The sequence below is a fragment of the Aliivibrio sp. S3MY1 genome, from assembly GCF_028765575.1.
Lineage (GTDB): Bacteria > Pseudomonadota > Gammaproteobacteria > Enterobacterales > Vibrionaceae > Aliivibrio.
Genome location: NZ_JARACO010000006.1, coordinates 1 through 115343, shown reverse-complemented (window position 1 = coordinate 115343; position 115343 = coordinate 1). Strand labels below are relative to the sequence as shown.

96 protein-coding genes, 2 pseudogenes and 2 riboswitches (1 of these 100 running past the window's edge) are annotated in these 115343 nt (G+C 41.1%); of the genes and pseudogenes, 61 read left to right on the top strand and 37 right to left on the bottom strand.

Annotated elements, in window-relative coordinates; translation table 11 throughout:
• The 10 genes and pseudogenes from PVK62_RS06015 to thiH all read left to right on the top strand — a co-directional run.
• A protein-coding gene (locus PVK62_RS06015) for a glycoside hydrolase family 1 protein (RefSeq protein WP_274443684.1) crosses the window boundary here: on the top strand, positions 1 to 41 show its 3' end. 1348 nt of this gene lie to the left of the window's left edge; only the last 41 of its 1389 coding nucleotides appear in the window; its start codon lies off the left edge, out of view; the stop codon is at positions 39 to 41.
• 261 nt (positions 42 to 302) lie between these two features.
• Positions 303 to 3056, top strand: a complete 2754-nt coding sequence (locus tag PVK62_RS06010; RefSeq protein ID WP_274443715.1) for a M16 family metallopeptidase — start codon at positions 303 to 305, stop codon at positions 3054 to 3056.
• An 82-nt stretch (positions 3057 to 3138) separates the two neighbouring features.
• Positions 3139 to 3333 carry a hypothetical protein gene (locus PVK62_RS06005; RefSeq protein WP_274443682.1) on the top strand — a complete coding sequence of 65 codons (195 nt, stop codon included), beginning with the start codon at positions 3139 to 3141 and terminating at the stop codon, positions 3331 to 3333.
• Between the two features lie 108 nt (positions 3334 to 3441).
• Positions 3442 to 3508: riboswitch (Fluoride riboswitch) on the top strand.
• A gap of 126 nt (positions 3509 to 3634) precedes the next feature.
• A complete protein-coding gene (locus PVK62_RS06000; protein WP_274443681.1) occupies positions 3635 to 5014 on the top strand; it encodes a voltage-gated chloride channel family protein in 1380 nt (459 codons plus the stop codon).
• 277 nt (positions 5015 to 5291) lie between these two features.
• Positions 5292 to 5403: riboswitch (TPP riboswitch) on the top strand.
• A 190-nt stretch (positions 5404 to 5593) separates the two neighbouring features.
• Positions 5594 to 7528, top strand: coding sequence for a phosphomethylpyrimidine synthase ThiC (thiC, locus tag PVK62_RS05995; RefSeq protein ID WP_274443680.1), 1935 nt, complete (start codon positions 5594 to 5596; stop codon positions 7526 to 7528).
• Positions 7529 to 7594: 66 nt separating this feature from the next.
• A pseudogene (thiE, locus tag PVK62_RS05990) lies at positions 7595 to 8257 on the top strand (thiamine phosphate synthase); the annotation flags it as partial.
• Positions 8250 to 9107, top strand: coding sequence for a HesA/MoeB/ThiF family protein (locus tag PVK62_RS05985; protein ID WP_274443678.1), 858 nt, complete (start codon positions 8250 to 8252; stop codon positions 9105 to 9107). The pseudogene thiE and the gene PVK62_RS05985, both read left to right, overlap by 8 nt.
• The gene (gene thiS, locus PVK62_RS05980) at positions 9100 to 9312 is read left to right on the top strand and encodes a sulfur carrier protein ThiS (RefSeq protein WP_274443677.1); all 213 of its coding nucleotides are present in this window, start codon (positions 9100 to 9102) and stop codon (positions 9310 to 9312) included. Before PVK62_RS05985 ends, thiS begins: the two co-directional genes overlap by 8 nt.
• A 1-nt stretch (position 9313) precedes the next feature.
• On the top strand, positions 9314 to 10084 hold the full coding sequence (locus PVK62_RS05975; protein WP_274443676.1) for a thiazole synthase: 771 nt from the start codon (positions 9314 to 9316) through the stop codon (positions 10082 to 10084).
• Positions 10085 to 10094: 10 nt separating this feature from the next.
• Positions 10095 to 11207 carry a 2-iminoacetate synthase ThiH gene (thiH, locus tag PVK62_RS05970; protein ID WP_274443675.1) on the top strand — a complete coding sequence of 371 codons (1113 nt, stop codon included), beginning with the start codon at positions 10095 to 10097 and terminating at the stop codon, positions 11205 to 11207.
• A gap of 142 nt (positions 11208 to 11349) precedes the next feature.
• Here thiH and PVK62_RS05965 read toward each other — a convergent pair whose 3' ends face one another.
• Both PVK62_RS05965 and PVK62_RS05960 read right to left on the bottom strand, forming a co-directional pair.
• Positions 11350 to 13143, bottom strand: coding sequence for an aminopeptidase P family protein (locus PVK62_RS05965; RefSeq protein WP_274443674.1), 1794 nt, complete (start codon positions 13141 to 13143; stop codon positions 11350 to 11352).
• 82 nt (positions 13144 to 13225) lie between these two features.
• Positions 13226 to 14191, bottom strand: coding sequence for a LysR family transcriptional regulator (locus tag PVK62_RS05960; RefSeq protein ID WP_274443673.1), 966 nt, complete (start codon positions 14189 to 14191; stop codon positions 13226 to 13228).
• Positions 14192 to 14288: 97 nt separating this feature from the next.
• Between PVK62_RS05960 and PVK62_RS05955 the strand changes: the two genes are divergently transcribed.
• The gene (locus PVK62_RS05955) at positions 14289 to 15512 is read left to right on the top strand and encodes a multidrug effflux MFS transporter (RefSeq protein WP_274443672.1); all 1224 of its coding nucleotides are present in this window, start codon (positions 14289 to 14291) and stop codon (positions 15510 to 15512) included.
• 164 nt (positions 15513 to 15676) lie between these two features.
• Positions 15677 to 15961: an H-NS-like global regulator TsrA gene (tsrA, locus tag PVK62_RS05950; RefSeq protein WP_274443671.1), complete on the top strand. Its 285-nt coding sequence runs from the start codon at positions 15677 to 15679 to the stop codon at positions 15959 to 15961.
• A gap of 81 nt (positions 15962 to 16042) precedes the next feature.
• On the opposite strand, the gene PVK62_RS05945 is transcribed toward tsrA, so the two are convergent.
• Positions 16043 to 16954, bottom strand: coding sequence for a DMT family transporter (locus PVK62_RS05945; RefSeq protein WP_274443670.1), 912 nt, complete (start codon positions 16952 to 16954; stop codon positions 16043 to 16045).
• 127 nt (positions 16955 to 17081) lie between these two features.
• Between PVK62_RS05945 and rmuC the strand changes: the two genes are divergently transcribed.
• From rmuC to tatC, 7 genes are read left to right on the top strand one after another with little or no spacing between them, the layout of a single operon-like run.
• Positions 17082 to 18602 (top strand): DNA recombination protein RmuC, encoded by a 1521-nt coding sequence (gene rmuC, locus PVK62_RS05940; RefSeq protein ID WP_274443669.1) that lies wholly within the window; start codon positions 17082 to 17084, stop codon positions 18600 to 18602.
• A 41-nt stretch (positions 18603 to 18643) separates the two neighbouring features.
• Positions 18644 to 19408, top strand: coding sequence for a bifunctional demethylmenaquinone methyltransferase/2-methoxy-6-polyprenyl-1,4-benzoquinol methylase UbiE (ubiE, locus tag PVK62_RS05935; protein WP_274443668.1), 765 nt, complete (start codon positions 18644 to 18646; stop codon positions 19406 to 19408).
• A 12-nt stretch (positions 19409 to 19420) separates the two neighbouring features.
• Complete coding sequence (locus PVK62_RS05930; protein WP_274443667.1) at positions 19421 to 20044, top strand: ubiquinone biosynthesis accessory factor UbiJ; 624 nt, start codon at positions 19421 to 19423, stop codon at positions 20042 to 20044.
• The gene (gene ubiB / locus PVK62_RS05925; RefSeq protein ID WP_274443666.1) at positions 20041 to 21672 is read left to right on the top strand and encodes a ubiquinone biosynthesis regulatory protein kinase UbiB; all 1632 of its coding nucleotides are present in this window, start codon (positions 20041 to 20043) and stop codon (positions 21670 to 21672) included. Before PVK62_RS05930 ends, ubiB begins: the two co-directional genes overlap by 4 nt.
• Positions 21673 to 21727: 55 nt before the next feature.
• A complete protein-coding gene (gene tatA, locus PVK62_RS05920; protein ID WP_130048507.1) occupies positions 21728 to 21979 on the top strand; it encodes a Sec-independent protein translocase subunit TatA in 252 nt (83 codons plus the stop codon).
• Between the two features lie 3 nt (positions 21980 to 21982).
• Positions 21983 to 22360 carry a Sec-independent protein translocase protein TatB gene (tatB, locus tag PVK62_RS05915; RefSeq protein ID WP_274443665.1) on the top strand — a complete coding sequence of 126 codons (378 nt, stop codon included), beginning with the start codon at positions 21983 to 21985 and terminating at the stop codon, positions 22358 to 22360.
• A 2-nt stretch (positions 22361 to 22362) separates the two neighbouring features.
• Positions 22363 to 23118, top strand: a complete 756-nt coding sequence (gene tatC, locus PVK62_RS05910; protein ID WP_274443664.1) for a Sec-independent protein translocase subunit TatC — start codon at positions 22363 to 22365, stop codon at positions 23116 to 23118.
• 1845 nt (positions 23119 to 24963) lie between these two features.
• On the opposite strand, the gene PVK62_RS05905 is transcribed toward tatC, so the two are convergent.
• A complete protein-coding gene (locus PVK62_RS05905) occupies positions 24964 to 25725 on the bottom strand; it encodes a TatD family hydrolase (RefSeq protein ID WP_274443714.1) in 762 nt (253 codons plus the stop codon).
• A 135-nt stretch (positions 25726 to 25860) separates the two neighbouring features.
• Here PVK62_RS05905 and hemB point away from each other — a divergent pair, with 135 nt between their 5' ends.
• Positions 25861 to 26874 (top strand): porphobilinogen synthase, encoded by a 1014-nt coding sequence (gene hemB / locus PVK62_RS05900; protein ID WP_274443663.1) that lies wholly within the window; start codon positions 25861 to 25863, stop codon positions 26872 to 26874.
• Between the two features lie 381 nt (positions 26875 to 27255).
• On the opposite strand, the gene gppA is transcribed toward hemB, so the two are convergent.
• Positions 27256 to 28749, bottom strand: a complete 1494-nt coding sequence (gppA, locus tag PVK62_RS05895) for a guanosine-5'-triphosphate,3'-diphosphate diphosphatase (protein ID WP_274443662.1) — start codon at positions 28747 to 28749, stop codon at positions 27256 to 27258.
• Between the two features lie 31 nt (positions 28750 to 28780).
• Entirely contained in the window at positions 28781 to 30091 is a 1311-nt protein-coding gene (gene rhlB, locus PVK62_RS05890) for an ATP-dependent RNA helicase RhlB (RefSeq protein ID WP_274443661.1), read from the bottom strand.
• A 112-nt stretch (positions 30092 to 30203) separates the two neighbouring features.
• On the opposite strand from rhlB, the gene trxA reads away from it, so the two are divergent.
• From trxA to fre, 6 genes are all read left to right on the top strand, one after another.
• Positions 30204 to 30530 (top strand): thioredoxin TrxA, encoded by a 327-nt coding sequence (trxA, locus tag PVK62_RS05885; protein ID WP_274443660.1) that lies wholly within the window; start codon positions 30204 to 30206, stop codon positions 30528 to 30530.
• Between the two features lie 208 nt (positions 30531 to 30738).
• Positions 30739 to 31998 (top strand): transcription termination factor Rho, encoded by a 1260-nt coding sequence (gene rho, locus PVK62_RS05880; RefSeq protein ID WP_130046386.1) that lies wholly within the window; start codon positions 30739 to 30741, stop codon positions 31996 to 31998.
• Positions 31999 to 32157: 159 nt separating this feature from the next.
• Positions 32158 to 33153, top strand: coding sequence for a hypothetical protein (locus PVK62_RS05875; RefSeq protein ID WP_274443659.1), 996 nt, complete (start codon positions 32158 to 32160; stop codon positions 33151 to 33153).
• Positions 33154 to 33243: 90 nt separating this feature from the next.
• The gene (ubiD, locus tag PVK62_RS05870; RefSeq protein WP_274443658.1) at positions 33244 to 35088 is read left to right on the top strand and encodes a 4-hydroxy-3-polyprenylbenzoate decarboxylase; all 1845 of its coding nucleotides are present in this window, start codon (positions 33244 to 33246) and stop codon (positions 35086 to 35088) included.
• Between the two features lie 182 nt (positions 35089 to 35270).
• Complete coding sequence (locus PVK62_RS05865; protein ID WP_274443657.1) at positions 35271 to 35534, top strand: 2Fe-2S iron-sulfur cluster-binding protein; 264 nt, start codon at positions 35271 to 35273, stop codon at positions 35532 to 35534.
• A 97-nt stretch (positions 35535 to 35631) separates the two neighbouring features.
• Complete coding sequence (gene fre, locus PVK62_RS05860; protein ID WP_274443656.1) at positions 35632 to 36342, top strand: NAD(P)H-flavin reductase; 711 nt, start codon at positions 35632 to 35634, stop codon at positions 36340 to 36342.
• 88 nt (positions 36343 to 36430) lie between these two features.
• Here the strand turns inward: fre and PVK62_RS05855 are convergent, their stop codons facing one another.
• The 4 genes from PVK62_RS05855 to hemC are packed head-to-tail and all read right to left on the bottom strand — an operon-like array spanning position 36431 to position 40519.
• Positions 36431 to 37615: a heme biosynthesis HemY N-terminal domain-containing protein gene (locus tag PVK62_RS05855; protein ID WP_274443655.1), complete on the bottom strand. Its 1185-nt coding sequence runs from the start codon at positions 37613 to 37615 to the stop codon at positions 36431 to 36433.
• A complete protein-coding gene (locus tag PVK62_RS05850) occupies positions 37612 to 38823 on the bottom strand; it encodes a uroporphyrinogen-III C-methyltransferase (protein ID WP_274443654.1) in 1212 nt (403 codons plus the stop codon). Before PVK62_RS05850 ends, PVK62_RS05855 begins: the two co-directional genes overlap by 4 nt.
• On the bottom strand, positions 38820 to 39581 hold the full coding sequence (locus PVK62_RS05845) for a uroporphyrinogen-III synthase (protein ID WP_274443652.1): 762 nt from the start codon (positions 39579 to 39581) through the stop codon (positions 38820 to 38822). Before PVK62_RS05845 ends, PVK62_RS05850 begins: the two co-directional genes overlap by 4 nt.
• A gap of 2 nt (positions 39582 to 39583) precedes the next feature.
• Positions 39584 to 40519: a hydroxymethylbilane synthase gene (hemC, locus tag PVK62_RS05840; RefSeq protein WP_274443651.1), complete on the bottom strand. Its 936-nt coding sequence runs from the start codon at positions 40517 to 40519 to the stop codon at positions 39584 to 39586.
• A gap of 252 nt (positions 40520 to 40771) precedes the next feature.
• Here hemC and PVK62_RS05835 point away from each other — a divergent pair, with 252 nt between their 5' ends.
• Entirely contained in the window at positions 40772 to 43288 is a 2517-nt protein-coding gene (locus tag PVK62_RS05835) for a class I adenylate cyclase (RefSeq protein ID WP_274443650.1), read from the top strand.
• 151 nt (positions 43289 to 43439) lie between these two features.
• The gene (uvrD, locus tag PVK62_RS05830; RefSeq protein ID WP_274443648.1) at positions 43440 to 45644 is read left to right on the top strand and encodes a DNA helicase II; all 2205 of its coding nucleotides are present in this window, start codon (positions 43440 to 43442) and stop codon (positions 45642 to 45644) included.
• Between the two features lie 71 nt (positions 45645 to 45715).
• On the opposite strand, the gene rarD is transcribed toward uvrD, so the two are convergent.
• Positions 45716 to 46642 carry an EamA family transporter RarD gene (gene rarD / locus PVK62_RS05825; RefSeq protein WP_274443647.1) on the bottom strand — a complete coding sequence of 309 codons (927 nt, stop codon included), beginning with the start codon at positions 46640 to 46642 and terminating at the stop codon, positions 45716 to 45718.
• Between the two features lie 181 nt (positions 46643 to 46823).
• On the opposite strand from rarD, the gene recQ reads away from it, so the two are divergent.
• From recQ to PVK62_RS17690, 5 genes are all read left to right on the top strand, one after another.
• Complete coding sequence (gene recQ / locus PVK62_RS05820; protein WP_274443646.1) at positions 46824 to 48659, top strand: ATP-dependent DNA helicase RecQ; 1836 nt, start codon at positions 46824 to 46826, stop codon at positions 48657 to 48659.
• Between the two features lie 3 nt (positions 48660 to 48662).
• Positions 48663 to 48953, top strand: coding sequence for a DUF3630 family protein (locus tag PVK62_RS05815; protein WP_274443645.1), 291 nt, complete (start codon positions 48663 to 48665; stop codon positions 48951 to 48953).
• Between the two features lie 138 nt (positions 48954 to 49091).
• Positions 49092 to 49763, top strand: coding sequence for a 7-cyano-7-deazaguanine/7-aminomethyl-7-deazaguanine transporter (locus tag PVK62_RS05810; protein WP_274443644.1), 672 nt, complete (start codon positions 49092 to 49094; stop codon positions 49761 to 49763).
• Between the two features lie 747 nt (positions 49764 to 50510).
• Positions 50511 to 53315 (top strand): DNA polymerase I, encoded by a 2805-nt coding sequence (gene polA / locus PVK62_RS05805; protein ID WP_274443643.1) that lies wholly within the window; start codon positions 50511 to 50513, stop codon positions 53313 to 53315.
• 239 nt (positions 53316 to 53554) lie between these two features.
• Positions 53555 to 53602, top strand: coding sequence for a hypothetical protein (locus PVK62_RS17690; RefSeq protein WP_438616993.1), 48 nt, complete (start codon positions 53555 to 53557; stop codon positions 53600 to 53602).
• A 403-nt stretch (positions 53603 to 54005) separates the two neighbouring features.
• Here the strand turns inward: PVK62_RS17690 and yihA are convergent, their stop codons facing one another.
• The gene (yihA, locus tag PVK62_RS05800; RefSeq protein ID WP_274443642.1) at positions 54006 to 54653 is read right to left on the bottom strand and encodes a ribosome biogenesis GTP-binding protein YihA/YsxC; all 648 of its coding nucleotides are present in this window, start codon (positions 54651 to 54653) and stop codon (positions 54006 to 54008) included.
• A gap of 287 nt (positions 54654 to 54940) precedes the next feature.
• On the opposite strand from yihA, the gene PVK62_RS05795 reads away from it, so the two are divergent.
• The 5 genes from PVK62_RS05795 to hemN all read left to right on the top strand — a co-directional run bounded on the left by PVK62_RS05795 (position 54941) and on the right by hemN (position 58885).
• A complete protein-coding gene (locus PVK62_RS05795; protein WP_274443641.1) occupies positions 54941 to 55558 on the top strand; it encodes a c-type cytochrome in 618 nt (205 codons plus the stop codon).
• A 157-nt stretch (positions 55559 to 55715) separates the two neighbouring features.
• On the top strand, positions 55716 to 56357 hold the full coding sequence (locus tag PVK62_RS05790) for a class I SAM-dependent methyltransferase (RefSeq protein ID WP_274443713.1): 642 nt from the start codon (positions 55716 to 55718) through the stop codon (positions 56355 to 56357).
• Entirely contained in the window at positions 56357 to 56911 is a 555-nt protein-coding gene (gene yihI, locus PVK62_RS05785) for a Der GTPase-activating protein YihI (protein WP_274443640.1), read from the top strand. The genes PVK62_RS05790 and yihI overlap by 1 nt, the downstream gene beginning before the upstream one ends.
• 2 nt (positions 56912 to 56913) lie before the next feature.
• Entirely contained in the window at positions 56914 to 57405 is a 492-nt protein-coding gene (locus PVK62_RS05780) for a DUF2489 domain-containing protein (RefSeq protein ID WP_274443639.1), read from the top strand.
• Between the two features lie 106 nt (positions 57406 to 57511).
• Complete coding sequence (hemN, locus tag PVK62_RS05775; RefSeq protein WP_274443638.1) at positions 57512 to 58885, top strand: oxygen-independent coproporphyrinogen III oxidase; 1374 nt, start codon at positions 57512 to 57514, stop codon at positions 58883 to 58885.
• Positions 58886 to 59083: 198 nt separating this feature from the next.
• Here hemN and asnC read toward each other — a convergent pair whose 3' ends face one another.
• Positions 59084 to 59545: a transcriptional regulator AsnC gene (gene asnC / locus PVK62_RS05770; RefSeq protein WP_122033374.1), complete on the bottom strand. Its 462-nt coding sequence runs from the start codon at positions 59543 to 59545 to the stop codon at positions 59084 to 59086.
• Positions 59546 to 59699: 154 nt separating this feature from the next.
• Here asnC and PVK62_RS05765 point away from each other — a divergent pair, with 154 nt between their 5' ends.
• Positions 59700 to 60476 carry a class I SAM-dependent methyltransferase gene (locus PVK62_RS05765; protein WP_274443637.1) on the top strand — a complete coding sequence of 259 codons (777 nt, stop codon included), beginning with the start codon at positions 59700 to 59702 and terminating at the stop codon, positions 60474 to 60476.
• 17 nt (positions 60477 to 60493) lie between these two features.
• On the opposite strand, the gene PVK62_RS05760 is transcribed toward PVK62_RS05765, so the two are convergent.
• Entirely contained in the window at positions 60494 to 60922 is a 429-nt protein-coding gene (locus tag PVK62_RS05760) for a universal stress protein (protein ID WP_274443636.1), read from the bottom strand.
• 182 nt (positions 60923 to 61104) lie between these two features.
• On the opposite strand from PVK62_RS05760, the gene ftnA reads away from it, so the two are divergent.
• From ftnA to PVK62_RS05740, 4 genes are all read left to right on the top strand, one after another.
• Positions 61105 to 61632, top strand: coding sequence for a non-heme ferritin (gene ftnA / locus PVK62_RS05755; protein ID WP_274443635.1), 528 nt, complete (start codon positions 61105 to 61107; stop codon positions 61630 to 61632).
• A gap of 94 nt (positions 61633 to 61726) precedes the next feature.
• Positions 61727 to 62065, top strand: a complete 339-nt coding sequence (uspB, locus tag PVK62_RS05750) for a universal stress protein UspB (RefSeq protein WP_274443634.1) — start codon at positions 61727 to 61729, stop codon at positions 62063 to 62065.
• A 48-nt stretch (positions 62066 to 62113) separates the two neighbouring features.
• Positions 62114 to 63298: an NAD(P)/FAD-dependent oxidoreductase gene (locus PVK62_RS05745; RefSeq protein ID WP_274443633.1), complete on the top strand. Its 1185-nt coding sequence runs from the start codon at positions 62114 to 62116 to the stop codon at positions 63296 to 63298.
• A 30-nt stretch (positions 63299 to 63328) separates the two neighbouring features.
• Complete coding sequence (locus tag PVK62_RS05740) at positions 63329 to 65815, top strand: bifunctional diguanylate cyclase/phosphodiesterase (protein WP_274443632.1); 2487 nt, start codon at positions 63329 to 63331, stop codon at positions 65813 to 65815.
• Here PVK62_RS05740 and PVK62_RS05735 read toward each other — a convergent pair.
• The gene (locus PVK62_RS05735; protein WP_274443631.1) at positions 65779 to 66402 is read right to left on the bottom strand and encodes a tRNA-uridine aminocarboxypropyltransferase; all 624 of its coding nucleotides are present in this window, start codon (positions 66400 to 66402) and stop codon (positions 65779 to 65781) included. The two genes, PVK62_RS05740 and PVK62_RS05735, sit on opposite strands and share 37 nt — an antisense overlap.
• A gap of 2 nt (positions 66403 to 66404) precedes the next feature.
• A complete protein-coding gene (locus tag PVK62_RS05730; protein ID WP_274443630.1) occupies positions 66405 to 67448 on the bottom strand; it encodes a COG3650 family protein in 1044 nt (347 codons plus the stop codon).
• A 146-nt stretch (positions 67449 to 67594) separates the two neighbouring features.
• Here PVK62_RS05730 and PVK62_RS05725 point away from each other — a divergent pair, with 146 nt between their 5' ends.
• Entirely contained in the window at positions 67595 to 68230 is a 636-nt protein-coding gene (locus tag PVK62_RS05725; protein ID WP_274443629.1) for a bifunctional 4-hydroxy-2-oxoglutarate aldolase/2-dehydro-3-deoxy-phosphogluconate aldolase, read from the top strand.
• Between the two features lie 162 nt (positions 68231 to 68392).
• Here PVK62_RS05725 and add read toward each other — a convergent pair whose 3' ends face one another.
• The 5 genes from add to glnA all read right to left on the bottom strand — a co-directional run bounded on the left by add (position 68393) and on the right by glnA (position 76359).
• Positions 68393 to 69394, bottom strand: a complete 1002-nt coding sequence (add, locus tag PVK62_RS05720; protein WP_274443627.1) for an adenosine deaminase — start codon at positions 69392 to 69394, stop codon at positions 68393 to 68395.
• A gap of 135 nt (positions 69395 to 69529) precedes the next feature.
• Positions 69530 to 72082, bottom strand: a complete 2553-nt coding sequence (locus PVK62_RS05715; protein WP_274443626.1) for a bifunctional diguanylate cyclase/phosphodiesterase — start codon at positions 72080 to 72082, stop codon at positions 69530 to 69532.
• Positions 72083 to 72205: 123 nt separating this feature from the next.
• Positions 72206 to 73609: a nitrogen regulation protein NR(I) gene (gene glnG / locus PVK62_RS05710; RefSeq protein ID WP_274443624.1), complete on the bottom strand. Its 1404-nt coding sequence runs from the start codon at positions 73607 to 73609 to the stop codon at positions 72206 to 72208.
• A gap of 55 nt (positions 73610 to 73664) precedes the next feature.
• Positions 73665 to 74708 carry a nitrogen regulation protein NR(II) gene (gene glnL / locus PVK62_RS05705; protein WP_274443712.1) on the bottom strand — a complete coding sequence of 348 codons (1044 nt, stop codon included), beginning with the start codon at positions 74706 to 74708 and terminating at the stop codon, positions 73665 to 73667.
• A gap of 241 nt (positions 74709 to 74949) precedes the next feature.
• Positions 74950 to 76359 (bottom strand): glutamate--ammonia ligase, encoded by a 1410-nt coding sequence (gene glnA, locus PVK62_RS05700; protein WP_274443623.1) that lies wholly within the window; start codon positions 76357 to 76359, stop codon positions 74950 to 74952.
• 558 nt (positions 76360 to 76917) lie between these two features.
• On the opposite strand from glnA, the gene typA reads away from it, so the two are divergent.
• The 4 genes from typA (at position 76918) to PVK62_RS05680 (ending at position 81541) form a co-directional block, all read left to right on the top strand.
• On the top strand, positions 76918 to 78753 hold the full coding sequence (typA, locus tag PVK62_RS05695) for a translational GTPase TypA (RefSeq protein ID WP_274443622.1): 1836 nt from the start codon (positions 76918 to 76920) through the stop codon (positions 78751 to 78753).
• Positions 78754 to 78930: 177 nt separating this feature from the next.
• Entirely contained in the window at positions 78931 to 79863 is a 933-nt protein-coding gene (locus PVK62_RS05690; RefSeq protein ID WP_274443621.1) for a virulence factor BrkB family protein, read from the top strand.
• Positions 79835 to 80269 carry a D-aminoacyl-tRNA deacylase gene (dtd, locus tag PVK62_RS05685; protein WP_065594464.1) on the top strand — a complete coding sequence of 145 codons (435 nt, stop codon included), beginning with the start codon at positions 79835 to 79837 and terminating at the stop codon, positions 80267 to 80269. The genes PVK62_RS05690 and dtd overlap by 29 nt, the downstream gene beginning before the upstream one ends.
• A gap of 372 nt (positions 80270 to 80641) precedes the next feature.
• On the top strand, positions 80642 to 81541 hold the full coding sequence (locus PVK62_RS05680; RefSeq protein WP_274443620.1) for a bifunctional GNAT family N-acetyltransferase/hotdog fold thioesterase: 900 nt from the start codon (positions 80642 to 80644) through the stop codon (positions 81539 to 81541).
• Between the two features lie 168 nt (positions 81542 to 81709).
• Here the strand turns inward: PVK62_RS05680 and trmH are convergent, their stop codons facing one another.
• The 4 genes from trmH to gmk form a co-directional block, all read right to left on the bottom strand.
• Positions 81710 to 82399, bottom strand: coding sequence for a tRNA (guanosine(18)-2'-O)-methyltransferase TrmH (trmH, locus tag PVK62_RS05675; protein ID WP_274443619.1), 690 nt, complete (start codon positions 82397 to 82399; stop codon positions 81710 to 81712).
• Positions 82400 to 82662: 263 nt separating this feature from the next.
• Positions 82663 to 84789, bottom strand: coding sequence for a bifunctional GTP diphosphokinase/guanosine-3',5'-bis pyrophosphate 3'-pyrophosphohydrolase (gene spoT / locus PVK62_RS05670; protein WP_274443618.1), 2127 nt, complete (start codon positions 84787 to 84789; stop codon positions 82663 to 82665).
• A gap of 53 nt (positions 84790 to 84842) precedes the next feature.
• Positions 84843 to 85115, bottom strand: a complete 273-nt coding sequence (gene rpoZ / locus PVK62_RS05665) for a DNA-directed RNA polymerase subunit omega (protein WP_122033355.1) — start codon at positions 85113 to 85115, stop codon at positions 84843 to 84845.
• Positions 85116 to 85223: 108 nt separating this feature from the next.
• Positions 85224 to 85847, bottom strand: a complete 624-nt coding sequence (gene gmk / locus PVK62_RS05660; protein WP_274443617.1) for a guanylate kinase — start codon at positions 85845 to 85847, stop codon at positions 85224 to 85226.
• A gap of 242 nt (positions 85848 to 86089) precedes the next feature.
• Here gmk and PVK62_RS05655 point away from each other — a divergent pair, with 242 nt between their 5' ends.
• Positions 86090 to 86518 carry a phosphate-starvation-inducible protein PsiE gene (locus tag PVK62_RS05655; RefSeq protein ID WP_274443616.1) on the top strand — a complete coding sequence of 143 codons (429 nt, stop codon included), beginning with the start codon at positions 86090 to 86092 and terminating at the stop codon, positions 86516 to 86518.
• 82 nt (positions 86519 to 86600) lie between these two features.
• Here the strand turns inward: PVK62_RS05655 and PVK62_RS05650 are convergent, their stop codons facing one another.
• The 3 genes from PVK62_RS05650 to PVK62_RS05640 form a co-directional block, all read right to left on the bottom strand.
• Positions 86601 to 89804 carry a hypothetical protein gene (locus PVK62_RS05650; protein ID WP_274443615.1) on the bottom strand — a complete coding sequence of 1068 codons (3204 nt, stop codon included), beginning with the start codon at positions 89802 to 89804 and terminating at the stop codon, positions 86601 to 86603.
• A 41-nt stretch (positions 89805 to 89845) separates the two neighbouring features.
• Positions 89846 to 91555 (bottom strand): hypothetical protein, encoded by a 1710-nt coding sequence (locus PVK62_RS05645; RefSeq protein ID WP_274443614.1) that lies wholly within the window; start codon positions 91553 to 91555, stop codon positions 89846 to 89848.
• Between the two features lie 104 nt (positions 91556 to 91659).
• On the bottom strand, positions 91660 to 92523 hold the full coding sequence (locus PVK62_RS05640; RefSeq protein WP_065594457.1) for a YicC/YloC family endoribonuclease: 864 nt from the start codon (positions 92521 to 92523) through the stop codon (positions 91660 to 91662).
• A gap of 172 nt (positions 92524 to 92695) precedes the next feature.
• Between PVK62_RS05640 and rph the strand changes: the two genes are divergently transcribed.
• Positions 92696 to 93412: a ribonuclease PH gene (gene rph, locus PVK62_RS05635; RefSeq protein ID WP_274443613.1), complete on the top strand. Its 717-nt coding sequence runs from the start codon at positions 92696 to 92698 to the stop codon at positions 93410 to 93412.
• Positions 93413 to 93644: 232 nt separating this feature from the next.
• A complete protein-coding gene (pyrE, locus tag PVK62_RS05630) occupies positions 93645 to 94286 on the top strand; it encodes an orotate phosphoribosyltransferase (RefSeq protein WP_274443612.1) in 642 nt (213 codons plus the stop codon).
• A gap of 31 nt (positions 94287 to 94317) precedes the next feature.
• On the opposite strand, the gene PVK62_RS05625 is transcribed toward pyrE, so the two are convergent.
• Positions 94318 to 95058, bottom strand: coding sequence for a ParA family protein (locus tag PVK62_RS05625; protein WP_274443611.1), 741 nt, complete (start codon positions 95056 to 95058; stop codon positions 94318 to 94320).
• Positions 95059 to 95269: 211 nt separating this feature from the next.
• On the opposite strand from PVK62_RS05625, the gene ompR reads away from it, so the two are divergent.
• Both ompR and envZ read left to right on the top strand, forming a co-directional pair.
• The gene (ompR, locus tag PVK62_RS05620) at positions 95270 to 95989 is read left to right on the top strand and encodes an osmolarity response regulator transcription factor OmpR (RefSeq protein WP_122033350.1); all 720 of its coding nucleotides are present in this window, start codon (positions 95270 to 95272) and stop codon (positions 95987 to 95989) included.
• A gap of 393 nt (positions 95990 to 96382) precedes the next feature.
• Entirely contained in the window at positions 96383 to 97711 is a 1329-nt protein-coding gene (gene envZ, locus PVK62_RS05615; protein ID WP_274443711.1) for a two-component system sensor histidine kinase EnvZ, read from the top strand.
• Positions 97712 to 97959: 248 nt separating this feature from the next.
• On the opposite strand, the gene PVK62_RS05610 is transcribed toward envZ, so the two are convergent.
• Complete coding sequence (locus tag PVK62_RS05610; protein WP_274443610.1) at positions 97960 to 99351, bottom strand: uracil-xanthine permease family protein; 1392 nt, start codon at positions 99349 to 99351, stop codon at positions 97960 to 97962.
• A gap of 634 nt (positions 99352 to 99985) precedes the next feature.
• Positions 99986 to 100666, bottom strand: a complete 681-nt coding sequence (locus PVK62_RS05605) for a ComF family protein (RefSeq protein WP_274443609.1) — start codon at positions 100664 to 100666, stop codon at positions 99986 to 99988.
• Between the two features lie 67 nt (positions 100667 to 100733).
• Between PVK62_RS05605 and bioH the strand changes: the two genes are divergently transcribed.
• Both bioH and PVK62_RS05595 read left to right on the top strand, forming a co-directional pair.
• Positions 100734 to 101519, top strand: a complete 786-nt coding sequence (gene bioH / locus PVK62_RS05600; protein ID WP_274443608.1) for a pimeloyl-ACP methyl ester esterase BioH — start codon at positions 100734 to 100736, stop codon at positions 101517 to 101519.
• A 34-nt stretch (positions 101520 to 101553) separates the two neighbouring features.
• Positions 101554 to 102033: an ATP-dependent Lon protease gene (locus tag PVK62_RS05595; protein ID WP_274443607.1), complete on the top strand. Its 480-nt coding sequence runs from the start codon at positions 101554 to 101556 to the stop codon at positions 102031 to 102033.
• A gap of 511 nt (positions 102034 to 102544) precedes the next feature.
• On the opposite strand, the gene PVK62_RS05590 is transcribed toward PVK62_RS05595, so the two are convergent.
• The 5 genes from PVK62_RS05590 to coaBC form a co-directional block, all read right to left on the bottom strand.
• A complete protein-coding gene (locus PVK62_RS05590) occupies positions 102545 to 104872 on the bottom strand; it encodes a Tex family protein (protein ID WP_274443606.1) in 2328 nt (775 codons plus the stop codon).
• 190 nt (positions 104873 to 105062) lie between these two features.
• Positions 105063 to 105530, bottom strand: coding sequence for a transcription elongation factor GreB (gene greB / locus PVK62_RS05585; RefSeq protein ID WP_274443605.1), 468 nt, complete (start codon positions 105528 to 105530; stop codon positions 105063 to 105065).
• A 36-nt stretch (positions 105531 to 105566) separates the two neighbouring features.
• A complete protein-coding gene (locus PVK62_RS05580; RefSeq protein WP_274443604.1) occupies positions 105567 to 106505 on the bottom strand; it encodes a Kdo(2)-lipid IV(A) acyltransferase in 939 nt (312 codons plus the stop codon).
• Positions 106506 to 106526: 21 nt separating this feature from the next.
• A complete protein-coding gene (gene slmA, locus PVK62_RS05575) occupies positions 106527 to 107117 on the bottom strand; it encodes a nucleoid occlusion factor SlmA (protein WP_274443603.1) in 591 nt (196 codons plus the stop codon).
• Positions 107118 to 107288: 171 nt separating this feature from the next.
• Positions 107289 to 108509, bottom strand: coding sequence for a bifunctional phosphopantothenoylcysteine decarboxylase/phosphopantothenate--cysteine ligase CoaBC (gene coaBC / locus PVK62_RS05570; protein ID WP_274443602.1), 1221 nt, complete (start codon positions 108507 to 108509; stop codon positions 107289 to 107291).
• Positions 108510 to 108725: 216 nt separating this feature from the next.
• Here coaBC and radC point away from each other — a divergent pair, with 216 nt between their 5' ends.
• The 5 genes from radC to mutM all read left to right on the top strand — a co-directional run bounded on the left by radC (position 108726) and on the right by mutM (position 112011).
• A complete protein-coding gene (gene radC, locus PVK62_RS05565) occupies positions 108726 to 109400 on the top strand; it encodes a RadC family protein (RefSeq protein WP_274443601.1) in 675 nt (224 codons plus the stop codon).
• Between the two features lie 195 nt (positions 109401 to 109595).
• A complete protein-coding gene (gene rpmB / locus PVK62_RS05560; RefSeq protein ID WP_012549069.1) occupies positions 109596 to 109832 on the top strand; it encodes a 50S ribosomal protein L28 in 237 nt (78 codons plus the stop codon).
• A gap of 14 nt (positions 109833 to 109846) precedes the next feature.
• Positions 109847 to 110014 (top strand): 50S ribosomal protein L33, encoded by a 168-nt coding sequence (rpmG, locus tag PVK62_RS05555; RefSeq protein ID WP_012549068.1) that lies wholly within the window; start codon positions 109847 to 109849, stop codon positions 110012 to 110014.
• Positions 110015 to 110447: 433 nt separating this feature from the next.
• Positions 110448 to 110903: a hypothetical protein gene (locus PVK62_RS05550; protein WP_274443600.1), complete on the top strand. Its 456-nt coding sequence runs from the start codon at positions 110448 to 110450 to the stop codon at positions 110901 to 110903.
• A 295-nt stretch (positions 110904 to 111198) separates the two neighbouring features.
• On the top strand, positions 111199 to 112011 hold the full coding sequence (gene mutM, locus PVK62_RS05545) for a bifunctional DNA-formamidopyrimidine glycosylase/DNA-(apurinic or apyrimidinic site) lyase (protein WP_274443599.1): 813 nt from the start codon (positions 111199 to 111201) through the stop codon (positions 112009 to 112011).
• A 50-nt stretch (positions 112012 to 112061) separates the two neighbouring features.
• Here the strand turns inward: mutM and PVK62_RS05540 are convergent, their stop codons facing one another.
• Positions 112062 to 114035, bottom strand: coding sequence for an acyltransferase family protein (locus tag PVK62_RS05540; protein WP_274443598.1), 1974 nt, complete (start codon positions 114033 to 114035; stop codon positions 112062 to 112064).
• Positions 114036 to 114201: 166 nt separating this feature from the next.
• Between PVK62_RS05540 and PVK62_RS05535 the strand changes: the two are divergent.
• Positions 114202 to 115343: pseudogene (locus PVK62_RS05535) on the top strand (LTA synthase family protein); the annotation flags it as partial.

The window sequence follows — 115343 nt, the reverse complement described above, 5'->3', positions numbered from 1 at the left end:
ATCAAGATGTCATTAAAACTAATGGTTATTCACTAAAGTAGTGTATTAATGTGAGCTGTATTTAGTGAGTCGATAGCCAAATGGTTGCAAAAATACTCAATAGAAAAGGTACAGTAAGCAGTAACAAAACACCGTGGAAAGGCATCCTAATAAAGGGTGCCTTTTTTATTGGGGGAGTAAATAAGCAACGAGTAAATCCCTATTGATAATAATAACTATTTATATTTATTTCTTGTAATTATGCTCAATTTATATTCAGATATGAAGCGAATAAAATATAAACATAACTACAAGGATGTATGATGAAAAATTATTGGTTAGCGTTTATTGCCTGCTTGTTTATATCAGGGTGTGAAACGACATCAGTTACCGAATTAACATCGGATCCTCGCTGGGTCAGCGGTCAGCTTGATAATGGGTTCCGTTACCATATTTATCCTGATCGAGAGAAAGAAGTCTCTATTCGTTTTATTGTTCATACTGGTTCATTTCAAGAAACTGAAAGCCAAAAAGGCTACGCTCATTTTGTAGAGCACATGGCTTTTAATGGCAGTGAACACTTCTCGCAAAATGATGTGATCTCTCTATTTGAAGATGCCGGACTAAGTTTTGGCGCAGATATTAATGCTTACACCTCTTATGCTGAAACTGTGTATAAACTCGATCTTCCTGATAATTCTCAGTTGAATAATGCATTTATTTGGATGAGAGATATTGGTGATGGCATTAAACTGTCACCTAAAGAAGTAGAAAAAGAGAAAGCGGTCATTCTTGGGGAGTTTCGTTACTCCAGATTAGAAGATAAAGCGATCTCTGATCAATTTTATGATCATATGACAATGGGAACGATGTATGAAAGCAGCGATCCTATTGGAAATAAAGCGTCGGTTTTATCTGCGGCTTCAATATCACTCGCGGAGTTTTATCATCAGTGGTATCAACCTCAATTAACTGAAATTGTGATTAGTGGGGATATCACTCTTGAAAATGCGATTAATCTTATAACTAAGCATTTTGAAAGTTGGAAGAAAGGCACGTCAGTCGTCAGTACGATGCCATTAGAGCCTTTAAATCAAAATGACTTTATTGCTAAAGTTTCGAGTGGTGAGCCACCAAGTATTGCTCTAGTTATTGATCGTGGTGATTTTAGAGTAAATACAAGAGAGCAGCAGCATCACTTATGGTTAGATGACATTGCACATTCAATTATTCAGCAAAGATTAGGTGGGGTATATATTGATGCCGCAATGCCTGTTCAATGGATTTATTCGACGGATTATTATGTCTCTGATCAGCGTTATTTCATCTCTTCTGTATCATTTCCAGCTAGCTATAGAACTCAAAGCCAAACTCTATTTTTAGATACGCTAGCGTCATTGCGAGATCATGGCGTGTCATATGGTGAGTTAGATAATTTACTCCAACCTTACCATCATCAACTTGATAATCTTGATGCAAACCGAGAAAAATTGACGCCTTATGACCATGTTGAAAACAGAGTTAATGGCATTGTGTCTCAGCAAATAAGTCAATCAAGTTTAGATTACAAAGCAAGTTTGAAGGCATTTTTAGCAGCGACAGATTTGACGTTAGTTAATGATCATATTGACGAGTTGCTTTCCTCTTCATATCAATTTGCTATTGGCGTTGATACTTCTGAATCACTCACTCAAATAGAATCAAGTATTCCTGCATTACAGTCTGTATATGCAAAATCAGGAAGTGAACCATTAACTAATAATGTTAGTGCCGCTTTTCCTGTCCCGATGACCAGTGGAATGATTTTGTCTGAAACTAAGTTATTTGAGGATATTGATTTAACTCGTTGGACGCTAGATAACGGCTTAAATGTTCTTTATTTGAGAAAAACCGATGCCGGTGATGAAGTGGTGTTTTCGTTAGCAAGCCAAGGAGGAATAGCAGCATTACCTTCAGAGTTGATACCAGCAGCTAATATAGCGATACCAGCGGTTACTCGTAGTGGCCTTGGTAAATTGACAGGTTCTCAATTAGACGCACATTTGAGAAATGAAGGCATTGAGCTTTACCCTTTTATTAATTTTACTCATCACGGTCTTGAAGGCATTACGGATAAGGAAGGGCTTGCTGAGACATTTGCTGTAATTACCGCAATTATGTCTGGAATTAATGTTGATGAAGGGCAGTTAAAAGCAGTAAAGCAGGAGTTTGAACAAAATAGAGACGCTTATATGTCGACGTCTCTTGGTCAATTGACCAAAGCGATCAATAGAAACACTTATTCTTCTACTAATCGACATCAACTGCTTGATGGGGAGGGGGTAAATCGAGTTACTCGCGAGCAGATTAAACGAGTACATCAGCTATTATTTCAGCAGAACCGTAATTATCAGTTAGTGATTGTGGCTGACTTAAAACCATCAGAGCTAAAACCATTACTTCGTCAGTATTTAGCAAATATCCGTTTAGGTGCTGCAGCGAAAACCCATTACGCCGTTACTTATAAATCAGATTCTGTAGCGAGTATTAGCATGGCAGTAAATACCGAACAAAATAGTCATTATATTTCTCAGTTTATAGCGGTTCAGGGCTTGGAAGAGCACTCCGCAAAATCCATTTTCATACAGGATATGCTGCAAAGAATCGTATCTAAGAGATTGATGAACTATGTTCGTGAAGAACTCAGTTTGGATTATGCACCATATGCACTAATGGTGAACGCTGACAGTGAGTTCAAGCCTCACTGGGTTATGGGCGCACAAGTTGATCCTAAGAATGCAGAGCTTATTGAATCTGCCATTGATAAGGTAATAAAAGACCTATTACGTGGCGTTACAGAAAATGAAGTTAATGCTGCAGCGAAACAGTTGGCTGTTGATTTAGAACCACTAAAAAATAACAGTGCTCAACAAGCATGGCTGTTAAATCGTTACACCATACATCACTACGGAATTGAAGCATTATTTAGTATTCCAGAAACGGCAAATTCAGTTAATGCAGAAGATATAAATAGATTAATCAAGTACTCGTTCGGAAAGAATAGTTATCAATTTAAGTACCTATCGACGCCAATGTGAGTTTCTTGTGATCTAGATCTTGTTTTTTAGAGGGTAAGCAGTACAATTCGCTGCTTAATTAATCATCTAGAGTTTTGTTTAAATGGGTTACGATTTAGGTTCTGTTTATCTTGGTCAAATGGCGGCAAAAAAAATGCTTAACGAAGAAATGTATGGCAAACAGCAAGCAAGAAAAAAGAAAACAGCAGTAACAAAAAAACTTTGGAAAGGATTCGAAAATGTTAATACAAAAATGGTAACCATGGTGAGTGGTTACACTCCGGTATTAACTTGGTAAATGATTTACTGAATAATTTTGAAAAGGCATGCCTAAGTTGGTGTGCCTTTTTTATTTGCCATTTATAAATGATAGGAGTAGCATTTGCTTTGTTGATTGATTCCAATTTCAGTCACGGGTGATGGATTTCCACCTTTAACCGCTCTAATTTAGAGATAATGATTCCTACTGTAGCGTTATCCTGATCAGTGATTCTGATCGTATTGGGATAGATCTGTCTATAGTAGAGCTGCTTGTTATTTCTCTTCTCTTCTAAGATCGTCTATCCTTTTGATTAACCATTATTAAAAGATAGAAACTCATGGCACATCCTCTAAATCGTAATTTGCAAAACTTGTTTCAAGTAGCTCGTTGGTCATTACTAATTCTACCTGTTGCTTTATTGGTAGGGTCATTTAACGCATTTTTCTTATGGTTACTAAGTGAAGCGACACAAGCTCGCATTGCGAATCCATGGCTGATTTATTTATTACCGATCGCTGGTTTAGTTATTGTTTATAGCTACCGAAATTGGGGGAAAAACTCAGCAGGTGGTAATAACTTAATTATGGATGAGATAAATCAAGCGGGTGAGGGGGTTCCTGTGCGAATGGGCCCGTTGGTATTAATCACTACGGTCATCACGCACCTATTTGGTGGCTCTGCTGGTCGTGAAGGTACGGCTGTTCAAATTGGTGGTGCAACAACAGATTGGTTATCTAAAGTCTTTAAGTTGTCTGAAGATGATAGACGGATGATGCTAACCGCGGGTGTTGCTGCGGGTTTTGCATCTATTTTTGGAACGCCTTTTACTGGCGCTATCTTTGCGCTTGAAGTGTTGTTTATTGGCCGTATTAAGTTTAATGCCATTATTCCTGCGCTATTGGCTTCTATCTTAGCGAATGTGGTCGCTTCGGCTTGGGGTGCCCATCACACGCATTATTTAATTAACTTTGATCAGGTTAGTACCTTGTTTGGTCATGCTGTTGATATCGACCTTTTATTAATGGCTAAAGTGATTATTGCTGCAATTGGTTTTGGTATTGCTGGTTATTTGTTTGGTGAGTTAACTCATGGCTTTAAAGACCTGTTTAACGCAACATTAAAGAACCCATATTTGATTGTAGTTGTGGGTGGTTTGATGGTCATCATCATTACGCAATTACTTGGCAATTATGATTACATTGGTATTGGTGTTTATCCAAGTCGTGATGGTGGTGTGAGTATTACTTCTGCATTTACCGAAGGTGGAGCAGAGTGGTATAGCTGGATTTTAAAACTGGTATTAACTGCGATTACTCTTGCTGCTGGCTATAAAGGTGGTGAAGTAACACCGTTGTTTTTTGTTGGTGCTACGTTAGGTAACTTCTTGGGTTGGGTTATGGGTGCTCCGGTTGATCTTTTTGCTGCTCTGGGTTTCCTTGCGGTATTTGCAGCTGCAACCAATACACCATTAGCTTGTACGATTATGGGGGTGGAATTGTTTGGTGCTGATTACTTACCTTATTTTGCATTAGCGTGTTATACCGCTTATTACTTTAGTGGCCATACTGGTATTTACTCTTCACAACGTGTTGCTGTGTCTAAAACATTAGAGCATGGTCGTGATCATGATGGCCTAAATAAAATTGGGTCATATCGTGAACATAATTTATCGTCATTAAAACACCTAGCGAATAAGCTAACTAAAAAAGACAAATAGTTTCACGTGAAACATGGTGGTTTATCTAGTTTAGAACCTAATGTGCTTCTTCACAAAAAAGAACATTGTATTTGGTGGTGTAAGAACTACGGATGACAAAGGTGGTTTTTTGCTATGAAGCACACAAGGTTCAATATGAATTGTTACATACAAAGCTCAATATGCGTTCACTCACAAACTCAGCCAACCACTTGATAACTTTTTTCTCTTCCATTTCATTTTTTGCATACTTTCTTTATACTCCGGACACGTTCAGATTTTGATTCAAAGATCTGAAAGAAACTTGTCGGAGTGCTTAGTGCTTTTATAGTACGAGCTGAGACCGCATTGCGGGATCCGTAGAACCTGATCAGGCTAATACCTGCGAAGGGAACAAGAGATAATTTTTATCTTAGTTTGTTAATCACTAAGCGAATTATTTAATGATAAATCGTAGCTGAATTTTAGCGTTAATTTATTTGTGTAATTCATCACATACAGATATGCAGGTCTATTCTCTGTTGTATCTCAAACTAAGAACCTCTTGCTACAACTCAAATCCGACAAGCAATTATTCTATTTTTATCAAGGAATTTTGCTATGTCATCAAGTCGCAAACAAGCACGTTTAGATGCTAAAACCAATATTGAATCGCTGTCGGTTCAACCATACCCAAATTCAAGTAAAGTCTATATTGAAGGTTCTCGTCCAGATATTCGCGTTCCTATGCGTGAAATTTCATTGGCTGATAGCTTGGTCGGTGGGACGAAAGACAATCCAATTCTTGAACCGAATGAGCCAATTCAAGTTTATGACACATCTGGTGTTTATACTGACCCAAGCTATGAGATAGATGTTTATCAAGGTTTACCTAAATTGCGTGAGCGTTGGATTGAAGAGCGCAGTGATACAGAAATGTTGAATGGGGTTAGTTCGGTTTATTCTCAAGAACGATTGGCGGATGATACCCTTGATGAACTTCGTTATGGAAACCTACCAACTATCCGTCGCGCAAAACAAGGACAGTGCGTTACCCAACTGCATTATGCTCGCCAAGGTATTATCACTCCCGAAATGGAGTACATTGCGATCCGTGAAAACATGGGACGTCAAAAGTTTGCAGATGAGCAGTTAAATCATCAACACCCCGGACACAGTTTTGGGGCTAACTTACCTAAAGAAATTACTCCTGAATTTGTGCGTAAAGAAGTGGCAGAAGGCCGCGCTATTATCCCATCAAACATCAACCATCCAGAAGCAGAACCAATGATCATCGGTCGTAACTTCTTAATTAAAGTTAACGCCAATATTGGTAACTCATCAGTCAGTTCATCAATTGAAGAAGAAGTAGAAAAGCTGGTTTGGTCAACACGTTGGGGCGGCGATACCGTAATGGATTTGTCTACTGGTCGAAATATTCATGAAACCCGTGAGTGGATTCTACGTAATAGCCCAGTACCCATTGGCACGGTTCCAATGTATCAAGCGTTAGAAAAAGTGAATGGTGTTGCTGAAGACCTAAACTGGGAAGTGATGCGAGATACTTTAATTGAGCAAGCTGAACAGGGGGTTGATTACTTTACGATTCACGCAGGTTTGCTGCTTCGTTATGTGCCAATGACGGCAAAGCGAGTGACGGGTATTGTTTCGCGCGGTGGCTCAATCATTGCGAAGTGGTGTTTGGCTCATCACCAAGAAAGCTTCTTATATACGCACTTTCGCGAGATCTGTGAAATCTGTGCTAAGTACGATGTTGCCTTATCTTTGGGCGATGGCTTACGTCCGGGTTCAATTGCCGATGCTAACGATGAAGCGCAATTTGCTGAATTAAGAACCTTAGGTGAGCTAACCAAAGTTGCGTGGGATCACGATGTTCAAGTGATTATCGAGGGTCCTGGGCATGTTCCTATGCATATGATTAAAGAGAACATGGACGAGCAATTGAAGCATTGCCATGAAGCGCCATTTTATACCTTAGGCCCATTAACCACCGATATTGCTCCGGGGTATGACCATATTACTTCCGGGATTGGTGCTGCCATGATTGGCTGGTATGGCTGTGCCATGTTGTGTTATGTGACACCAAAAGAACATTTAGGTTTACCAAATAAAGACGATGTGAAGACTGGTTTGATTACTTATAAGTTAGCAGCACACGCAGGGGATTTAGCCAAAGGACATCCGGGAGCACAAATTCGTGATAACGCCTTATCAAAAGCCCGTTTTGAATTCCGCTGGGAAGACCAATTTAATCTATCCCTAGATCCTATCACTGCACGTGAATATCACGATGAAACCTTACCGCAAGAGTCGGGCAAAGTTGCTCACTTTTGCTCAATGTGTGGGCCTAAGTTTTGTTCAATGAAAATCTCACAAGAGGTTCGTGAGTACGCTAAAGATATCGATCAAGTCGCATTAGACCAAGCGATTGAGATCAAAATGATTGATGATCCACGTGAAGGAATGCGTCAGAAATCAGAAGAGTTTAAAGCGTCAGGCTCTGAACTTTATCATCCAGCGGTAGAAGCTGAATAACGAGATAGTCGGGGTGTTTCTTGTGGAGCATCTCTTATCTTTTGTGTACGGAATTGAAGTGAGACAGCGATGTTTACGTTCCCTAGAATTGATAAAAGTAAGTTTGGCCTGTATCCCGTGGTTGATGATGTGTCATGGATTGAGCTGCTATTAAAACTTGATGTAAAGACCATCCAACTGAGAATTAAGAATCCGGAGCAAACCGATTTAGAGCAACAGATTATCAAAGCGATTAAACTTGGACGAGAATACGATGCTCAAGTGTTCATTAATGACTATTGGCAATTAGCCATTAAGCATAAGGCATTTGGTATTCATCTTGGGCAAGAAGACATAGAAATTGCCGATTTACAGTCTATTTCCGATGCCAATATTTGTCTTGGGTTATCCACACACGATGGCAGAGAGCTACTAAAAGTAAAAGCATTAAATCCAAGTTATTTAGCGCTTGGTCATATTTTTCCTACACCGACGAAAGAGATGCCATCACAACCACAAGGCCTAGTTAACCTAGCAAAAAACCAACAGCTAGCAGGTGATACTCCAACCGTTGCTATTGGTGGCATTGATCTTACGGTCGCAGAGCAAGTGTGGCAAACCGGTGTAGACAGTATTGCGGTAGTTCGTGCGATTACTCAGGCGAGCAATGTCGAAGAAGTTATTACTCGGTTTACTGCTATTCTTGCTAAGCCAAGAGAGAAGAAAAATGTTGAGGCTACTTATGAGTAACTTACTCATGGAGGGACTCAATGATCAAGATTTCCTCCGTTATAGCCGCCAAGTCATGTTGCCTGATATTGGTGAAAAAGGGCAGTTATCACTAAGAAATAGCACAGTATTGATGATTGGTTGTGGCGGGCTTGGCTCTGCTGTCGGAATGTATTTATCCGCTTCTGGTATCGGTACATTAATTATTGCCGATGGAGACAAGGTTGAGTTAAGCAACTTACAGCGTCAAGTGATCTATCGCGATAACAACCTAAACCAAAATAAAGCGATGGCAATGGCGCAGCAACTTAAAGGGCTGAACGGTACAACTCATATTGAAGTGATCAGTCACAAACTAACAGAGCCAGAATTATCTCGCTTTATTAACCAAGTGGATGTCGTTCTCGACTGTAGCGATAACTTATTTACGCGTCATGAGATTAATGCTGCTTGTGTAAAAAACGGAGTGGCACTTATTTCTGGTGCGGCAATCGGGTGGCAGGGACAACTGATGCTGTTCTCTAATCAGCAACAGGATAATCAAAATGCATCAGCTTGCTACCATTGCTTGTTTCCATTTACAGAAAGTCAGCAAACGCAAAACTGTCAGTCATTTGGCATTATCGGTCCTGTGGTTGGCATGATCGGTAATCTACAGGCGTTAGAAACCATTAAATATCTCACTCAGCCAGATTGGATTAAGTGGAGTACGATTCATCAATTTGATGGCAGATCACTTCAATGGTCTAGCATTGATATTCCTAAAGACAACACTTGTTCTGTTTGTCGTCCATCTCAAGAACACCATCATGTTTCACGTGAAACATGGCAAAGCCAAGAGTGTATTAATGGAGCGTTTTTCTGTGAGTAATCTAATAACAATAGAGCTGAATAATGTGGTTTATCGAATAGAAAAAGCACTCTCAATTCACTCTTTTCTTACCCTGCATAAGGTTGATACTCAAGGATGTGCATTGGCGATGAACAATCAAATTATCCCAAGAGCAGAGTGGCAGACCCGTCGGCTTTCTGATGGCGAAAGCATTTCATTATTTCAAGCGATAGCAGGAGGCTAACATGAGTGGATCATTAATCATTGCTGGCAAATCTTTTTCATCACGTTTGTTTACTGGAACCGGAAAATTTCCCAACTCAGACATAATGCAAAAATCATTAATCGCGTCGGGCTCTGAGTTGGCGACCATGGCACTGAAGCGTGTAGAGGTGACTAACCCAGAAGACAATATATTAAAACCCATTGTTGATGCTGGAATTAACTTATTGCCAAATACGTCAGGAGCGAAGAACGCTAGAGAAGCAATCTTTGCCGCACAACTGGCGCGTGAAGCATTGGGTACAAACTGGCTAAAATTAGAGATTCATCCAGATCCTAAGTACTTAATGCCAGATCCAATTGAAACCCTAAAAGCAGCAGAAGAGCTAGTGAGGCAAGGGTTTATTGTCTTGCCTTATTGTCATGCTGATCCGGTGTTGTGCAAGCGATTAGAAGAAGTAGGATGCGCTACTGTAATGCCACTAGGTGCGCCGATTGGTTCAAATAAAGGCATTGTCAGTCGCGATTTTTTAGAGATTATTATCGACCAAGCACGAGTACCGGTTGTGGTTGATGCTGGCATTGGTGCGCCATCACATGCGGCTTTTGCGATGGAAATGGGAGCAGATGCAGTGTTGGTGAATACGGCGATTGCTGCCGCTAGAAATCCAATCGCAATGGCAACGGCATTCAAGTTAGCGGTGCAATCTGGTCGATTAGCTTACGAGAATGGCTTAGCAGCCGTAAATACCCAAGCCGTTGCTTCTAGTCCATTAACGGCATTTCTTGATTAAGGTGAATGAAATGACATTTACTGATGAATGGAAAAAGTTACATTGGGATGAGGTTAAACTCTCCATCTATAGCAAAACACATCATGATGTTGAAAGGGCGTTGAATAAACCCAAGCGGGATCTAGAAGACTTTAAAGCATTAGTTTCTCCAGCAGCAGAAAGCTACCTTGAACAAATGGCTCAAGAATCTGCCCGTTTAACTCGACAGCGATTTGGTCATACGATGGGGTTTTATATTCCTTTGTATCTTTCTAATCTATGTGCCAACGCATGTACTTATTGTGGTTTTTCAATGGAGAATCGAATTAAGAGGAAGACCCTTAATCAAGATGAAATAGCACAAGAAATGGCAGCAATTAAAACGATGAACTTTGATAGTGTGCTTTTGGTTACAGGAGAGCACGAAACTAAAGTTGGAATGAATTATTTTCGTCAAACACTACCACAGATAAAACAGTCGTTTAATTACCTTGCGATGGAAGTTCAGCCTCTTGAACAAGAAGAGTATGCAGAATTAAAAACCTTAGGGTTGGATGCGGTGATGGTGTATCAAGAAACGTATCATCCATCGACGTATGCGGCGCATCATCTTCGTGGTAATAAAATGGATTTTAAATACCGATTAGAAACACCAGATAGATTAGCAAAAGCGGGCATAGACAAAATAGGTATTGGTGCACTTATCGGTTTAGAAGAGTGGCGAACGGATTGTTTTTTTGTGGCAGCGCATTTGGACTACTTAGAGCGTCGATATTGGCAAACGCGTTATTCGATTTCATTTCCAAGATTGCGACCATGTGAAGGTGCATTTCAACCTAAATCTATCATGAGTGATAAGCAGTTAGTTCAGCTAATTTGTGCTTACCGGTTATTAAACCCTGACGTTGAGTTGTCACTGTCTACTAGAGAGTCGGCACACTTTAGAGATAATGTGTTGCCTTTGGGGATAACGTCAATATCAGCAGCATCGAAAACTCAACCGGGTGGGTACGCGAATGATGTTCAAGAGCTTGAACAGTTTTCTATTAGTGATGAGCGATCTGCTGAGTCAGTGTCTTTAGCGGTACAAGCGAGGGGGTTTGAACCAGTTTGGAAAGATTGGGATAGAAGCTATTCAAGTTGATGTTTCACATGAAACATCAAGGGGTAAACGATTGTTTTTACCCTTAAGAGATTTTTAAATAAAAATGCCACGTTTGCTCTTTTATACATTTACTCTTCTGTACAATAGATACGTGGCATTTTCTTTATTGTGCTTTAATTGATTAGCTTTCGTAGCTTAATTCAGCAGTGGCTTGTTTTAGCCACTCTTTTACATCACCTTCAACCAATGGGCTTACTTCATCCCACACTTTCTGGTGATAGTTGTTTAGCCAAGTTAGTTCTGGGCGGTTCAACATATCAACATTGATTAAACGCTTATCGATAGGGCAACGAGTTAAAGACTCAAAACCAAGAACCGAGAAATCACCTTGAGTTTCGATTTCAACGACCAGCTCTAAGTTCTCAATACGGATACCAAACTCATCTGAACGATAATAACCAGGCTCATTAGATAACACCATTCCTGGGATAAGAGCGGTGTTGTTGACTACTTTAGCAATACGTTGAGGTCCTTCGTGAACACTTAGGAAGTGACCAACACCGTGACCCGTGCCGTGATCGTAATCGTAGCCTTGAGCCCATAAATGCTGGCGAGCAAGGATATCTAGTTGATGACCGCAAGTTCCCTTAGGGAAGCGAGCAGAAGCCAAACCAATGTGGCCTTTTAACACCAAAGTAAATTGCTGCTTGATGTCATCACTTGGTGTACCTACTGGCAAGGTACGAGTAATGTCTGTTGTGCCATCTGGGTACTGACCGCCTGAATCAACAAGGTATAAGCTGTTCATTTGTAGCTTACCTGGTTCAGGTTGGTTTTCATGATTGTAGTGACACATTGCTGCATTGCCTGCTGCTGCTGAAATGGTGTCAAAACTTAAATCAGCTAAGGTTGCATCTTCCTCTCGGAAACCTTGAAGTTTATCAGCAAGTACCGCTTCGTCATGTAAATTGCCCGCTTCGATCTCAGCATCAAACCAAGTTAAAAATTTCACCATCGCAACGCCATCACGAATATGACACGCTTTCATGCCAGCCTTTTCTGTTTCGTTTTTAGCGGCTTTTGGTAGTAAACATGGATCTGACGCTTCAATGATTTCAGCACCTGCATCAGATAATACTAATGACATCCATGCGTTTGAGGTTGCTGAATCAACTAACACTTTTTTACCAGTAAGTGATTGTAGAATTGCTTGAAGGGCTTCTGGTTTGTGAACACGAACACCGTTACCTACATGAGCGTCAAACTCTGCTGGAAGGCGGCTCGGATCTAAGAAGAAATCCACGGTTTGATCTGCGTGAATAATCGCATGAGAAAGCAATACTGGAAGACGAGATACGTCTAAACCACGCACGTTCAGTAACCAACAAATTGAATCTAATTGCGTTAATAGTGCTGCATCTGCATTTTTCTTTGTTACTTCTTTGGCTATTTCTTGACGTTTATCGGCGCTTGATTGGCCTACTAGATCTAATTCCATTAAACGAACATCAGAGACGTTAACCTTAGGACGGTCATTCCAAATTAAGTCGATTGGATTTTCGCTGAGCGTTTCAAGAGTGACAAAACCTTCAATGGTTTTTGCTGCACTCTTAAGCCATTGTGCTGTGTGCATGCGAGGATCAATAGCCACTTTAGCATTGGTAGCTAACGTATCTTTAATCCACTCTAATAGCGGCTCTTCATGAAGGTGACGATATTCAAACACTTCTGCAGGTACTTGTTTACGAACTTGAACCGTGTAACGACCATCAACAAAAATAGCGGCTTTATCTTTGGTGATAACCGCAGCACCAGCAGAGCCAGTAAACCCTGTTGCCCACAATAGACGTTCGTTATGCTCAGGAATGTACTCGCCTAAAAATTCATCTTCATGTGGAATGATAAGGGCGTCGAAATCTTGTTGTGCAAGCCAAGAGCGAAGTTGCTCAATGCGTTGAGAAGTTTGAGGATGCATCTGGATTGTCCTTATTATTGTTCTGTCCGTATCGTTCCGAGGCAGAAGCATAGTTATATTATTGAGCTATAACCTAGCGTTTTTATTGCGTATCTGCAATTGTTGATGCTGATAAATCTTGGCAGTGGCTAATAATGATATTGCGTAGCCAACAATTGGCTGCATCATTGTCTTTTTGTTGGTGCCAAAAGAGCGTGTAGGCCATTTGGGGCAGCTCTGTTGGTAGAGGTAATACAACTAAATTGAGTTGCTTGGCGACAAGTTTAATAAAGTGACTTGGGGCGGTGAACACTAAATCAGTATGGGTGCATAAACTGGCGGCGCTATTAAAATCAGGCACGATAATACCAATGCTTCGCTCTAATCCTTTATCGGCAAGTTTGTAATCAAGCAGCCATTGATCTTTACCATCACAACGCACTTGAACATGACGTTGTTGAAGGTAAGTATCTAGTGTCCATTCTTGAGTGAGTACCGGATGGTCTTGGCGAACCAAGCACATTTGGCTGTCTCGATAAATCTCTTGGCCTCGAATGTCAGCAGGCATTTGCATTGTGATGTTGGCGTATTTTGGATCGAGATCTTTCCCGGTAATACCAATGTCCATTTCGCCTGATTGCAGTTTCTTTAAGGTATTGGTATCCCAGGCGTGGGTATCGAGCATGACATTCGGCGCTTCATTTAAAATGTAAGACATGAAGTGTGGCAAAAGCAGTGGATAAGTGCTCTCGACTAAACCGACGCGAAAACGGTAATGACTGCGTTGAGGCTCAAAGATCGCAGATTCTGTGATGCTTTCCAAATGACTTAATAAGGTTTGCAGCTGTCGCTGAAGATTACGAGCTTTGGCTGTGGGGAGTAGGCCATAAGCAGTACGAGTAAATAGAGGGTCATTAAATTGTTCACGTAATTTCGCTAAGTTTTTACTGACCGCAGACTGGCTTAAACAAAGACGCTGCGCTGCACGCGTCACGCTTTTTTCTTCCAACAATAGATGAAGTGTAAGCAATAAATTGAGGTCGACTTTGCTCAGTTTTTCAAAAAACATAGAGATATTCCAAAATAGAATGTTAGATCTGAATATAAACCATTTCTGTTCATATCTCTAATTACGTACACTCCACGGACTATTTTAGGAGTTACACATGCACACGCCAGTTTCAGCATTACCAATACAACAATCAGATAAAAAAATTATTACGTTAATGGTTATTTTGGTTTTATTTAGTCCATTAGCTATCGATATATACCTTCCTGCTTTACCTATGATGGTAAGTGAATTTCAAGTAGCGCCAACGTTAGGTCAAGATACGATTACTTGGTTTATGTTTAGCATGGGGCTTGGGCAATTATTTGCGGGACCATTGGCCGATCGCTATGGACGTCGTCCAATTGCTTTAACGGGTATTGTTATTTATGGCTTGAGTGCGGCTCTTGCGTATTCCGCTCAAGAGATGGAAATGCTATTAGTTGCTCGACTGCTGCAAGGTTTTGGGGCGTGTGCGACGTCAGTTGCGGCTTTTGCTTCGGTACGTGATTCGTTTGGTGCAGAAAAAAGTGGCCGAATGATCAGTTACCTTAACGGGGCAATCTGTTTTATTCCTGCATTAGCCCCTATTTTAGGTAGCTACTTAACCATTCATTTTGGCTGGCGTTCAAACTTCAGTTTTATGGCAGGTTTTGCACTAGTTGCTCTAGCGTTGATCGCGATTAATTATAAAGAAACAAAACCGAAAGATGCAGTACAAACAGGGCGCTTAATCAGCCCATCTCGTTACTGGTCGGTATTACAGCATCCAACGTTCTTATTCCACGCAACCTTATGTATGTTAGCGATGGGAGTTATCTTAGCTTATGTTACTTCAGCCCCCGTATTTCTGATTGATAAGCTTGGGCTGACAATGCAAGAATTTACGAATTGGTTTGCGGTAAATGCGGTATTAAATATTGCGGCGTGTTTTGCTGCACCTAAATTTATGATCAGATTCGGAACTCGAAAAGCCCTTCTTTTTGGCTTGAGTGTGCTCATCGCCGCAGGTGGGTTGATGCTAGGGTTCCAACATATTCAGCAAGCTTGGGCGTTTATGATCCCGATTTTCTTCTCGTCAGTAGGCTTCGCATGGGTACTGGGTTCGGCGGCAGGCAAAGCATTAGCACCCTTTGGTGATAGAGCGGGTACTGCTGCTGCATTATTAGGGTTGTTTCAAATGAGTGGTGCAGGCGTCATTGTTGGCACAATGCAAAGATTAGCACTCCCTTCTGCACAGCTTCTAACACTAATGATGTGGCTTCTTATCCCAGGCTTGCTGATCCTATTAAGTAAAAAAGGCAAAGTATGGCATTCAGAGAAAATAACAGAGTTAAGCTAAACTCTCTATTCTCTAGTGTGACTTGTATCGTTCGAGGTTAATCGCATAATTTGTACATAAATGGAGCGTTTTTGGCTTTTAATATATTCAGTTAGTTTTCGTTTCAGTGTATATTCACACTTAGATTATTATTGATTGATTATAAAAACAGGGCAAAACACGCAATGTCGATGTCTATTATTGAAATGGCTCGTGTTCTAGAGCAAATGGATGAGTCGCCAGAGAAACTCATGTTTGGCCGACTTCTTTCAGAACTTGGTAATCAAAGCCAAGAACGAGTACGAAGTGCAGCACGACAAGTGTCTGTACCAACATTGCGTGATCTTATTTACCAATTTCAAGTGGTAATTGAAGAGCGCAAAGGCGAAACAACAAAAAAATTAGCCGAAGAAATGGCCAAAGAAGGCGTCTCTTTAGAAGATTTTCAAGCTTATTTAGCAAACAAATAATGTGTGCTTAATGTAAATAAGCCACATAAATTAAAAAGCAGCGAATAAACGCTGCTTTTTTTGTGCCTGATAAACCACTAGCTATTCACTTTCAATTGCAATCTTTGTCTCTTTTTTCTTACCATAAAATTGTTGAACGAGTAATCCACACACAATCATAACCAAGCCAATTAAGGTTGATGGATGGATCTCTTCACCAATAATGTTTGCCAACAGCAGTAACGAAATAAAAGGAGAAGCAAAAATCAGGTTACTAATACGTGCTGTATTTTTAGTTAAACGCAGTGCAGATAGCCACAATACAAACGTGATACCCATCTCAAACAAACCGACATAAGATACCGCTAACCAACCCCTTATTGGGATTTGTTCCCAAGGCGCACCTTCATAAATACTCAAGCCAATCGCCACAGGTAAAGCGACTAAAAAGCCAAGCAATAAACCAAGAATTGGATCAGCCTTGTTTTTCGTATTTAAAATCCAATAACTTGCCCATAATAAGGTTGAAACGAGAGCCAGCCCGACACCTAAAGGGCTGTCAAATTCTAAGCCTAACACATCACCCTTGGTGGCAATAACGATAACCCCAGCGTAACCCAAGACACAAGCTATCCAATCTTGCTTACGTATTTTTTGACCAAGAAAAACCGCCGCCATTAACGTCAAAGTAATTGCCCAGCTGTAGTTGATTGGTTGGGCTTGAGAAGCAGGCAGTAAATCGTAAGATTTGAAGAGAACTAAGTAATAAGCCAGTGGATTAATCGCGCCAAGTAAAATGTAGTACAAAGGGTTGGCAACCAAGGTGTTCACTAATTGCGATAAGGTTTTTTGGTAAGCCGCAACGGCCGCTAGTGCAATAATAGAAACCATACAGGCAATGGTGAGCATTTGGGTGGGGGTAAAGTGTTCTAAAGTGATTTTAAAAGCGGTTGCCACGGTTGACCATAAGAGCACCGCAGCCATTCCAAAGCCTAAAGCACGACGTTCATTCATTGTTATTATTCTCAGTTATAAATCCATTTAGATCTGGAGTGTACCTGCGCTTGAAAAATAGTGTTAACTGGACATTTATCCAGTATCAAAATATCCTATAAGAATAAGTTTTTGTATTGAGTGAGTTATGGAATTTTTTAATCAATTTGGTGGGCACTTATTGTTTGGTTTTGCGGGGGCAAGCATTGCTTATGCCGTTGCTCATGTATTAACAAAAAGTCGTAATCAACAAGAATTAGCCTTATTAGAGCATGAATTAGAATCAGAAAAAAAACTCGCATCAACTCAATTAAACCAGCTCAATCTGCAGTTAGAGAAACAGCAAAGTGAGTTGAATGAACTGGATTTAGAAAGAGATAAGCTTGCCCAAGAGCAAAAACAATCTCATGGTCGTTTAATGGCTGCTATGGAAAAGCTGCGTTATTTTGAGGCTATCCAAAAAGAGAAAGAATTCTTAACTCAACAATTAGAGTTTTCACGTCAAGCCAATTCTAATGTAGAAGCGGAGCTGAGAGAGCAAGAAGCGCGTCATGAAGAAGAGCGTAAATCGAGCCAAGAAAAGCTTGAGATGCTAGAGCGTGCAGAGTTGCGTTTAAAGCAGCAATTTGAAAACTTAGCGAATCAGTTGTTTGAACAAAAAACCAAAACCGTTGATGAGCAAAACAAAGTCAGTTTAGAAGGCTTGCTGTCACCATTAAAAGAACAGCTCGAAGGGTTTAAAAGACAGGTTAACGACAGTTTTGGTTTTGAAGCCAAAGAACGTCACACCTTGGTGCATGAAATTCGCAGCTTGCAACAGCTGAACGAACGAATGACACAAGAGGCGGTAAACCTGACCAATGCCCTTAAAGGTGACAACAAGCAGCAGGGCAATTGGGGTGAAGTGGTCCTTTCTCGTGTATTGCAAGGATCAGGCTTACGAGAGGGACATGAGTACGATACTCAAGTCAGTATGGATGATGACGATGGTAAACGTTTTTATCCTGATGTGATTGTTCACTTACCTGATGAGAAAGATGTCGTGGTCGATTCAAAAATGACCTTAGTGGCGTATGAGCGATTTTTCAACAGTGATGACTTCAATCAAAAAGAACAAGCATTGGATGAGCACTTAATGGCCATTCGTGCGCATTTACGTGGATTAAGTAAAAAGGATTACCATAAGTTAAATGGCTTACGTAGCCTTGATTATGTCTTAATGTTTATTCCCGTAGAGCCAGCGTTCCAAGTCGCTATTGAAGCGGATCCATCTTTAATATCAGACGCCATGGAACAGAACATTATAATTGTAAGCCCTACTACTTTGCTCGTAGCACTAAGAACCATTAGCAATTTATGGCGTAACGAGAGACAAAACCAAAATGCCAAAATCATTGCCGATCGGGCCAGTAAATTATACGACAAAATGCGTTTATTTGTTGATGATATGGAAGCCGTTGGTGGCTCATTAGATAAAGCCAATCAAAGTTATCAAGGTGCAATGAATAAACTCGCAAGTGGGCGAGGCAATCTTATTCGTCAGGCAGAAAGCTTTAAAGAGCTAGGCGTTGAAGTGAAGCGAGATATAAATCGTAAATTTATTGAGCAATCTTTTGAAACAGATACGATGCAAACACTTGGTGATAATGGCTTGGATAAAGTAGACTAGAGCGCTGTTGAATTCAGAGAACAATCTCTAGAGGACGAAAAATGACGGACAAGATGAACATGGCTGAAGAAACAACACACTTCGGCTTCACCACAGTCGCGAAAGACGAAAAAGTAGCGAAAGTTGCGGAGGTATTTCACTCTGTAGCAGCAAAATACGACATCATGAATGACCTTATGTCTGGTGGTGTGCATCGCGTATGGAAACGATTCACGATTGATTGCAGTGGCGTACGTCCTGGTCATAAAGTTCTTGATTTAGCTGGTGGTACGGGTGATCTTACGGCTAAATTCTCGCGTATTGTTGGTGATACAGGCCAAGTAATTTTAGCGGACATCAACAACTCAATGTTGAACGTCGGTCGCGATAAATTACGCGATATGGGTATTGTTGGTAACGTGAATTACGTACAAGCAAATGCGGAAGAACTGCCATTCCCAGATGATCACTTTGATTGTATCACCATTAGTTTTGGTCTTCGCAATGTAACCGATAAAGACAAAGCATTACGTTCGATGTTCCGCGTGCTTAAGCCGGGTGGTCGTCTACTCGTGCTGGAATTTTCAAAACCAATTCTTGAACCATTATCAAAAATTTACGACGCGTACTCTTTTCACCTATTACCAAAAATGGGTCAAATCATCGCAAATGATGCAGACAGCTATCGTTATCTTGCTGAATCTATTCGTATGCACCCAGATCAAGAGACATTGAAGGGCATGATGGAAGAGGCGGGTTTTGAACAAACAAATTACTACAACCTAACCGGTGGTATTGTTGCATTGCACCGTGGTTACAAGTTTTAAAGGATAAAACCAATGCCATTAGAACCGTTTGTAACAGGCGTGATGGAAACAGGGTTAAATACACTGTTGAAGGAATCACCAGATAGTAACGTTGCTTTATTACGCTTAAAAGGCAAAATTATTCATGTTCATTTAAATGAAGTGAACAAGGATCTTTTCTTTGTCTTTAGTCATTTACAAGTTGATATTCTTTCTCAATTTGAGGGCCAAGCTGATTGCTATCTTGCTTTAAATCTTTCTGTTTTGCCGCAATTACGTAATCAAAACAATATTACCCAGCTTATCAAACAAGATAAGTTGGTATTAGAAGGTGATTTAAAACTTGCCCAGCAATTTTCAGGGTTACTTGAAGAGTTAAAACCTGATGTAGAAGAGAAATTATCTCAATACACAGGAGACATTGTTGCTCATACGTTAGTGAGTGGCGTGAAAGGCAGTGCGTGTTGGGTAAAAAAACAAATCACTCGTCAAACTCGCCATGCGGCAGAAGTATTAACGGAAGAGTGGAAAATTGCACCAGCACCGCTAGAAATTGCATATTTCTGTGACCAAGTGTCTGATGTTGAAAGTCAACTCGCAAAGTTAGATGAACGTTTAACGCGATTATTAACTAATAATCCAATGGAGCGCGCATGACGCCATCAGAGTTAAAACGCCTATATCATATTACCAAGGTACAGCTTGAGTATGGATTGGATGAATTACTGCCTGATCATGCGTTAACTCAACTACCAAAGCGTTTACGCCGTGGTCTTTTTTGGATTAAAAATAAGCATCCAGAAAAACCATTGGGGGAACGCTTACGCTTAGCGTTGCAAGAATTGGGACCTGTTTGGATTAAGTTTGGTCAAATGATGTCGACTCGTCGCGATCTCTTTCCTCCACATTTAGCTGACCAGCTGGCATTATTACAAGATCAAGTTGCTCCATTTGATGGTCAATTAGCGAAAGACCAAATGGAACACTCATTAGGCGGCCCATTAGAAAACTGGTTTACTGATTTCGATATAATCCCATTGGCTTCTGCTTCGATTGCACAGGTTCATACTGCCAAACTTAAAGAGTCGGGTCGTGAGATTGTTCTGAAAGTGATCCGCCCTGATATTCGCCCTGTGATAGAAGCGGATATTCGCTTAATGTATCGCATGGCAAGGTTAGTTGAACAACATATTCCTGAAGCGCGCCGTTTAAAGCCGGTTGAAGTCATTGAGGAATACGAAAAAACCTTAGTGGATGAACTAGACTTAAGAAGAGAAGCCAGTAATGCAATGCAGCTACGCCGAAACTTCGAAGGTAGCGAAGAACTTTATGTGCCTGAAGTCATTTTAGATTTAAGCTCTGAACATTTAATGGTGTCTGAGCGTATCTATGGTATTCAAGTTTCCGACATTGCGCAGCTAGAAAGAAATGGCACTAACATGAAGCTATTAGCTGAGCGTGGTGTATCGGTTTTCTTTACTCAAGTATTCCGTGACAGTTTCTTTCATGCCGATATGCACCCTGGCAATGTTTTCGTTAATCCAGATAATCCAGATAATCCACAATGGATTGGATTGGACTGTGGTATTGTTGGAACACTCAATAAAGAAGATAAGCGTTATCTCGCTGAAAATCTATTGGGTTTCTTTAATAGCGATTATCGTAAAGTCGCACAATTGCATGTTGATTCAGGTTGGGTTCCGGCAGACACGAATGTCGAAGAATTTGAGTTTGCGATCCGCATGGTGTGTGAGCCCATTTTTGCGAAACCATTAGGGGAGATCTCTTTTGGTCACGTGCTATTGAACTTATTTAATACTGCACGTCGCTTTAATATGGAAGTGCAGCCACAACTGGTACTATTGCAAAAAACATTATTGTACGTAGAAGGGTTAGGACGACAGCTTTATCCTCAACTGGATCTATGGGCAACCGCCAAACCGTTTTTAGAAACGTGGATGGCAAAACAGATTGGACCGGCAGCCTTTATGACTGCTTTGACTGAGAAAGCACCATTCTGGGCAGAAAAACTACCTGAACTACCTGATTTAGTTTATGACAGTTTGCGCCAGGGCAAAGTTCTCAATCAACGAATGGATAAACTCTACGCAGGGTATCGTCAAAGTAAGCGCCAACAAGCGAAAGGGCAATTCCTATTTAATGTTGGAGCAACTCTGCTGATTTGTTCTGCGGTGTTATTAACCAGTAACATTACTGCGTTAGCATCAATTAGTGCTGCTACAGGAGTCACGTTTTGGCTATTAAGCTGGCGAGCATATCGTTAATAAGCGTTATTCTATTTAGCAATTTTTTAACCCCTAACACGCTGAGGAAATAAGCATGGGTGGTATTAGTATTTGGCAACTTCTTATTATTGCAGTAATCATTATTCTACTATTTGGTACGAAGAAATTACGCGGTGTAGGCAGTGATTTGGGTTCTGCAGTTAAAGGCTTTAAAAAAGCAATAAGCGATGAAGACACAGCAAAAGATGCGAAAAAAGACGCAGACTTTGTTGCTCCTCAAAACTTAGAGAAAAAAGAAGCTGAAACAGTAGAAAAACAAAAGCAAAACGACAAAGAGCAGGCATAACACGTGTTTGATATCGGTTTTTGGGAACTGATACTGATCTCTGTTGTTGGGCTCGTTGTGTTGGGACCTGAGCGCTTGCCAAAGGCGATTCGTTCGGTGGTTCAATTTGTGAGTGCAGCAAAAAGCATGGCGAATAACGTCAAAGATGAGCTGTCTCAAGAGTTGAAAATACAAGAGCTACAAGAAAATTTGCGTAAAGCAGAACAGATGAATATGGAAGACTTAGCCCCTGATCTTAAAAAATCAGTGGAAGAGTTAAAACAAGCGGCAGCTGATGTCACTCGTCCATATGCAAAACCAGAAGAAAGTGTAGATGCCCAAAAGGCAGATACCGCAGCTCCGGTGACATCTGATTCAACTTCTAAAACAAAAGCAGAGTAATTATGTCATCAGCTGAACACTCTCAACCGTTGTTAACTCATCTGCTAGAGCTAAGAAATCGTCTATTAAAGGCATTAATTGCTGTAATAGTAGTATTTTTAGGTCTGGTTTGGTTTGCTAACGACATTTATGAGTTCTTATCTGCACCCTTGGTAGAAAGATTACCAGCGGGCGCAACGATGATAGCAACTGATGTCGCGTCACCTTTTTTCACGCCCATAAAGCTGACTTTGGTGGCATCGGTATTTGTTGCTGTACCTATGATTCTTTATCAGGTGTGGGCATTTGTAGCTCCAGGGTTGTATAAGCATGAGAAAAAACTCGTCATGCCATTACTGTTCTCAAGCTCTTTATTGTTTTACGCCGGTGTCTCTTTTGCTTACTTTGTCGTCTTTCCTTTGGTGTTTGGTTTCTTTACCACAATTGCACCAGAGGGGGTCCAAGTAGCAACAGATATTGCCAGTTATCTTGATTTTGTCTTAGCACTATTTATGGCTTTTGGTATTGCATTTGAAGTGCCTGTTGCCATTATCTTACTGTGCTGGACAGGAGCAACAACGCCGGAAACACTCAGAGAAAAGCGTCCATACATAGTGGTGGGTGCCTTTGTTGTTGGTATGATGCTGACGCCTCCAGATATTATTTCTCAAACCTTGCTTGCAGTACCTATGTGTATTCTGTTTGAAATTGGTTTGTTCTTCTCACGTTTTTATGTGAGAGAGAAAAATGAAGATGATATGGAACAAGATGAAGCGTAATGCTTGATTAAGAACGAATAGCTAAAAAGCGCTGATATTTGTCAGCGCTTTTTTTATGTCTTTAGAAAATGAAAAGTGACCATGATCACCTTTTTATTTTAAGCTTGTAGGAAGTAATAGAGACAAAGTGGAAGCGCCTTGTGCGAGATCTCTCACAAGAGAGTGAGATTTAGCGCTTTATTTGTGAGGATATTTACACTTTTTTGGTGTAACTAATTGAAAATAATAGGGTTGTGTTTTTATCTTCAATTTCGCATGTTTTTTTTTGCAAAAATAGTGAAATAGTCTATTGCTGAAACAAGCCAAAAGAGTAATCTTATTGGTGTCGGAAGGATGCTGACACGGAACAGGAACTAACCAAGGATTTGGTACACTTCAGGATGAGGTTCTCGGTTACTTAGGATTAGTAATCGGCATGGATAGCGAAATGGACATTGAATGGACGCAATAGTAACTAGGATGGTTGCTACTAAGGAAAGACAATGGACACCTTTAGGATTGAGGTAAAAGGACTGCACATCAGGATGATGTAAAGGACACCGCTCAAGGAATAAGCGAAGAGAGTTAACTAAGGATTGTTAACGGATCAGGATAAGATCAAGGACACCGCTAGGATAGCGAGAAAGGAATGCACTGAAGGGATCAGTATACTATCAAGGATTTGATGCATGGAGCACCATTAGTAGCCGGATTGCTGCGAGTAAAGTTATAGCCCCGTTAGACGAGAGTCTAGCGGGGTTTTTCTTGTTTGGAGCAAAGTAAAAAGCAGGGTTCAGATCGGCCGCAAGCTCCCTTAAAGGTTTCAGGGGGATGTGTGATGAGTTTATCTATATTCGCTAGAAACTATACACTTCGCTAACTAGATACTATAAGAGCGAGTGTTGTGACGTTGGAATAACAGCGTTAAAGAATCAGCTTTTTCTCTTATAGAAGCGAAGCGGTCTAGCCTCTGGTTAGCGCAGCGTATAGGCTCTTCCTGAAACCTCTAGCGAAGCGATTTGAATCCTTATTCCCAAAACACCATCACCTGTGTGCGAGATCTCTCACAAGCAAGTGCGAATTTTCGCTTTATTCATGGGTAAATACAACCAACCATCATTTAACCTATTGATATTTATTTGTTTTCTATGTTTAAGTAAAAGGGCGATAATTATTTTTTCAAAAGTTTGAATTTAGTCTATTGCTGAAAATAATCAAAAGCGTAATCTTATTGGTGTCGGAAGGATGCTGACACGGAACAGGAACTAACCAAGGATTTGGTACGCTTCAGGATGAGGCTTTCGGTTACTTAGGATTAGTAATCGGCACGGATAGCGAAATGGACATTGAATGGACGCAATAGTAACTAGGATGGTTGCTACTAAGGAAAGACAAAGGACACCGCTCAAGGAACAAGTGAAGAGAGTTAACTAGGGATTGTTAACGGATCAGGATAAGATCAAGGACACCGCTAGGATAGCGAGAAAGGAATGCACTGAAGGGATCAGTATACTATCAAGGATTTGATGCATGGAGCATCATTAGTAGCCGGATTGCTGCGAGTAAAGTTATAACCCCGTTGGACGAGAGTCTAACGGGGTTTTTCTTGTTTAGGGCAAAGTAAAAATGCAGGGTTCAGATCGGTCGCAAGCTCCCTTAAAGGGTTCAGGGGTATGCGTAATGAGTTTATCTATACTAGCTAGAAACTATACGCTGCGCTAACTAGATACTATAAGAGCGAGTGTTGTGACGTTGGAATAACAGCGTTAAAGAATCAGCTTTTTCTCTTATAGAAGCGAAGCGGTCTAGCCTCTAGTTAGCGTAGCGTATAGGCTCTTCCTGAAACCTGAAACCGTTTTTTGGATCTTAAATCCCAAAAAGTCTTTTCGCATTCGCCGTCGTAATCGCATCCACATCTGCCAGGCTCATCTCACGCAAATCCGCCACGCGTTGAGCAACCAACTGCGTATATGCCGGCTCATTACGCTTACCACGGTGAGGCACTGGTGCTAAATATGGGCAATCGGTCTCTAAGATTAAGTAGTCCATATTAAGGTGAGGAATGATTTTATCCATACCGCCATTTTTAAAAGTAGAAACACCACCAAGACCTAAGTGAAAACCTAAATCATTGATCGCTTTGGCTTCATCAACAGAGCCACCAAAGCAGTGGAAAGTGCCTGACAATGAGCCGTCTTGCTCTTGTTTTAGCAGGGTTAATGTCTCTTCAATAGAATCACGAGTATGAATGACAACAGGCAATTTCATCTCTTTTGCCCAATTTAATTGAGTGATGAATGCCATCTCTTGTTCCGCTTTAAAGGTTTTATCCCAGTATAGATCAATGCCTATTTCACCTACCGCAATGAAGTTATGTTTTTCAAACCAAGAGTGGATGGTCGCTAGAGTTTGCTTTACATCAGCATTTACATAGCAAGGGTGTAATCCCATCATCGATCGACAAATATCAGGGTAGGTAGCCTCGGTTTTTAGCATTGGTTCGATAGAGTCTAAATCAATGTTAGGCAATAAGATCTGATCGATACCTTGTGATAAGGCACGTTGAACAACCAAATCTCGGTCTTCATCAAATTCTTTCGCATATATGTGAGCGTGGGTATCAATCATCATTAAGGCTCTTTTATTAAAATTATGTTTTCTATCATACCAAGTTAATTGTAAAAATCAGATCCCTAAGAAAATTTGGATTCAAAAGGCGATGGGTATATATTGATCGCATCATAAATACAAAAGGAGCTCAGTGTGTCTGTATCCATTCAAGGTGCGTTTCCAAACCGTCGTATGCGTCGTATGCGTAAGCATGAATTTAGCCGTCGTCTAATGGCTGAGAACCAAGTAACAGTGAATGATTTGATCTACCCAATGTTTGTTCTTATGGGTAAAGACCGTCGTGAATCAGTAGAGTCAATGCCGGGTGTTGAGCGCTTATCAATTGATTTACTGCTTGAAGAAGCACAACGTCTTTATGATTTGGGCATTCCAGCAATTGCACTTTTCCCTGTGGTTTCACAAGATGCGAAGAGTCTTTGTGCTGCTGAGGCTCATAACCCTGAAGGTTTAGTTCAACGTACAGTTAAAGCTTTAAAAGAGCATGTGCCAGAGCTTGGTGTGATTACAGATGTGGCACTGGACCCATTCACGACTCACGGCCAAGATGGCATCATCGATGAAGATGGTTACGTGATGAATGACGTAACAACAGAAGTTCTGATTAAGCAGGCATTATCGCATGCGGAAGCCGGGGCTGATGTGGTGGCTCCGTCTGACATGATGGATGGCCGTATTGGTGAGATCCGTAAAGCGCTAGAAAAAGCAGGCCATGTTCATACGCAAATTATGGCGTACTCTGCAAAATATGCGTCTTGTTACTATGGTCCGTTCCGTGATGCCGTTGGTTCATCATCTAACTTAAAAGGTGGTAACAAGAAAAACTACCAGATGGACCCAGCCAACAGCGATGAAGCAATTCATGAAGTTGCAATGGACATCAATGAAGGTGCGGACATGGTGATGGTGAAACCAGGTATGCCTTACTTGGACATCGTTCGTCGTGTTAAAACTGAACTTCAAGTGCCTACGTTTGCTTATCAGGTATCGGGTGAATACGCGATGCACAAAGCCGCTATTATGAATGGTTGGTTGAGTGAGCGCGATACTGTGATGGAATCTTTGCTGTGCTTTAAGCGTGCTGGTGCGGATGGCATCCTAACTTACTTTGCGAAAGATGTCGCAGAGTGGTTGGCGGAAGAGAAATAAGAGCAGGGTTCAGATCGCTTCGCTTAAAGGTTTCAGAGGTGGTGTGGTGAGTTTTAGTATTAACTAGAGACTATACGCTGTGCTGACTAGAAACTATAAGAGCGAGAATCTTGAATGTTGTAAGTTCTTTAACCTCAAAAAACAAAAAAGCATGATGATTTTAGTTAATCATCATGCTTTTATTTTTCCTGAATCCTGAATCCTGAATCCTGAATCCTGAATCCTGAATCCTGAATCCTGAATCCTGAATCCTGAATCCTGAATCCTGAATCCTGAATCCTGAAACCAGTAACAATCTGGCTCTTGCTTTTGCTCTTATAGAAGCGAAGCGTTCTAGCCTCTAGTTAGCGCAGCGTATAGACTCTTACTCGTTTCTAAATACTAGTCCCTAGCATCGATAACCAAATCCCAACCAATATTCGTCTGCTTATCCGCTTCAATTTCTAACTCAGCTCTTGTCAGCGGGTTTTCTACTAACCATTGCTTATCAATCGCCAACGATAAAACATCGTCTTTTTCAGTTAGGGTCACCACTGGCGCTAAAGAGACATCACGGCGATGGGTCAAAATAAGGGCTAAACGTAGGATACGTAGCATGCGTTGAGCTGATAAATCAGACACCGCGTGTTGGTTAGGCATTGCAGAGAACTGCTCGCGATAACGACGCAGTAATTCACCTAATAGGTGTTTTTGAGCGCGAGTATAACCGGGTAAATCTAAGGCATTGATTAAGTAGGCTGAGTGCTCGCCTCCTTTTTTATAATCAATACACATGCCAATCTCATGAAGTTGAGACGCGGCTTTTAATAGCGGTAACGCTTGAGGTTCAATTAACCAATCATCACCACATTGTGCGACAAGTTGTTCAACTAAATTAGTCACTTGTTGAGCGTAGTCGGTATCAAGTTGGTAGCGTTGCTGAATGCTTGAGACGGTTCTTTTACACACCTCATCGTATTGAAGTGCTTCGATCATGCCATAGCATAACCCTTCACGCAGAGCACCGCCTGCGAGTGTCATTGAATCAATATCCAATAACTCAAAAATAGCGATAAGAATGGATAAACCACTTGGGAACACTAAAGCCCGCTCAAGAGTAAGGCCATCAATATCTAATTGTTCTAAATGTTCGTATTGCATCGCTTGCTTTTGAAGGCGCTTAAGCTTGGCTAAGGTGATAACCTCATCCATGCCTTGCGCCAACATAATTTCTTGCAATGCTTGAACCGTACCACTTGCACCTACACAGGTTTGCCAACCAAGATCGGTATACTGCTGTAAAATAGGAGCCAGTGTCTCTTTTGCGCCAGCAATGGCCGCATCAAAGTTATTCTTAGTTAATGCACGGTCTTTAAAATAGCCTTCAAGCCAAGTAACACAGCCCATTTTTAGACTTGTGAGTGCTTGTGCTTCAAAACCTTCGCCAATGATCAGTTCTGTACTTGCGCCGCCAATATCAACCACTAAGCGACGGCCATTACCACCAGAAGTGTGTGCAACTCCTTGGTAAATCGTACGAGCCTCTTCTTCACCTTCGATCACGTTAATGTCATGACCTAAGAGTTGATTGGCTTTTTCTAAGAAGACATCCACATTGGTTGCTACACGCAATGCTGCGGTGCCGACAATGCGAATGTTTTCTACAGGGATGTCTTGCAAACGTTCTGCAAATAAGCTCAAACAATCCCACCCACGCTGCATAGCTTCATGGCTAAGTGTGTAGTTTTCATCTAATCCCGCAGCCAAACGAACTTTACGTTTGATTTTGGCCATGGTTTGCACACTACCATTTATATGACGCACAACAAGCATATGGAAGCTATTTGAGCCTAAATCAATGGCGGCATACATAGGTGATATCGTTGAACTTTTCATAACATCCTTTTAATTTTCCGTAGAGCTCAGATTACGCCTGAGGGCTACGAGGTTGACGTGGGCGAGAGTACTTACGATTTCCGCCTTGACGCTGACCATTGTTGTTATTGTTGCCATTACGACGATTTTGCTGCGGACGACGTTGTAGACGTATAGGTGCAGGTAGATCTTCTAGTAGTGCTGAAGAGTCGTAATCAGATTGTGGGATTGAATGCTCAATATATTCTTCGATTGCTGGAAGATTGATTGCGTATTCTTCACAAGCAAAACTGATCGAGTTACCACTTTCACCAGCACGACCAGTACGACCGATACGGTGAACGTAATCTTCAGCTTCGTTTGGTAAATCGAAGTTAAATACGTGAGTTACTTGTGGGATGTGTAGACCACGAGCGGCAACATCAGTCGCAACTAGGATATCAACGTCACCTTTAGTAAATTCTTCTAGGATGCGCTCACGTTTTTTCTGTGGCACGTCACCAGTAAGAAGACCAACACGGTGTTTATCAGCTGCTAAATGTCCCCAAACTAATTCACATTTGTGTTTAGTATTGGCGAAAATGATAGCACGCTCAGGCCAATCTTCTTCGATAAGTGTTTGAAGAAGTGCCATTTTATGATCATTTGAAGGATAGAATAATTCTTCCTTAATACGATGACCTGTTTTTTGGTCCGGTTCGACAACAACGTGTTCAGGCTCTTGCATGTGTTCAAAAGCAAGCTCTTGTACACGATAAGATAGCGTTGCAGAGAACAGCATGTTTAAGCGTTCTGTTGGCGCAGGCATACGACGGAAGATAAAGCGAATGTCTTTAATAAAACCTAAATCGAACATACGATCGGCTTCATCAAGTACAACGGCTTGAATCATCTTAAAGTCGATGTGACCTTGCTTGTAGAAGTCGATGATACGACCGGTGGTTCCGATCAAAATATCAACGCCTTGCTCAATCACTTGTTGTTGTTTTTCATAACGTTCGCCACCGTAAGCTAGCGCGGCTTTGACACCCGTGCTTGCGATTAGTGACTCAGCATCTTTATGAATTTGAATCGCTAATTCACGCGTTGGTGCCATGATAATGGCACGCGGTTGCGTGATTTTACGACCTTCAGGAGCTGGTGTCGTTAGTAGGTGATTAAAAGTAGCAGTAAGGAACGCTAGCGTCTTACCTGTACCCGTTTGGGCTTGGCCTGCAATGTCTTGGCCGGCGAGCAGTACCGGCAATGCCTTAGCTTGAATAGGAGTACATTTTATGAACCCCTGTGCATTCAAACCATCAAGGACCTGAGGCTCTAAACCTAGGTCGGCAAACTTTTGCTCTGTGATGTGCGTCTTTTTCATTGCTATAGAATATCAGTTAAAGCTTGCAATACGAAACGTATTCCATTCAAATAGGGTATCAATTTGCTGGTTATCATCAAATCAGCCTTTAAATTTAACGTTGGAGTTGACGATGAGCGACAAAATTTTGCAGCTTACAGATAGCGGTTTTGAAGAAAGTGTGATCAATGCTGCAGGCCCAGTACTAGTAGATTTCTGGGCAGAATGGTGTGGTCCTTGTAAAATGATTGCCCCTATTTTGGATGAGATTGCTGACGAGTACGAAGGCAAACTAACGATCGGTAAATTAAATATCGATCAGAATGCAGGAACACCACCAAAATTTGGTATCCGTGGCATTCCTACATTGCTTTTATTTAAAGATGGCGACGTTGCTGCAACGAAAGTGGGTGCACTTTCGAAAACTCAACTTAAAGAGTTTCTTGATGCAAACCTATAATATAGGGTGCAATTAAGTCAGATAGAACCGCATATAATAAGAAATTATGTGCGGTTTTGTTTTTCTAAGCTAGACTAAAATACGAATAAGTGATAATTTATTCGCGCGTATTTCATACGATTTCATTTCTTGACCGAGCTCGAAGGTCATCCATTCTTAAATCCACTAAAGATAGAATCTGATTTTGACTAAACAACTACCTACCACCATGAATCTTACTGAACTTAAAAACCGACCGGTATCGGATCTTGTTGCTCTTGGCGAATCATTAGGCCTAGAAAACCTAGCTCGTCTAAGAAAACAAGACATCATCTTCTCCATCCTTAAGCAACATGCGAAAAGCGGTGAAGACATCTTTGGCGATGGTGTTCTTGAGATTCTTCAAGATGGCTTTGGTTTCCTTCGTTCAGCAGATTGTTCTTATTTGGCTGGTCCGGATGACATTTATGTGTCTCCAAGCCAAATTCGTCGCTTTAACTTGCGTACGGGTGACACGATTTCTGGAAAGATTCGTCCACCAAAAGATGGCGAACGTTACTTTGCTCTTCTTAAAGTAAACGCAGTTAACCATGATCGTCCTGATAATGCTCGTAACAAAATCCTTTTTGAAAACCTTACTCCTTTACATGCGAACGATCGTTTACGCATGGAGCGTGGTAATGGTTCAACAGAAGACATTACAGCACGTGTTCTTGATTTAGCATCACCAATTGGCCGTGGTCAACGTGGTCTGATTGTTGCTCCGCCAAAAGCGGGTAAAACAATGTTGCTTCAAAACATCGCCCAAAGTATTGCTTATAACCATCCTGAGTGTGAGTTAATGGTTCTACTTATCGATGAGCGTCCAGAAGAAGTAACTGAGATGCAACGCCTAGTTAAAGGTGAAGTGATTGCATCAACGTTTGATGAGCCAGCGTCTCGTCACGTACAAGTTGCCGAGATGGTTATTGAGAAAGCAAAACGTCTTGTTGAACACAAGAAAGATGTTGTTATCCTATTGGATTCAATTACTCGTCTTGCTCGTGCATACAACACCGTGATCCCATCATCTGGTAAAGTTCTTACTGGTGGTGTTGATGCTAACGCACTTCACCGTCCGAAGCGCTTCTTTGGTGCTGCTCGTAACGTTGAAGAAGGTGGTAGCTTAACTATTATCGCAACAGCCTTGGTTGATACTGGCTCTAAAATGGATGAAGTTATCTACGAAGAGTTTAAAGGTACAGGTAACATGGAATTACACCTAAACCGTAAGATTGCGGAAAAACGTGTATTCCCAGCTATCGACTTTAATCGTTCAGGAACTCGTCGTGAAGAGCTGTTAACTAAGCCGGATGAGCTACAGAAAATGTGGATCTTGCGTAAGATTGTTCACCCAATGGGTGAGACTGACGCAATGGAATTCCTAATTGATAAGTTATCAATGACGAAGACTAATGACGAATTTTTTGATGCGATGCGCCGTCAATAATTGATATTTAAGTCAATTATTGGTACCAAGGTCAATAAATAATGAAACGCTGCCTATTTAGGTGGCGTTTTTTGTTGAAAGTTTGTTAGTTTGACGGCATCATCATTTGCACTAAGCTTGATAAGGAATATGAACTTAGTTTATCTCAAGGAGTAACATATGCGACAAGGACTGTTGGCATCGATCCTCCTCTCTGCAAGTTTGCTGACGAGTCAGGTCTCTGCATCTAATGTTCAACCAAGCTTAGTCAATAGCTTGCTGGTTGATCAGCAGCTCAATAAGAAGGTCGATGAACTGCATCAATATTTGATTGATGGCGATATCATCACACTCAACTTTTCTCTCAATCGTCTCTCTATGCCACAGCAAGAAGCTGTGCGTTTCATGTTGCTTCAACAGATAGAGCAGCAACAATTGATCCTCAATCCCAAAGGAACCATCTGGTTAAAAGAGCAATTAACTATCCACCCAACCTACACCATTAAAGAGCAAGGTAATGGCTATGTAGTGACTAAGTTGGCGTTTGATTATTCTAGTATTGCTTCGCGTGTTTTAAGTCAAATGTCGAAGGACCAGCAAGTATTGGATTTTATACTCGCCGCAGAAGAGCATCGCTTGGTGTTATCTGAATGGCTAGTGGGTGAACCTCATGAAGTGCGTGTTCGTCAATCGATAGTATTAGCTGAATTAGACAGTTTAACTTCTGAAGCGTTAGATTATCTTGTTGCTCAGATAACCGATGACCCTTTGTCTGCCTGGTTACCGACAACTGAAGTCATGGTACGTTTAGCCCAGTTATCTCGAAACAGTGAGGTGTATAAAATCCTATGGAAAATGCGCACTGATCAGCACAGTATCTCTGAACTTGAGCGTCTATCTCATGTCGCTCCAGATCCCTTTGCAACTCAACAATTAATGTTAGCTACTTATAATCCGTCACTAAAACAGAATGCTTTTGCTTCGTTAGCACAACTTCATCCTCTTCCAGAAGATGTTCAGCAATTCTTATTGGCGAAAATCGATCACATTCAAGATGGTGGGGCAGTTGCGATACATTTGGCAAATTATGGACATGCATCTTGGTTAGAAAGCTTACCGACAACACGAAACAAAGTTCGCAAACAGCACGTAAGATTAGCGTTATCACAACGTTAACAGCTAGGGCGGTCGGTAAAGATAAATAGAGAGTGTGAGTTTGAATTGGGTTGGGTATAATCTATTCAAACTTCACGACAGTATATAGCGATGAAATATAAGGATTTACGTGATTTTCTCGATCACTTGGAACAGATCGGACAGTTAAAACGCATTTCACACCCCATTGACCCGCATTATGAAATGACAGAGATCAGCGATCGTACTTTACGAGCGGGTGGTCCTGCATTGCTATTTGAAAATCCTATCGGTTACGATATTCCTGTATTAACGAATCTATTTGGTACTGCTGAACGTGTTGCGATAGGTATGGGACGTAAAGAGGTTCTTGAACTGCGTGAAGTGGGTAAATTATTAGCGTATCTAAAAGAGCCAGAGCCACCAAAGGGCTTTAAAGATGCTTTAGATAAACTGCCAGTATTCAAGCAAGTATTGAATATGCCAACCAAAAACATCCGTAAGGCAAACTGCCAACAGATTGTTTGGCAAGGTGATGAGGTTGATTTAGATAAAATTCCGGTAATGAGTTGTTGGGCTGATGATGTTGCACCGCTATTAACCTGGGGATTAACCATCACTAAGGGCCCAAATAAGAAACGTCAGAATTTGGGTATTTATCGCCAGCAAAAGCTCAGTAAAAATAAAGTCATCATGCGTTGGCTTGCTCACCGTGGTGGTGCGCTTGATTTGCGTGACTGGATGGAAACGAATCCAGGTGAACCTTTCCCAGTCTCTGTTGCATTTGGTGCCGATCCCGCGACTATTCTTGGCGCGGTAACGCCAGTTCCTGATACCTTATCTGAATACGCGTTTGCAGGCCTTCTACGAGGTAGTCGAACTGAAATTACTAAGTCGATTAGTAACGATTTAGAAGTCCCTGCCAGTGCTGAAATTGTACTTGAAGGCTACATCGACCCAACCGAATTTGCCGATGAAGGTCCTTATGGCGATCATACCGGTTACTATAACGAAGTTGAAAAGCATCACGTATTTACCGTAACGCATATCACCATGCGTAAAGATCCTATTTATCACAGTACGTACACAGGCCGCCCGCCAGATGAGCCTGCTGTGCTTGGTGTGGCACTAAACGAAGTGTTTGTGCCAATTTTACAAAAGCAATTTCCTGAGATTATTGATTTCTATTTACCACCAGAAGGGTGTTCGTATCGCATGGCGGTAGTGACGATAAAGAAACAATATCCAGGACACGCAAAACGCGTGATGATGGGTGTGTGGTCGTTCTTGCGTCAGTTCATGTACACCAAATTTGTATTGGTGTGTGATGAAGAGGTGAATGCACGAGATTGGTCACAAGTGACTGCGGCAATGTCTCAGCATATGGATCCAGCTCGTGATAGTTTGATGATAGAAAATACCCCGATAGATTCACTAGATTTTGCTTCACCAGTGGTTGGTTTAGGCTCAAAAATGGGCTTAGATATCACTAAAAAATGGGACGCCGAATTAGCATTATCACCTAATGTCGAATATTCACTGACAGACAGTGAGCACATTGAAGGCTGTTTAGCGGAAATTACTAAAGCGTGCCCTGAGATTATCGATATTCATTTGCAAAATAACAATGCCAACATGGTTGTCGTTTCTATCAATAAGCAAGCGGTCGGTAATGGTAAGAAAATCATGGATGCCATTTGGTCTCAATTTGAAGAGAACAAGTTTGTTATCGTGTGTGATGACGATGTCAATGTGAGTGATTGGAACGACATTATTTGGGCAGTAACCACTCGAATGGACCCTGCAAGAGATACGTTATTTTTGCAAGATGGTGACGGACACTCAAAAATGGGGTTAGATGCGACCAATAAATGGGAAGATGAGTGCCTTCGTGAATGGGGAACGCCAATCAAGAAAGACCCTGAAGTTGTCGCTAAAATTGACTCTATTTGGGATGAATTAGGTATTTTCAAATAAGAATTGGTTTACTACATATTTTAGTGAAGTGTAATGTTTTGTAGCAAAACAGCTGTTGTTATCGATAAGCTACCAACACTAATTAAATCCATTCTGCTTTTGCGGAAAGACATTTCATTTCACTGGATAAAGTAAACGGAAAGGTATTTCATTAAGCTCTGAAAAAGATAAAGAAAGGTGTGATGAAAAAAATAACCTTACTCCCACAGCAAAAAGAATTCAGCATCGAAGAAGGACAAACCATCTTAGATGCGGCATTAGACGCGGGGATAAACTACCCAAATCGATGCCAAGTTGGCGTATGTGCCATGTGCTTATGTAAAAAGTTAGAAGGGGAAATTGAATACGATTTAGAGCCGCTTCTAACCGACAAAGAACAACAAGACGGGTGGGTATTTGCGTGTCAGGCAACAGCAAAAAGTGATTTAGTGCTGTTGTTAGAATAAATCCTCTCCGTATAATTAGAGCGTAATGCTCAATACACATAATAATGACAGCGTATAAATACCATCTTAAATAGGTATTAGCTGAAAAAGGAAAGTCATGCCAATCAATTGCAAAGTAAAGTCTATCAAGCCATTGGCTTGTAATACTTTTCAAATATTACTTCACCCAGAGCAGCCAGTAGAATTTAAAGCAGGCCAATACCTAATGGTTGTGATGGGAGAGAAAGACAAACGTCCATTCTCAATCGCTAGTAGCCCTTGTCGTCATGAAGGTGAAATTGAATTACACATCGGTGCTGCAGAGCACAATGCCTATGCCGGTGAAGTGGTGGAGTCAATGAAAGCGGCACTAGAAAACGGCGGAGATATCCAAATTGATGCCCCTCATGGTGAAGCGTGGATCCGTGAAGACAGCGAGCGTTCAATGCTGTTAATTGCTGGTGGTACTGGTTTTAGTTACGTGCGTTCAATTTTAGATCACACCATTAGTCAAAAAATTCAAAAGCCAATCTTCTTATACTGGGGTGGCCGTGATGAGTGTCAACTGTATGCAAAAACAGAAATAGAAGCGATTGCAGCAGCACATCAGCATATCACCTTTGTCCCAGTCGTTGAGAAAACTGAAGGTTGGACAGGTAAAACAGGTAATGTACTTGACGCGGTAAAAGCCGATTTCAACTCATTAGCAGAAGTGGATATTTACATTGCAGGTCGTTTTGAAATGGCAGGCGCGGCTCGTGAGCAATTTATCACTGAAAAACAAGCAAAGAAAGAACAGCTGTTTGGTGATGCATTCGCCTTTATCTAGTTTAGATATTTCGCTGCATTGGTATTAATACCAATAAAAATGCCACTTCAAAAGAGTGGCATTTTTTATGATATTTAATCGCTCAGGGTTACGCTTGGCTATCAACCATAGTCAATGCTTTACGAGACAGATCTGCCGCCGCTTGTTTACGGTTTTGTTTCTCTAAAACACGCGCAAGATAAGCATAATCAGACATATCTTCACGAAGTGCTAAGGCTGCTTCAAAATGGTCACGTGCAGGCTGCCATTTCTCAGTTCGCATATACAGCTGAGCTAACGTACTTTGAATGACAGGGTTGCGAACATCGTAATTTGCCATGCCTTCAAGTAGTACGGTTGCAGGATGATAGTCTGCTAGGTTTAAGGTGGGCAATAGCTCAATCAAGCGATCATCGCTGCGTTTTTTCAAGTTATCACGCAAGAGAATATAAGCTTCAGAATCCGCTTTTCGTGAGTGTAGTTGCTTGATTAAACAAACCAATACAGGAACGTGCTTTTGTAGCTTCTTAGGTAAAGAATTCCAATGTTCTAATAACCCTACTGTCCCCTTATTTGTCGCTATAAATGCCATTAATCCGCATTCTGCTTTCTCTTCTAACGCCAAAGCTTGTTGCTCTGAAATAAGATTCGCTTTAGTTAGTGGATGAATGATGTTCTTCAGAGCTCGCCATTCATTTAGTGCCAAATAACACTCTTTAAGTAATTCAAGCAAAACAGGGTTATGTGGATAATCCTCTTTTACCGATTGTAGTGTAGCGAGAGCAAGTTCATATTGTTGTTCTCGCATTTGTAATTTCGCACTCGTTAATGCAACAGCCAGTCTGCTGTCTGACTGCTCAGAAGCGAGCTTTAAGTAATGGTCTCGCTGTTCAATTTGCTGACGACCTTGAGCCGCCTCTGCCGCTGCAAGATAGTTCAATAATGGGAAGTCATTATGGCGGCCGCCTTTAGTGATAAGGCGCTCTGCATCTTTCCACTCACCTTCATGAAGCTTTATCATACCTTTGAACGTGTTATAGCGAGCTTTACGTAAGTGACGTGCACTAAACCAACCGCGAGTGAAGTTTCCCACAGATAGGATGCGTTTTATCAACATCTCTAATAGAAATAATCCAGCAATTAGTGCTCCAATAAAGATAACCAGTGTCGTTAGGCTCATCTCAATCGTAGTATCAGCAACCGAAATGAGAACGTAACCTTGTTGATCGGCAAACGTCGTTCCTACGATTAATCCGCCGACTAAAACAATGGCCAGAAGAAGTAATCGGATCATGAGTTACCTCCTTCTGTTGCTTCAGCTTGTGTTATGGGAGTCACTTTTTCTTTTACAGGATCTGCTTTTACTGGTGTCTCACCAATGGCTTGCACATTTCGACGTAAGCGCTCCGAGATGAAATCAGACAGTAGGGCTTGAGTTTTCATTTTCTGCGGGTAACGAACATCCACTTTAAACGTTGCTAATGAATCTAATTGAGCCATAAAACTCTTAACAGCCGGATCATCTTGCTGGAAGTATTGAGAAGACCATAGCTTTGCACTCTCTAGTGATGAGGAATACACTTCACTTTGTTCACGATATAGTGCCTTAGAAGCCAGTAGCAATTTACCTTTGATGTTCTCTTTTAGGTAAAAGTGCTGCTCAGGACTAAGTAATGGGATCACATTACCTTCACGCACTCGGTACGTAATAAAGTGATCCGCAAAATCATTAACAGATTGCATTAGGTTTGATTGCCAATCATTAATATTGGTTGATACTTCTTTCTTCTCTATGGTTTCTGCTTCAGGAAGAATTGCACTTGCCAAAGGCAGAGTATTTACTTGTTGCTCAAGGCTATTTAGTTTGAGAATTAAGCCATCTCGGTCAATAAGAGGAATGGCTTTCAAGGTTGAAATGTCACTCGCCATTGCACGACGAAGTGGCATTAAACTTGGGTCATTTAACGCTGAAATACGTTGATCGGCATTTTCCATTAAACGTGTTGCGCTAACCACATCATGCTCGAGCCATAATTTTCGGCCAGCCATTTTTACTAAGTAATCGGCTTCAGCAAGTAGCCAATCATTTGGACGGCGACCTTTAACATCGGCAATCGCCAATTGAAGGCTCGCAATGCTTTTATCTTGTTGTTGCATCAGAACCGTCGCTTTACGGACGATGTCATCTGCTTTGCCCGTAATGCGTTGCTCAGCGGTTACCAGCTTTGCATTAAAGGCACTGTCAGCGCTGATTAGCTTTTGTTCTAACTGAGCAATTTGTATTTGTTGTTGGGTTACTTGCTGCTGTGATACTAAAAAAGTACCACCGCTGAATAAAATGGAGATAATGATAGCAACAGTGCCTAGGCGACGACTTTTTTTATCAACAAATGCGTCTGTTTTTGCTTGTGGTGGTGTTTGCTTCTGCTCTTTTTCTATTGCAGGAGAAGAGGCAACCAGTTCTGCTTCTTCTGCAGCCTGTGGTTTATTATTTTTTGTCATTTGAAAATCCCATCATGATGATGCTCACTGATATAGTGCAGCAAGTCGGAATTAGAGGCTCCGCCAACCGTTTCAATATGTTGATAACCAAGTTGTTGTCCAAGTTGGTTAATTCGTTCGCTAGGCACTAACAATCGACAGTGCAGCACCCAATCTAAATCTGTTCCAGCAAATTGAGAGGTGAAAAACGACAGTTGCTCTCCGCTGGTGATAATTATGGTATTGATGTTTTGCGCTTGCCATTTTTTGGCGTTGAGTTTGCCATCAAAAGGCGTCATTTTACGTTGATAAGCTTCACAGTAGTTTACTTCGGCGCCAAGTGCTTCAAGTGCTTGATAAATTAGGTCACGTCCACCGTTTCCTCGTAAAATAAGTGCCTTCTTACCAGCGACACGGTTTAAGATTGGAAGCGCTAATAAATGTTCACTGTCGCTTGGCGTTGGGAAGTGTACTGGATCTGAAATATAGGTTTTGAGGTGTTGAGCGCTCTTTTGACCAACCGCAAGGTAACTTACCCCTTTTTTCCACTCGATTTGATGGCGTTGCAAGTAATGTTGAGTGTGTTCGACAGCGTGCTGACTGACTGCAATAAGGAAATCCCCATCTGAGAGTGATGAGAAAAGTTCTGGAAGTTGGGAGAGTTCTTTTCCGGGGTGAATAGTTAACAGAGGATAAGAAATAGCAGGATGCCCTAATGCTTGCAGGGCATCACACAATGCTTGGCTCTCTTGCTCTGGGCGAGTCACCAAAATCGTCATCGTTAGGCGTCAGCGTAAAGGCGATCTAAAATATCTTTCGCGCCATCGTTAAGTAGTTGCTCAGCCAATTGCGTACCTAATGCTTCAGCATCTGATACCGGTCCTTTAATTTCGCCACGAACCATGATGGTGCCATCTGGTTCACCAACTAACGCACGTAACCAGATTTGGTCACCATCAATAAGAGAGTAGCTACCGATAGGAACCTGACAGCCACCCTCAAGACGATTATTCATTGCACGCTCACATAAAACTCGATGTGCGGTTTCTGGATGGTTTAGTGGTTCAAGTAGAGCTCGAATGCGAGTGTCATCTAGACGAGTTTCAATACCAACCGCACCTTGTCCAACAGCAGGTAACGATTGCTCCGGCTCAATAGAGCTTTTGATTCTATCTTCTAGACCAAGACGAATAAGGCCTGCACAGGCAAGAATGATCGCGTCATAATTACCGTCGTCTAATTTTTGTAGTCGAGTGCCTACATTGCCACGAAGTTCTTTAATGATTAAGTCTGGGCGTGCTTCTTGTAATTGACATTGACGACGCAAGCTACAAGTACCAACAACCGAACCAAGTGGTAAGTCTTCAATGCAAGTGTAAGTGTTTGAGACAAATGCATCACGTGGGTCTTCACGCTCACAAATGGTCACTAAGCCTAATCCTTCAGGGAACTCAACAGGAACATCTTTCATTGAGTGGACGGCAATATCAGCACGGCCTTCTAACATAGCCACTTCAAGTTCTTTTACGAATAATCCTTTTCCGCCCACTTTTGCTAATGGTGTATCAAGAATGATGTCACCTTTAGTTACCATAGTAACTAATTCTACTTCCAAACCTGGGTGAAGCGTTTGCAGTGCATCTTTAACAAAGTGTGCTTGCCATAGAGCCAAAGGGCTTTTACGAGTGGCAATTCGAACTGGTAATTGCTGTGACATAGTAGTATCCGATCAAAATAATTACCTTATCCTACCACTACTTGAGGGTGAGGTGAAAATACAGGATGACAACAGTGTGATTATAGGTTAAAAACGACCCCGAAATGGTATGGATACCCATATTGTTGTAAGCGTGTAAACTTTACGAGCATAATTAAAAGTGTTATCTTGATCACGTTTTACCGTCGGTATTGAATGAATGATATTCAATATTAATCATCACTGATGACAAAGATGAGCTAGGCTTTCTATTTGCAAATCTATATTGAAACTTTAATTGCTAGACAACAACGCCTTACTGAACAACGTATAGAGCGTGCGCTGGCATTAATGAAACCACTTGGGCAAGAGATTTTTCATCAATTGCCATTATTGTTGCATTTCAATCACTCGGAACTACCGGGCTTTGTTGAAGGTGCACCTAGTGGTATTAAACAGTTTCATGCAAATCAGAAACAGCGTGAGTGGGTGGCTCAACTGACGCTTCGTTATCCTCTATCTACCTCTAACCAAGGCAATATTCTTGGTTTGTATTCTATGGGTAGTACCTCTTCTATTGGCCAAACCATTGGCAGTGACTTTGATATATGGGTCTGTATTCCAGAAGATCTTCCAGCAGAGCAAAAAATATTATTGCAGCAAAAGTGTGATGCGCTAACAGAGTGGGCAGAGCAGTTTTACATTGAAGCCAATTTTTTCTTAATGGAACAAAGCCGTTTTCGTGAAGCTTATTCTGAAGAGATGACGGGTGATAACTGTGGTTCTTCGCAGCATTTATTATTATTAGATGAGTTCTACCGTACCGCGGTATGTCTTGGTGGGCAGCAATTGTTATGGCAAATTATTCCTCCAGAAATGGAAGAGAGCTATGACGAATATGTCGATCAGCTGTGCTCTCAAGGTGTAATAAAAAGAGATCAGTGGATTGATTTTGGACGCCTAAATCATATTCCAGCAGAAGAGTACTTTGGCTCTAGCTTATGGCAACTCTATAAGAGTATTGATTCACCGTTTAAGTCGGTGCTAAAAGCGATCTTATTAGAAGCCTACTCTTGGGAATACCCACACACTCAATTATTAAGTATTGATAGTAAACGTAGACTCTTTGCCGATGAGCCCGATCTCTACGGTATGGATGCGTATTATCTGATGCTAGAAAAAGTGACGCGTTATCTTGAGCGTACCAATGATCCGGCTCGTCTAGAATTAGTCCGTCGTAGTTTTTATCTTAAAACACATGAGAAATTGTCACGTCGACAAGGGCAAGGCTCTGTAGAGTGGCGTCGTAAAGCGTTAACTGAATTAACCTCACAATGGGGTTGGTCTCAAGCAACGATCGTCGAGCTTGATTCTCGTCGTACATGGAAAGTGGAACAAGTTAAAAAATCGCATAACGATCTGCTAGAAGCATTAATGCAAAGTTATCGTAACTTGATCCGTTTTGCGCGTAATAATGATATAACGTCGTCGATAAGTCCTGAAGATATCAGTATTCTTGCTCGTAAACTTTACGCCGCATTTGAAAAACTTCCAGGCAAGGTCACGCTACTCAATCCCAAAATTTCACCAGACTTGCATGAAGCTGATTTAAGCTTTATTGAAGTTCAAGATAACGGCATTAATAAAGCGGGTTGGTATGTATACAAAGAGCCATTAATTGCAAAAGAGTTGATGGGGGCAAAATATCTCGAGCACAATAGATATTTAAGTAAATTAGTGGCGTGGGCATTTTTTAATGGCTTACTAACGGAATCGACACGATTAGATGCGGTTGTTCGCCAGGCTGATTTGAACATTGATAAGTTCTATCAAATGGTGAGTGATCTGAGAAATACCTTTTCAGTACATATGCCACAGCCAACCAAAGAAGAGTTAGGTAGTCCCTGTGAGGTTCGCCAACTTTCTATTTTTATTAATTTGGAGAATGACCCAACAGAAACATTGAAGATAAAGCCTGAGCGTATGAATCAGACGGATGCCGATATCTTTAGTTGTGGTAGTGATCAGAATAATTTGATCGGCAGTGTCGACTTGGTATATCGCAATTCATGGCATGAAGTAAGAACACTTAACTTCAGTGGTGAAACGGCAATTTTAGATGCGCTTAAAACCGTGCTATGTAAAATGCACCAAGATGCGACTCGTCCTGAGTCGGTAGATGTCTTCTGCTACAGCAAACAAATGCGCGGTATTATTCGTAATAATATCTATCAACTGTTAGCTGAGTGTATCGAACTTCGTCTAAAACCGGTTGAAAATAACGAAAAACGTCGTCGCTTTAAAGGCATTAAAATTGGCTCGACCATGTATGGTTTATTCTTTGAACGTCGTGGAGTATCGATCCAAAAACTGGAAGATTCAGTTCAATTTTATTCGAGTATTTCAACCAATAAAGCGATTGGTTCAACGACGATCCCTCTTGGAGATAGTAGTGGTGTTGTGATCCCTGAAGCCGTAGATTCGTTTGCAAGTGAAGGCTTAATTCAGTTCTTCTTTGATGATAGTCTGGATGAAGGTTTTAATATTTACGTCTTAGATGAAGAGAATAAGGTTGAGATTTACCACCAATGTTATGGCAGCAAAGATGACATGGTAAACAGCATTAACCATTATTACACCTCAAGTCGTAACAATGTCGATTTAGCTAATCCAGATAAAGTGAACTTCAATTTACCTCAGTTTTATGAGGTGGTTTCTAATGGCGAGCAAGACGCTTGTATTCTTCCTTATCGTAGCGGACAGCAACAATGCAAGGCAAAACCAGTCTAAGCTTTCTTATAAACTAAAGCGAAGGCATACAAGCTAAGTCGAAGTCAGTCTTAGCTTTGCTCAATTAAAGGCAAATCCCCCCTAGGCGTTTGGGTCTCACTTCATTTCAGTATATACTTCACGCACATGTATAAATAACCAGTGTGATGTGATGGACGTTTCTTTTCTTCTTGATGGTCTTAATGACAAACAACGCGAAGCCGTAGCCGCTCCGTTAGAAAACATGCTTGTACTTGCGGGTGCCGGTAGTGGTAAAACTCGAGTACTTGTTCATCGTATCGCATGGTTAATGCAAATCGAACAAGCGTCTCCTTTCTCAATCATGTCAGTAACCTTTACCAATAAAGCGGCGGCAGAAATGCGTGGTCGTATTGAAGAGTTAATGCATGGCAGCGCTGGCGGAATGTGGAATGGCACTTTCCACGGTATTTGTCATCGTATTCTTCGTGCGCATTATCTGGATGCAAAACTGCCAGAAGGTTTTCAAATAATTGATTCAGATGATCAACAACGTTTATTAAAACGCTTGATTAAAGCTCAAAATTTGGATGATAAGAACTGGCCTGCTCGCCAAGCGGCTTGGTTTATTAATGGTAAAAAAGATGAAGGTTTGCGTCCGCATCAAATCAACACATTTAACGATCCTATTGCTCAGACTTGGCTAAAAGTGTATACCGCTTATCAAGAGGCGTGTGATCGTTCAGGCTTAGTTGATTTTGCTGAAATCTTACTTCGAGCGCATGAATTACTGCGAGATCACAAACACGTACGTGAACATTATCAAGCGCGTTTCAAGCACATTTTGGTCGACGAATTCCAAGATACTAACAATATTCAATACGCATGGTTACGCATGATGGCGGGCTCTGATTGTAAAGTAATGATCGTGGGTGATGATGATCAGTCTATTTATGGTTGGCGTGGTGCTCAAATCGAAAATATTCAAAAATTCTTAGATGAGTTTGTGGGTGCAAAAACCATTCGTTTAGAGCAAAACTACCGTTCTAGTGCAAATATCCTAAACGCTGCCAATGAACTGATCAGTAATAACACTGAACGCATGGGTAAGAAGTTATGGACGGAAGACGCGGATGGCGATCTAATTTCTATTTATTCAGCTTATAACGAAATGGATGAAGCCCGTTTTGCTGTAGGGAAAATTAAAGAGTGGCGCGATAACGGTGGAGCTCTGCAAGATTCAGCGTTCTTGTACCGTAATAACGCCCAATCTCGTGTATTAGAAGAAGCCTTAATTCAAGCAGGATTACCGTATCGAATTTATGGTGGGATGCGATTCTTCGAACGACAAGAGATCAAAGATGCCTTGTCTTACCTTCGTTTAATGAATAATCGTCATGATGATGCCGCTTTTGAACGAGTTGTGAATACGCCAACACGCGGTTTGGGTGATAAAACATTAGAAACGGTACGTTTTGCAGCGCGTGAACGTGGGGCGACCATGTGGCAAGCCAGTCTTGCGTTGATTGAAGAGCAAGTATTACCCGGTCGCGCTGCTGGAGCATTAAGTCGTTTTATTGAGCTAATTAATGCGTTAGAAGATGATACTCGTGACTGTCGTCTACATGAACAAACGGACCAAGTGATTAAAAGCTCTGGTTTATTTACGATGTATGAGCAAGAGAAAGGCGAAAAATCAAAAGCCCGTATTGAGAACTTGGAAGAATTGGTAACGGCGACTCGTCAGTTTGATAAGCCAGAAGAAGCAGAAGAGATGACAGACTTAACTGCTTTCTTAACTCATGCTGCATTAGAGGCAGGTGAAGGCCAAGCCGATGAGTTTGAAGATGCGGTTCAACTGATGACACTGCATAGTGCTAAAGGATTGGAATTCCCATTAGTATTTATGGTCGGGGTTGAAGAAGGGATGTTCCCAAGTCAAATGTCAGCAGAAGAAGCGGGGCGTTTAGAAGAAGAACGTCGTCTTTGTTATGTTGGCATGACGCGAGCGATGGAAAAGCTGTATATTATTTATGCAGAAACGCGCCGAGTGTATGGCCAAGAGAAATACCACAAACCGTCGCGCTTTATTAAAGAGCTTCCGGCTAACTGTGTTGAAGAAGTTCGTATGAAAGCCAAAGTAAGCCGAACGGGATCTTATGGTAGTTATGGTTCTCAAGAGGGCTCATCTGACAGTCGATTTGGCCAGAAAGCGATTAATAATAACTTTAATGAAACAGGTTATGCGTTAGGGCAACGAGTTAAGCACCCTAAATTTGGTGAAGGTACAATCATTAACTTTGAAGGTGCTGGCGCACAAGGTCGAGTACAAGTCGCCTTTAACGGCGAAGGGATTAAGTGGCTTGTGACTCAATATGCCAAGTTAGAATCAATGTAAATTTAAGTGATTCGAAAATAAAAAAAGAGAGCAAATATGCTCTCTTTTTTATTCGTCCTACATTAATCGAATCAGTCTTTCTGGTATTCGATTCTGATTTTTTTTCTTTTTTGGAATAATACGGCATCAGCAGTAAAGACCATCAGCGCACCCCAAATAAAGACAAAAGTAATCGCTTTATCTGCACTAAATGCTTCGTCGTAAAGACCCACTGCAAGCACAAACATCAAGCTTGGTCCTATGTATTGAAAGAAGCCTAAAGTAGAGAGCTTTAACCGTGTTGCTGCGCCAGTAAAGCAAAGCAGAGGAACCGTAGTGATAATACCTGCTGCCACCAATAGTAAATTTAGAGTCATTGGATTGTCTGCAAAATTTGAGGTTGGAGAATCAGCGATAAATAATAAATACGTTGCTGCGATTGGCAATAAAACCAAGGTCTCAATAAATAAGCCTGATTGTGCGTTCATGGCGACTTTCTTACGTAATAGTCCATAAAATCCAAAACTACAGGCCAGGGCTAACGCCACCATAGGTATCGATCCAAATGTGATTAATTGGATAAGAACGCCGATAGCCGCAAAAACAACCGCAAGCCACTGCAATTTTCGTAATCGCTCCCCTAAAAAGATCATACCGAGCATGACATTAAAAATAGGGTTGATGAAATAGCCGAGGCTGGCATCCAACATGTGATCAGCAGTAACTGCCCAAATAAAAATTAACCAATTCGCGCCTATCAACACGCTGCTTGTCATTAGATAACCCATTTTTCTTTTATCTTTTAATGTATTGGCAACGGTTTTCCATCCTTTAGATAGAAACAGCAATCCTGCTAGAAAAAAGAAAGACCAAATAACCCGGTGGCTTAAAATCTCAAAAGGCGATACTTCACTGATGGTTTTAAAATAAATAGGCGCAATGCCCCACATGGTGTAAGCACTAAGAGCAAAAAAGATACCCTGACGAGTGCGCTGTTGTTCGAGTTCAGTGGTTGGCATAAGTCGATTCTTTACGAAGTAATGTAACGGGAAAGGTGGTTTTATGATCACACCTTGCATGAGTTGTTATGTGACGAAGTATAGAGGGGAGTGTCGAATGTGCCTAGTATTTTCCTATTGCTCTTTTCCTCACCAATAACCATAGGTAGAATGAGTCTCCCATAGTATTGATGAGTTTTTTATGTCCAGCATTATCGCAGAGCAGCCAACGGAACAGGTTTCACAGAGTTACACTGTTTTAAAAGACGTGTTTGGCTACCAAGAATATCGTGTTGGACAAGAAGAAGTCATTAATGCCGTTCTTGATGGTAAAGACAGCCTTGTTATTATGCCAACGGGCGGGGGTAAATCGCTTTGTTATCAAATTCCCGCGTTGGTTTTTGACGGACTAACCTTGGTTATTTCTCCTTTAATCTCATTGATGAAAGACCAAGTTGATCAGCTTAAAGCCAATGGAGTTAAAGCGGAATGCTTAAATTCAACCATTGATCGTGAAGAGCAAATTTCGATTTGGAATCGTGTGAATACGGGTCAGGTGAAAATGCTGTATGTTTCTCCTGAGCGTGTGATGATGCGTGATTTTATGGATCGTTTAGCCTCCTTAAATTTGTGCATGATAGCAGTCGATGAAGCGCACTGTATTTCACAATGGGGTCATGATTTCCGTCCAGAATACGCATCTCTTGGACAAATTAAACAACGTTTTCCAGCCGTTCCGATTATGGCTCTAACTGCGACGGCGGATGAAGCAACACGTAAAGACATTTTAAGCCGCCTCTCTTTACCGAATCCTCATGAATATTTGGGCAGTTTTGATCGCCCTAATATTCGCTATACCGTGTTAGAGAAACACAAACCCGTAAGCCAAATTGTGCGTTATCTTGCCACGCAGAAAAACCAGTGTGGTGTGATCTATTGTGGCAGTCGTAAGAAAGTAGAAATGCTGACAGAAAAGCTCTGCAATAACCATATTCGAGCAGCGGCTTATCATGCGGGTTTGGATTTGGATGAGCGCAACTATGTCCAAGAAGCGTTTCAGCGTGATGATATTCAGATCGTTGTCGCTACGGTGGCGTTTGGTATGGGGATCAATAAATCAAATGTTCGTTTTGTCGCACACTTTGATATTCCAAAGAACATTGAATCTTACTACCAAGAAACCGGTAGAGCAGGGCGCGATGGTCTGCCTGCTGAAGCGGTGATGTTATACGATCCTGCTGATATTGTATGGCTAAGAAAGCTGGTAGAAGAGAAGCCAGAAGGGCCACAAAAATTAGTAGAGAGTCATAAGTTAAATGCCATGACCGCCTTTGCAGAAGCGCAAACTTGTCGCCGCCAAGTACTATTAAATTACTTTGGTGAATACAGCGCCAAGCCGTGTGGTAACTGTGACGTCTGTTTAGATCCGCCAAAGCAGTTTGATGGCACAGAAGCAGCGCAAAAAGCATTATCGTGCGTATATCGAGTAAACCAAGGTTTTGGTGTTGGCTATGTAGTGGAAGTATTACGAGGGCTGAAGATCGCCCGTATTCGTGAGCACGGACATGATAAGTTATCGACTTATGGTATTGGTAAAGAACACAGCCATGAGTATTGGGTGAGTATTATTCGCCAGCTGATCCATAAAGGATTATTAGCGCAGAATATTACGCGAAACTCGACCTTACAATTAACAGAAGAAGCTCGTCCTATCTTAAAAGGACAAGAAGCATTAGAGCTTGCTGTTCCACGACTTGATACCGCCGCGAAAACGGCAAAATCAGAGAAACTCAATAACCGTAATTACGATAAGCAGTTGTTCGCCAAGTTACGTAAATTGCGTAAATCGATTGCTGATCGTGATGACTTACCTCCTTATGTGGTGTTCAGTGATGCCACCTTAATGGACATGGCTGATATTACACCGACCTCCTATGGTGAAATGCTTGCTGTAAATGGCGTAGGTCAGAAGAAGTTAGAAAAATACGCCGATCCATTCTTAGATCTGATTGAAATGCACATAACCGGACAAGGATAAATCATGAGTCTATTTTCAGTGGTTGAGTTTGAAAAAGACGCCGGGCGGATCATCTTTTCTATTCCAGAGTTTGATTTTGATTCTTTTGAAATGATAGGTCAGCAGTTAGTGAGCGCCATGGATGCCAAGATCATAGAGCAGCAAATGGATGCGGATTTACATTCTTGGTTAATCGACTTTGAAGGTGCGCAATTTATGCTGCGTGCTGAGCATTATTCCAATTCGGTATGGCTTGAAGCCTTAGCACGAACTGAACATCAAGAAGAGTTGGCATTTATTGCAGGTTTGTTTTAAGCCGCTCTTGTGATCAAAAGTGGTTAATGTATAATCACCGCCCTGAAAATTGGCTAGAGTCATTACGTAAATAAACGGTGATTTTAGCTTTGTGTTTAATTTGGGTTCCCTCGCCCCCAATGACAAAAAGGTACTTATATGAGTACATTTACGCCCGCGCAACAGCGCAACGCTTTATCTTTCCTTGTTGTATTCCACCTTGTAATTATTGCATCTAGTAACTATTTGGTTCAGATCCCATTCACTTTGTTTGGGTTTCACACCACATGGGGTGCATTTACTTTTCCCTTCATTTTCTTAGCAACAGACTTAACAGTTCGTATCTTTGGGGCAAAAATGGCAAGAAGTATCATCTTCTTTGTTATGCTGCCTGCACTAGCGGTCTCTTATTTCTTATCGGTTATTTTCTTTGAAGGTCAATATCAAGGTTTTTCACAACTGGGTGAATTTAACTTGTTTGTTGCTCGTATTGCGATCGCAAGCTTTATGGCTTATTTACTTGGGCAGATATTAGATGTTCATGTGTTTAACCGTCTTCGTCAGCTAAAACAGTGGTGGATAGCTCCAACCTGTTCAACATTGTTTGGTAATGCGATAGATACCTTAGCCTTCTTTGCTATTGCTTTTTATCACAGCCCTGATGCTTTTATGGCAGAACACTGGACTGAAATTGCGCTGGTTGATTACGGTGTAAAATTAGTGATTAGCTTAGGTTTATTTGTTCCAATGTATGGTGTGCTACTGAATTACTTAATTTGTAAGTTAACATCAGAAGGGCATCAATTGGCAACATCGGCTTCTCAGTCGTAGTGTTAAAGAAAATACCAGATTAAGGTCAGCCATGTGCTGGCCTTTTTTATACCATAACAGCATGAAAATAAACGACTTCATAAATTAGTTGAGATCTTTTCTCATTAACCTATTGCAATCCAAATGAGAATGGTTATTATTACATTGTCTTCAGGGAGTTACGCACTACGGTTTACCCCGCACAACTTCAAGAAGGCACGACATTGCTCACATTGCTTCCAGTATAAATCAGCTCTATGGGTGGTGGTGGCGTTTCTAAGTTAACGATACCATTATTCTTTTTTTGCTGAGCGGCGCTTCTTATCGAAGACGCCGCTTTTTTTTGTCTGTTTTTTGAGTTCTTAGTGATTATTATTATAAATAAAGGGCTTTTAAAGCGGTCTTTTTTCATACATAAATAAGGTGATTAATATTATTGTCCACAAAGCATGATCAACCAAGGATCTCTTTGTCGATCGTTTTTTTAGATCTAACCATTTGATTTTTTAGTTTTTAATTGTATTTTTTTGAATTGATAAATTAGTTATTAATTAACCAAAAAATAATTACAAACAGAGTTATCCACAGAAGAAGGCTTAAGAAAAGAGTTCTATTTCTATTAATTAAAGTAAAGAAAAGCAAGAACCCTCGATATTGAGCTGTTTGAAGCCTAAAAACCAAGCAATTAGTACTGAAACTGGCATCTTTAAGTTACTTGGGTATAAAATGAAACTCATTGATCATAATAACCTCTGGATAATACCGACTATGGCAAGAATTCCTGATAATCCATTCATCTTAGTGGATGGCTCTTCGTATCTTTTCCGTGCGTATCACGCAGCGCCTAATTTTACTAATGGCGACGGCCAACCAACGGGTGCGGTGTATGGCGTTATCAATATGCTACGTAGTCTTCTAAAGCAATTTGAAACGGATCGTGTTGCGGTTATTTTTGATGCGAAAGGAAAAACCTTCCGTAATGAGATGTATCCAGAGTATAAAGCGAATCGTCCACCTATGCCGGATGATTTACGTTGCCAAATTGAACCTCTGCATAAATTGATCAAAGCAATGGGCTTGCCACTGATCTCTATCTCAGGGGTAGAAGCCGATGATGTGATTGGTACGTTAGCATCGCAGGCATCAAAAGCGGGTATTCCAGTACTGATTAGTACTGGCGATAAAGATATGGCGCAATTGGTTGATGAAAATGTAACTCTGATCAATACCATGACAAATGTGATCATGGGGCCTGAAGGCGTTGAAGAGAAATTTGGCGTTCCACCAGAGCTGATTATTGATTATCTGGCACTGATGGGTGATACCTCAGATAACATTCCGGGTGTTCCTGGCATTGGTGATAAAACAGCAAGAGCACTATTACAAGGTGTGGGTGGCTTAGATGCGCTTTATGCCAATCTTGATGATATTGCACCATTAGGTTTCCGTGGCTCAAAAGGCATGGCGAAGAAGTTAGAAGAGAATAAAGAAGGGGCTTACCTTTCTTATGAACTAGCGACGATTAAGCTTGATGTTGAATTAGAGCAGCGACCTGAAGAGCTTGTAAAGCAAGACCCAGATGTTGATGAATTAATTCAGATGTTTGGTCAAATGAACTTTAAACGCTGGCTAACCGAAATGTTAGATGGCAGTGACGGCAAGATCGTTTCACATGAAACATCAGCAAATCGAACGACGAGCGCCTTATCAGACAGCGCCAATGAAGCGGAAGAAGAAACAATTGTTGCTGCTCAAATTGATCGCTCAAAGTACGAGACTATTTTAACCAAAGAAGCATTTCTATCTTGGTTAGAAAAATTAAATAATGCAGAAGTTGCTGCATTTGATACAGAAACAGACAATTTAGATTATATGGTGGCTAACCTGATTGGTTTGTCATTTGCTATCGAAGAAGGCGAAGCTGCGTATGTTCCTGTTGCTCATGACTATCTTGATGCCCCTGAGCAACTTGATCGTGATTGGGTTCTTGAGCAATTAAAACCGTATTTAGAAGATGACAACAAAGCAAAAGTGGGTCAAAACTTAAAATACGACGCAAGTGTATTAGCGCGTTACGATATCGAGATGAAAGGCATTAAATTCGATACTATGTTGGAGTCATACGTTTATAACAGTGTGGCAGGCAAACATAACATGGATAGCCTAGCTCTACGTTATCTGCAACATAACACTATCTCATTTGAAGAGATCGCAGGTAAAGGTAAAAAACAATTAACCTTTAACCAAATTGCATTAGATGAAGCGGCACCTTATGCGGCTGAAGATGCTGATATCACGCTGCGTTTACATAACGTATTACACGCAAAACTCGTGGCGGATGAGAAGTTAAACACAGTATTTACTGATATTGAGCTTCCTTTGATCTCTGTTCTTTCTCGTATGGAAAGAAAAGGGGTTTATATTGATGATATGCTGCTTTCTGCACAATCACTTGAAATTGGTCAGCGCTTAGATGAGCTAGAAAAAGCAGCGTATGAAGTCGCAGGCCAAGAATTCAATATGAACTCACCAAAGCAGCTTCAAGCGATTCTATTTGAGAAAATGGAACTGCCAGTTATTAAAAAGACGCCATCAGGTGCCGCTTCAACCAATGAAGAAGTACTGCAAGAATTGGCTTTAGAGTATGAACTTCCTAAGTTGATTTTAGAATACCGTGGCTTAGCAAAATTAAAATCGACGTACACCGATAAACTTCCAAAGATGATTAATCCAACGACAGGTCGTGTCCATACCTCTTATCATCAAGCGGTCACAGCGACGGGTCGTTTATCATCGACCGATCCAAACCTACAGAATATCCCTATTCGTAATGAAGAAGGTCGTCGTATTCGCCAAGCGTTTGTTGCTCCTCATGGTTGGAAAATCCTAGCCGTCGATTACTCTCAAATTGAATTGCGTATCATGGCGCACTTATCTCAAGATAAAGCGTTATTAGAAGCGTTCTCGGCAGGTAAAGACATTCACTCAGCAACTGCTGCAGAAGTGAAGGGTGTATCGATAGAAGAGGTGACCTCTGAAGATCGTCGTCGTGCTAAGGCCATCAACTTTGGTTTGATCTATGGCATGAGTGCATTTGGTCTTGCTAAGCAAATTGGCATCTCTCGTGGTGAAGCCCAAGATTACATGAATGTGTATTTCGAGCGTTACCCTGGAGTAATGCAATACATGGAAGAAACTCGCTTATTAGCAACAGAACAAGGGTATGTAGAAACGTTATACGGTCGTCGCCTACATTTGCCTGAAATCAACGCTCGTAATGCGATGCGTCGTAAAGCCGCTGAACGTGCTGCAATCAATGCGCCAATGCAAGGTACTGCCGCGGATATCATTAAGAAAGCAATGATCTTAGTGGATAACTGGATTGAAGCGGAAGGGAATGGTCAAGTTAACTTACTAATGCAAGTACACGATGAATTGGTCTTTGAAGTAAAAGAAGACGCATTAGAAGAGGTGACTAAGCAAGTAACGGCATTAATGGAGAGTGCAGTCGCGTTAGATGTGCCATTAATTGCGGAGAGTGATTTTGGTAACAACTGGGATGAAGCTCACTAAGCCAACGACATTGTTACAAAAATGATAAAACTTATTACTGACGGAATTGTAATTAAGTTACATCTAAAACTAAAACTATGAGCCAGCGCACGCGTTGGCTTTTTTTTACCTAAAATAAAGTGACCTTCATCAGATGAATGTTGTGTTTTTATGAACAAAACTGAAAAAAAATTACAAAAAAGGGTTTTCAAAACTGTTCGTTTGTTGTACATTTATCTGCGTAGGGTACAGAGGTAAAGATGTTCTATCTTTCAGACCTTTTGTTTCACGTTATTGGATTTGGCTAAATTCAGCCGCCTCAGTCAACCTTTTTGACTGGGGCGTTTTTTCTTTCTGGCCTTCTAAAAATCCGTCTTCTGGTTTTATCTTCAATTTTTCCTTTCTTCTTATCTTTCAATATATGTAATTTTACTACAAGTTGCTTTATTGATAATTAATTCACATAATTATCTTAACTTGTTGTTTTTAAATGTGTAATTTTGTTTGCAGGTGATTTTAAAGACAGAATTGTTGTTTTTAAGCGTGTTATTACTTCTTAAAGGAATTTGGCTTTTTCGAGGATTTGTTTTGAAGAGAAGATTGTTGCATTATGCGCGGCAGAAAAATAAAAACACCTCTTTATCTCTCCTATTTTCCCCACCACTTAAGGTGGGGTTATTTTTTGTCACAGGCTGTATCTATATAGGCTGTTTATTCAGTATCTAGATCTTCAATGAATTCATCATCGATTTCAAAAGCCGGCGCAAACCATGTATCTAGCTTGGCACGAAGAACATCAACACCAATGCCCTTTAATGAAGAAAATGCATCAACCACCACTTCACCACCAAAATCTACCGCAGCTTCACGTACTTTGAGCACTTGAGCTTTACGTGCGCCACTTTTCAGCTTGTCAGCTTTAGTTAATAAGATTTGTACTGGAATATTTTGGTCAACAGCCCAAAACACAAGTTGTTGGTCAATGTCTTTTAATGGGTGACGGATATCCATCAATACCACTAAGCCTTTTAAGCACTGGCGTTTCTGTAGGTATTCACCTAAAGATTTCTGCCACTTCTTTTTCATCTCAATCGGTACTTGAGCAAAGCCGTATCCTGGTAAATCCACGATATGACAGTTTTCATCAACTTTGAATAAGTTAATTAATTGCGTACGACCAGGAGTTTTAGAGGTTTTAGCTAAGCCTCTTTGGTTTGTTAAGCGGTTTAATGCGCTTGATTTACCCGCATTCGAACGGCCAGCGAAGGCAACTTCAATACCTTCATCTTCAGGTAGATGGCGAATATCTGGTGCACTGGTAATGAAGTGCGTCTTTTGGTAGTGAATGATTTTGCTCACTGTTAACTCCGTCTCGAAGGAAACCAAGCTGTAGATAATGATCCAAGTAGGATTATTGTAGTCAGCTGATTACTTTTTTGTGAAAATGTGTAAAATAACCGTGTTAAGGATGTCACTGTTAACGTTGTGGTGACAAACTTAGAACAAAAACGGTAAAGGTCGCTCATTGTACCATGCTGTAGCCAATTTAGAGCGGTACTGGAAGCTTAATATCCAACACAATGTAAATAAATCTTACTAAAAAGGATAGCTCATTGTGAGGGAACGATAATAATAAATGGAATGTCATGAAAAAATTAGCGCTGATATTAACTCTCCTAGCTAGTTGCTCAACATGGGCTCAAGGAGATATCGAAGCTGGAAAGCAAAAATCTGCAACATGTACGGCGTGTCATGGTCAAGAAGGTAATAGTACTTTGACCCAATACCCAAACCTAGCAGGTCAACACGCAGGTTATCTTGAAAAGCAAATTAATGAATTTAAATTAGGTATGCAGACTCAAGGTAAACAAGGTCGTATGGATCCAGTCATGGGTGCAATGGCGATGGGCGTTGATGAGCAAGGTGCTAAGGATATTGCCGCGTATTACGCCTCTTTACCGATGGCTGATAATACAACACCAGAAGAGTCTATCCCTGCTGGTAAAGCCTTATACTTAGCCGGAGATATGGAGCGTGGAATTACGGCGTGTGTAGCGTGTCATGGTCCTCGTGGTAATGGTACATCATTGTCTGGTTTTCCTAAGATTTCAGGCCAACACTCTGATTACATTAAAGCGCAATTAGAAAAATTTCGCTCGGGTGACCGTTCTAATGACATGAATGCGATGATGCGAGATATTTCGAAGAAACTGACTGATGAAGACATTACAACATTGTCTAAATACGTTGGTGGTTTACATTAATTATTAATGTAAACTCTTCAATAAGAGTCCAAATTTTAAAAAGCAGCTCTTGTCGCTGCTTTTTTTATGAAAAAAAAACGTTAAAACGATTATCTTTGCACCAGTATCGGGTATACTTCCGCCCCTAGAATTTTCAGGGAGCAGTAGTGAGCTTATGATGCAGCCTTGCCCTTTGTGTCAGCATTTACACGCTGATAAATTCCACCAAGATAAGCATAGACGCTATTATCGCTGTCAGCACTGCTATCTTATTTATGTGGATGAGGCAGATCGTTTCGATGCAAAAGCAGAAAAAGCGCACTATGATTGCCATAAAAATAATCTTGAAGATGAAGGATATCGAACCTTCTTATCTCGATTTTCTGAGCCGCTGCTGCAACGTGTTGGTGAGACACCGCAACAAGGACTAGATTTTGGATGTGGCCCTGGACCATTGCTTGCTCATATGATGAGAGAGGCCGGTCACCATATCGAACTCTATGATATTTATTACACACCAGATAAGTCCGTGTTCAATAAGCAGTATGACTTCGTCAGTTGTACAGAAGCTATTGAGCATTTTTATCAACCTCAAAACGAATTGGAATTGTTATTGAGCTTGATAAAACCTGGAGGTTGGTTAGGTATCATGACGAAACTAGCCAGGGACGAAAGCGCGTTTGCCACTTGGCATTACAAGAGTGATTTAACCCATGTCAGCTTCTTCAGCAGAGAGACGTTTGAGTTTGTAGCAAAGCGCTACCAGCTTGACCTAGAATTTGTTGGAGATGATGTCATCTTACTGAGGAAAACCCAGTAATGAGCCGCATTAAAAAAGCCCGTAGTCCGGGAATGGCGAGTGAGCCAGTAGTTGTAACACGTAACCGTACAGATCGTGACGTAGACAGTCGTGAAATCAAGCGTAAAAGAAAGCGTAAAGGCCTAAAAGCCGGTGCTCGTAATGCTGAAAGTAACGCAGAACAAAATCGCCGTTTCGCTCAGAAAAAAGATCCTCGTATTGGTAGTAAAAAACCAATTCAACTGGTTGTTGAAGAGAAGAAGAAAACAAGTAAGCAAGAGCGTCGTCTAACTAATGAGCAAGAGCTTGCGATGTTAGAAAATGATGCACAGCTAATGGTTCTTCTAGACCGTCTCGATAATGGTGAAAACCTAGGTACCGGTCTTCAGAAATACGTGGATGAGAAATTGGCACGTATCGAGCACTTAATGGGTCGTTTAGGCTTATTAGATGACGAAGAAACTGAATCAGAAGAAGAGATTGCTGAATTCCCAGAGTTTGCAGATCGTAAAGCGAAAAGCGATGACGATCTACTAGCGGAATTCGATAACTTCAATATGGACGATTTTAAGTAATTATGTCTACAGTAACCCTGTTAGCACTGTTTGGCGGTGCAATTATTCTTGCGCTAGCTGGTTATGCTGGCAGCTTACTGATGAAGTTAAAAAAGCAGAAGGAACTGCAAGAACAACACAGAAAATTGGCGATACAAAAACGTAACGCCAATATTTTTGAGAATGTGGTGCTGCTTTGTCAGGCTGGTATGCAAGAGCAATGTGATCACTCTGAGTTGGCGATTCGTTTGTACAGCATTATGGATTATCTACAAGAAGATGACCGTATTGATGTTGAACAAGATTACCCAGCCTTATCTGAGCTATTTCATGTAGTCAAAGACATGCCACGCGGTGATGCAAGGCAAGAACTCGCAAAAAAAGATCGAATGAAAGACAATTTAGTTCGAACTAAAGCGGAAGCTCGTCTGCAAGATACGATTAAAATTGAAATTCAACAATTGCATGATCGTATTAAGCCACTGAATCAAAAAATTGATATTAAAATGATCTGATCGACACTTCTATTTACCACTGCATTGAAGTCATCGGCTTTGTGAAGCAAATGCTTTATGATGCAGGAAGAGTGTCAATGTAGATATAAAGAGATGGAAGTTAGTCATGTCAAATCAACAAATAGTATGGGACCAAGAGATCATTGAGAAGTACAACTACTCAGGTCCACGTTATACCTCTTACCCAACCGCTTTAGAGTTTCACGAAGCTTATACTCCTGCTGAATTCGATATGGCGTGTACTCAGTACCCTGAGCGCCCACTGTCTCTTTATATTCATATTCCATTCTGTCACAAGCTATGCTACTTCTGTGGCTGCAATAAAGTGATCACTCGTCATCACCATAAAGCGGATATTTATTTAGATTCATTAGAACTAGAAATCCGTCAGCGTGCAGCACTGTTTACTGAACGCAAAGTAACGCAATTGCATTTTGGTGGAGGGACTCCAACCTTCCTAACTAAAGTCCAATTCACTCGCTTAATGACGTTATTACGTGGTGAGTTTAACTTTGAAGAAGGTGCAGAGATCAGCATTGAAGTTGACCCGCGTGAAATTGAACTGGATATGCTTGATCACCTACGTGATGAAGGCTTTAATCGACTAAGTATCGGTGTTCAAGATTTTAATAAAGAAGTTCAGCAACTGGTTAATCGCGATCAAGACGAAGACTTTATTATTTCTATGGTGCAGCGAGCAAAAGACTTAGGCTTTCGCTCAACCAATCTAGATTTAATTTACGGTTTACCAAAGCAATCTGCAGAATCTTTAGCATTAACGATCAAGCGTGTACTAGAAATGGAACCGGGTCGTTTGTCTGTATTTAATTACGCGCACATGCCAACTCTGTTTGCCGCTCAACGTAAGATTAAAGACGCAGATTTACCAGCACCCGCTGAGAAGTTAGTGATGCTGCAAGAAACCATCGAGAACTTAACGGGCGCAGGCTACCAGTTTATCGGTATGGATCACTTTGCACTGCCTGATGATGAGTTAGCCGTTGCACAGCGTGAAGGCATTCTTCACCGTAACTTCCAAGGTTACACCACTCAAGGAGAGTGTGACTTATTGGGGATGGGCGTATCAGCCATCTCAATGATTGGCGATAGCTACGCACAGAACAAAAAAGACTTAAAAGAATATTACGCTCAGGTTGACGAAAAACGTCACGCTCTGTGGCGTGGTGTTGCGCTTGACCAAGATGATTTAATTCGTCGTGAAGTGATTAAACAACTTATCTGTAATTTCACGCTAGATACCAAAGCGATTGAAGCGGAGTTTAATTTAGACTTTGATAAGTACTTCGCTGAGGACATTAAACTGCTGCAAACGTTTATTAACGATGAGTTAGTAACAATGCATGAAGGCCGTATTGATGTTGAACTGCGTGGTCGTTTATTGATCCGTAATATCTGTATGTGTTTTGATAAGTACTTACGAGATCGTGCACGTCAGCAGCAGTTTTCTAGAGTGATCTAAAAAGCGCTGTGATCTTTTTGAAAATTTGAAGCCGTAGGTGTTATGCACCTGCGGTTTTTTTTTGAGAGCGCAAGGTTTCAGGGCGCTTCGCTTGCAGATTTCAGGATTTGTTACTTTTTGTTTTTGTGCTGTGATTACAACGAGTACCTCTGAATCCTTTAAGGGAGCTTGCGACCGATCTGAACCCTGCTCTTACCTTTACGGCTTCACATTCCGACTGATCGGATTCTGCAACGAAATCAGCGTCTCAGTCGACTGCACTTCCTCAATCGCTTGCAACTTATCAATTAATACATGCTGTAGTTCTTGAATACTCTTACACATCAACTTTACAAAGATATTGTAAGCCCCTGTGGTGTAATAGGCTTCAACCACCTCCTCTAACGCATCTAATTTAGCCAGAGCAGAGTGGTAATCACGAGCGGCGTATAAATTAATCCCAATAAAACAGCAGACGTCATAGCCTAATGTTTTTGGGTTAACGATCACCTCTGTGCCTTCAATGATATTAGCTGCTTTCATTTTCTCGATGCGTACATGGATGGTTGCTGGGCTGACATCAAAGCGTTTGGCTAATTCAGCGTAAGGGGTGCGGGCATCATTCATCAGCGCTTGTAAAATATCGCGGTCGAGATCATCGATTTTGTTGGTTTGATTCATGAAGCGTCCTTATCATGGTGAGTATTTTTATTGTCCAATCTTTAAATTACCTCAAGATACTCAGGACAGCGAGCACTTTATCTAGTCGTTTTTATTAATATCTATTACCATAGGCGCTTGCTGTTCCTAATTGATTAAGCCGTTGGAGTGCCCTGTGCAAATAGCGTTATTGTGTGAAGACCCAAATCGTCAACCTGAGTTAGAGGCTATTGCCACTCGCTGGGGATTAACGCATGACCAAGATAATGTTTTTGCTTTGGTATTAACCACAGAGCAACTGGAGCTTCATAAGCGTGATGAACCTAAACTGGGCGCAATCTTTGTTGATTTGGTTTCAGGTGCTGTTGCTCATCGCCGTAAATTTGGTGGTGGTAAAGGACAATCTATTGCTAAAGCGGTTGGTTTAAACAAAGGGGCAACACCAGTTGTGCTTGATGGTACGGCAGGGCTTGGACGTGATGCGTTTGTATTAGCATCGTTAGGTTGTAACGTTCAAATGGTAGAGCGTCATCCAGTGGTTGCAGCCTTACTTGATGATGGCTTAGCGCGTGCCAAACAAGATACAGAAATCGGCACGTGGGTTTCAGAGCGTATGTCACTACTTCACGCTTCAAGTCATGATGCGTTAGAACAATTAATGGCGCAAGAAGGCTTTCAGCAGCCTGATGTGGTTTATCTCGACCCTATGTACCCACACCCAGAGAATAAAAAGAAAAGCGCATTAGTGAAAAAAGAGATGCGGGTTTTTCAATCTTTAGTCGGCGCAGATAACGATGCCGATGCATTGTTAGCACCGGCATTAATCATGGCAAAGAAACGTGTTGTGGTAAAACGTCCCGATTACGCAGAGTGGCTGGATAACCAAAAACCATCAATGGCGATTGAGACTAAAAAGAACCGCTTTGATGTGTATGTAAATGCGGCGATGTAATTCAATCGTCTTACGGTTTATTCATCTTTAAACGGCACCACAAGAACATCAATAGGGCTGGTATTGATCACTTGTCTGGTTGATGACAGCAATTTACTCCAGAAATCTTGATGATGGCCACATACAACAAGGTCGACATCAAGATTTTCAATCGCCTCACACAGCTCATTACTCAAATCACCACTGCTTACCAAGGTTTTATGTATTGGGTACTCGGCAAACTCCACTAAGTGCTTCATGGCTTCTTTTGAGGCTTCCATCGCCTGATGTTGTGTTTCTGCAAGATTGATATCAATTAAGCCAGTGTAGAGCTCAGCGTAGCTTACATCGATATGAATAAAAGAAACCTTAGCATCCAGAGCTTTTGCTAGCCCTGCGGCTTTAGTAACCAAAGATTTACTCTCTTCTGTTAAATCGACAGCGACAAGAATATGTTGGTAACTCATGATGTTTCTCCTATAAATTCAATATTGAATCTCTTTATAAAGATAGATTATCACCAGTAATTTTGTTTTTTTGTTGCCTAGCTCTCGTTCTTGTTGATGATTATTGAATAAGTATTTGATGAACGAGATATGATAGAATTGTTGTAATTTCTAATGATAATTGCTCATAAAGGAACATAAATATGTTAGCTAAAACGATGATTGATCATCTAAATGCACAAATTAACCTAGAATTTTTCTCATCTAATCTATACTTACAGATGAGTGCTTGGTGTGAAGATAAAGGTTTTGATGGCGCAGCATCATTTTTCAGAGCTCACGCAACCGAAGAGATGGAGCATATGCAGCGTTTATTTACTTATGTAAGTGAAACGGGTGCGATGCCAATTTTAGGTGCGATTGAAGCCCCACAATCAGAGTTTTCTGGTTTAGGTGATGTATTTCGTACCACGTTGGAGCATGAACAAATGATCACGCAAGAGATCAATAAATTGGCTCATGTGGCGTTTACTTCACAAGACTACTCAACGTTTAATTTCCTTCAGTGGTATGTGGCTGAACAGCACGAAGAAGAGAAATTGTTCAAAGGTATTTTAGATAAAATTGATCTAGTAGGTGAGGATGGTAAAGCATTGTTCTTTATCGATAAAGATTTAGCGGTATTAGCTAAATCGGGTTCTACATCTATTATGGATAGCACTGCTGGATAAGTATCAATCTTTGCAATGTAGTCGTCTACAGATAATGTAAGTAGATTAAAGGTCGTTACTTATTAAGCACATAGACAAGTATGTCGAGGTGATTATGATAAGTGGCGACCTTATATTATTAGCGTTATTTTCAGTAACGGGCATCAACATTGTTCGTTATTTAAGTACATTGAAAACCCTCCTTTTTGTGATGAAAGAAGCGCACCCTTTACTTTATCAACAAGTAGATGGTCGTGGATTCTTCACAACCCACGGCAACATTGGTAAGCAAACCAAACTGTTTCAATATTTATGGCAAGAAGAGTATCTGGATCATTACGACACACTCTTTGTCTTTAAATGCGAAAAAGCCCGTTATTTATTTATGCTCTCTAGTGCGTTATTACTCGTGAGTGTGGCGGTGTTTTTCTTAGTAATTAGTTTGGGCATCTAGCGCTGATAATAGTACACTCCCTGCCAATTGAATTTGGGTGAGAGTGACATGAAAAAAGTAGACGTAGTAGTTATCGGTGCAGGTGCTGCCGGATTAATGTGTGCAGCAGAAGCCGGTAAACGAGGCCGTAGTGTGTTAGTGGTTGATCATGCAAAGAAACCAGGACGAAAAATCCTGATCTCTGGTGGTGGTCGCTGTAATTTCACCAACTACGATGTTACTGCTCATAACTATGTGTGTAAAAACCCTCACTTTGTAAAGTCAGCATTATCTCAATATACCAATTGGGATTTCATTTCATTGATTTCCAAATATGGCATTGAGTTTGAAGAGCGAGATCATGGTCAACTGTTCTGTGTTGATTCAGCCAAAGAGATCGTCGATATGCTGCTTAAAGAATGTGAATTAGCAGGGGTTAATTACCGTTATCGTTGTGCGATCACAGATATTACCAAGCAAGAATCTGGTTTCTCTCTTAAATTAGATACAGACACGATTGAATGTGAATCCCTAGTTGTCGCAACGGGAGGCTTGTCTATGCCTAAATTAGGCGCGACGCCATTTGGCTACCAGCTAGCTGAGCAATTTGGCCTCTCTATGGTTCCAACATCCGCAGGTCTTGTGCCTTTCACCTTGCATAAAGAAGATAAAGAAGCGTTTTCTGAGCTTTCAGGTATTGCGATCCCAGTGGTTGTAGAGTCAGAAAGTGGTGATAACTTTAAAGAAAATTTATTGTTCACACATCGCGGTTTATCAGGTCCATCTATTCTACAAATTTCATCATATTGGAACGCAGGTCAAAAAGTAATGATAGATCTATTACCTAATGACGACTTATCTGAAGAATTAGATAAGATGCGTGAATGCCATCCAAATCAAAGTGTTAAGAATTCACTTGCGAAGTTTTTGCCTAAGAGGGTAGTAGAGACCTTATTAAATAATACAATTTTTCATGATCGGTCTCTAAAACAAGTCAACCATAAAGAGCAAGAACAATTATGCTCTTTGATTCACCAGTGGAAAGTATTACCGAATGGTACGGAAGGTTATCGTACGGCAGAGGTTACTTTAGGCGGCGTTAACACCGATGATCTCTCTTCTAAAACGATGGAATGCAAGAAAGTATCGGGTTTATATTTTGTCGGTGAAGTCATGGATGTTAGTGGTTGGCTAGGTGGATATAACTTCCAGTGGGCATGGTCAAGTGGCTATGTAGCAGGAATAAATGTGTAAATATTATAATTAATAAAGGCTAAATAGATAATGAAAACTCTTTCGTTAAGTGTACAGGATGTTGTTCAATTACAAGAAGAGTGTGATTCATTAATCGTTCAACCAAGCGCATCGTGTTTGATACAGATTTTCTCATCTCAATCAAAAGAGTGCGTTTGTCGTTACTATTCATTGCTAAAAAAACGGTTTCCAAATGCTGAGATCATTGGTCTCAGTGTTATTCATGCCAGTGTTAATTCTTCTATCTACACCCAATCTACAGTCATCTCCATTTCAACGTTTGAATCGACAGACATAACTTCTGCAGTAGTATGTCATTCAAAAAATGAAAAAGATATTGGTTATCAGTTGCTTAGAGAGCTTTCGGTGAACCAAACGTCAAAAAGTGTTATTGCGTTTGGTTGTGATGGTTCTGCCAGTCATTACCCTCTATTTGAAGCTTTTTCTGAATACTCTAATGTGGTTCCTATCTCTGGTGGCGTTGCCGCAGATGCAGGTAATGAACGGTGGGTTTTTCTAGATGGTAAGTTTTATCAGGATCATCTTGTTGCTATTGCCTTACATAGTGAAGTGCTGCAAGTATGGTATGAAGCCTTTGTTGAGTGGAACCCAGTTGGTAAACACTTTCGAATCACCTCATCTGAAGGGCGAATCGTTCAAAGTATCGATTACATTCCGGCTTATGAGTTTTATTGTAAATATTTAGCGGACAATAAAAAACTCTCATTGAGTCAGATCCAAGCTTTTCCTTTGATGATTGAAGAGGAGACGGCACGACTGATTAATACGGTGGAATCGATAACCGAAGAAGGGTATTTACAGTTTGCCTCTGAGGTTGCTATTGGTGATGAGGTTCGTTTTTCTTACAGTCATCCCTCGTTGACTCAAGAAAAAGTGAATCAAGGTGCAGTGGCATTAGCAGAGAAGCAGCCGGAATCTATTTTTATTTATAATTGTGAATCTCGGGTTGAGAATAGCTCTGAATCAACAGAACTTCACAGCTTTTCTGATATCGGTATATGCCAAGGTATGTATGGTATGGGAGAGTTTTTCCGTGCGAATAAACAACAAATTCTACATCATAGCTTAACGTTTTTGGCTCTAAGAGAATCAGGGGAGATCTTTGTTGAGCCTTCTATTTCGCATACACCAAGAACGCACAACTTAACGCCGTTATTCTCATTAATTAAAAACTCATTATGCGATCTCGATAAAATGACGTCTCAAATGGAGCAGAAGATCAGTGATCAGTCGATGAGATTAATCCAAACCTATCGTACAGATAGACGTACAGGATTACTTAATCGTACCGTGCTAAAAGAGCGCCTTTCACATATATCGGATACCGATCATTTATTGTCATTTAAGCTCACTAATTTAAGCCAAGTAAATGAAAAATACGGCTATCAGGTTGGAGATAAACTGCTTCAAGATATTAGTGTTTATATCGAGACTCATTTGAGTAGCAAGCTCTCTACTGAAGCTGAGTTATATAGTATTGGAATTGCAGAGTGGGGCATTGTTTTTAACAGCGAAAAGAGCAGTGAATATTTGTGTAAACATATCATCGATTTTATTGAAGATGTAGAGCACGAAAATTTTGAGCCTTGCGGGTTGAGTGATGTTGACTATCTGAGTGTCGCTCTCTCTGGTGGAATTATCAGTCGCCGAGATTTTACTCATATCGCAGTAGAAGATTTAATTTTAAAAACGGTTGAAGCTCGTCGAATTGCGATGCGTCGAAATCGTCATCTGTGTAATGCGCGTGATTTATTAAATGAGGAGCGCTTACGCCAAAGCCAACTTGATTGGTTAACTCGTGTTAATCGAGCTATTTCCCAGAAAGGTGTATTGGTATATGGCCAACCTATTTATGAAGCAAAGACTCATAAAATGGTTTCAACGGAATGTTTAATGCGTATTCGAGGAAATGGTCAGATTTTTTCCCCAGGACAATTTCTACCTGCGGTGGAAGGGACTCATCTTTATACTCGATTAAGCCGTGAAATGATCTCTCGCTCGTTTGAAATAATGCAGACGAATGATCTGAAATTCTCCATTAACCTTTCACCTCAAGATTTAATGAGTGATAGAACGCTTGATCTATTAGAGTCATCAATCTTACGTCTTGATAACCCATTTAGGGTAGGGTTTGAAGTGCTTGAAACAGAGCAGATCCAAGATTATGGGCATATGATTGAGATATGTAATCACTTTAGACGCCTTGGAGCACGCATTATTATTGATGATTTTGGCTCTGGTTACTCTAATATTGATGAGATCATGAAGTTAGAGCCTCAAGTCATTAAACTTGATGGTTCGATCATTAAAAATGTTCATCAAGACAGACGTCAACGCCTCATATCACAACAAATGGTACAGCTTTGCCATGCTCTTGATGCCAAAGTGGTTGCTGAGTTTGTACACAATCAAGAGGTATGCTCGATTGTAGAAGATATGGGCGTTGATTACCTACAAGGTTATTTCTTGGGGGAACCTAAAGCGCTAGAGCCATAAATATGGCCGCTACGTTCTGCCTGAAATACGGTTAAAAAGTGGTCATAATATTCTGAAAGAGCGTGGGCATTCCCCGGCTCTTTTGTCATCTCTAATACTTCAATTCCCGCTTCACAAGTACACAGATTTCCTTGGCTTTGATTCCGACGTAAATGATAGCGAGATGCTGCTGTCGGGATCAATTCGAGGCAAGTAAGTTCTTTTAACCAGGGACTTTTATTAACCATTTTCTTTGCTTCTTGCCATGTCGCATCCAACAAAATAAACAGCTGTTTTTTATTAGGATCCTTACGTTCAAGATATTTTGAACTAAGGGTTGGCGAATCACTTGGAAACAGTAACCATGTCTCAGTGTCTTCTTGATTTATGTGGTTAATGAGATCTTCTGGTGGAACTTTTCTTTGCCATAAATAGCTTTTGGCTTTAGGTAGGCTATTTAGTAATAATCTACCTGTGTTGGTTAATTTATCTAGTTCGTTTTCATGATAAAGCAAAGCAAACTCAATATGGGAATCTAAGTGTGGTTGGTGATCGCAAATACAGTTATGTACAAAGCCACACGTAGAGCATGAATTGGTGGTAACCATTATTATTGACCTTGTATCGTGTTGGTTGAATTTACGTTGTCGATTGAATAAAGGGTTAATCCAGATTGAATCGGGAAAATCACACCATTTACTCGCTCTTTGTCGGTAGATATTTGGGTACCATTTTTGGTAAATATCCGCTCTGAGATCATGTATTGGCGCTGATGACGACTCATCAGGACGTGAAGTTTGTTGTCCTTAGTTGCTTGCCATATACCAGTTTCAACCAATTGAGGTTCATCTGTATTGTAATCATAAGTGGTGACTGCTGAATGGTCAGGATTTAATGTTAAACCAATGGTTAATCCTGAACCTCCAATCGTGCTTGTCCCCTGATAGGCTTCTACCCAATTGAGTGTTGTATCTTTTGCGGCTAGTGTAGCGCAGCCTTGGTATTTCTTACCGTTAATAGCCACTTCTGAATGCCACCCATAAATGGACTCAACCATGCTGTCTTTGCAGATCCCTTTGCTCATGGTTAAAGAGAAGTCACGACTTTGATAAACACGTTTATTTATCTCAAGGATTTGTTCTGTAATGATCTGTTGTTGCTTTGGCTTTCCCATTTCAGAGAAGACGAGTTCACCGTTAACTACCTGTACACTCCAAAATGGTTCAGTACCAAAGGCCTTAGTCGGTTGAACATTTCTTTGGCAAGATGCCCCTTCGCCAGCCACGAGAGTATTTATTTGAGAGACAACAAATCGGGCAGGATAGTCATTGGCAAAACCGCCCTTTGGTGGCGCCTCAAAATGGCCGATTAATTCACCATACATAGGCTGATAAGGGGATGATTGGATATCTGTACCCGCTTGCCACTGCGCAGGAGATAGGTTTATCCAATATTGTAGATCGCTATGACAAGGCTGAATGCTTTGAGATTCATGGCCAATAATGACAGTGCCACGCAGCATGAAAGTATGCGGTGTTTTGATATCACTTAATTGATTAACTTCAGAAGGATCCCCTGATGTTTGTATTGATGATTGTTGGCTACATCCTGCGACAAATAATAAAGCGCCTAAAGCCAGTAGTGATCTTTTCATCCTATTTCTCTGCATGGTCAGTGTGAATACTAGTATGCCATAGGACAGTAAAAATGAGAGGGAATTCACCTTTGTCAGAGCTATTGGGTGTAATTTAGCGTAAAATAGTAGGGTTATTTAAATGAATAAAGAGAGCTAAGAGAAATATGAGTTGGACCCTTTCGCCTTCAGACGTATTTAGTGCATCACCTGTTGTCCCTGTTATGGTTATTGAACAGTTGGAAGATGCAGTGCCAATGGCTCAAGCATTAGCTGCTGGTGGGATTAATGTATTTGAAATAACGCTACGAACAGCGGTTGCTTTGGAGGCAATTACGGCGATTCGTAAAGCGATGCCAAAAGCATTAGTTGGTGCAGGCACCGTGATCAGTACCCAGCAGTATGATCAAGCGGTTGAAGCTGGAGCTCAATTTATTATTTCACCAGGATTTACACCAAGTTTATTAGCTCATGCAAAAACGGCGGATGTTCCATTAATTCCAGGTGTTGCAACACCATCAGAAGTTATTCGTGCGATTGAGCTTGGCTATGCACACTTAAAATTCTTCCCAGCAAGTGCGTTTGGTGGACCATCAGTATTAAAAGCAATGGCTGCGCCGTTACCACAAGTTCAGTTCTGTCCAACGGGCGGCATTAACCCACAGAATGTAAATGACTACACCGCATTGGATTGTGTGGCGACGGTAGGTGGTTCTTGGATGCTACCAAAAGAGGCCATTGCTGAAAAAGATTGGGCGAAAGTGACAAAACTTACGAAAGAAGCGGTTGAGTTGATTAAGTAAGAATTGAGAGACTAGAAGCGATACGCTGCGCTAACTAGAGACTAGACCGCTCTGCTCCTATAAGAGCAAAAGATAGGATTCAGGGTTCAGGCTTCAGGAAAATCAGAAGCAAGTACTCCTGAAACCTGTAAGCGTAGCGCCCTGAAACCTGCTTTAATTTAATTAGCGCTTAGCTGCCATATCACGCAACGCTTGTTTCTCTGCATCACTTAAGAAAGCCAGATCCAAACCATTAATTTGAATTTGGCGAAGTTGGTCCTGAGTTAAGCCAACTTTTGGTGCCGCCACTTCATATTCATACGGAAGCTCAATACCTTCAACCGCAGGATCATCCGTATTTAGACAAACTTTAATACCGTGAGCAAGGAAAGTTTTGATAGGGTGAGATGCGAACGAAGCAACGGTACTTGTTTGAATATTAGAGGTTAAACATGATTCAATACCAATGTTGTTTTTCGCTAAGAACTCCATCAGTTTAGGGTCTTCAACAGCCTTAACACCGTGACCAATACGTACCGCACCAAGCTCATTAATCGCTTGCCACATACTTTCTGCACCAGCAGCTTCACCTGCATGAACTGTCACTCGAAGACCGGCATCGCGAACTTGGTTAAAGTGGCTCACAAAGCGATCACCAGGTTGCCCTAGCTCATCACCCGCTAAATCAATTGCAACCAGCTTATTCTTTTGAGTTAGAAGGCCATCTAGTTCTTGCTGACAAGCATCTTGACCAAAAGTGCGGCTCATAATACCAATGAGGTTGGCTTTTACACCAAAATCTTTACAGCCTGCTTCAACGCCATCCACAACCGCTTCAACAACGCCTGCAATCGGTAAATTGTGCTTCATTGCCATGTAGTATGGAGAGAAACGTAATTCTGCGTAATCAATTTGTGCGTTCATTGCATCTTGTACGTTTTCATAAGCCACACGACGACAGGCGTCTAGATCACCAAGAACCGCCACACCCCAATCAAGTTTAGATAAAAAGGCAACAAGACTTGGCTCTGCTTCTACGATTTGGACGTGAGGACGCAATGATTCAAGATCATGAGCAGGTAATTTTAGCCCAAATTTTTGACCTAAATCTAAGATAGTTTCAATTCGAATGTTGCCATCAAGATGACGATGCAAATCCGTAAGAGGGAGTGTTTTAGTTATCATTATGAACTGTTCCTACAAAAAAGACGTGAATGCATATATATATATTAAGACTGAGTATAGAGAGACATTATTATGATGTCAGTAGCCGATTGGCTAAAAGCAGCGCAATTTGATGGATTGCGCTGTGATGTTAACTTATTCTGTTGGCCAGTCAGATAGTGGCAGTGGGCGACTATAAAGGAACCCTTGAACATGGTCGTAATTTAATCGGCTTAATAGATCTGCTTGTTCTTGAGTCTCAATTCCCTCAGCAACAAGAGTTATTTTAAAGCCTTTTGTCATATTATAAACTGCCGCCGCTATTGAGGAATCAAGATTATCTTCTGTGAGGTCTTTGATAAATGAGCGGTCTACTTTTAGTACGTCAAAAGGTAATTTATGAATGTACGCTAGTGAAGAATAGCCAGTACCAAAATCATCAATGGCAATTTGAATGCCTAAATCACGAATACGTTGCATCGTATCTGTGGTGTTCGTATCGTGATTAACGAGACGAGACTCTGTGATTTCTAACGTTAAGTTTTGTGGTGGCATCGCTGTTTTTTTCAGTATTAATTCCAGGCCTTCTAAGAAGTTGTCTTGCGTTAATTGACAGACAGATAGATTGACGTGCATATGGAAATCGTGTGGCCACAAGCCTTGATTAATGCGTTCTACGGTATCAAGACAGGCTTGAGTTAGGACCTGAGCACCAATAGGAATAATCATGCCATTGTCCTCTGCAAGAGGAATAAATTCTAACGGGGACACCATTCCTCTGCGTGGATTGAACCACCGAATAAGAGCTTCTGCACCAATTATATTCCCTGTTTTTACATCAATGATGGGTTGGTAAAATGGTACCATTTCATTGTTTTCAATCGCTGAGGCCAACTCGGCGGTAATCGTGGCTTTATGCAGTGAAGCTTCCGCCATTTCAGGAGAGTATAAAGAAATGTTAATGTTATTCTTTTTAGCCAGACCAAGTGCAATGCTGGCATTTCTAAGCCATAACGTCATAGAGTCATAATGTAAATTACCGTGTACTAAACCAATTGAGATCGAAATCAAGGTCGGGTTAGTGCTTATTTGAAATGGAGTCATAAAGCAGGAATGAACATCTAGAGCATACTGTTGCAGTTGGTTAATATCTTTAATATCAGCCAAGAAAAGCCCAAATTCATCCCCACCTACACGGCCAATCGCAATATTCTTGTTAGTAAAGCTGGCTTGTAAGCGTTCAGTGATACGTTTTAATAGCTGGTCGCCTTCTAAGATGCCCAAGCTGTCGTTAATATCTCGAAAGTTATTAATACCAATAAGGATGAGTCCCTGTTCATTATCTTGCTGTTTATCCAGCATAGTTCGGCTATGTTCAATGAGGCCTTGTCGGCTTAATACCTGAGTTAATGAATCAAACGTGATTTGTTGGCGCATGGCTTCAAACGAAGATTGCAACTTTTGAGTCATGTCATTAAAGGCATTCATTAGCATCGTGGTTTCATAGATGTTGCCTTTAGCTTCAACGTTATTATCCCAATTTCCATTGGCAATGTTACGAGCAGCATTGGCGGTAGTAAAAATAGGTTTTATGACTTGAGTGATTGAGTATACTCCGACAATTAGCCCCACTAACGCCAGTAAAATACCAAAGAAAAGCCCTTTACGTTGCTCTTGTTGTAATTGACCAAGTAAATCACTTTCTGAAATTGCAATGACGATATACCAATCAAGGCCATTATTGTCTCGATAAGGTGTAATTTGGCTGAAGTAGCGTTCGCCATTGTGAGGGAAATAGAACACTTCTGCTTTGTTACGATTCATTAGCTGATTTTCTTTAATGTATTCGGCACTTTTCTGAATCGCAATATCAGAGCTTTCAATTGCTAATAACCGAGATCCTACAGGACTACTTGGAGAGCCAAGAGAAATGATGCTGCCCATAGTCGAGTGAGCAATTAAGCGCTGCTCATTATCGATAAGGTAAATCGAGCCTTTTATCAGTTGAGCCTCTTTATTTAAAAAGGCATCAAATGCGTTTAACTTTACATCTGCGGCAAAGACGCCAATAAAATCATCATCATAAAAAACAGGATGCATAGTGGAAATTGTGATCTCTTTGCGTTCATCAGCATTGGTGTAAATTTTTGACCATGAAGGCGTTAAAGTGTCAGCCGCAGGGGTATACCAAGGCCTTTGACGAGGGTCATAATTATATACAGTGGTTCGAATATCATCAGAGATTTTATTACCACGATAGATAATGAGGTCATCTCCGGTGCGCTTATCTTGAAGCATAAGAGAGATCGCGCGATTACTTTCTTGACGAAAACCAACATACTCTCTTTGTTCACTACCAAAAGATAAAACATCCATCTGTTTTAAATCTTTATATAATCCTAAAAAACTGTGTTCTAAGTAGGATTGCATTTCTTTGGTATCGTTTGGTTGATATATTTGGTAGCGCTGAATTTGATCAACAATATTCTGAACGGCGATAAAAGGGTCTTTTAAGAAAATATTTAGATTAGTGTGCGTGTTTTGCGTATAAGAGGTAAGTATTTTACCGCTGACATCATCAACTAATTTCTCATAGCTATTATTTTGGGTATAGAAAACCACACTTAGTGTTAACAGCAATACGGTAATGAAAGGCAACATCACAGCGGATCTTAAAGAAAACTGCTTTTTGGTGGTTGTATTATTCATAAAGATCTTTTTATACAGTATCGTTCTGCTTAGCATTATAGCTGATTAATTGTTAGATTTTATACATTCTTCCTAACTAAGTGTTTAAAAGTGTTTAAAAGTGTTTAAAAGTATTTAAAAGTGTTATTCAATCTCTTTTAATTTTCGAGTTAAGGTGTTTCTTCCCCAACCAAGCAATTTTGCGGCTTCTTGTTTATGGCCGTGTGTATGATTAAGGGCCTTTTCTAATAATATACGCTCAACATTAGGAATGACTTTATTTAGGATGTCAGCTTCGCCTTGATGTAGTTGTTCTTCTACCCAACGACTTAATTGGGATTGCCAATCCGCGCTAGCAGTATTGCTGGTGTTGCTTGGTGAGTTAAATAACTCTTGAGGTAAATCAGAAACGAGAACGTCTTGGCTGCTTGCCATGACGGTCAACCAACGACAGGTGTTTTCTAACTGCCTTACATTGCCGGGCCAGGCACATTGGCTTAGCGCTTTACTTGCTTCATTGCTCAGTGTTTTACACTCTATCCCTAGCTCTTTAGAGGCCAAGTGTAAAAAATGCTCAGTTAATTTTTGAATGTCTTCTTGGCGCTCTCGAAGTGCTGGAATATGAACACGAATAACATTGAGGCGGTGAAATAAATCTTCACGAAACCCACCATCGGCGACCAATTTTTCCAAGTTTTGATGAGTTGCAGCGATGATCCGAACGTCGACTTGTACTGGGGAGTGCCCGCCAACACGATAAAACTGACCATCAGCCAATACTCTTAATAAGCGCGTTTGTATATCAAGGGGCATATCACCAATTTCATCTAAAAATAAGGTTCCGCCATTGGCTTGTTCAAAGCGACCTTTACGAATGGCACTTGCACCAGTAAATGCGCCTTTTTCGTGGCCAAATAATTCAGATTCAATCAGATCTTTTGGGATCGCCGCCATGTTTAAGGCAATGAACTCATTGCTAGCACGCGGGCTATGACGATGAAGAGCGTGGGCAACGAGTTCTTTACCTGTGCCTGATTCACCATTGATTAAGACTGAAATTGAAGAGCGAGAGAGGCGTCCAATGGCTCGAAATACTTCCTGCATTGCAGGAGCTTCCCCGATAATTTCTGGAACATGATGCTCTTTGGCTGGCTTGTTACTGTTTTGCTTTTTCTGCTCTTGACTGTGAGCAAGTGCGCGTTCAACCAAAGTAAGAGCTTCATCAATATCAAACGGTTTTGGTAAATACTCAAAAGCCCCTTTTTTATAAGCACTAACAGCTGCGTCTAAATCTGAATGGGCAGTCATGATAATAACGGGTAGGTCAGGGTAGTTTTCCTGAACATGATTAAGCAATGATAAGCCATCCATTCCCGGCATACGAATATCAGAAATAATCACATCTGGTACGTTTCGCTCTAGTGCTTGGAGTACACTTTCAGCATCGCCGAAGCTTTCACACATCATGTTGGTGCTGGTGAGTGTCTTTTCTAACACCCAGCGAATAGAGCTGTCATCATCGACAACCCAAATAAACCCTTTACTCATAATTTGTCTCCGTTATCCACTGATACAGTTGTATTTGTTGTGGTCGTTATTTTTATTATTTAAGTGGAAGGTAAATGGTAAATACGGTTTTTCCAGGCCAACTTGTTACATCGATTTTTCCATTGTGTTGGTCGATGAGGTTTTGGGAAATGGAGAGTCCAAGTCCTGTACCTCCTTCGCGAGCACTCACCATTGGATAAAACAATGTGTCTTGAATATGACTTGGGATACCAGGACCATTATCGATAATGTCTATTTTGGCGGCAAGTCGATGGCGTTGACCATAAATATTGGTCTGATAGTCAGTACGAGTCCGCAGGGTTATCACACCATCAGGTTGATCTTTTAATATTTCAGCGGCGTTGCTGACGATATTTAAAATGGATTGCTCTATCTGTTCGGCGTCCATATCAAAGTCAGGCAGGCTAGGATCGTAATCACGAACAATACAGACTTGATAGCTTGAATTTAATTCAATGAGCTGGCGTACTTTCTCAATCACGGCATGTAGATTTTCAGGTTTTTTCTGGCCTAGCTTTTGTGGACCGAGTAAACGGTCGACTAAATTACGCAGTCGATCGGCTTGCTCAATAATAATTTGGGTGTATTCATGCAATTCAGGATTGGGCAACATTCGCTCTAGTAGTTGAGCTGCGCCACGTAGCCCTCCTAATGGGTTTTTTATTTCATGCGCTAAGCTTCGAACTAAGACTTTGGCCGCTTGTTGTTGTGCGTGTTGGTTGATTTCTTGTGATAAGCGACGTTGCTGTTCTATTTGGCGGATCTCAACCAATAAATAGAGGTTTTTCTTTATTTCAATGGGGCTCGATGTTACTTCAATGTACAGCGGACGATCTTCAATCATGATACGAACATCACTGTCAGTCACGCTCTGGCCTGTATTCAAAGGCTGCATTAATGTAGATAGGTCTAATTGAGAATGATGAAATAACGCATCAAAGCAGTGTTGAGCCATGCGTTGAGCGCTTTGAGAGAAAAGCTGTTCAGCCGCAGGGTTGGCATAGTGAATATTACGCTGATCATCGAGTAGCAAGATTGCAGTGACTTGGTGTTCGAGTAGTTGTGTTGAGAAATCCATAGTTGCGCCATTATCCTTATAGCAAAAACCCATTGCACCATTATAGTGCATTATACCTTGCTTTTCAGACGGGAACTATGTCAATTCCTTCACTTTACGGAAGGGGAGTCGATACACGGTACTACTAAGAGATAACGCAATTCTCTTGCCGCCTTTCTTTAGCAATATAAAAAAGGCCCGCTTAATTCAGCGAGCCTAAAATAGGGCAATCTACAATCTAATCAAAGTAGGTTACGTGAAATTATACTGAGTAGTACATTTCAAACTCAAGTGGGTGAACTGCAGTGTTGATAGCAGCAACATCTTGAGATTTAAGGTTGATGTAAGAATCAATAAAATCATTAGAGAATACACCACCAGCCGTTAAGAATTCACGGTCTGAATCTAGAGCTTGAAGTGCGATGTCTAGAGATTCTGCAACTTTTGGAATTTCTGCTGCTTCTTCTGCTGGAAGGTCATATAGATCTTTGTCCATTGCTTCGCCTGGATTAATCTTGTTTTTAATACCGTCAAGACCAGCCATTAGCATTGCAGAGTAGCTTAAGTATGGGTTCGCTGCTGGGTCACCAAAACGAACTTCGATACGACGTGCTTTCGGGCTTGGTACCACAGGGATACGGATAGAAGCAGAACGGTTACGCGCAGAGTATGCAAGCATAACAGGTGCTTCAAAGCCAGGAACAAGACGCTTGTATGAGTTAGTTGTTGGGTTAGCAAATGCATTAATTGCACGAGCGTGTTTAATGATGCCACCAATAAAGAAGATAGCCATTTCAGATAGGCCGCCGTACTTATCGCCAGCAAATAAATTTTGTCCATCTTTGTTCAATGACATATGAACGTGCATACCTGAACCGTTGTCACCAACAAGAGGTTTTGGCATGAAAGTCGCTGTTTTACCGTAAGCGTGAGCTACGTTATGAACAACATATTTATAGATTTGAGTTTCATCTGCTTTGTTGGTTAGCGTATTGAAGCGTGTTGCGATCTCATTTTGACCAGCGGTTGCTACTTCATGGTGGTGTGCTTCAACAACAAGGCCCATTTCTTCCATGATTAAACACATAGCAGAACGAATATCTTGAGATGAATCAACAGGAGCTACAGGGAAGTAACCCCCTTTAACGCCAGGACGGTGGCCTTTGTTGCCGCCTTCGTATTCCGTACCTGAGTTCCATGCGGCTTCAATATCATCAATCTTAAAGAAAGAACCTGACATATCAGTGTTAAAGCGAACGTCATCAAATAGGAAGAATTCTGGTTCTGGACCAACTAAAACGGTATCAGCAAGACCTGTTGAACGTAGGTAATCTTCTGAACGTTTTGCGATTGAGCGAGGGTCACGATCGTAACCTTGCATTGTTGTTGGTTCAAGAATGTCACAACGAATGTTTAATGTTGGATCTGCAGTGAATGGGTCAAGTACCGCACTTGCTGCATCTGGCATCATTACCATGTCAGATTCGTTAATGCCTTTCCAGCCAGCAACTGAAGAACCGTCAAACATTTTACCGTCTTCGAAGAAGTCTGCGTCAACTTGATGAGAAGGAATTGAGATGTGTTGCTCTTTACCTTTTGTATCGGTAAAGCGTAAATCAATAAATTTTACTTCGTTCTCTTGAATTAGAGCTAATACGTTTTCTACTGACATGTAGGATAACCTCCAGTGTTATAATATAAATATTGGCCAGCTAAGCTGTTGTTTACTATATAGCTAGAACTGTGCCAAAAGTAATAATCCTTTAATATTAGTGACTTACCTGGCTTTATTTTGAGTATCACTTATTGGTTGCACCAATTTGATCTCCATTTGCACTAATTTGGTGCAAATAAAAATTAAGTCAATTAAAAAATAAATCATCACTAATTACTTCTAACTGCTATTCAGCAGTGAAATGGCATATTTGTCAATCAAATTCCAGTATAAAAAACATTGGAATAAAATATATATACTCTTAACGTATTGATAATGAAATATTATTGTGTATTTATTTTTTAAATGAAGTTGAAATGTAATGTGTGTGTTTTTTGTTCGCGATGGTCGTTTTTTTCGTCGTTTTTGTGGGCTTGATTAAATTAATTGAAAAAAAATTGTGTCTTCAATCACATATTTCGTGGGTTTTGCGCTAAAATCTGTTAAATTATTGACCGTTTTTAAACCAAAGTAGCGCCAATGGTGGCTCTACCCGCTCTGAGTGAATTTGAATCCATGTCTACTCCACAGATTGATAAACTAAGAAATATCGCAATTATTGCGCACGTTGACCACGGTAAAACAACACTGGTTGATAAGCTATTACAACAATCAGGCACACTAGAATCATCTCGTGGTGAGACTGAAGAACGCGTAATGGACTCGAACGACATCGAGAAAGAGCGTGGTATTACGATCCTTGCTAAAAATACAGCAATTAACTGGAACGATTACCGCATCAACATCGTAGATACTCCTGGACACGCCGATTTCGGTGGTGAAGTTGAGCGTATTATGTCTATGGTTGATTCTGTTCTTCTTATCGTAGATGCGGTTGACGGTCCAATGCCTCAAACGCGTTTCGTTACACAAAAAGCATTCTCACACGGCCTTAAGCCAATCGTTGTTATCAACAAGATTGACCGTCCAGGTGCTCGTCCTGATTGGGTTATGGATCAAATCTTTGACCTATTCGACAACCTAGGCGCAACTGATGACCAACTAGACTTCACTGTTGTATACGCTTCAGCTCTAAATGGCTGGGCTACAATGGAAGAAGGCGAAGTTGGCGAGAACATGGAACCATTGTTCCAAGCGGTAGTTGATAACGTTGAAGCTCCAAATGTTGATATCAACGGTTCTCTACAAATGCAAGTTTCTCAACTAGATTACAACTCTTATGTTGGTGTTATCGGTGTTTGTCGTGTTACTCGTGGTTCTGTAAGAGCAAACCAACAAGTAACTATCGTTGGTGCTGATGGCAAACAACGTAACGGTAAAGTAGGTACAGTTCTTGGTTACCTAGGTCTTGACCGTCACGAAGTTGACGTTGCTAATGCTGGTGACATCATTGCAATCACAGGTCTTGGTGAACTGAAAATTTCAGATACAATCTGTGACGTAAATGCTGTTGAAGCGATGAAGCCACTGTCTGTTGATGAACCAACAGTAACAATGACTTTCCAAGTAAACAACTCACCTTTCGCTGGTAAAGAAGGTAAGTTCGTTACTTCACGTAACATCCTTGAGCGTCTAGAAAAAGAACTAGTTCATAACGTAGCACTACGTGTAGAACAAGCTTCAGATCCAGATAAATTCCGCGTATCAGGCCGTGGTGAACTTCACCTATCTATCCTGATCGAAAACATGCGTCGTGAAGGTTTCGAGCTAGCAGTATCTCGTCCTGAAGTTATCATCAAACATGATGAAAACGGTGTTCTAACAGAACCGTTTGAAACAGTAACTATCGATGTTATGGAAGAGCACCAAGGTGCAATCATGGAAAGCATTGGTATCCGTAAGGGTGAGCTAACAGATATGGCTCCAGATGGTAAAGGCCGTGTTCGCATGGACTTCATGATGCCTTCTCGTGGTCTTATCGGTTTCCAAACTGAATTCCTAACAATGACATCTGGTTCTGGTCTAATCTACCACTCATTTGATCACTACGGTCCACACAAAGGCGGCGAAATCGGCCAACGTGCTAACGGCGTATTAATCTCGAACGGTATGGGTAAAGCAGTAACTTACTCTCTATTCAACCTTCAAGAGCGTGGTCGTCTATTTGCTGAACACGGTGACGAAGTATACGAAGGTCAAATCATCGGTATTCATAACCGTGCTAACGATCTGACTATCAACTGTCTACGTGGTAAGCAACTGACTAACGTACGTGCATCTGGTACTGATGAAGCACAAACGCTTTCTCCTGCTATCAAGTACACACTTGAGCAAGCTCTAGAATTCATCGATGATGATGAGCTAGTAGAAGTAACACCAGCAAGCATCCGTATCCGTAAGCGTCATCTTACAGAGAACGATCGTAAGCGTGCAGGTCGTGCTCCAAAGTAATTAGATGAGGTGTTGATTTAACGCAGTTAAATCGCAAATCAGATAAAAAATTTAAATCCCTTTGTAGGCAACTACAAAGGGATTTTTTTTATCTGTTATGATTAATACCAGTTCCAGTAATTATCTAATTAATTGCATTGGTATACAGCAGATTAAAATTATTTAAAGAGTTGATAAATGGAAGCAAAAATCAAACATAAGCTAAGGATTTGTTGGTCATATTGTTTATATTTAAAACAACGCATTATTCACGATAGACTCACAGTAAGTGCCGGCTATATGGCCTACATTACGTTATTGTCTTTGGTGCCATTAGTGACGGTTCTATTATCTGTATTGTCTCAGTTTCCTCTATTCTCTGGCGCAGGAGATATCATTCAGGCCTTTGTCATTGAAAACTTTGTTCCTGCTGCCAGTGATGCCGTTGAAGGAAGCTTAAAAGAATTTATTTCTAATACCGGAAAGATGACAGCTGTCGGTTCTGGGTTCTTATTTGTTGCCTCAATAATGCTGATATCAGCAATTGATCGCAGCCTGAATTACATCTGGCGAGTAAAGAAAAAGCGTCGTTCAATGTATTCATTTTCTCTTTATTGGATGATTCTAACGTTAGGCCCATTATTAGTAGGGGCAAGCATTGCGGCCACATCGTATATCACATCATTGAAGATCATGGACGATGACATTGTTTCCAGTTTTTATCGGACGTTATTAGGTTGGTTACCTATCATATTGTCTTTCTCAGCATTTGTTGGCTTGTACCTATTGGTACCAAATAAGAAAGTGCGGGTGAGTCATGCCTTAGTTGGAGCTATTTCGGCAGGGTGTTTGTTTGAAGCGAGCAAAGTCGGTTTTGCTCAATATATTACACAATTTCCCTCTTATCAGGTGATTTACGGTGCATTAGCTGCGGTTCCTATTTTGTTTGTTTGGGTCTATTTGTGTTGGATCATCGTACTTATAGGCGCTGAGATTACCGCAAGCCTAGGTGAGTTTGATGAATGGTTAGCGGGTAAAGTAAGTACCAATGTATTGGAATCTGATATTAAAGCATTAACAAAACAGCAAGGATTTATTGAAAGTGATAGCACTGATCCAGAGAGTAAGTGAAGCCGCAGTAAAAGTTGATGGCGAAGTGACAGGCGAGATTAATCAAGGATTATTGATCTTACTCGGTGTAGAAAGAGAAGATGATGAAGCCAAAGCAAAACGCTTAATGGAACGCGTTCTTACGTATCGAATTTTTGAAGATGATGACGGTAAGATGAACTTAAATGTGCAACAAATTGGCGGTAGTGTACTTGTTGTTTCGCAATTTACGTTACCTGCAGATACCAAAAAAGGGACTCGTCCTGGTTTTTCAAAAGGGGCACATCCTGTTGATGCCGAGCGTTTGTATGATTATTTTTCTGATTTATGTGAAGAGAAGATAAATACGCAAAGAGGACGTTTTGCCGCGGACATGAAAGTGTCGCTAGTGAATGATGGGCCAGTGACGTTTTGGTTGCAGGTTTAGAGTGGGGATGATGAAAAGCGAGGCTATACGCTTCGCTGACTAGAGACTAGAGACTAGAGACTATAAGAGCGAGTGTGTTGATGTGGTTAGTTTTTTAGGTTTCAGGAGAAGAACTAGAAACTATACGTTTTACTAGCGAGATCGCTTCTATAAGAGTAAAAACGAAAGAACAGAATTGAGTTTGCTTTGCTTGCAGAGTGATTGCTTTTGCTCTTTTTGACGCCTGAAACCCGGAACTCTCGCTTTTTGCTCTTATAGTCTCTAGTTAGCGCAGCGTATAGTCCCTAGTCTCACAACGATCACCCCTGAACTCTGCAAGGGAGCTTGCGACCGATCTGAAGTCTCACCCCTAACAACAATAAAAGGATTTATATGTTTCGATTGATCACCCCAACCACAGAGACCGAACTAAAAGCCTACTACCATTTCCGTTGGCAAGTATTGCGTGAGCCTTGGCGTCAGCCTGAAGGTTCAGAGCGTGATGCGTATGATGATATGAGCCAGCATCGAATGATTTTGGATGGGCGAGGACAACCGATTGCCGTTGGACGTTTATATTTAACCCCTGATAATGATGGTCAAATCCGTTATATGGCCGTTTCTTCTAATTATCGAGGCAAAGGTATAGGAGCACTGATTATGGTCGCTCTAGAGTCTTACGCGCGTCAAGAGGGCGCAAAGCGGTTAGTCTGTAATGCCCGTGAAGAGGCGATTCCCTTTTATATTCGTAATGGATTTGAAAACCAAGGAGAGCTCAGTGATGAGCGAGGTCCGATCCGCCATCAGCAAATGCTTAAGCAACTCGATCCGCTTGCAGATGTATTACGTCGCCCAGATTGGTGCGCAGAATTGCAAGACCGCTGGGAGAAAGAGATACCAATCAGCGATAAAATGGGGATTAAAATCACTCAATATACCGGCTATCGATTTGAAGTTGGTGCGGTATTAAATGCTAATTTGAATCCACATAATACCATGTTTGCGGGCAGTATTTTTACGATGGGAACACTCACAGCATGGGGAATGGTGTGGTTGCTCCTAAAAGAACGTGGTTTGGATACAACCAGTATAATGTTAGTTGATAGTCATATTCGCTATCGTCAGCCGATCACTGAAAGCCCCAAAGGCATAACATCATTAAATTGCTTACAGGGGGATTTTGATCGCTTGAAATCAGGTAAGCGAGCTCGAGTTAAAGTGAAGGTTGATTTGTGTAATGGGGATCAGCCTGCTGCTGAGTTTTCAGGAACGTTTATGTTGATCAGAAACTAGAAGCGATACGCTTTGCTAACTAGAAACTAGAAACTATACGTTTTACTAACTAGACCGCTTCGCTTCTATAAGAGCAACAGCAAGAGCAGAGTTCAGAGGAACCTCTCTTGCTCTTATAGTTTCTAGTTAGCGCAACGTATAGTCTCTAGCTTTACTAAGATCTTGCTCTTAATCTGCCGCCTGCATTCTTGCCCACCACGCTTCATCCGCCACGATCTGCCCCGTTTCATCCAGCTCAGGAAGTGGTAGACCTTTACGCTTCGCTACTTTAGCAAGTACAGGGTGTCCGCGCTCAAATAAGACTTTATTAATGTATTCTTTAGGTAGGGTACTCTCTTCACGGTCATACATGCCCACTAAATCACGCTGACGCTGCGCTTCATACAAAACCAATGCACTAGCAACAGAAACATTCAGAGACTGCACCATGCCGACCATAGGAATAATAATATCCTGATCTGCGAGGGCTAATGCTTCTTTGCTGATGCCGGTTTTCTCGCTACCTAAAATGATAGCCGTTGGCTTGGTGTAATCAACCTCGCGAAAATCAACCGCAGTATCAGACAGGTTAGTTGCCAAAATCTGCATGCCTTGCGCTTTTAAAACCGCAACGGCATCTTTTATGCTTTTATGAGTTTCAACATCAACCCAGTTACGAGCTCCTGCGGAAGTATGCCCTAACATTTGCATTTGCTCGGTTGGCCATACCGCATGAATTTTATGAATACCCGTGGCATCAGCGGTACGAACAATGGCTGATACGTTATTGGATTTATGGGTTTCTTCTAAACAAAGGGTGAGGTCAGTTTGACGTGATTTTAATACAGAAGTAATTCGTTGATAGCGTTCTAAGTTCATGATTTTTATTTCTTGAAATAGGTTAGAGGGACTAGGGACGAGTAAGGGCAGTAAAATTGGAACTAGAAACTATACGCGGTGCTAACTAGAGACTAGACCGCTTCGCTCCTATAAGAACAAAAGCAAAGGGTTCAGTTCTCAGGTTTCAGGAGGTTCAAAAGCGAGTACACCTGAAACCTGTAAGCGTAGCGTCCTGAAACCTAAGAACTTACCACGCCAACCATACGGCACTTATAGCCTCTAGTTAGCGTAGCGTATAGTTTCTAGTTCTTATGTCTACGAACTTTCAGAGCGTGTGGCATAACACGAATTCGACGCATAATCTCAGCTAAATGCGTGCGATCTTTTGCCGTTAATTCGATGGTTATCGTATATAAGCGACCGTCTTTCTCTTCGGTTGTGATACCACGAATATTAGATCCAGTACCAGCAATGACATTGGCTAAATCTGCTAATGCCCCTTGGTGGTTTTGAATGTCAATATCCAGAGCCGTTGCAAATTCTTGATCGAATTCATCAGCCCATTCAACACCCATATACTTATCTAATTCTTTTTGATAACCACGAACGTTGGCACAATCTTCCATATGAACCACAAGACCACGGCCAGGGCTTACGTGAGCAATAATATGGTCACCAGGAATAGGGCGACAACAGTTTGCGAATGTCAGTAAGATACCATCAGCGCCACGGATAGGTAATTTCTTACCAGTAGACGTCTCAATGTTCGATGAGTTTTGTTCTGTCAGTTCATCGGCATCGCCAAGTAATCGGCGTGCAACGACAATACTCATTAATTCGCCTAAACCAATCGCCGCTAACAAATCGTCTTGTGTCGCTAATTTTAGGTCTGATAAAACGTGAGTCATATTTTCTTCAGTAATATCAGCTAAATAAACATTATGGCCTAATGCGTGATTGAGTAGACGGCGACCTAAAATCACAGAATCTTCTTTACGCATGGTTTTCAGTACTTGGCGGATCTTAGTTCGTGCTTTTGAGGTCACAACATAGTTTAGCCAAGCGGCATTTGGACGAGCACCAGGAGCACTAATAATTTCAACCGTTTGACCACTCTTCAGTGGTTTACTTAGAGGGTAAGGCTGACGGTTAACTCGTGAACCAACACAGCTGTTGCCAACATCAGAGTGAACGGCGTAAGCAAAATCAACGGCTGTTGCGCCAACAGGCAATTCAAAAATACGGCCTTTTGGTGTGAAGACGTAAATTTCGTTCGGGAATAAATCCGATTTTACATTTTCAATAAATTCAAATGAGCTACCTGCACTTTGTTGCAGTTCAAGTAAGCTTTGCATCCAACGCTGAGCGCGGATCTGAGCGGTAGTACTTGAGTTATCACCCTCTTTATACGACCAGTGTGCCGCCACACCTTTATTCGCCATCTGTTCCATGTCTTCAGTGCGGATCTGCACTTCAACAGGGACACCGTGAGGGCCAACCATTGAAGTATGAAGAGATTGGTAGCCATTGGCTTTTGGTACAGCAATGTAATCTTTAATACGACCAGGGCGAGGTTTATAGAGGCTATGAACCTGACCTAATGCACGATAACAAGTATCGACATTGTCAGTAACTACTCGGAATGCATAGATATCCATAATAGTATGGAAGCGCTGCTCTTTGTTTTTCATTTTGTGATAAATAGAGAACAGGTTTTTCTCTCGACCCAATACTCGACCTTTAATGCCAGCTTCTGCAAGGCGGCCTTCAATTTCGGAATGGATTTTTTGGATCATCTCTTTGCGGTTGCCACGAGCCGATTTTACTACTTTCTTTAATACGCGATAGCGATTTGGGTAAAGGGCTTCAAAACCTAACTCTTCAAGTTCAGTTTTAATATTGTGGATACCAAGGCGATGTGCCAGAGGAGAGAAAATTTCTAAGGTTTCACGAGCAATACGACGGCGTTTATCAGGGCGTAGAGCACCTAATGTACGCATATTGTGAGTACGGTCAGCAAGTTTGATCAAAATAACGCGGATGTCTTGCACCATCGCCATGACCATTTTTCGGAAGTTTTCAGCCTGCGCTTCTTTTTTATCGCGGAACTTAAGTTTGTCCAGCTTAGAAACGCCATCCACCAATTCAGCAACAGTCTCGCCAAATTGTTCTGCTAGCTCTTCCTTGCTAACTTCTGTGTCTTCAATAACATCGTGAAGCAGTGCAGCCATTAGCGTCTTATGGTCGAGTCGCATTTCTGCAAGGATACGAGCCACAGCTACTGGATGAATGATATAAGGTTCGCCACTTGAGCGAGTCTGCCCTTCATGGGCCTCTTTTGCTACCAGGTAAGATCGACGAAGAGCCTCAATGTGAGGCTCTGGCAGGTAATCTTTGGCAACATCTTTCAGGCTATCGAATAAATCCAAATTTCGCCCCGTCAGGTTTGCTGTAATTTATAATCTATAAAAGACTATAGAGATTAACGATTGTGAGTGATTGAGCTTACTGCTGCTAATTCAGCGGCATCTTGCTCTTGTTGCTCTTGACGTTCACGAGCATCAAGTAGATCTTTTGTGATCAGGCCTTCTTCAATTTCACGAAGAGCGATAACAGTAGTCTTATCGTTCTCTTCAGGCACTAGCGCATCTTTACCACCAGTTTGTAGTTGACGTGCGCGACGAGATGAAATTAAAACAAGGTCGAAACGGTTGCCGATTTTTTCAACTGCGTCTTGAACGGTTACACGTGCCATGAGGACTCCAATTTATTAACAAAAATAGTTATATGTTGAGAAAGTATACAAGTAACTGGTATAAGTTTCTAGCTAGGGTTACGAGATACTAATAGAAATACTAAGAAATTAGTCAGCTAATAATGCTGCTAACATACCTTTGTATTTCATAGTTTGTTTGTCTTGCTTTAAGCGCTCTGCACGAATAATGGAACGGAAGTCCATTTGTGCAGTATCAAAGTCATCATTAATAATCACATAATCATATTCATTATAGTGAGAGATTTCAGACTTTGCTTCACTCATGCGCTTAGCAATAACAGCATCGCTGTCTTGACCACGTGCATTTAAGCGTCGTTCTAATTCCCCATTTGATGGAGGAAGAATAAACACACTTTTTGCTAAAGGCATCTGTTTACGGATTTGACGAGCGCCTTGCCAGTCAATGTCCAAGAATACATCAATGCCTTTATCAAGAGTTTCTTCGATCCAAACACGAGAAGTTCCGTAATAATTACCAAAAACTTCTGCGTATTCTAGAAATTCATTTTTTTCAATCAGCTCTTCAAAATGCTCTTTCTGTATAAAATGGTAATGAACACCATCTGTTTCTCCTGGGCGCATACCACGAGTAGTATGAGACACAGAGACTTTCATAGCATAAGTTGGGTTGCTTTCTAACAGTGCCGAGATCAAACTCGACTTACCAGCACCACTTGGCGCTGACACAATATAAAGTGTGCCTTTACTCATGATAGATTCTCTTGGGAGTTATGGCATTTCTTCTTTAAATTACACTTAAACGGTAAAAAAAATAGGAATGCGAAGCATAGAAAATTGGGTGGCGAACAATAGCACAATCAACAATTAATTTGAATGAAATAAATACGCTAATTGAAATAATAATTTTGTGTTAACTTGTCTTCGCTCTATCATTAGAGTGTAACCAATTAATTATCAATATTTATTATAGTAATAACGGTGGATAACTCCTTATGCCTTCTCATTTACCTAAATCATTTAGTAAGCCTTTCTTAAAAGTATTTCATATTTTAGAGGCTGTTCTGTTGGTTGCGATCACGTTAGCAACCTTATTTGCCATGATGAATGAGTTTATTCATGTGTTTTCTGTAAGGCAGATCCAGTTAACGGATATCCTATTGATGTTTATTTATCTTGAAGTGCTCGCCATGGTGCAGCAATTTGTGATGAACGGTAAGATCCCTGTGCGTTATCCTATCTATATTGCGATGATGGCCATTGCTCGTTACATCACGCTAGGAATGAAAGAGTTAGATGCGGTATTAGTCGTATGGTTAGCATTGGCTGCCTTTATTTTAGCCGCAGCGACGTTATTAATCCGAGCTGGACATCATTACTGGCCATATGAAGCGCATGAGAATAGTAAGAAATATGATGAGTAGTCTTGATTAAGTCGTTTTAAGGCCGTTGAGTCAATAAAAAGCCTCAGTCAGAGATAGCGTCTATGAGGCTTTTTTATTTTGGTTAACTCAGAAAACGTTGTGCTTTTTTGACCACTTTAGGGGATGGGTCATGTAGATAATGCGCAATCATTTCTTCCGTATTCGTATAGCTATCTAATACATCAAGCAACTGCAATTTATCGTCTGTATGCAAGTTGTCCATTTCTACAAATAGCACCTTACTGTGAGCAAGAGATAAAAGATACCTTTCAAACACATTTTCACGGCTTGTTAAGCTGTATTCAATTAACCGTGCGATAGGGGTATTTTGTTCTAATAAATAATCCAATAGTAGTTGTTGCTGTTCATCTGAATATCCATCGTCATGGTCTTTTGCATAACCACTTGCGATGAATTCCACTCCAGAAATCGAATGGTGTATTAAAAATTGCACCAGACGATCGCGTTTGAAGGTATCCAGTTTCCATATAACATCCTCGATCCCAGCGTAACCGCGATAATCAGAACCCGTGTTTAAGTCCTGATCGCAGTGTAAGTGGTAATACGCCTGCATCTCTTCTAATGAGACCTTACCAGAAAGGTATGCCATGAAGTGTTGATGAAAGGCATTGGCATTTTCTTGGAGCCTTGTATTGTCTAATCTTACTTGCGATTGATCAATGTTGGCATAAGAAAAACGCGTTAATACATCATCGATATCAGGCTGACAAAGGCCTGTAAACTCAGGGTGTTTTTGTTGTACCCGATGATAAAATCCTAAGCGTGATTTTTGTTTTACACGTTGCAACCCAATTTCTAATTCTTGAGCTTTTCTCTTATTAATAGAGCCGAACATGGAATTATCATTACTATTTATCTCACTGTAGATGGATATCATGGATGGATCATAATCCTCTTCCGTTGGATTTACGGCCTGATAGGCTAATGATACAGAAGCAGGGATGCCAACTTTTATTAAATGATCAAAAAAATCAATACGTTTTATGATGTCACCAAAATCAGCACTTGCATTTGGAGTTTCTGTTTTGATGATGTAATTCAACGTACGTTGTGGTACGACTTCTACATAGAAATTGAGAAGTCTATTTACTAATGGTTTGATTTTTAAAGGTATACGCTGTGATAAAAAATAAACAGCAATACACGCAGGTTGCCCTTTTCTAAATGAAAACAGTTTATAATAAGGTTGCTCCTGACTAATGAGACGATCGTCTTCTGCTTTTAGGTGTTGTTTGAGCAAGGTTGAAATCAATAACTGAGCGCTTTTTTCATTGCCATCTATTGGTGGTAACTCTGTAAAATGCTGGGTTATAAGTGTAACCTCTTCCTTAGATAGGCCTTTTTTAATTGGATTTCCGTGATTGTCGTAATTAGGAGATGAGGCAAGGTGGCAGCGTTGAAAGAGCGCTCTTAACCAAGATGCGATGAACGATTCTGAGATAAAGTCGATCAAGAATTGGGTTAACTCATCATATTGATTTGCATTAAAATCATTGCGAATTTGATGGGCAGCAAGAGCGTGACACACCAAACTATCAGCGTTCCAATTACACGCCATCACGGATGGACGATTAAGCGAAACAAGACGATCAAAAGATCGTAAATGATTTGCTTCAACGTCGTGATTATAAATATCCTCAATTAACGCGTTGAACATGTTGATTTGTTTACTACGAAGAATATCGAGATCGTTCTCGTCATTTTCTTCGAGGTTTGTGTAGCGCAAATCAAAGGCTTCATGAGAGATGATATTGTACTCATCAACCAGCATGTCACGGGTATTATCGTGAAGCTCGTCGACATCCATTAGGCGTTGGAAAACATCAAGAGTACGTAGCAGTAATGCTTTTGGATCGAAATAGTGCTCTTTCTCCAACACGTTAGAATCAAGACGTACCGTGAGTGATAGTGTTAATCCACCTTGAGAGTGGTGGGTGGTGTTGTCACTGTTTTCTGACTCATCGAATAAATCAATACAAAACTCCCCAAGGATACGATGTAAGCGCTCATCAAAAGCATCCATACTACCGAGATGCCAATTCGTTTGTTGTTTTAATGCGAGATTTTTATCCTTGATGAGTTTGGCGATATCAACCGGTTCGATGTCGTTAAGCACATCAAGGTTATTGCCATGTTGAATATACTCCCAAAGCTCCGCGCCATTATTGAAACCGTCCACAAAGAACGCTTTCATATCTTGGATTGCTTTTCCCTTCAGATAGCGATCATTGTCATCATAAGCGCGACGGATCGCTTCTGACTGTTGGTTTTTCTCGGACATCACAATGAGAGGCGTGTGAACCATGGCATGTAGTCGAGTTTCTAACGTATGGATTTCATTTTCTAATGTGCCATTAATAAACCACTCTTGCAGAGGGAGTTGGTCTTCATCCTCTCTCTCATCCCACCGGATTTGCATCGTAAGGAAAAAAGGAGTGACAACTGAAATGTTCTTGTCCTCATCCTCCTCTATTTTCGAGTAAGCCAATAACGGCATTTCCTTGAAGCGTTGAATTAATGCGTGCTGGAAATAATGATAATCATCAGGGTGTTGTCGTAGGTGCTCCGCAAGTGAAGGATGACTCTCACTATAAGGCGAACCACAATCTATTTCTGCATAAAAAGCATAGCGTAATTCGGTAGAGTCACACCATACATAGGCGTTAATGGTGTCCTTTGTCCAACCAAGATGAGAGAGGAGAGAGGATAAGTAATCACCAGAGTGGATGACATGCTCAAAATCCCAATAAGGAATGTGCAGTTGTGCGAGTAACCAAGAGCAATCAGGGTGAATACGAGCAAGAAGGTAGAGCGCTTCTAGCCCAAAAATATGCATGTCATCAACCCACATATCAGAAGTATCATTAACGCAACGAGCGTAATGAACCATGGCTTTAGCGGTCTCGATAATATCGTTTTTTAGCTCATTAAATTGTAGAGCATGGGCAAAAAATAAAACCTCAGAAACGTAGGAGGCATCACCGAAAGAGAATACGTGTGATGACGGCACATAACGCTCTTCATTGATTTGAAAGCATTCATCCAGAACGGGTCGGCATAATCCAGCATCGGCTAACTGTAATGGCTCAGGTAATTGATTGTTTTTAATGGATACAAATTCGACATTAAAAAAAGTAGAAAAGTCGGCATCTTGAAATGCTTCTTTTGTATACAGTAATTGTTGGTAACGGTGTAGTGCTGCGCGAATAGAGAGAGTGTTATTTAGCTCAACTTCAATGGTTATGTTCTTTGGAAAATCTTCCATATTATTATCTCTTAGGCATACTTTGATGAGTAATGAATCATTTAGTGTGTAGCGACAGGATGGGTTGGATCGACAAAGAAACACTGTTGCAATAAGCACTGCTCGCCATACCAACTACGAAAGCGCCAAACACCACGATAGGATTCTGCTGGCTCCATAACATAAAGCACAAAATTGGTTTTATTTGGCACCATTAAATCCGACCATTTGTCTGAGAAAACGCACTCCCCAAATTCATTAAATACATCAACTTGATTGATGACACTTACGTTGCTTATTGGATAATCGTCAGGATTTTTTACATGGTATGTAATGCCGAGATAATCATTGGCGTTAACGTGTACGCCTTTTTTCTGATCGTTAGGGCGTTGTAATATATTTTTAGCGCCATTAGGGAATACACCGTATCCCGTTACTGTTGATGGGTAAGTTGGCCAATCTGCATTACGTAATGCGACGTGCCACTCAGCATTGGGTGAGTAAGCGAGAAAACGCGGACGATTAAAATAACATTGAGCCTGTTCTAGCACTAATTGAGTGACCTGGCTAAAAGCTAATGTTTGAAACGCGTCTTTATGGAAATCAAAAAACTGTACCGTATCGGATAACCAAATATTGCCAGATTTTAGGTGACTATCATCCTTTTCAAACAGTCTGTATGCCTGTTGAATTACCCATTCTCGTTCTGCTTTTTCGGCATCGCTTAATGGCGTATTTGCATATCGAACCGTTTGATGCGCAAGTTGCTGAACATGGCGATCACTTAATGGAAATAAAACCTGTTGATCCGTTGGGTATTCAAGAGGGTGAGCGCTTATTGTTGTCTTGATATCATGGTGAATTAAGAGATCCTCTTTTAATACATTGCTAGCAAGTTTAGGTTCATTCAACATGGTAATGGCGATATTGAGGCACTGTTGTTGAAGTCCGTGGTAATGCCTTCTCCATTTCTCTTGGCTGTCATCATCCATCGTGGTGGGTTGTGGGCACAATAGGTCTAAAATAATCGATAATTGAGTCAACTCAGGATGAGGTAAGGGATGACTTGGCGTTTCTATTTGACTTAAGGTGTTGGAGATGACGGTTAATCGCTGCTTTAATTCGTGAATTTTTTCTTTGAGATGTTTCACTCTGCTTGCACGGTTTGGTAAGTCGGAAAAGCGTTGGCAAGTGGCAACATACCCTTGGCCTTGCGTGAACAGCTTGTCGATAAGAAAAGCGTGCATAAAATAAGGGACATGCGCACTTTTCGCATATTCATTACGATGAGTATGGTAATAAGTCGAGTTGTCTCCAATGGCGAGTTGTTGTTTTAATAACTGTTTTATTTGCTCAGGTAGTCCATCTGAATGATGGCTGATCATTAACAATAAGTAATGCCAGCAATCAATGGATCCACGCCAATAGATGAGGGCTTTTTGAGTAATAAAGAACGTGTTATTAGTTACCGTTAGGGTTGTTAATGCTTTATATACTGAGGGAAACTGGTCGCTATTGCAGGTTATTAAGGCGTTAATAGCCGGTAAAAGCCACAAATGAAGATCGGCATCAGAAACGCTAGCTTGCTCCGTGTAAGCCTTCCTGCATAATATATTAATATAATCTTCGATTTGTTGGCGACCGAATGGTGTCGTAATCAATAGAGTAAATGTTTCAGGACTTGGGATATTATGTATCGTTGAAGAGTGAGATATATTGTGAATCACACCAGCAAACAAAATGTTTATTGATGATGGTGTATCAGTAGTCATATATTTTCCTAGTATGTATCAAAAGATTTATCTTTAAACAAAAAAAGCCTCTGTTTTCAGAGGCTTTTGATGTTAATCATTGATAATGAGTCTTGTAATAAAAGTTATTCAATATTTTGAATTTGCTCACGCATTTGTTCGATCAGTACTTTAAGCTCAACGCCAGATGCTGTTACATCGGTGCTGATGGATTTAGACGCTAGCGTGTTCGCTTCACGGTTAAATTCTTGCATCATGAAATCAAGCTTACGGCCACAAGCGCCGCCTTTCTTCATCACATTGGTTGTTTCTTTTACGTGTGAATCTAAACGATCAAGCTCTTCAGCTACGTCAGATTTTTGAGCAAGAAGGATAAGCTCTTGTTCTACACGAGAAGAATCTAATTCAATTTTCGCATCTTCAAATTTAGTTAGCAGACGGTTACGTTGCCATTCTAGAATTTCAGGCATACGAGCACGAACTTTCGCTGCTTCTTCCGTGATTGCATCTAAACGCTGAACGATCAGTGCTTTCATGTTTTCGCCTTCGCTTGCACGCGCTTCAACAAAATCATTCACAGCCAGTTCAAATTCAGCCAATAGCTCTTTATTGATAGAATCGAAATCTTGCTCTGGTGCTTCCATTACACCTTGCCATTGCAGAACTTGGAAAGGGTTAATACCGCCTTCGCCAGATTCAGTTTTTACCCATTGTGCTGCTTTAATTACTTGGCGAGCTAGGTCTTCATTGATTCTTAATTCACTGCTTGCTGCGTTGTTTGATTCAAAGCGTAGGTGACATTCCACTTTACCGCGAGCAAGACGCTTACGAAAACGCTCACGTAATACAGGCTCTAAACCACGGAATTGTTCCGGCATGCGAAAATATGTTTCTAAATAACGTTGGTTTACTGAGCGGATTTCCCACACAGCGGTTCCCCAATCGCCTTTTACTTCGCGGCGTGCGTAAGCTGTCATACTGTAGATCATGTAAGCGTCCTCAAATCATCAATAGGAAGGATGATGAATAAAAATATTGGGCATACTATAGCAGATAAGCGCTTTAGGAAGTAAGTGGCGCTTATCAAAGAAACCGACGCTATGCTTTATTCTTGTACTTGGGTATAATCGCCGACAATTTGTCATAATCAAGGTATCTGCCATGCGTCCTAGCGGAAGAACAGCTCAGCAAGTCCGTCCAATTACTCTTACTCGTAACTTTACTGCGCACGCAGAAGGGTCTGTATTAGTTGAATTTGGTAATACAAAAGTAATTTGTACTGCAAGTGTTGAAGAAAATGTTCCTCGCTGGTTAAAAGGCAAAGGTAAAGGTTGGGTAACGGCTGAATACGGCATGCTACCTCGCGCAACACACACACGTAACCGTCGTGAAGCGGCAAGTGGTAAGCAAGGTGGTCGTACGATGGAAATCCAACGTCTGATCGCTCGTAGCCTTCGTGCTGCTGTTGACCTAGAAGCGTTAGGTGAGCAAATGATCACGGTCGATTGTGATGTTATCCAAGCGGATGGTGGTACACGTACTGCATCTATCACAGGCGCAAGTGTTGCATTAGCCGACGCTATTAATCACATGATTGCATCGGGCAAGTTGAAGAAAAACCCAATGAAAGGCCATGTTGCTGCGGTTTCTGTTGGTATCTACAACGGCGAAGCGATTTGTGACCTTGAGTATGTAGAAGACTCAGCAGCCGATACCGATATGAACGTCGTAATGATGGAAGACGGTAAGATGATTGAAGTGCAGGGCACGGCAGAAGAAGCGCCGTTCTCTCACCAAGAGTTGTTAGACATGCTGGCTCTGGCGCAACAGGGCATCAATGATATCATTGAGAAGCAGAAAGCGGCGTTGGCCGAATAATTGATTTTTATAGCTCCTAATTCAGGGGCTATTTTTTTATGTGTTTTAAGAGCTGAGCTCTAGGATTCAGGACGCTACGCTTGCAGGTTTCAGGTGTACTCGCTTTTGACCTTCCTGAAACCTGAACCCTTTGCTTTTTGCTCTTATAGAAGCGAAGCGGTCTAGTTTCTAGTCAGCGTAGCGTATAGTTTTTTATTTTAAATATTACAATACCAAAAAAGAGAGAATGAAAATGAAAGCATACCAGCGTGAGTTTATTGAATTTGCCCTTGAGAAAGAAGTACTAAAGTTTGGTGAGTTTACTTTAAAGTCAGGCCGTACAAGCCCATATTTTTTCAACGCTGGTCTATTCAATACCGGTCGTGATCTAGCGCGTTTGGGACGTTTCTATGCAGCAGCATTAGTTGAATCAGGTATTGATTATGATGTGCTATTTGGTCCTGCGTACAAAGGCATCCCAATTGCAACGACAACAGCAGTAGCCTTAGCAGATCACCACGATACCGATAAGCCATATTGCTTTAACCGTAAAGAAGCAAAGAATCATGGTGAAGGTGGCAATCTAGTGGGTAGCGCACTTGAAGGCCGCATCATGCTCGTTGATGACGTGATCACGGCAGGAACAGCTATCCGTGAATCAATGGAAATCATTCAAGCAAACGGTGCAGATCTTGCTGGTGTTCTTGTTGCTATCGATCGCCAAGAAAAAGGCAAAGGCGAGTTATCTGCGATTCAAGAAGTAGAACGTGATTTTGGTTGCTCAATTATCTCAATTGTAAGCTTAACTGATTTAATCTCTTTCTTAGAAGAGAAAGGTGGCAATGCTGAGCAACTTGAATCAGTAAAAGCGTACCGTGCTGAGTTTGGTATTTAATTACAAAGTCACGTAATGCTTAAAAAAGGCATTAATAACGCTTATTAAGTAAAGAACGATAAGTGGCTGACTTCGGCTCGGCCACTTGTTTTTCTTCTGGATCTGGCGTTTGTGGTGGCGTCATATCAACATCAAGCCACTGCTTCATATTTTGCCAAAGTTCTTTATCTAATTCTGGATGGCTAATCAAAAAACTGTTCTTTTCAGAAAACATATTTTGATATGCCTGACTCTCAGACATGGTGCCCAATAACGGGTATTTCATGTGCTGCAGTACTTTATGAACAAACTCAGTGCCTTGATTGTTTTCTTTACAGCGAGTAATAACAAACGCTAATTCAACGCCGTTGTTTTTAAAGGCAGGAGACTTAATTAAATCCTTAATAAATCCTAACATTGAGTGAACATCAATCGGTGAGGGTTGAACAGGAAAAACGATTTTATCCACCATCGAAATGTATTTTTCCATTTCAAATTGGCTAAAGTTAGAAGGCGAATCAATTACCGTAATTCGAGTATCTGCTTTTAATCGCAAAGCTAAAGAAAAAGGAATATTAGATGACGGCAAAAATTTAGTTGTTCTCACCCCCTCGTTTTTACTTCCCCAAAAATAACTTGTACCTTGAGGATCGAGATCAATAATTTCAGTTTTTACATTTTGATGGGCGTAGAAAGATGCCATTGCAATCGCAAAGGTTGATTTCCCAGCACCACCTTTACGGTTGATAACCAGAACCTTTTTGCATTGTGCTCGTTTATATCCGACTAACATATTTACTCACCAATCTATCGTGCTCATGCTTTTTTATTAACTAAATAGTCAATATGACATGTAAAGCTATCTTAATACTTTATTCTATACGTAAAGTTTGAAGCTGTTACATAAAAAGTAACAATTTTACCTATCATTTTTTATGAAATAGCACTTCTATTGCTTAAAGTTACGAGTAAACTGAAATAAGACATATATTGAGGTTAAGCCCATGCAAGAAAACCATAAGATTTTAGTCGTTGATGATGATGCTCGTCTTCGTTCTTTATTAGAGCGTTATTTATCAGAGCAAGGCTTTCAAGTACGTAGCGTAGCTAATAGTGAGCAAATGGATCGTTTGTTAGCTCGAGAAACCTTTCACTTAATGGTATTGGACTTAATGCTTCCGGGTGAAGATGGCTTGTCTATTTGTCGTCGTCTACGTAGTGCGAACAATACGCTACCTATTTTAATGTTGACTGCAAAAGGCGATGAGATTGATCGGATTGTTGGCTTGGAAGTGGGTGCGGATGATTATCTACCAAAGCCATTTAACCCTCGCGAGCTACTGGCGCGTATTCGTGCCGTTTTACGTCGTCAGGTTATTGAAGCTCCGGGTGCGCCAAGCGCCGAAGATAAAATGGTTGAGTTTGGTGAATTCCGCCTAAACCTAGGTACGCGTGAAATGTTCCGTAACGAAGAACCGATGCCACTAACATCAGGGGAATTTGCGGTACTTAAATCATTAGTCACCAATATGCGTGAACCTATGTCTCGTGATAAGTTGATGAACATGGCACGTGGTCGTGAATATTCAGCAATGGAACGTTCTATCGATGTGCAAATCTCTCGTCTTCGTCGCATGATTGAAGAAGATCCAAGTCGCCCTCGTTATATTCAAACGGTATGGGGATTGGGTTATGTGTTTGTACCGGATGGGGCAGAGGGATAGGGATAAAGCAGAGTTCAGATCGGTCGCAAGCTCCCTTGCAGGGTTCAGGGGCGATCGTTGTGATTGAAGCGTCAAAAATACAGTTCCTCCCCTTGTATTGACTATGTCGATCTCATCGTTATAGCTATAAAGGGGGAGAACCATTCTTTGTCGCTGTAACAACAGTGTTCGAAACTAGATACTATACGCTAGCGCTAACTAGACCGCTTCGCTCCTATAAGAGCAAAAAGCGAGGTCTCAGGGTTCAGGAAGAGCAAAAAGAAACCGAACTCAGCTCTTGCTCTTCCTGAACCCTGAAAGCGAAGCGTCCTGAAACCTAAATCCACACCAACCATACTCGCTGTTATAGTTTCTAGCTAGCGCAGCGTATAGTCTCTAGCTCTCTTCAAATTCATCGTCAAACAGAGAACTCCCATGAAAAGTACCTTTGCCAGAACCCTTTTACTCCTCGCATCCCTTCTTATCGCCAGTCAGGTGTTTTCTTACCTTGCCGTATTTAACTATGCACTCTTACCTAGTTTGCAACAGTTCAACCGTATTTTGGCTTATGAAGTGCGCTTAATGTTAGCGGAAGATGTCACGCTTGAAGATGGTGAAAATATTCAATTAGACCAACCATTACGCCGTCAATTACTAGAGCAGCTTGGTGTCAGTATTCATGATGAACATGATCTTGAAATGAGAGAGTATTACCAAGCGAGCCCCGTTGAATTTTTAAGTAAAGAGATGACTCGGGAGTTAGAGTCACCAACAGAGGTACGCTTGATCCTAGGAGCAGACAGTTACGTTCTGTGGATGAAGACGGAAGCGATGCCTGAGTTTTATATGCGGATCCCGCTTTCGGAGCTGCAAGAAGAAGACTTTGCCCCCTTATTTAGAAACAGTCTATTTATCGCCTTATTAGTGATCCTCGGAGGGTGGGCGTTTATACGTATTCAAAATCGACCATTAATGGCACTACAAACTGCCGCACGTAAAGTCGGTAAAGGTGAGATCCCAGAACCACTACCAGAAAAAGGTGCATCAGAAATTCAAGCAGTGACTCGGGCCTTTAATCAGATGGCGAAAGGAATTCAGCAGTTAGAGCAAGACAGAGCATTACTAATGGCTGGGGTGAGCCATGATATTCGTACCCCATTAACACGCATTCGTTTAGCAACAGAGATGATGTCGCCACAAGATGATTATCTCGCTGAAAGTATGATTAAAGATACGGAAGAGTGTAATGAGATCATCGGACAGTTCATGGATTATCTCAAACCGGTAGCAAAACAAGATTTCATCGATGTGGATATTAACACCATCATTAATGAGGTGATTTTAGCTGAAGGGGGCTATGAGCGTGAGATCAAAACCAACTTGGTAGATATACCTCAATCTGTTCATGGTAATGCGATTGCGATTAAACGAGTCGTCACTAATTTAGTTGTGAACGCGATCCGCTATGGTGGTGATTGGATTGCTGTATCTACTCGCGTTTCTGCTGACCATAAAACCGCATGGATTATTATTGAAGATAATGGTCCCGGTATTGATGAAGCGCAATTAGAATCGGTATTTGAACCCTTTACTCGTGGTGATACTGCTCGTGGAAGTGAAGGTACGGGTTTAGGCTTAGCGATAGTAAAACGTATTGTCGGTCAGCATCAAGGCGAAGTGAGCTTGTCGAACCGTAGAGAAGGTGGCTTGAAAGTTCAGGTAGAGTTGCCGTTGGGGAGATAGAGATTAAGAGCAGGGTTCAGCAAAAGAACTAGAAACTATACGCTAGCGCTAACTAGACCGCTTCGCTCCTATAAGAGCAAAAAACGAGGATTCAGGTCTCAGGTTTCAGGAAGATCAAAAGCGAGTACACCTGAAACCTGCAAGCGCAGCGCCCTGAAACCTAAAATATCACCACATCAGTCATACATGCTTTTATAGTCTCTAGTTAGCGCAGCGTATAGCCTCTAGTTCTTTTCTCGCCTCTACCCTTAGATCTTCGCATCTTCTTTCTCTTCTTCAAACACTTCACTGCTTGGAAGAATAATATTAAGAAGAATCGCCGTCACACCACCTGCAGTTACACCTGATGAGAAGATGTTTTTAATCATCTCAGGCATAAACTGAAGAATCTCAGGTTTTTGTGCCAGACCAAGCCCCATAGAGAAAGACATTGCCATGATTAGGATTGCACGACGATCTAGATCAACACGAGAGATAATACGCACACCTGCCGCCGCAATCGTACCGAACATCACAATCGTAGCACCACCAAGTACAGGCTCAGGGATCACTTGAACCATACTTGCAACACCTGGGAATAAACCAAGGATAACTAACATACCCGCAATGAAGTAACCAACGTAACGGCTAGCAACACCGGTTAGCAAAATAACGCCGTTGTTTTGGCTGAAGGTTGAGTTAGGGAAGCTGTTGAACGCGGCAGCAATGGCTGAGTTTATGCCATCGGCTAATACACCGCCTTTAATGCGTTTGATATACACAGGCCCTTTTACCGGTTGGCCTGATACTTCTGACGTTGCCGTAATATCGCCAATTGCTTCTAGTGCAGTGATTAAGAAAATCAGAACCAGAGGAATAAACAGGGACCAATCAAAGCTTAAGCCATATTGCATTGGAATTGGCAGGGCGATTAATTCAGCGTCGTGAGCCATATTGGTATTAAGCATACCCATTGCCCATGCCGCGATTGTACCGATAGCCATTGCAATCACGATAGAAGCCATACGTAGGTAAGGGTTAGTAGAGCGGTTAAGAACCACAATGATAAGTAATACCGTACCAGCCAGCGCCAGTTTATCCAAGCTACCAAATGTGCCATCACCCATTGCAGAGTAACCACCACCCATCGACACTAGGCCAACTTGGATAAGCGTTAAACCAATTAAAGTAACAACAATACCAGACACTAATGGAGTAATGATTTTTTGAGCGTATTCAAGCACGCGAGATAAGAAGATTTCAGCAGTCGAAGCCACTAAGATAGTACCAAAAATGGCGGCCATCATGGTTGGGACATCAGCACCGCCGGCTTTAAGTGCTAGGCCTGCACCAATGATAGGACCTAAGAAATTGAAGCTTGTTCCTTGAACAGAAAGAAGACCAGAGCCAATTGGACCGAACGTTTTGATTTGAATAAAAGAAGAAATACCAGAAGCGAACAGAGACATACTAATGATGGTATTTGTTTCAGCTGCAGGAACACCAAGCGTCTGACAAATGATCAGAGAGGGAGTAATAATCGCGACAAACATCGCCAATAAATGCTGAAGTGCAGCAAATAAAGTGTGCGGTAGCGGTGGACGCTCATCTAATTGATAAATCAGTTCAGATGGTTTTGTAGTGTTATTTTTAACGGTCATGGCCGATATTCCTAATTGTATAACGTTGTCTTCATGGTTCGCTGAATGGGAACATGAAGTGAGAAGGCGTCAATCTGTGATTGCTGTTAATCAGAACCTATCTCTATTGGGGTTGATTGATTAAATGAGTGCTTAATCAATTGGGACAGGATTCTATAGATAAAAAAGTAAAAAGCAATCGTTTGCTTGTGGTTTTTTAAGAGCAGGGTTCAGATTGGTCGCAAGCTCCCTTGCAGAGTTCAGAGGGGATCGTTGTGATTGCAGAGTATGAGGAAACTAGAGGCGATACGCTGCGCTAACTAGACCGCTTTGCTTCTATAAGATCAAAAGTGGAGAGCTAGAATTTAGATCGCTTTGCTTGCAGTGTGCGCAATACAGTTCCCTCCCCTTAATAAGGGGAGGGTTAGGGAGGGGTCATTACGATGAAGTTGGAATTGAATTCATAGCTAACTTAATTTATACGCTGTTAGTTCTTGACCCCCTCCCAGCCTCCCCCTTAGTAAGGGGGAGGAGCTAAAAGCCAGTACCTCTGAACTCTGCAAGCGAAGCGATCTGAATTCTAGTTCTTAGCTCTTGCTCTTATAGAAGCGCAGCGTTCTAGTCTCTAGTTAGCATAGCGTATAGCCCCTAGCCCCTAACTTCGCCCCGTCCGACAAACCGCATACACATCAATCCGCTCAACCCCCACCTTTCTCAATTCCGCACACAACAGATTAATCGTTGCCCCCGTAGTCACCACATCATCCACAATCGCAACATGTTTCTCATTGATCGGTTTCATCACCTTAAATGCACCGAGTAAGTTTGTTTGACGAAAAGATCGAGATAATCCTTGCTGAGGACGAGTCGCTTTAACTCTTGTTACTATTTTTGTGTCACAGCGAGTCACTGTTTTTTCAAGATTGAATTCCCTTGTTAACGTCCATCCTAATAAATCGCTTTGATTGTAGGATCGCCACCAAAATCGTTTCCAATGTAAAGGAACAGGGATGATCAGCGGAGCTGGTTCTGTAATGTGCCCACTTAAAAGAACGCCTAAATCCCGTGCTAACCAAAAGTGTTGAGCATATTTCAATTTGCTGACGTACTCCTTTAAAGGCTCAGAGTAATCACTGATACAAAATAGGCGATCCCATTGTGGTGGCTGTAATAAACATTCACCGCAGACGTCGGTTTCATGTTCGGTTTGTAAACCACATTGCTGGCAGCGAGGAACATTAGGGATTAAATCAATACAGTTCTGGCACCAAATGGTTGTAGAGGGTGGCATCGCCAAATTGCAATAATCACAATGGCTAACCCCTAACTTTTGCATTGACCTTCGCAGTAACCTGATGAACACTTAACCATCCATTATTTTTGAACACAAATAGGCAGTGTAGATGACAACTCCTCTTTATTGGCAAACGGCAGGCGAAGGTTCCGATCTGGTTCTCATTCACGGATGGGGAATGAATGGTGCAGTGTGGCAGCCTGTTATTGAGAAGCTAAGCGCACAGTACCGAGTTCATAGCGTTGACCTATCAGGCTACGGACACAGTGCAGATCTTGGCAGTGCTGATTTTGATGAGATGGTGACGCAAGTATTAGCTCAAGCACCAGAAAAAGCCGCGTGGCTTGGATGGTCTCTTGGTGGATTAATTGCCACTCAAGCCGCATTAACGGCACCAGTTCGTGTGAGTCAATTAATTACCGTAGCAAGCTCCCCTCGATTTGCCGCAGAGAAAGGCTGGCGAGGAATAAAGCCTGCTGTGTTATCCCAATTTACTGAGCAGCTAAAAGAGGACTTCACCTTAACCGTTGAGCGCTTTATGGCATTGCAAGCGATGGGGAGTCCAAACGCTAAGCAAGATATTAAACAAGTAAAACGCGCTATACTTTCAAGACCTGCACCAAATCCGAGTGCTTTAGCTACAGGTTTAACGATTTTGGCCGATATAGACTTACGAGAGAGTCTATCTCAATTAACAATGCCAGTATGCAGAATGTATGGTCGATTAGATGGTTTAGTGCCAATTAAAGTTGCTCAAGATATGGATTCCTTGCTCCCTCATTCGACTAAGGTCGTATTTGAACACGCCTCGCATGCTCCTTTTATTTCGCACAGTGATGAATTTATCGCTGAGTTACATCGTTTTTTACAGCCGGAAGATGAGTTTTTAATTTAACTTTCTCCTCAGTGTTACGATAAGGAAACGCTTTATGAACTTTTCACTTAACAGTGTTAGCATGCCGCTGATTGCCCCCTCTGTTAATTTGCCAACAGAACAAGTAGCACGTGAAAATCGCGTTAAAAAGCCTGTTGTGGCAACGACAAAGATGAGTGAGACAACGTCTGAAAAAGCGATCAAAGGTGATGATAAACAACATAAACGTGATTCGTGGGAGCCATCCGAACATCCTGGTTATGATGTGGTGGAAGAAAAAGAAGACTCAAAACCGCATATCGGAACGCTGTATGACATTGATGATGATTTAGCAAAACTGGCTAGATTGTTATCACTAGATACCTATGCGCAAGGCGAGGGCACGGGTTACACCATGCGTTTCAATTTACCAAAAGAGTTATTAGAAAAACTGGCTGAGATGGGAAGGATGGTTCGCCGTCGCAGTGTGATCAGTTTTCATTATGATAAAGCGGTAGTGCCAAATAATCCGTCGGATATATTGGCGGTGCTTTGAAACTAGAGACTATACGCTGCGCTAACTAGATCGCTGCGCTTCTATAAGAGCAAAAAGCGAGGTTTCAGGTCTCAGGCTTCAGGACGTTCAAAAGCAGAGTTCAGATCGGTCGCAAGCTCCCTTGCAGATTTCAGAGGTGATCGCTGTAATTACAGCGTTCATAATACTGTTCCTCCCCCTTGTATTGACTACATCGATCTCATAGCAATAACGATAAAGGGGGAGAACCATTCTTTGTCGCTGTGGTTGCAGCATGCAAGATTTGAAACTAGAGACTATACGCTGCGCTAACTAGATCGCTACGCTTCTATAAAAGTAAAAGCGAGGTTTCAGGTCTCAGGTTTCAGGAAGTTCAAAAGCGAGTACACCTGAAATCTGCAAGCGTAGCGTCCTGAAACCCAAGTTATCACCACGTTAGCTATACACGATCTTATAGTCTCTAGTCAGCGAAGCGTATAGTTTCTGCTCTTCCTGAGTCCTGAATCCTGAAACCTTTTCTCGTTCCTCAAACCTACTTCTTCGCCTTCGCAAACGCCGCAGCAAATGCACCACCCATCGCCGCGTTACCAGTATCGTTGTTTTGACGCTGCTGTCTTGGCGCTTGATTACGCTCATTACGATCATTACGCTGCTGTGGTTTATTTGATTGACGCTGAGGGCGGTTATCTTCCCCAGGCTGATCATTTAAACGCATAGTTAAGGCGATACGCTTACGTTGAGCATCGACTTCCATCACCTTCACTTTTACGATATCACCGGCTTTAACCACTTCACGTGGGTCAGAAACAAACGTATCACTCAGGGCCGAGATATGAACCAAACCATCTTGGTGAACACCGATATCAACAAACGCACCAAAGTTCGCCACGTTAGATACCACACCTTCCAATATCATGCCTAATTCAAGATCAGATACCGTGTTTACGCCATCAGCAAAGGTCGCTGTTTTAAACTCAGGACGAGGATCTCGACCCGGCTTATCAAGCTCAGAAATAATGTCAGTGACCGTTGGTAAACCAAAATCAGCACTGATGTAGTCATTGGCAGCAACCGAGCGTAAGAACTCAGTGTTGCCAATAATCGCATCAATCGCTTTATTGTTTTTCTCAGCAATAGATTTTACGACAGGGTAAGCTTCAGGGTGAACCGCTGAGGCATCCAGTGGGTTTTTACCATGCATTACTCGTAAGAAACCAGCACATTGCTCAAACGCTTTTGGCCCTAAACGCGCCACTTTTTTCAATGTGGTACGGTTTTCAAAACGGCCATTTTCATCACGGTAATCAACGATATTTTGCGCAATCGTCGTCGATAAACCAGCAACTCGCGTTAATAATGCAGAAGAGGCCGTATTTACATCAACACCAACGGCGTTTACACAGTCTTCAATAACCGCATCTAGCTTCTTCGCTAATTGGCTTTGGCTAACATCGTGTTGATACTGGCCTACACCAATCGCTTTTGGGTCAATTTTCACTAGCTCTGCCAGTGGATCTTGCAAGCGACGAGCGATAGATACCGCACCACGGATCGATACATCTAAATCAGGGAACTCTTTTGCGGCTAATTCAGAGGCCGAGTACACAGATGCTCCTGCTTCACTCACGATGATTTTGGTTGCCGATAAACCTGATTGTTTTAGTAAATCACCAACAAACGCATCAGTTTCACGTGAAGCGGTACCGTTACCAATCGCAATCAAATCAACATTATGTTTTTTGATTAAATGTTCAATCGTATGTGCTGATTTAGCAATTTGGTTGTGAGGTTGGTTAGGGTAAATCGTATCAGTTGCTAATACTTTACCTGTTGCATCAACCACTGCGACTTTAGTACCAGTACGTAAGCCCGGATCTAAACCTAATGTGGTTTTCAGACCCGCAGGTGCTGCCATTAATAAGTCTTTTAGATTAGTCGCGAATACATCAATTGCTTCATCTTCAGAGCGCTCTTTTAATGCCCCCATTAACTCGGTTTCCATGTGCATTAAAATCTTAATGCGCCATGCCCAGCTGATCACTTGTTTACGCCATAAATCCGCAGGTTGAGAAGCTAGAGTAATACCATAATGATTGGCGATGATGATTTCACAATAAGAGCCGCGAACGCCTTCTTCTTGATTTGGATCGGCATTGATAGACAGCTGTAAAAAACCTTCATTACGGCCACGAAGCATTGCAAGCGCACGGTGAGAAGGGACACGCGTTAGTTTTTCATTATGTTCAAAGTAATCTTTAAATTTCTCACCGGCGTGTTCTTGGCCATCAACCATTTTAGAGCTTAGTTCTGCATTGCTGGTTAAGTAGCTACGCACTTTCTCTAGTAAGTTAGCATCTTCAGCCATACGCTCCATCAAGATTGCACGCGCACCATCAAGTACAGCCTTGGTATCAGCAAAGCCATTATCTGCATTCACATACGATTGAGCGGCATCTTCAGGGGTATTTTCAGGTTGAGTCCACAATAAATCAGCCAGTGGTTCAATACCTGCTTCAATGGCAATTTGACCTTTAGTTCGGCGCTTACGTTTGAAAGGTAAGTACAGATCTTCAAGACGAGTTTTGCTGTCGGCATCTAAAATCTCACGCTCTAGCTCAGGCGTCAGTTTTTCTTGCTCTTTGATCGATTTTAGAATCGTTTTACGACGATCATCTAATTCACGTAAGTAAGTTAAACGCGTATCTAGTGTGCGAAGTTGAGTATCATCCAAACCGTCTGTTACTTCTTTACGGTAACGAGCAATAAATGGAATAGTGCTGCCTTCGTCAATCAATTGAACAGCAGCGGCAACTTGTTGAGGGCGAACGTTAAGTTCTTTAGCAATTATATTTATTATCATTTTGATTCTTTTTTAATTAATTAAAAGCGTGTGATGGGGCTGTTTGTTTTAACTAGAGACTATAGGTTTCACTAACTAGAAACTATAAGAGCATATGTGACTAGTTTGGGAAGTACCGTTTTAATTGGTTCATGCTTTTTCTTTTATAGTTTCTAGAGCGAAGCGTTCTAGTTAGCGCAGCGTATAGTTTTTAGTATTTTATCGAGTTCACAAACCACTCTTTATCCCCCTCGGGTGTTTTTACAATCGCTTCTTCATCCACTTCTTTTTTGATCAGCGCTCGTGCCATAGGAGAATCAATCGAAATGTAATCGTGGCGGCCAAAAATTTCATCTGGGCCGACAATGCGAAAAGAGAGGGTGTCGCCTTGTTCGTTTTCAATCTCAACGAACGCACCGAAAAAGACTTTGCCATCTTGTTGGGGGGAGTAATCAACGACTTTGACTTGATCCAAACGCTTACGCAAATAGCGCACACGGCGGTCAATTTCACGCAGGCGTTTTTTATTGTATTGGTAATCCGCGTTTTCGCTGCGATCACCTAAGCTTGCCGCCCAAGTCACTTTTTTTGTGACTTCGGGGCGCTCTTCCTTCCATAGAAACGTGAGTTCATCTTGTAGCTTGTTGAATCCCTCACGGGTAATTAAATTGGTTTTCATCTTTCCCTAGTTCAACTCCGAAATAGCGACACCCGATTAATCGTAGCGAATGCCTTTCTTAATGCTTGGATCTTCCATGGTTTTAAAGCGCTTATGTAGCCACATCCATTGAGGAAGACCTCGTAAAATAACCTTTTCAATGGCTTTATTCATTACAGTGGCAGCACCGACCGCATCTTTTCTTGGAAAATCAGCACTAATATCATTATCAATTTGTAGATGATAATTATTGTAAGTCCTAAAGCTTGAAGCAGTAACTACTGCACATTTACTCGCATCAACTAAAACCCCTGTACCAGCAGTAGTACACGCATCTTTTACGGCAAAGAAAGGCACAAATACCGAGTTTTTACGGTTATAGTCATGATCAGGTAAATACCATAGACGCTCGCCTTTTCGTAATACACGCAGCATGCCTTTTACGTCTTTTCTATCTACCATACGGTTACCAAAGCGAGTGCGGCCCCAGTATTGAATGAAATCATATGCAGGGTTAGTGTGTGGGCGATAAACACCATAACCCGGTGCAACTAGAGAGAAGGCGCGTGCAGTTAACTCAAGGTTTAATGCGTGTACACAAACAACAAGTACGCCTCGTCCTTGGGCTTCAAGATCAAGCAAGTGTTGTTTATTCTCAAAACTAAAATGCTTTTCAATACGCCAATGGGGCCAGACCCATGCGATTACGGTTTCAAAAATCGCTAATCCTGAGTTTTTAAAATTCTCAATAATAATGGCTTCACGCTCTGATGATGCCATTTCTGGAAAAGCGAGTTCTAAATTTCGGCGTGCTACATGCACTCGGGATTTACCTAATTTCAAGCCTAATAATCCAATCGCTCGACCAAGCTTATTGGTTGCCTTATAAGGAAGGAGAGTAACGGTAGCGAACAATAAACCAAACCCAAACCAAACACCCCAATATTTAGGGTGAAGAAGGGCGGTAGAAAATTGCGGAGCTGGGTACTTTGACATCATAAACCTAATTTTTTAAAACTATTGGATCTGAGCACTTAATAGCGCCCAATACTCATTAAAGTTTGCGGTTGGTTGGTATTTGAAATCAGAGCGCACGAAGCGACAGAAGCAGCCTTCAATTTGACCAACAAGTTGAGCGGCTAGGATTGCCTCATCAACAGGGAATGCTTTACCTTCACGTATCATACGTTCACGTAATATCTGCTTAAATTGCAGTTCAATACGTTCGAAGATTTGATTAATACGTTCGCGAAGACGCTCATTTTCAAACATCAATGCGTGGCCTGTCATAATTCGAGTTAATCCCGGATTACGTTCAGCAAACGCCAGTAGAAGTTTTAATAATAGTTCAATGCGTTTTAAGGTATCTTTTTCATCTTCAATAATTCGATTAATACGAGAGAATAAAGAGTCTTCAATAAACTCAATCAAGCCTTCAAACATTTTTGCTTTGCTTGGAAAGTGGCGATATAACGCCGCTTCAGAAACGCCAACTTGTTTAGCAAGTTTTGCGGTAGTAATGCGTGAAGCACCTTCGTTTGATTCCAACATTTGTGCTAACGCTTGTAATATTTCATCACGACGATTTGTTTTTTTTGTTGTCGTCATTGTGGTTCCTTTGTCTTTTTTATTTTTAAGAGCTGTTTTTATAAGAGTTCAGATCGCTTCGCTTGCAGAGTTCAGAGGAGAACGTTGCTATTACAGCGATCATTTCTGAACTCTGCAAGGGAGCTTGCGACCGATCTGAATTCTGCTTTTATAGTCTCTAGTCTCTAGTCTCTAGTCTCTAGTCTCTAGTCTTTCAACTATTTCCAACATAATCGCCTTACCCAACTCTGATTTCGCCGTTAACGGTAAAGCTTTATCGCCGCCTTTCCAATACAGATGAAGCGCATTGTTGTCGCTATTAAAGCCTTGACCTTGAATGGAGACATCATTAGCGCAGATCATATCTAAATTCTTACGCTCTAACTTACTACGTGCATATTTTTCTACATCTTGCGTTTCTGCAGCAAAACCAACCGTAAATGGGCGTTGTTCAGCCATTGCGGCAACCGAAGCCACAATATCAGGGTTTTTCACCATTGTGATAGTCATACCGTCATTATCGGCGGTTTTCTTCATTTTTTGAGTAGCAACTTGGCTTGGTCTAAAATCAGCCACCGCAGCACAGGCAATAAAGAGTGAGTGGGATGACGCGTTACTCATGACGGCATTATGCATCTGTTCAGCACTTTCAATATCAATACGTTCAACATTAGCAGGAGTAGCTAAACCTACCGGGCCACTAATTAAAGTGACTTTTGCTCCTAATTGCGCAGCAGCCTCTGCAATGGCAAACCCCATTTTTCCTGAGCTGTGATTTGAGATGTAGCGAACTGGATCAAGCGCTTCACGAGTTGGACCTGCTGTGATTAATAAAGACTGGCCATAAAGAGGTTTGTCTTCATCTTTTTGAAAAAAATCGGCACACAAATGCACCAGATCCATAGGTTCAAGCATTCTGCCCATACCCACATCACCACAGGCTTGTTGACCAGCGGCAGGACCCCAAATATGCATACCACGGCGAGCCAGTGTCGCAATGTTCTCCTGAGTCGCTAGATTGGCATACATTTGTTGATTCATCGCAGGAGATACCGCAATAGGAGAATCTGTCGCAAGCACCAACGTACTTAATAAATCGTTACCCATGCCTGCTGCCATTCTTGCGATTAAATCGGCCGTAGCTGGAGCAAGTAATACAATATCAGCCCATTTAGCCAGTTCAATGTGCCCCATCGACGCTTCTGCCGCAGGATCCAATAAACTGTCAGCAACAGGGTGACCAGAGACGGCTTGCATTGTCAGAGGCGTAATAAACTCTTTGGCAGCGGTTGTCATCACAACACGAACCTCAGCGCCATGCTCGATAAGTCGACGAGTGAGCTCTGCACATTTATAAGCAGCAATGCCGCCACTAATACCAAGAAGAATACGTTTTCCTGAGAGAGATGCCATGACGCGACTTACCTTTTAAGTGATTCACTATTAATGCGCTAACCATAGCATAATTTTTTTTCAGAGTGATGCACTTCAATCTCTTGATGTAAGTAAATGAGCAAAAACATAATTGCAATCAAGCTTTGAAGTTGGTCGAAGGCTAGGGAGAGAGAAAGGTAAGGTCAGAGAATTGATTGTAACCTGTGTAAATATTAATCATTACCTGAGCCATTTATGTCTTTAATGAACCTGCCAGAGGAATCCCGTCCAAGAGAGAAGTTACTCGCCCTAGGGCCAAAATCATTAACCGATGCTGAGTTGTTAGCTATTTTCCTTCGCACCGGCATTAAGGGAATGAATGCAATTGAATTGGCTGATAAGTTATTAAAAGAATTTGGTTCTTTAAGAAAGTTGTTGGGCTCAAATGAAGATGAATTTTGCAGCCATAAAGGATTAGGCTCGGCAAAATTTGCTCAGCTGCAAGCCGTGGTTGAAATGACAGAACGCTATTTATTGGAAAAAATTGAAAAAGAAGATGCGATCACCAGTCCTGAACACACCAAGCGTTATTTAACTCGAATATTAAGAGATCGGCATCGAGAAGCCTTCTATGTTCTTTTTCTTGATAATCAACATCGAGTGCTAAAAGGGGAGGTTTTATTTGAAGGTACAATTGATGCCGCAGCGGTCTATCCAAGAGAAGTTGTAAAAAGATCGATAGATTATAATGCAGCCGCCATCATTTTAGCGCATAATCACCCATCAGGTGTCGCAGAGCCAAGTCAAGCTGACAGAAGGATAACAAAACGTATCTCAGATGCAGTAGAATTGGTTGATATCCGAGTCCTCGATCATTTTGTGATTGGCGATGGAGAAATCGTCTCTTTTGCCGAAAGAGGATGGATTTGAGTGTTTTTTTGACCGATTGGATAAAAAAAACACAAAAAATAGTAAAAAGGATCCCTTTGGGTCTTGAGCAATGCGCATTCAGTTAGTATAATGCGCGACCTTTGATAGCCTTGAATTATTAATTTCATCTGAAATTTTTAGTGGTTTTTTGCCACCAAGGTGATATCGAGCTGAAACGATTTGGAGAAGACAGCAATGTCCCGAGTATGCCAAGTAACTGGTAAGCGTCCTGCAGTTGGTAACAACCGCTCACACGCAAAAAATGCCACCAAGCGTCGTTTTCTGCCGAACCTACAAACTCATCGTTTCTGGGTAGAAAGCGAAAAACGCTTCGTTAAACTTCGTCTTACCGCTAAAGGTATGCGTATCATTGATAAGAAAGGCATCGATGTCGTTCTTTCTGAAATGCGTGCTCGTGGTGAGAACGTTTAAGAGGAATCTGAAAAATGGCTAAAGGCGCACGTGAGAAAATCAAGTTAGTATCAACTGCTAACACTGGTCACTTCTACACAACTGATAAGAACAAACGTAACATGCCTGGTAAAATGGAGATCAAAAAATTTGATCCTGTTGTACGTCAGCACGTTCTTTACAAAGAAGCTAAAATCAAGTAATTCGATTACTGATTATAACTTTGATATATTGAAAACCCAGCCTTGTTGCTGGGTTTTTTTTTGCGCGGAAGAGCAGTAAAAGCAGGATTCAGGACGCTTCGCTTGCAGGTTTCAGGTGTGCTCGCTCCTAGCTCCTCCCCTTTATCGGCATGGTTACTTGGCTGATAAAGTCAATCTAAGGGGAGGCTGGGAGGGGTTGCTAGTAAAGCACTAGAAATTATACGCTGCGCTAACTAGACCGCTTCGCTCCTATAAGATCAAAAGCAGTAGAGCTAGAGCTTGAGTTCAGATCGTTATGCTTGCAGAATTCAGAGGCACTTGCTTTTTCTCTTATAGTTTCTAGTTAGCGCAGCGTATAGTCTCTCGTTTCAAATATCATACGCTGAAATCACAACGTTCACCTCTGAACTCTGCTTTTAAAAAAGGATTTAAAATGAAAAAACCATCACGCCGTAAATACAACAACATGTTGATCATCTTTGTATTACTCTTTATTGGCGTACTACAAGCCCCACAGTTAATCAAAACCTACTTACTTGAACCAAAACAACAAGTAGAAATAGTAACAGGTGTACAGCCTTTGTTTGAAGGTGCTAACGCTATCCAAAAAATGCACTTTGCAGATTATGATCTTGTTTCCGATACGTCAGAGAAAGAGACTAAACTTATCGAGCATTGGTTTACTCTGGAAGGTACAGTACTAAATACAGAGTCAGTGAAAGTACTAAAAACTAAGTTATCAGCACCAAGTACAGTAGAAGTATGGTTAGAAAATCAAGAAGAGCCGCAGCGTGTGACGATTTACCAAGCGCCGAATTTCTGGATGATGCAGAACTGGCAAGGGGAATGGATAGCGGTGAGTGCAAAAGAAGAGTATTTGTTTAGATAGAAGAGCAGGTTTCAGGACGCTGCGCTTGCAGGATTCAGGTGTGCTCGCTTATAGCTCCTCCCCTTTATCGGCATAGTTACTTGGCTGATAAAGTCAATCTAAGGGGAGGTTGGGAGGGGTTGCTAGTAAATAACTAGAGACTATACGCTTAGCTAACTAGAAACTATAAGAGCATGCGTGACTGACGTGGTAATGTTTTAGGTTTCAGGACGCTGCGCTTGCAGGATTCAGGGGGAGTCGCTTTTGATCTTCCTGAAACCTGAAACCTGAAACCTTATTTTTAAAAGGATTAAAAATGCCAGAACTACCAGAAGTCGAAACCAGTCGCTTAGGCATAACTCCGCACCTACAAGGTCAAACTATCAAAGCGATCACAGTCAGAACAGAAAAACTGCGCTGGCCGATCCCACAAGAGCTACAAAAACTCGTAGGGCAAAGAATTCAATCTATCCGCCGTCGTGCTAAATATCTAATGATAGATACCCCAGAAGGCACAGCAATTATTCATCTTGGCATGTCAGGAAGTTTACGAATACTTGATGAGACGATCCCGCCAGTAAAACACGATCATGTCGATCTTGTATTAGATAACGGCAAACTTCTTCGTTACAACGATCCGCGTAAGTTTGGTGCTTGGTTATATTCTGAAGTAGGCGTATCACATGATGTACTTGCTAAACTTGGTCCAGAGCCACTTACCGATGTATTTAATTCGGACTATTTAGCAGAAAAAGCGAAGAATAAAAAAACGGTCGTAAAACAGTTTATTATGAACAACGCTGTTGTGGTGGGGGTGGGCAATATCTACGCCAGTGAATCATTGTTTATGGCAAAGATACATCCTAAGACACCAGTAGGTACATTGAAGCCAAAGCAAATACAAAGACTCGTGAGTGAAATAAAAAACGTACTTGAAACTGCAATTAAGCAAGGCGGAACCACCTTAAAAGACTTTAACCAAGTCGATGGTAAGCCCGGCTATTTTGCACAAGAGTTGCATGTGTATGGGCGAGCAGGAAAGACATGTTTAATTTGTCAGTCATTGATCCAAGAAGAGAAAATAGGACAACGAAATACATTTTGGTGTGATAAGTGCCAGGTAAGATGACTACTTAGTAGAAGTGAAGCCCCTAATTAACATCAATCAGGGGCTGCATCCTAAAGTGGATTTTTATTGGTTTTTAAATATACGTCACCTAATGTTTTCGCACCGATGTAATTAATATGGTTACTGTCTCGGTACAAAGGGATCCCATTTTTATCTAAATAACATGATGTCGAATCACAACTTAGCGTTTTCATATCAATGAAATAAACTTCTGGATAGGTAACTTTAATGTATTCGAAGAAATCTAAAATTACCTTTCTTTGTTCCAATACGTCAGATAAAGGCATGCTTTCCATACAGTTTAACTCAATACCAAGCATGTCATTTAAAACAGGGCAGCGAGCACGGTCAATATCAAACTCAGGTACATCTTTTACAATAATAAGACGTTTATTGAGAGCGATAATTTGTTTGATAGTTTCTTCAAAGCTGTGTTTAAAGTTCCGAACGGATGTCGCATGCTCAGTATTATCCCCCTCATAATAAAAAGTATCACCACTATTTTCACGAAGATAATGTGAGTAGCGGCCTGTCATAATAACCGTGTCACCCTCAAATGTTTTTATAGCATCGAACTTGTCTTTATTTTTTTGAGAGAAGCTCGGTTGAACCGCATCTCTTCCTATATCAAATCGTTCAACGCCAATTAAGAAAGGCGTCCCCCCATGAGATAAGACCGCTCCACGCTTATTGGCATCATTGGCTAATACATTAACAAAGCCCTCTAATGACTCAGCATGAGAATCACCAATAACAAGAAAGTCAGCATCATTAACACGGTTTGATAATTTATTTTCAAACGATTTAGAGCAGTACGGTGCTCTGCAATCTGAATAGGTTTGAGAAAGCAACGTATTGATTAATGCATCTCCTTGTGAGGAAAAGCGATGTGCCGCTCCATTGGTTTCTTTGACATAAATAATAGATGCTGCCAATAATATAAATGGAATACCGAGAAAGATAATCGCCGTCTTTTTAAAAGAGAATATATAAACGGCTCTGAATTTTTGCTCAATAGCATAATAAGTAAAGATAGAGAGCAAGATAGAGGAAGAAATAATAACAAACTGTACAGGCACTGTTTTATCTACAGCCATGTAGTTGAGTAATCCAATTATTGGCCAATGCCATAAATAGAGAGAGTAAGAAATTAGCCCAATAAAAACTAATGCAGGATTGGATAATAATCGATTTACAACCCCTTGATTATCGGCATCTTTACCTGAAATCAATATTAAGACGGTAGAAAAACAAACGATGGCGGCATTAACTCCAGGGAAGACATCACTTTTGCTTAAGGTCAATGCTGTGAATATGATGCCGACAAAACCAATAAGAGATAAAAGATGGTTAACGGTGGGAGTTATCTTCCTCATTTTTGGTAAAAACAGAGCTAACGTCGCTCCCATAATAAGTTCAAAAGCTCTTGCAGGAAGTAAATAATACGCTGAATTGGGATCATAAATAGAGATATATTCAGAAAGCAGCAATAAAACGCACGTTGCCCCGAGTAAAATCCAACGATGAAATTGTTGAGAAATAAACGCAAATAGCCCGATCATAATCGCAGGCCATAATAGATAAAATTGCTCCTCTACAGATAATGACCAAGTATGAAGTAATGGAATTGACTCTGCTTTTGTTCCCCAATATCCATCGGTGATATTATTAAAATAAAAATTACTAAAAGACAGAAAGGATAAACCAGCGCCCTGCATTAAGCGCTCATAGTCACCAGGAAACATGACAAACCAAGCCATGATACATGTAGTTGCGAGAACAAATAATAAAACAGGTAGAATTCGTCTAATGCGTTTTAGATAAAAATCGCGATAAGTAAATGTATTATTAATTAAATCTCTATTAATAATAGACGTAATTAAAAACCCAGATAAGACAAAAAATACATCCACGCCAACAAAGCCACCAGGGACCCCTTGAAAGCCAACATGAAATAAAAGGACAAGCAGTACAGCAATTGCTCTTAAGCCACTGATATCTGATCGATAGGCTAGTGATGCCATTATAACCTCAGTACTAAGTAAATTTCGGCGGAGTATACCGTAAAAAGGAGTAATGGCTTTGATTATTTAATATTGTTAATATTTGTATTAATTACTATTACCCCTTTTATACCTTAATGTAATTGAACATTTCATTAGAGTTGCTAAAAATATAAAGTAGAGCATTATGACCTTCCAACAAAATTTCAAACAACTCAGTCGAGCCATTTGGTTATCCATTTTTATTGCAGTAATTATATTATCGGTTGGTCGATTGGTCTTTTTAGCTAATATTGTCGATACTGCAGAACTTGCGCATCGAGGGGCTGATCTATGGCGCGCTCTATTTACCGGTTTACGCTTTGATTTAAAAATAGTAGTGATTGGTTTTGCACCATTGCTGCTGATTGGTCTGATTCTCGCTATTTTCCCAAAAGCTTATCGCCTCTTTGCAAAAATAATTCCTTGGTACGCAGGGATTATCTTCTTTCTTGTTACTGGTTTTTCTATCGGTAATTACTATTACTATCTTACCTATGGCAATCACATTGATGTATTTATCTTTGGTTTGATAGATGATGATACCAAAGCGGTATTAGCTAATGCGTGGTCAGATTGCCCGATCTTATTATCATTTATTAGTAGCGTGATAGTGGCATTTATTTTTGCAGCTGTAATTCGCATAGCAGTGAAGAAAATGCAGCAATGGCGATGGAAGCCACAATACAAAGGGCTTACAACGTTATCGGTAATTACGATGATCTTAACGATCTTCTTTTTTGCTCGGGGCACATTAGGATCTCACCCACTAAAACGTTACCACGCACAAGTCTCTGATTATAAAGTGCTTAACAGTATCACCCCGAATGGATTAATCGCATTGGAGTGGGCAAACAGTGATTATAAAAAACAAAATAAATTCCACTCAGTAAGCAAAGCAGAGCTTGAAGATCAGTTTACCAAGGTGGTTGGTAATTCAACGGGGCAATTTACAACGCCCTATAATGCCTATTTAGCAGAGAATAAACCTCATGTAGTTATGGCGCTTATGGAAGGTATGGGCACCAATGTTCTCGTTGAAGATAACTACCCAGAAAATGATTTATTAGGCGCATTAAGACCTGCTTTTGAGTCTGATTTTGTCTTCAAGCGTTTTTTAGCAGAGACTTCAGCAACCATTAATACACTAGTGAATATGCTAGGGCAAAGTAATGTTCCTACTATCAGTCACTCTTCTGCTCAAAAAGTAGAGGTGGCCGCAGCGGCAGCACGTCCTTATAAAGCCGCAGGGTATAAAACGATTTTTATTACCGCAACCAATGGTATGTG

Bases quoted from the DNA above. Each gene is read 5' to 3' on its own strand.
- tatC (WP_274443664.1), top strand. From the start codon at position 22,363: ATGTCATCAGCTGAACACTCTCAACCGTTGTTAACTCATCTGCTAGAG.
- PVK62_RS05780 (WP_274443639.1), top strand. From the start codon at position 56,914: ATGTCTACAGTAACCCTGTTAGCACTGTTTGGCGGTGCAATTATTCTT.
- glnA (WP_274443623.1), bottom strand. From the start codon at position 76,359: ATGTCAGTAGAAAACGTATTAGCTCTAATTCAAGAGAACGAAGTAAAA.
- fre (WP_274443656.1), top strand. From the start codon at position 35,632: ATGCCAATCAATTGCAAAGTAAAGTCTATCAAGCCATTGGCTTGTAAT.
- PVK62_RS05580 (WP_274443604.1), bottom strand. From the start codon at position 106,505: ATGTCAAAGTACCCAGCTCCGCAATTTTCTACCGCCCTTCTTCACCCT.
- coaBC (WP_274443602.1), bottom strand. From the start codon at position 108,509: ATGGCATCTCTCTCAGGAAAACGTATTCTTCTTGGTATTAGTGGCGGC.
- PVK62_RS05690 (WP_274443621.1), top strand. From the start codon at position 78,931: ATGGAAGCAAAAATCAAACATAAGCTAAGGATTTGTTGGTCATATTGT.
- ubiD (WP_274443658.1), top strand. From the start codon at position 33,244: ATGAAATATAAGGATTTACGTGATTTTCTCGATCACTTGGAACAGATC.
- PVK62_RS05965 (WP_274443674.1), bottom strand. From the start codon at position 13,143: ATGCATCCTCAAACTTCTCAACGCATTGAGCAACTTCGCTCTTGGCTT.
- PVK62_RS06010 (WP_274443715.1), top strand. From the start codon at position 303: ATGAAAAATTATTGGTTAGCGTTTATTGCCTGCTTGTTTATATCAGGG.
- PVK62_RS05735 (WP_274443631.1), bottom strand. From the start codon at position 66,402: ATGGTTACCACCAATTCATGCTCTACGTGTGGCTTTGTACATAACTGT.
- recQ (WP_274443646.1), top strand. From the start codon at position 46,824: ATGTCCAGCATTATCGCAGAGCAGCCAACGGAACAGGTTTCACAGAGT.
- PVK62_RS05985 (WP_274443678.1), top strand. From the start codon at position 8,250: ATGAGTAACTTACTCATGGAGGGACTCAATGATCAAGATTTCCTCCGT.
- rpmB (WP_012549069.1), top strand. From the start codon at position 109,596: ATGTCCCGAGTATGCCAAGTAACTGGTAAGCGTCCTGCAGTTGGTAAC.
- PVK62_RS05790 (WP_274443713.1), top strand. From the start codon at position 55,716: ATGCAGCCTTGCCCTTTGTGTCAGCATTTACACGCTGATAAATTCCAC.
- glnG (WP_274443624.1), bottom strand. From the start codon at position 73,609: ATGAGTAAAGGGTTTATTTGGGTTGTCGATGATGACAGCTCTATTCGC.
- PVK62_RS05680 (WP_274443620.1), top strand. From the start codon at position 80,642: ATGTTTCGATTGATCACCCCAACCACAGAGACCGAACTAAAAGCCTAC.
- PVK62_RS05550 (WP_274443600.1), top strand. From the start codon at position 110,448: ATGAAAAAACCATCACGCCGTAAATACAACAACATGTTGATCATCTTT.
- PVK62_RS06005 (WP_274443682.1), top strand. From the start codon at position 3,139: ATGGGTTACGATTTAGGTTCTGTTTATCTTGGTCAAATGGCGGCAAAA.
- PVK62_RS05715 (WP_274443626.1), bottom strand. From the start codon at position 72,082: ATGAATAATACAACCACCAAAAAGCAGTTTTCTTTAAGATCCGCTGTG.
- PVK62_RS05760 (WP_274443636.1), bottom strand. From the start codon at position 60,922: ATGAGTTACCAACATATTCTTGTCGCTGTCGATTTAACAGAAGAGAGT.
- glnL (WP_274443712.1), bottom strand. From the start codon at position 74,708: ATGGATTTCTCAACACAACTACTCGAACACCAAGTCACTGCAATCTTG.
- rarD (WP_274443647.1), bottom strand. From the start codon at position 46,642: ATGCCAACCACTGAACTCGAACAACAGCGCACTCGTCAGGGTATCTTT.
- ubiE (WP_274443668.1), top strand. From the start codon at position 18,644: ATGACGGACAAGATGAACATGGCTGAAGAAACAACACACTTCGGCTTC.
- PVK62_RS05865 (WP_274443657.1), top strand. From the start codon at position 35,271: ATGAAAAAAATAACCTTACTCCCACAGCAAAAAGAATTCAGCATCGAA.
- PVK62_RS05655 (WP_274443616.1), top strand. From the start codon at position 86,090: ATGCCTTCTCATTTACCTAAATCATTTAGTAAGCCTTTCTTAAAAGTA.
- gmk (WP_274443617.1), bottom strand. From the start codon at position 85,847: ATGAGTAAAGGCACACTTTATATTGTGTCAGCGCCAAGTGGTGCTGGT.
- PVK62_RS05610 (WP_274443610.1), bottom strand. From the start codon at position 99,351: ATGACCGTTAAAAATAACACTACAAAACCATCTGAACTGATTTATCAA.
- trxA (WP_274443660.1), top strand. From the start codon at position 30,204: ATGAGCGACAAAATTTTGCAGCTTACAGATAGCGGTTTTGAAGAAAGT.
- rpmG (WP_012549068.1), top strand. From the start codon at position 109,847: ATGGCTAAAGGCGCACGTGAGAAAATCAAGTTAGTATCAACTGCTAAC.
- ftnA (WP_274443635.1), top strand. From the start codon at position 61,105: ATGTTAGCTAAAACGATGATTGATCATCTAAATGCACAAATTAACCTA.
- PVK62_RS05605 (WP_274443609.1), bottom strand. From the start codon at position 100,666: ATGCAAAAGTTAGGGGTTAGCCATTGTGATTATTGCAATTTGGCGATG.
- PVK62_RS05540 (WP_274443598.1), bottom strand. From the start codon at position 114,035: ATGGCATCACTAGCCTATCGATCAGATATCAGTGGCTTAAGAGCAATT.
- thiC (WP_274443680.1), top strand. From the start codon at position 5,594: ATGTCATCAAGTCGCAAACAAGCACGTTTAGATGCTAAAACCAATATT.
- add (WP_274443627.1), bottom strand. From the start codon at position 69,394: ATGATAACTAAAACACTCCCTCTTACGGATTTGCATCGTCATCTTGAT.
- tatA (WP_130048507.1), top strand. From the start codon at position 21,728: ATGGGTGGTATTAGTATTTGGCAACTTCTTATTATTGCAGTAATCATT.
- PVK62_RS05930 (WP_274443667.1), top strand. From the start codon at position 19,421: ATGCCATTAGAACCGTTTGTAACAGGCGTGATGGAAACAGGGTTAAAT.
- PVK62_RS05795 (WP_274443641.1), top strand. From the start codon at position 54,941: ATGAAAAAATTAGCGCTGATATTAACTCTCCTAGCTAGTTGCTCAACA.
- PVK62_RS05905 (WP_274443714.1), bottom strand. From the start codon at position 25,725: ATGATTGATACCCACGCTCACATATATGCGAAAGAATTTGATGAAGAC.
- bioH (WP_274443608.1), top strand. From the start codon at position 100,734: ATGACAACTCCTCTTTATTGGCAAACGGCAGGCGAAGGTTCCGATCTG.
- yihI (WP_274443640.1), top strand. From the start codon at position 56,357: ATGAGCCGCATTAAAAAAGCCCGTAGTCCGGGAATGGCGAGTGAGCCA.
- hemN (WP_274443638.1), top strand. From the start codon at position 57,512: ATGTCAAATCAACAAATAGTATGGGACCAAGAGATCATTGAGAAGTAC.
- rph (WP_274443613.1), top strand. From the start codon at position 92,696: ATGCGTCCTAGCGGAAGAACAGCTCAGCAAGTCCGTCCAATTACTCTT.
- PVK62_RS05975 (WP_274443676.1), top strand. From the start codon at position 9,314: ATGAGTGGATCATTAATCATTGCTGGCAAATCTTTTTCATCACGTTTG.
- PVK62_RS05625 (WP_274443611.1), bottom strand. From the start codon at position 95,058: ATGTTAGTCGGATATAAACGAGCACAATGCAAAAAGGTTCTGGTTATC.
- asnC (WP_122033374.1), bottom strand. From the start codon at position 59,545: ATGAATCAAACCAACAAAATCGATGATCTCGACCGCGATATTTTACAA.
- greB (WP_274443605.1), bottom strand. From the start codon at position 105,530: ATGAAAACCAATTTAATTACCCGTGAGGGATTCAACAAGCTACAAGAT.
- PVK62_RS05745 (WP_274443633.1), top strand. From the start codon at position 62,114: ATGAAAAAAGTAGACGTAGTAGTTATCGGTGCAGGTGCTGCCGGATTA.
- radC (WP_274443601.1), top strand. From the start codon at position 108,726: ATGTCTTTAATGAACCTGCCAGAGGAATCCCGTCCAAGAGAGAAGTTA.
- PVK62_RS05815 (WP_274443645.1), top strand. From the start codon at position 48,663: ATGAGTCTATTTTCAGTGGTTGAGTTTGAAAAAGACGCCGGGCGGATC.
- PVK62_RS06000 (WP_274443681.1), top strand. From the start codon at position 3,635: ATGGCACATCCTCTAAATCGTAATTTGCAAAACTTGTTTCAAGTAGCT.
- PVK62_RS05590 (WP_274443606.1), bottom strand. From the start codon at position 104,872: ATGATAATAAATATAATTGCTAAAGAACTTAACGTTCGCCCTCAACAA.
- ubiB (WP_274443666.1), top strand. From the start codon at position 20,041: ATGACGCCATCAGAGTTAAAACGCCTATATCATATTACCAAGGTACAG.
- rho (WP_130046386.1), top strand. From the start codon at position 30,739: ATGAATCTTACTGAACTTAAAAACCGACCGGTATCGGATCTTGTTGCT.
- trmH (WP_274443619.1), bottom strand. From the start codon at position 82,399: ATGAACTTAGAACGCTATCAACGAATTACTTCTGTATTAAAATCACGT.
- mutM (WP_274443599.1), top strand. From the start codon at position 111,199: ATGCCAGAACTACCAGAAGTCGAAACCAGTCGCTTAGGCATAACTCCG.
- slmA (WP_274443603.1), bottom strand. From the start codon at position 107,117: ATGACGACAACAAAAAAAACAAATCGTCGTGATGAAATATTACAAGCG.
- PVK62_RS05730 (WP_274443630.1), bottom strand. From the start codon at position 67,448: ATGAAAAGATCACTACTGGCTTTAGGCGCTTTATTATTTGTCGCAGGA.
- PVK62_RS05845 (WP_274443652.1), bottom strand. From the start codon at position 39,581: ATGACGATTTTGGTGACTCGCCCAGAGCAAGAGAGCCAAGCATTGTGT.
- rmuC (WP_274443669.1), top strand. From the start codon at position 17,082: ATGGAATTTTTTAATCAATTTGGTGGGCACTTATTGTTTGGTTTTGCG.
- PVK62_RS05850 (WP_274443654.1), bottom strand. From the start codon at position 38,823: ATGACAAAAAATAATAAACCACAGGCTGCAGAAGAAGCAGAACTGGTT.
- rpoZ (WP_122033355.1), bottom strand. From the start codon at position 85,115: ATGGCACGTGTAACCGTTCAAGACGCAGTTGAAAAAATCGGCAACCGT.
- PVK62_RS05650 (WP_274443615.1), bottom strand. From the start codon at position 89,804: ATGGAAGATTTTCCAAAGAACATAACCATTGAAGTTGAGCTAAATAAC.
- polA (WP_274443643.1), top strand. From the start codon at position 50,511: ATGGCAAGAATTCCTGATAATCCATTCATCTTAGTGGATGGCTCTTCG.
- ompR (WP_122033350.1), top strand. From the start codon at position 95,270: ATGCAAGAAAACCATAAGATTTTAGTCGTTGATGATGATGCTCGTCTT.
- typA (WP_274443622.1), top strand. From the start codon at position 76,918: ATGTCTACTCCACAGATTGATAAACTAAGAAATATCGCAATTATTGCG.
- rhlB (WP_274443661.1), bottom strand. From the start codon at position 30,091: ATGAAAAAGACGCACATCACAGAGCAAAAGTTTGCCGACCTAGGTTTA.
- pyrE (WP_274443612.1), top strand. From the start codon at position 93,645: ATGAAAGCATACCAGCGTGAGTTTATTGAATTTGCCCTTGAGAAAGAA.
- thiH (WP_274443675.1), top strand. From the start codon at position 10,095: ATGACATTTACTGATGAATGGAAAAAGTTACATTGGGATGAGGTTAAA.
- PVK62_RS05855 (WP_274443655.1), bottom strand. From the start codon at position 37,615: ATGATCCGATTACTTCTTCTGGCCATTGTTTTAGTCGGCGGATTAATC.
- tsrA (WP_274443671.1), top strand. From the start codon at position 15,677: ATGTCGATGTCTATTATTGAAATGGCTCGTGTTCTAGAGCAAATGGAT.
- PVK62_RS05810 (WP_274443644.1), top strand. From the start codon at position 49,092: ATGAGTACATTTACGCCCGCGCAACAGCGCAACGCTTTATCTTTCCTT.
- PVK62_RS05955 (WP_274443672.1), top strand. From the start codon at position 14,289: ATGCACACGCCAGTTTCAGCATTACCAATACAACAATCAGATAAAAAA.
- PVK62_RS05875 (WP_274443659.1), top strand. From the start codon at position 32,158: ATGCGACAAGGACTGTTGGCATCGATCCTCCTCTCTGCAAGTTTGCTG.
- hemC (WP_274443651.1), bottom strand. From the start codon at position 40,519: ATGTCACAGCAATTACCAGTTCGAATTGCCACTCGTAAAAGCCCTTTG.
- PVK62_RS05725 (WP_274443629.1), top strand. From the start codon at position 67,595: ATGAGTTGGACCCTTTCGCCTTCAGACGTATTTAGTGCATCACCTGTT.
- PVK62_RS05960 (WP_274443673.1), bottom strand. From the start codon at position 14,191: ATGTTTTTTGAAAAACTGAGCAAAGTCGACCTCAATTTATTGCTTACA.
- uspB (WP_274443634.1), top strand. From the start codon at position 61,727: ATGATAAGTGGCGACCTTATATTATTAGCGTTATTTTCAGTAACGGGC.
- uvrD (WP_274443648.1), top strand. From the start codon at position 43,440: ATGGACGTTTCTTTTCTTCTTGATGGTCTTAATGACAAACAACGCGAA.
- gppA (WP_274443662.1), bottom strand. From the start codon at position 28,749: ATGAAAAGTTCAACGATATCACCTATGTATGCCGCCATTGATTTAGGC.
- PVK62_RS05740 (WP_274443632.1), top strand. From the start codon at position 63,329: ATGAAAACTCTTTCGTTAAGTGTACAGGATGTTGTTCAATTACAAGAA.
- PVK62_RS05595 (WP_274443607.1), top strand. From the start codon at position 101,554: ATGAACTTTTCACTTAACAGTGTTAGCATGCCGCTGATTGCCCCCTCT.
- PVK62_RS05945 (WP_274443670.1), bottom strand. From the start codon at position 16,954: ATGAATGAACGTCGTGCTTTAGGCTTTGGAATGGCTGCGGTGCTCTTA.
- PVK62_RS05645 (WP_274443614.1), bottom strand. From the start codon at position 91,555: ATGACTACTGATACACCATCATCAATAAACATTTTGTTTGCTGGTGTG.
- PVK62_RS05640 (WP_065594457.1), bottom strand. From the start codon at position 92,523: ATGATCTACAGTATGACAGCTTACGCACGCCGCGAAGTAAAAGGCGAT.